The sequence below is a fragment of the Klebsiella sp. X1-16S-Nf21 genome (genome assembly GCF_002837615.1).
Taxonomy (GTDB): domain Bacteria; phylum Pseudomonadota; class Gammaproteobacteria; order Enterobacterales; family Enterobacteriaceae; genus Klebsiella; species Klebsiella variicola.
In genome coordinates, this window is record NZ_PJDK01000013.1 from 1 (window position 1) to 88818 (window position 88818).

80 protein-coding genes, 7 tRNA genes and 1 pseudogene are annotated in these 88818 nt (G+C 57.5%); 66 read left to right on the plus strand and 22 right to left on the minus strand.

Annotated features, from left to right (window positions below):
- The 3 genes from pxpC to CW267_RS08230 form a co-directional block, all read right to left on the minus strand.
- On the minus strand, positions 1-887 hold an 887-nt coding region (gene pxpC / locus CW267_RS08220), incomplete at its 3' end, for a 5-oxoprolinase subunit PxpC (protein WP_101148618.1).
- A complete protein-coding gene (pxpB, locus tag CW267_RS08225; RefSeq protein ID WP_012542432.1) occupies positions 881-1537 on the minus strand; it encodes a 5-oxoprolinase subunit PxpB in 657 nt (218 codons plus the stop codon). The genes pxpC and pxpB, both read right to left, overlap by 7 nt.
- Positions 1538-1551: 14 nt before the next feature.
- A complete protein-coding gene (locus tag CW267_RS08230) occupies positions 1552-2295 on the minus strand; it encodes a type 2 GTP cyclohydrolase I (protein WP_008805677.1) in 744 nt (247 codons plus the stop codon).
- Between the two features lie 268 nt (positions 2296-2563).
- Between CW267_RS08230 and CW267_RS08235 the strand changes: the two genes are divergently transcribed.
- On the plus strand, positions 2564-4042 hold the full coding sequence (locus CW267_RS08235; protein WP_032729679.1) for an MFS transporter: 1479 nt from the start codon (positions 2564-2566) through the stop codon (positions 4040-4042).
- On the opposite strand, the gene phrB is transcribed toward CW267_RS08235, so the two are convergent.
- Together phrB and CW267_RS08245 are read right to left on the minus strand one after the other, a co-directional pair.
- Positions 4014-5456 carry a deoxyribodipyrimidine photo-lyase gene (gene phrB, locus CW267_RS08240; RefSeq protein ID WP_100781411.1) on the minus strand — a complete coding sequence of 481 codons (1443 nt, stop codon included), beginning with the start codon at positions 5454-5456 and terminating at the stop codon, positions 4014-4016. The two genes, CW267_RS08235 and phrB, sit on opposite strands and share 29 nt — an antisense overlap.
- Before the next feature lie 184 nt (positions 5457-5640).
- On the minus strand, positions 5641-5850 hold the full coding sequence (locus CW267_RS08245; protein ID WP_004142243.1) for a DUF2517 family protein: 210 nt from the start codon (positions 5848-5850) through the stop codon (positions 5641-5643).
- A gap of 307 nt (positions 5851-6157) precedes the next feature.
- Here CW267_RS08245 and kdpF point away from each other — a divergent pair, with 307 nt between their 5' ends.
- The 6 genes from kdpF to kdpE are packed head-to-tail and all read left to right on the plus strand — an operon-like array spanning position 6158 to position 13943.
- Positions 6158-6247, plus strand: coding sequence for a K(+)-transporting ATPase subunit F (kdpF, locus tag CW267_RS08250; RefSeq protein ID WP_020323459.1), 90 nt, complete (start codon positions 6158-6160; stop codon positions 6245-6247).
- On the plus strand, positions 6247-7926 hold the full coding sequence (gene kdpA / locus CW267_RS08255) for a potassium-transporting ATPase subunit KdpA (protein ID WP_100781412.1): 1680 nt from the start codon (positions 6247-6249) through the stop codon (positions 7924-7926). Before kdpF ends, kdpA begins: the two co-directional genes overlap by 1 nt.
- 20 nt (positions 7927-7946) lie before the next feature.
- Positions 7947-9995 (plus strand): potassium-transporting ATPase subunit KdpB, encoded by a 2049-nt coding sequence (kdpB, locus tag CW267_RS08260; RefSeq protein ID WP_008805672.1) that lies wholly within the window; start codon positions 7947-7949, stop codon positions 9993-9995.
- Positions 9996-10005: 10 nt separating this feature from the next.
- Positions 10006-10581 carry a potassium-transporting ATPase subunit KdpC gene (gene kdpC, locus CW267_RS08265; protein WP_012968689.1) on the plus strand — a complete coding sequence of 192 codons (576 nt, stop codon included), beginning with the start codon at positions 10006-10008 and terminating at the stop codon, positions 10579-10581.
- Positions 10582-13269 (plus strand): two-component system sensor histidine kinase KdpD, encoded by a 2688-nt coding sequence (gene kdpD / locus CW267_RS08270; RefSeq protein WP_012542437.1) that lies wholly within the window; start codon positions 10582-10584, stop codon positions 13267-13269.
- The gene (gene kdpE / locus CW267_RS08275) at positions 13266-13943 is read left to right on the plus strand and encodes a two-component system response regulator KdpE (protein WP_002894776.1); all 678 of its coding nucleotides are present in this window, start codon (positions 13266-13268) and stop codon (positions 13941-13943) included. Before kdpD ends, kdpE begins: the two co-directional genes overlap by 4 nt.
- On the opposite strand, the gene CW267_RS08280 is transcribed toward kdpE, so the two are convergent.
- From CW267_RS08280 to seqA, 3 genes are read right to left on the minus strand one after another with little or no spacing between them, the layout of a single operon-like run.
- Entirely contained in the window at positions 13925-14362 is a 438-nt protein-coding gene (locus tag CW267_RS08280; RefSeq protein WP_022065689.1) for a hypothetical protein, read from the minus strand. The genes kdpE and CW267_RS08280 overlap by 19 nt on opposite strands.
- Positions 14363-14416: 54 nt before the next feature.
- Positions 14417-16057, minus strand: coding sequence for a phosphoglucomutase (alpha-D-glucose-1,6-bisphosphate-dependent) (gene pgm / locus CW267_RS08285; protein ID WP_002894773.1), 1641 nt, complete (start codon positions 16055-16057; stop codon positions 14417-14419).
- A 32-nt stretch (positions 16058-16089) separates the two neighbouring features.
- Complete coding sequence (gene seqA, locus CW267_RS08290) at positions 16090-16638, minus strand: replication initiation negative regulator SeqA (protein ID WP_012542439.1); 549 nt, start codon at positions 16636-16638, stop codon at positions 16090-16092.
- Between the two features lie 183 nt (positions 16639-16821).
- Between seqA and ybfF the strand changes: the two genes are divergently transcribed.
- From ybfF to CW267_RS08330, 8 genes are all read left to right on the plus strand, one after another.
- Entirely contained in the window at positions 16822-17595 is a 774-nt protein-coding gene (gene ybfF / locus CW267_RS08295; protein WP_100781413.1) for an esterase, read from the plus strand.
- A 133-nt stretch (positions 17596-17728) separates the two neighbouring features.
- Entirely contained in the window at positions 17729-18022 is a 294-nt protein-coding gene (gene ybfE / locus CW267_RS08300) for a LexA regulated protein (RefSeq protein ID WP_012542441.1), read from the plus strand.
- A 151-nt stretch (positions 18023-18173) separates the two neighbouring features.
- Entirely contained in the window at positions 18174-18704 is a 531-nt protein-coding gene (fldA, locus tag CW267_RS08305; protein WP_002894765.1) for a flavodoxin FldA, read from the plus strand.
- Between the two features lie 291 nt (positions 18705-18995).
- The gene (gene fur, locus CW267_RS08310) at positions 18996-19448 is read left to right on the plus strand and encodes a ferric iron uptake transcriptional regulator (RefSeq protein WP_002894761.1); all 453 of its coding nucleotides are present in this window, start codon (positions 18996-18998) and stop codon (positions 19446-19448) included.
- A 127-nt stretch (positions 19449-19575) separates the two neighbouring features.
- Positions 19576-20502, plus strand: coding sequence for a tricarballylate utilization LysR family transcriptional regulator TcuR (tcuR, locus tag CW267_RS08315; protein WP_049010103.1), 927 nt, complete (start codon positions 19576-19578; stop codon positions 20500-20502).
- A 97-nt stretch (positions 20503-20599) separates the two neighbouring features.
- Positions 20600-22003 carry an FAD-dependent tricarballylate dehydrogenase TcuA gene (gene tcuA / locus CW267_RS08320; RefSeq protein ID WP_008805662.1) on the plus strand — a complete coding sequence of 468 codons (1404 nt, stop codon included), beginning with the start codon at positions 20600-20602 and terminating at the stop codon, positions 22001-22003.
- Entirely contained in the window at positions 21990-23129 is a 1140-nt protein-coding gene (gene tcuB / locus CW267_RS08325; protein ID WP_023322236.1) for a tricarballylate utilization 4Fe-4S protein TcuB, read from the plus strand. Before tcuA ends, tcuB begins: the two co-directional genes overlap by 14 nt.
- A 55-nt stretch (positions 23130-23184) precedes the next feature.
- Complete coding sequence (locus CW267_RS08330; protein ID WP_012968692.1) at positions 23185-24480, plus strand: MFS transporter; 1296 nt, start codon at positions 23185-23187, stop codon at positions 24478-24480.
- Positions 24481-24531: 51 nt separating this feature from the next.
- Here the strand turns inward: CW267_RS08330 and chiQ are convergent, their stop codons facing one another.
- The 4 genes from chiQ to nagE all read right to left on the minus strand — a co-directional run bounded on the left by chiQ (position 24532) and on the right by nagE (position 30554).
- On the minus strand, positions 24532-24864 hold the full coding sequence (chiQ, locus tag CW267_RS08335) for a ChiQ/YbfN family lipoprotein (RefSeq protein WP_022065692.1): 333 nt from the start codon (positions 24862-24864) through the stop codon (positions 24532-24534).
- Positions 24865-24911: 47 nt separating this feature from the next.
- Positions 24912-26315: a chitoporin ChiP gene (chiP, locus tag CW267_RS08340; RefSeq protein WP_008805658.1), complete on the minus strand. Its 1404-nt coding sequence runs from the start codon at positions 26313-26315 to the stop codon at positions 24912-24914.
- Between the two features lie 437 nt (positions 26316-26752).
- Complete coding sequence (gene glnS, locus CW267_RS08350; RefSeq protein WP_012542445.1) at positions 26753-28420, minus strand: glutamine--tRNA ligase; 1668 nt, start codon at positions 28418-28420, stop codon at positions 26753-26755.
- A gap of 178 nt (positions 28421-28598) precedes the next feature.
- Positions 28599-30554, minus strand: coding sequence for a PTS N-acetyl glucosamine transporter subunit IIABC (nagE, locus tag CW267_RS08355; RefSeq protein ID WP_100781414.1), 1956 nt, complete (start codon positions 30552-30554; stop codon positions 28599-28601).
- Between the two features lie 315 nt (positions 30555-30869).
- Here nagE and nagB point away from each other — a divergent pair, with 315 nt between their 5' ends.
- From nagB to CW267_RS08425, 12 genes are all read left to right on the plus strand, one after another.
- Entirely contained in the window at positions 30870-31670 is an 801-nt protein-coding gene (gene nagB, locus CW267_RS08365) for a glucosamine-6-phosphate deaminase (protein ID WP_012542446.1), read from the plus strand.
- Between the two features lie 113 nt (positions 31671-31783).
- Positions 31784-32932: an N-acetylglucosamine-6-phosphate deacetylase gene (nagA, locus tag CW267_RS08370; RefSeq protein ID WP_012542447.1), complete on the plus strand. Its 1149-nt coding sequence runs from the start codon at positions 31784-31786 to the stop codon at positions 32930-32932.
- 8 nt (positions 32933-32940) lie between these two features.
- A complete protein-coding gene (nagC, locus tag CW267_RS08375; protein WP_008805654.1) occupies positions 32941-34161 on the plus strand; it encodes a DNA-binding transcriptional regulator NagC in 1221 nt (406 codons plus the stop codon).
- A 128-nt stretch (positions 34162-34289) separates the two neighbouring features.
- On the plus strand, positions 34290-35042 hold the full coding sequence (locus tag CW267_RS08380) for an HAD-IIA family hydrolase (protein WP_008805653.1): 753 nt from the start codon (positions 34290-34292) through the stop codon (positions 35040-35042).
- 278 nt (positions 35043-35320) lie between these two features.
- Positions 35321-36985, plus strand: a complete 1665-nt coding sequence (gene asnB / locus CW267_RS08385) for an asparagine synthase B (RefSeq protein WP_008805652.1) — start codon at positions 35321-35323, stop codon at positions 36983-36985.
- Between the two features lie 237 nt (positions 36986-37222).
- Positions 37223-37299, plus strand: a tRNA-Met gene (locus CW267_RS08395).
- A gap of 8 nt (positions 37300-37307) precedes the next feature.
- A tRNA-Leu gene (locus CW267_RS08400) sits at positions 37308-37392 on the plus strand.
- 23 nt (positions 37393-37415) lie between these two features.
- Positions 37416-37490, plus strand: a tRNA-Gln gene (locus CW267_RS08405).
- 36 nt (positions 37491-37526) lie between these two features.
- Positions 37527-37601, plus strand: a tRNA-Gln gene (locus CW267_RS08410).
- A gap of 23 nt (positions 37602-37624) precedes the next feature.
- Positions 37625-37701: transfer RNA gene (locus CW267_RS08415), tRNA-Met, on the plus strand.
- Positions 37702-37747: 46 nt separating this feature from the next.
- A tRNA-Gln gene (locus CW267_RS08420) sits at positions 37748-37822 on the plus strand.
- Between the two features lie 75 nt (positions 37823-37897).
- A tRNA-Gln gene (locus CW267_RS08425) sits at positions 37898-37972 on the plus strand.
- 119 nt (positions 37973-38091) lie between these two features.
- Here CW267_RS08425 and ubiF read toward each other — a convergent pair.
- A complete protein-coding gene (gene ubiF, locus CW267_RS08430; protein WP_012968696.1) occupies positions 38092-39267 on the minus strand; it encodes a 3-demethoxyubiquinol 3-hydroxylase in 1176 nt (391 codons plus the stop codon).
- 179 nt (positions 39268-39446) lie between these two features.
- Here ubiF and miaB point away from each other — a divergent pair, with 179 nt between their 5' ends.
- The 11 genes from miaB (at position 39447) to CW267_RS08485 (ending at position 52706) form a co-directional block, all read left to right on the plus strand.
- Entirely contained in the window at positions 39447-40871 is a 1425-nt protein-coding gene (miaB, locus tag CW267_RS08435) for a tRNA (N6-isopentenyl adenosine(37)-C2)-methylthiotransferase MiaB (RefSeq protein WP_012542448.1), read from the plus strand.
- Between the two features lie 153 nt (positions 40872-41024).
- The gene (locus tag CW267_RS08440) at positions 41025-42071 is read left to right on the plus strand and encodes a PhoH family protein (protein ID WP_008805649.1); all 1047 of its coding nucleotides are present in this window, start codon (positions 41025-41027) and stop codon (positions 42069-42071) included.
- The gene (gene ybeY / locus CW267_RS08445) at positions 42068-42541 is read left to right on the plus strand and encodes an rRNA maturation RNase YbeY (protein WP_002894722.1); all 474 of its coding nucleotides are present in this window, start codon (positions 42068-42070) and stop codon (positions 42539-42541) included. The genes CW267_RS08440 and ybeY overlap by 4 nt, the downstream gene beginning before the upstream one ends.
- A 147-nt stretch (positions 42542-42688) precedes the next feature.
- Complete coding sequence (gene corC, locus CW267_RS08450; protein ID WP_004197606.1) at positions 42689-43567, plus strand: CNNM family magnesium/cobalt transport protein CorC; 879 nt, start codon at positions 42689-42691, stop codon at positions 43565-43567.
- 128 nt (positions 43568-43695) lie between these two features.
- Complete coding sequence (lnt, locus tag CW267_RS08455) at positions 43696-45234, plus strand: apolipoprotein N-acyltransferase (RefSeq protein WP_022065697.1); 1539 nt, start codon at positions 43696-43698, stop codon at positions 45232-45234.
- 355 nt (positions 45235-45589) lie between these two features.
- The gene (locus tag CW267_RS08460) at positions 45590-46501 is read left to right on the plus strand and encodes an amino acid ABC transporter substrate-binding protein (protein WP_100781415.1); all 912 of its coding nucleotides are present in this window, start codon (positions 45590-45592) and stop codon (positions 46499-46501) included.
- A gap of 164 nt (positions 46502-46665) precedes the next feature.
- Positions 46666-47406, plus strand: coding sequence for an amino acid ABC transporter permease (locus tag CW267_RS08465; protein WP_002894709.1), 741 nt, complete (start codon positions 46666-46668; stop codon positions 47404-47406).
- Positions 47406-48080, plus strand: coding sequence for a glutamate/aspartate ABC transporter permease GltK (gene gltK, locus CW267_RS08470; RefSeq protein WP_012542451.1), 675 nt, complete (start codon positions 47406-47408; stop codon positions 48078-48080). Before CW267_RS08465 ends, gltK begins: the two co-directional genes overlap by 1 nt.
- Positions 48080-48805, plus strand: coding sequence for an amino acid ABC transporter ATP-binding protein (locus tag CW267_RS08475; RefSeq protein ID WP_008805645.1), 726 nt, complete (start codon positions 48080-48082; stop codon positions 48803-48805). Before gltK ends, CW267_RS08475 begins: the two co-directional genes overlap by 1 nt.
- Before the next feature lie 372 nt (positions 48806-49177).
- Positions 49178-50848: a ShlB/FhaC/HecB family hemolysin secretion/activation protein gene (locus tag CW267_RS08480; RefSeq protein ID WP_100781416.1), complete on the plus strand. Its 1671-nt coding sequence runs from the start codon at positions 49178-49180 to the stop codon at positions 50846-50848.
- Between the two features lie 64 nt (positions 50849-50912).
- Positions 50913-52706 (plus strand): filamentous hemagglutinin N-terminal domain-containing protein, encoded by a 1794-nt coding sequence (locus CW267_RS08485; protein WP_032734974.1) that lies wholly within the window; start codon positions 50913-50915, stop codon positions 52704-52706.
- Positions 52707-52752: 46 nt separating this feature from the next.
- On the opposite strand, the gene CW267_RS08490 is transcribed toward CW267_RS08485, so the two are convergent.
- Positions 52753-53235 carry a zinc ribbon-containing protein gene (locus CW267_RS08490; protein ID WP_032691348.1) on the minus strand — a complete coding sequence of 161 codons (483 nt, stop codon included), beginning with the start codon at positions 53233-53235 and terminating at the stop codon, positions 52753-52755.
- A 226-nt stretch (positions 53236-53461) separates the two neighbouring features.
- Here CW267_RS08490 and leuS point away from each other — a divergent pair, with 226 nt between their 5' ends.
- The 15 genes from leuS (at position 53462) to lipA (ending at position 68945) form a co-directional block, all read left to right on the plus strand.
- Positions 53462-56044 (plus strand): leucine--tRNA ligase, encoded by a 2583-nt coding sequence (gene leuS / locus CW267_RS08495; RefSeq protein ID WP_012542455.1) that lies wholly within the window; start codon positions 53462-53464, stop codon positions 56042-56044.
- A 14-nt stretch (positions 56045-56058) separates the two neighbouring features.
- Positions 56059-56649, plus strand: coding sequence for an LPS assembly lipoprotein LptE (lptE, locus tag CW267_RS08500; RefSeq protein WP_100781417.1), 591 nt, complete (start codon positions 56059-56061; stop codon positions 56647-56649).
- On the plus strand, positions 56649-57680 hold the full coding sequence (gene holA, locus CW267_RS08505; RefSeq protein WP_032691138.1) for a DNA polymerase III subunit delta: 1032 nt from the start codon (positions 56649-56651) through the stop codon (positions 57678-57680). The genes lptE and holA overlap by 1 nt, the downstream gene beginning before the upstream one ends.
- Positions 57673-58323 carry a nicotinate-nucleotide adenylyltransferase gene (gene nadD / locus CW267_RS08510; RefSeq protein ID WP_012542457.1) on the plus strand — a complete coding sequence of 217 codons (651 nt, stop codon included), beginning with the start codon at positions 57673-57675 and terminating at the stop codon, positions 58321-58323. The genes holA and nadD overlap by 8 nt, the downstream gene beginning before the upstream one ends.
- Before the next feature lie 72 nt (positions 58324-58395).
- A complete protein-coding gene (locus CW267_RS08515) occupies positions 58396-59025 on the plus strand; it encodes an adenosylcobalamin/alpha-ribazole phosphatase (RefSeq protein ID WP_032734973.1) in 630 nt (209 codons plus the stop codon).
- Between the two features lie 222 nt (positions 59026-59247).
- Positions 59248-59565, plus strand: coding sequence for a ribosome silencing factor (gene rsfS, locus CW267_RS08525; RefSeq protein WP_002894623.1), 318 nt, complete (start codon positions 59248-59250; stop codon positions 59563-59565).
- 3 nt (positions 59566-59568) lie between these two features.
- Positions 59569-60036: a 23S rRNA (pseudouridine(1915)-N(3))-methyltransferase RlmH gene (rlmH, locus tag CW267_RS08530; protein WP_002894620.1), complete on the plus strand. Its 468-nt coding sequence runs from the start codon at positions 59569-59571 to the stop codon at positions 60034-60036.
- A gap of 27 nt (positions 60037-60063) precedes the next feature.
- Positions 60064-61965 carry a peptidoglycan DD-transpeptidase MrdA gene (gene mrdA, locus CW267_RS08535; protein WP_008805636.1) on the plus strand — a complete coding sequence of 634 codons (1902 nt, stop codon included), beginning with the start codon at positions 60064-60066 and terminating at the stop codon, positions 61963-61965.
- The gene (mrdB, locus tag CW267_RS08540) at positions 61965-63077 is read left to right on the plus strand and encodes a peptidoglycan glycosyltransferase MrdB (protein WP_008805635.1); all 1113 of its coding nucleotides are present in this window, start codon (positions 61965-61967) and stop codon (positions 63075-63077) included. Before mrdA ends, mrdB begins: the two co-directional genes overlap by 1 nt.
- An 11-nt stretch (positions 63078-63088) precedes the next feature.
- Positions 63089-64246: an endolytic peptidoglycan transglycosylase RlpA gene (rlpA, locus tag CW267_RS08545; protein ID WP_040973894.1), complete on the plus strand. Its 1158-nt coding sequence runs from the start codon at positions 63089-63091 to the stop codon at positions 64244-64246.
- A gap of 139 nt (positions 64247-64385) precedes the next feature.
- The gene (gene dacA, locus CW267_RS08550) at positions 64386-65585 is read left to right on the plus strand and encodes a D-alanyl-D-alanine carboxypeptidase DacA (RefSeq protein ID WP_008805633.1); all 1200 of its coding nucleotides are present in this window, start codon (positions 64386-64388) and stop codon (positions 65583-65585) included.
- A 112-nt stretch (positions 65586-65697) separates the two neighbouring features.
- Positions 65698-65961: a DUF493 family protein YbeD gene (gene ybeD, locus CW267_RS08555; RefSeq protein ID WP_002894474.1), complete on the plus strand. Its 264-nt coding sequence runs from the start codon at positions 65698-65700 to the stop codon at positions 65959-65961.
- 104 nt (positions 65962-66065) lie between these two features.
- Complete coding sequence (lipB, locus tag CW267_RS08560) at positions 66066-66710, plus strand: lipoyl(octanoyl) transferase LipB (protein WP_012542459.1); 645 nt, start codon at positions 66066-66068, stop codon at positions 66708-66710.
- Between the two features lie 129 nt (positions 66711-66839).
- Positions 66840-67799, plus strand: coding sequence for a YbeF family transcriptional regulator (locus CW267_RS08565; protein WP_012968702.1), 960 nt, complete (start codon positions 66840-66842; stop codon positions 67797-67799).
- Between the two features lie 180 nt (positions 67800-67979).
- Positions 67980-68945 (plus strand): lipoyl synthase, encoded by a 966-nt coding sequence (gene lipA, locus CW267_RS08570; protein WP_002894467.1) that lies wholly within the window; start codon positions 67980-67982, stop codon positions 68943-68945.
- A 200-nt stretch (positions 68946-69145) separates the two neighbouring features.
- On the opposite strand, the gene tatE is transcribed toward lipA, so the two are convergent.
- Positions 69146-69352, minus strand: a complete 207-nt coding sequence (gene tatE, locus CW267_RS08575) for a twin-arginine translocase subunit TatE (protein ID WP_008805630.1) — start codon at positions 69350-69352, stop codon at positions 69146-69148.
- 244 nt (positions 69353-69596) lie between these two features.
- Entirely contained in the window at positions 69597-70385 is a 789-nt protein-coding gene (locus tag CW267_RS08580) for a deaminated glutathione amidase (RefSeq protein WP_008805629.1), read from the minus strand.
- Positions 70386-70474: 89 nt separating this feature from the next.
- Here CW267_RS08580 and crcB point away from each other — a divergent pair, with 89 nt between their 5' ends.
- The gene (crcB, locus tag CW267_RS08585) at positions 70475-70858 is read left to right on the plus strand and encodes a fluoride efflux transporter CrcB (protein WP_008805628.1); all 384 of its coding nucleotides are present in this window, start codon (positions 70475-70477) and stop codon (positions 70856-70858) included.
- 66 nt (positions 70859-70924) lie between these two features.
- Here crcB and cspE read toward each other — a convergent pair whose 3' ends face one another.
- Positions 70925-71134: a transcription antiterminator/RNA stability regulator CspE gene (gene cspE, locus CW267_RS08590; RefSeq protein ID WP_012542460.1), complete on the minus strand. Its 210-nt coding sequence runs from the start codon at positions 71132-71134 to the stop codon at positions 70925-70927.
- 194 nt (positions 71135-71328) lie between these two features.
- A complete protein-coding gene (pagP, locus tag CW267_RS08595; RefSeq protein ID WP_306034378.1) occupies positions 71329-71853 on the minus strand; it encodes a lipid IV(A) palmitoyltransferase PagP in 525 nt (174 codons plus the stop codon).
- Positions 71854-72185: 332 nt separating this feature from the next.
- Here pagP and dcuC point away from each other — a divergent pair, with 332 nt between their 5' ends.
- The 4 genes from dcuC (at position 72186) to uspG (ending at position 75654) form a co-directional block, all read left to right on the plus strand.
- Positions 72186-73559, plus strand: coding sequence for an anaerobic C4-dicarboxylate transporter DcuC (gene dcuC / locus CW267_RS08605; RefSeq protein WP_008805625.1), 1374 nt, complete (start codon positions 72186-72188; stop codon positions 73557-73559).
- A 92-nt stretch (positions 73560-73651) separates the two neighbouring features.
- Positions 73652-74449 carry a ribonuclease I gene (rna, locus tag CW267_RS08610; protein WP_008805624.1) on the plus strand — a complete coding sequence of 266 codons (798 nt, stop codon included), beginning with the start codon at positions 73652-73654 and terminating at the stop codon, positions 74447-74449.
- 178 nt (positions 74450-74627) lie between these two features.
- A complete protein-coding gene (gene rnk / locus CW267_RS08615) occupies positions 74628-75038 on the plus strand; it encodes a nucleoside diphosphate kinase regulator (protein ID WP_008805623.1) in 411 nt (136 codons plus the stop codon).
- 187 nt (positions 75039-75225) lie between these two features.
- Complete coding sequence (gene uspG / locus CW267_RS08620; RefSeq protein WP_002894401.1) at positions 75226-75654, plus strand: universal stress protein UspG; 429 nt, start codon at positions 75226-75228, stop codon at positions 75652-75654.
- 72 nt (positions 75655-75726) lie between these two features.
- On the opposite strand, the gene ahpF is transcribed toward uspG, so the two are convergent.
- Entirely contained in the window at positions 75727-77292 is a 1566-nt protein-coding gene (ahpF, locus tag CW267_RS08625) for an alkyl hydroperoxide reductase subunit F (protein WP_100781418.1), read from the minus strand.
- 188 nt (positions 77293-77480) lie between these two features.
- Positions 77481-78044 (minus strand): alkyl hydroperoxide reductase subunit C, encoded by a 564-nt coding sequence (ahpC, locus tag CW267_RS08630; RefSeq protein WP_002894394.1) that lies wholly within the window; start codon positions 78042-78044, stop codon positions 77481-77483.
- A gap of 411 nt (positions 78045-78455) precedes the next feature.
- On the opposite strand from ahpC, the gene dsbG reads away from it, so the two are divergent.
- The 4 genes and pseudogenes from dsbG (at position 78456) to CW267_RS08650 (ending at position 82263) form a co-directional block, all read left to right on the plus strand.
- Positions 78456-79205 (plus strand): thiol:disulfide interchange protein DsbG, encoded by a 750-nt coding sequence (dsbG, locus tag CW267_RS08635; RefSeq protein ID WP_022065704.1) that lies wholly within the window; start codon positions 78456-78458, stop codon positions 79203-79205.
- A gap of 180 nt (positions 79206-79385) precedes the next feature.
- Positions 79386-80318 (plus strand): DNA-binding transcriptional repressor CitR, encoded by a 933-nt coding sequence (gene citR / locus CW267_RS08640; RefSeq protein ID WP_008805620.1) that lies wholly within the window; start codon positions 79386-79388, stop codon positions 80316-80318.
- A 111-nt stretch (positions 80319-80429) separates the two neighbouring features.
- Positions 80430-81652, plus strand: a pseudogene (locus tag CW267_RS08645) (phosphoadenosine phosphosulfate reductase).
- Positions 81637-82263: an IbrB-like domain-containing protein gene (locus CW267_RS08650; protein ID WP_023297217.1), complete on the plus strand. Its 627-nt coding sequence runs from the start codon at positions 81637-81639 to the stop codon at positions 82261-82263. Before CW267_RS08645 ends, CW267_RS08650 begins: the two are co-directional and overlap by 16 nt.
- On the opposite strand, the gene CW267_RS08655 is transcribed toward CW267_RS08650, so the two are convergent.
- The gene (locus CW267_RS08655) at positions 82264-83409 is read right to left on the minus strand and encodes a pyridoxal phosphate-dependent aminotransferase (RefSeq protein WP_162823044.1); all 1146 of its coding nucleotides are present in this window, start codon (positions 83407-83409) and stop codon (positions 82264-82266) included.
- A 140-nt stretch (positions 83410-83549) separates the two neighbouring features.
- Here CW267_RS08655 and mtnC point away from each other — a divergent pair, with 140 nt between their 5' ends.
- The gene (mtnC, locus tag CW267_RS08660) at positions 83550-84239 is read left to right on the plus strand and encodes an acireductone synthase (RefSeq protein ID WP_008805616.1); all 690 of its coding nucleotides are present in this window, start codon (positions 83550-83552) and stop codon (positions 84237-84239) included.
- Positions 84236-84778 (plus strand): 1,2-dihydroxy-3-keto-5-methylthiopentene dioxygenase, encoded by a 543-nt coding sequence (locus CW267_RS08665; RefSeq protein WP_008805615.1) that lies wholly within the window; start codon positions 84236-84238, stop codon positions 84776-84778. The genes mtnC and CW267_RS08665 overlap by 4 nt, the downstream gene beginning before the upstream one ends.
- Positions 84779-84885: 107 nt before the next feature.
- Here the strand turns inward: CW267_RS08665 and CW267_RS08670 are convergent, their stop codons facing one another.
- Complete coding sequence (locus CW267_RS08670; protein WP_032734964.1) at positions 84886-87195, minus strand: molybdopterin-dependent oxidoreductase; 2310 nt, start codon at positions 87193-87195, stop codon at positions 84886-84888.
- 411 nt (positions 87196-87606) lie between these two features.
- Between CW267_RS08670 and CW267_RS08675 the strand changes: the two genes are divergently transcribed.
- Together CW267_RS08675 and CW267_RS08680 are read left to right on the plus strand one after the other, a co-directional pair.
- Positions 87607-88587, plus strand: coding sequence for a sugar ABC transporter substrate-binding protein (locus CW267_RS08675; RefSeq protein ID WP_008805613.1), 981 nt, complete (start codon positions 87607-87609; stop codon positions 88585-88587).
- 44 nt (positions 88588-88631) lie between these two features.
- Positions 88632-88818 (plus strand): ATP-binding cassette domain-containing protein (locus CW267_RS08680; protein WP_165787425.1); only part of this gene is annotated, 187 nt, incomplete at its 3' end.

The following is an 88818-nucleotide window of genomic DNA, read 5'->3' on the forward strand; positions in this document are numbered from 1 at the left end:
TGGCGATCGGCCCGTGCTTTTAAGGCATCCTCCAGCGAGCAGGCGACAAAGTGGATCGGCTGCCCCAGCGGGATCTGCGCCAGCTGGTACATATCAGCCTCAATAATGCAGGCGATGCGCGGATAGCCGCCGGTGGTTTGCGCATCGTTCATCAGGACGATGGGCTGGCCGTTATGCGGCACCTGCACTACGCCCGGCAGCAGACCGTGCGACAGCATCTCGCGATCGGTGATCCGTTTCAACGGCTGCCCCTGCAGGCGGTAGCCCATGCGATTGCTCTGCGGACTGAGCTGCCAGGGGGAGCGCCAGAACGACGCCTGCGAGGCCGCATCAAACTCATGATACTCCGGGCCCGGCAGCGCGCGAATGCGGTTGCCCAGCGGCAGCTGCTTGACACCGCGCGAGGTGGTAAAGCGCCGAGCGGCTTTCCCGAGCTTCAGCTGATCGCCATCCTGCAGGCGGCGTCCTTCCAGACCGCCAATCCCCGCCTTAAGATCCGTGCTGCGCGAGCCAAGCACCACCGGGACCGCGACCCCGCCCGCCACCGCCAGATAGCTGCGGATGCCATGCTGCGGCGTTTTCAGCACCAACCGTTGCCCGGCCCGGTAGGCGGTGCGCCAGCCCACCCAGACCGCTTTGCCGTCCAGCGTCGCTTCGCAGGCGGCGCCGGTCAGCGCGAACCAGCCGCTGCGGGCAAATTCGATCTCCACCTGACCGAGGGTAATCTCCAGCCCGGCGGCGTTCGCCTCGTTGCCAACCAGCAGATTGGCAATCACCAGCGAGAGATAATCCAGAGCGCCGCAGCGGCTGATGCCAGACTGGCGCAGGCCTTCTCGTCCACCGTCCTGTACCGAGGTGTACAGACCGGCGCGGATCAGGGTTAACATACCCCCTCCTTTTGCGGCACAAAGCGAATTTTATCGCCCACGCGCAACAGCGCAGGCTCCTTACGCGCCGGGTCAAACAGCGTCAACGCGGTCCGCCCCAGCAGCTGCCAGCCGCCGGGCGTCGCCAGCGGATAGATGCCGGTTTGCGCGCCGCCAATGCCCACCGATCCGGCCGGGACCCGCACGCGCGGTTCGGCGCGACGCGGGGTCGCCAGCGCCGGCGGCAGCCCGCCCAGGTAGGGGAATCCCGGCTGAAAACCAATAAACCAGACCAGGTATTCCACCGAGGCATGCAGCTCCACAACCTGTTTTTCACTCAGGCCGCTGTGCTGCGCCACCACCCCGAGATCCGGCCCGGCCTCGCCGCCGTACACGACCGGGATGGTTAATGACCTCGACTCCGGCTCCAGCGCAAGACTCTCCTCCCACCAGCGCTGCAGACGGTCTATCGCCTCCCACGCCATCTCCTGCGGGCGGCGGAGCACCACGGTGATATTGTTCATGCCGGGAATGGCGTCAACCACCTCTTCATGGTGAGACAGACGCTGGGCCAATCCCCAGATCCGTTGCTGGCTCTCGAGCGTGACCGGCGGCTCCAGCTCCAGCACGACGGCCGTTTCTCCTAACAGATAACAACGCGCTCGCTGCACTTTTCTCTCTCCCGTCAGGCAGGGTTAGGAATATCAATAAAGGTGACATCCAGGTCGGTCGTTTCCGTCAGCCATTCACTGAGGGCGCGAATGCCGCCCCGCTCGGTGGCGTGGTGGCCGGCGGCATAAAAATGCAGCCCCTGTTCGCGGGCAGAGTGAATAGTTTGTTCCGACACCTCGCCGGTAATAAACGCATCCACCCCAAAGCGCGCCGCGGCGTCGATAAAGCTCTGGCCGCCGCCGGTACACCAGGCGACGCGGCTGACGGTGTCCGGCCCGGTATCGCCGCACCATAACGGCTTGCGCCCCAGCCGCGCTTCGATCCACGAGGCCAGTTCGAGGCCGGAAACCGGCATCGACAGTTCGCCCCAAGGCACCAGCGGTTCGATTTCACCCAGCACGTTAATCCCCAGCAGATGCGCCAGTTGCGCGTTGTTGCCCAGCTCCGGGTGGGCATCCAGCGGCAGGTGCCAGCCGTAGAGATTGATATCGTTGGCCAGCAGAGTCTTCAGGCGGCGGCGCTTCATGCCGCGGATCACTGGCGACTCGTTTTTCCAGAAATAGCCATGATGGACGATCACCGCATCCGCCTGCAGCCGAACGGCTTCATCCAGCAGCGCCTGGCTGGCCGTCACCCCGGTGACGATCGTTTGCACCGTATCACGTCCTTCCACCTGCAGACCGTTAGGGGCGAAATCACTGATGGCCGCACTATTGAGCTTGTCGTTTATCAGTTGTTCCAGTTCGCTATTTTTCATCGCCACTCCAGCAGATAATCAGGGTATACAAAGGCATAACATAACCAGATCCATTCGGGCCGTCGATAGTCCACAACCGGCACCGACCATGACTTTTTTGTTAATCCCGCATTTTGTCTACCCACCCCATCGCGCATTCGTGTATATTTATGCATTAATAAAGCATATTAAATAAACAGAAAGCCCCTCAAGCCATGAATATGACTAATAAAGCGCTATTCATGCAGAACGATCGACTTTCGCTTTACGCCAGGAAACCACACTTCTCATGAAGACAACATCATCGCAACCGCGGGCGATTTACTACGTCGTGGCGCTGCAAATCTGGGAATATTTTAGCTTCTACGGCATGCGCGCCCTGCTGATCCTCTATCTCACCAATCAGCTCAAATATGACGATAACCACGCCTATGCCCTGTTCAGCGCCTACTGTTCGCTGGTCTATGTCACGCCGATCCTCGGCGGCTATCTGGCCGATAAGCTGTTAGGCAACCGGATGGCGGTCATGCTCGGCGCGCTGCTGATGGCCATTGGCCATCTGGTGCTCGGAGCCAGCGAAACCGCCCCAGTCTTCCTCTACCTGTCGCTGGCGATCATCGTCTGCGGCTACGGGTTGTTTAAATCCAACGTCAGCTGTCTGCTGGGCGAACTCTACGAACCTGCCGATCCGCGTCGCGACGGCGGCTTCTCGCTGATGTATGCCGCGGGCAATATCGGCTCGATTATCGCGCCGATCGCCTGCGGCTACGTACAGGAGGAGTATAGCTGGGCGATGGGCTTTGCCCTGGCGGCCATCGGCATGGTGGCGGGACTGGTGATTTTTCTCTGCGGCAACCGTCACTTCCAGCATACTGCCGGCGTCAACCGCCAGGCGCTGTGCGCGCGCCGCTTCCTGCTGCCGAACTGGGGCTGGCTGCTGGTGCTGCTGGTTACCGCCCCGCTGCTGATCGCCGTGCTGTTCTGGCAGGAGTGGTCGGTGTATGCCCTGATCGTGGCCACCGTTATCGGCCTGGCGGTGCTGGCGCGGATCTACCTGCGCGCTGAAACCGATAAACAGCGTAAGGATCTGCGCCTGATCGTCGTCCTCACCGCGTTTAGCCTGCTGTTCTGGGCCTTCGCCCAGCAGGGCGGGAGCTCCATCAGCCTGTATATTGACCGCTTCGTTAATCGCCATATCATGAGCTACGAAGTCCCTACCGCCATGTTCCAGTCGGTCAACGCCTTCGCGGTGATGCTCTGCGGGATGGTGCTGGCGTGGCTGGTGAAAGAGAGCGTCGGTGGCAATCGCACCGTGCGCATCTGGGGGAAATTTGCCCTCGGTCTGGGCCTGATGAGCGCCGGGTTCTGCATCCTGACCCTCAGCGCCCGCTGGTCCGCGGCCTATGGCCAGTCGTCCATGCCGCTGATGGTGCTGGGGCTGGCGGTGATGGGTTTTGCCGAACTGTTTATCGACCCGGTCGCCATGTCGCAAATCACCCGCATTGAGATCCCGGGGGTCACCGGGGTGCTGACCGGTATCTATATGCTGCTCTCCGGGGCCATCGCCAACTATCTGGCCGGCGTCATCGCCGACCAGACCTCGCAGGCGTCCTTCGACGCCGCCGGGGCAGTGAACTACTCCATTGACGCCTACATCAAGGTCTTCAGCCAGATCACCTGGGGCGCGCTGGCCTGTGTCGGCGTGGTGCTGGTCATCTGGCTGTATCACTCGCTGAAGGTCAGGACCGGCCGTCTGGCGGTGGAGTAATTCCTTTTCTGGCGGCCTCCCAGGCCGCCAGCGTCTCCTGCCGCGCCTGTTTGTGATCGACTATCGGGCGCGGATAATCCAGTTTGATCCCCTGTTTATCCGCCCACGCCCACGGCTGATGCAGCGCCTTCTCCGGCACCTTTGCCAGCTCAGGCAGCCAGCGACGCATAAACACCCCCTGCTTATCAAACTTCTCGCCTTGGGTGGTGGGGTTAAATATGCGGAAATAGGGCGCGGCGTCGGTGCCTGTCGAGGCCGCCCACTGCCAGCCGCCGTTGTTCGCCGCCAGGTCGCCATCAATCAGTTGACTCATGAAGTAGCGCTCCCCTGCCCGCCAGTCGAGGCGCAGATCTTTCGTCAGGAAGCTGGCGACAATCATGCGCAACCGGTTATGCATCCAGCCGGTGGCGTTAAGCTGGCGCATCGCGGCATCGACTATCGGAAAGCCGGTCTCCCCGCGCTGCCAGGCCTGCAGGGCGGCGTCATCTTCACGCCAGGCGACCTTATCAGTCCATGCGATAAACGGGCGTCCTTTACAGAGTTTCGGATAGTAGACCATCAGATGGCGGTAAAACTCGCGCCAGATCAGCTCATTAAGCCAGGTGGCACCTGCCCCACCGTCCAGCGCGGCGGGGTGTTCCGTCAGCAGACGATGCAGGCACTGGCGCGGTGACAACACCCCGGTGGCCAGGCAGGGCGACAGGCGACTGGTCCCTTCCACGGCGGGGAAGTCACGCTGCCCCTCATACTCCGCCGCCGGTTGCTGACAAAACGCGCGCAGCCGCGCTAGCGCCGTTTTTTCATCCGCGGCAAACAGCAGCCCATCGAACGGCGTTTGCGGGTAGTTGAGCTCAGGCAGCGGCGGCGCCTGGCGGGCAGGCGCCTGGCGCGGCTTCGGCGCCGCCACGCACGCCGGGAGCCCGTCCCGCAGACGGCGAATAAACGCATTCTTAAACGGCGTGAAAACTTTATACATTTCGCCGCTGCCGGTCATGACGCTGCCGGGCGGCAACAGGACGCTGTCGTCAAAGCCCTGGCAAATGACATCGCGCAAGGTGTTCTCAACGGCGGCATCGCGCTGACGTTCATTGAATTCGTACTGATAGTTGTAGAACAGGTGACTGACCTGGTGCTGCTGGCAGAAATGGGCCAGCCGTTCGACGCTGGCGGTAAAATCATCCGCCTCTTCGACCCACAGCGGTATGCCCCGTTCCGCCAGCGCGGTGTGCAGACTGTGCAAATGGCTGACGATAAACGCGGTCTGCCGCGGCGCCAGGTGATGCTCACGCCACTGCCCCGGGGTGGCGATATACAGCGCCAGCACCTGCGCCTGCGGATCCCGGCAGGCGGCGGCCAGCGCCAGGTTATCGTGAATGCGTAAATCCGTGCGTAACCAGACCAGATGGGTGGCCATATGACTCCTCAATATCCGTCAGCAAAACTCATCTCATGATATAAGCCGGAAAAAATAGCGCGCTCCGGCAAAATAAGCACCTGCCAATTCCACTGCGGTGCATGAAAACGAGTGTAGACAAGCGACGAAAAAAAACCGCCGGGGGCAACCGGCGGTTTTCTTGTCTTCGTCGCAGCAGAACGGATTAATAGAAATCGTGAGCGGCTTTTTCCGCCTGCGCCATCCACACCGGCTGTTCGCTGGTTTTCGACCACACCCGGTGCAGCCAGCTGTAATAGCGGGCGCGATCTTTCCAGAACAGCATTACCGGCAGCGCCGCGACGCCAGCCACGACGGCGAAAGCACGACGCAGTAAAATAATATGAGCAGGATAAGCTTTGTACAACGCCATCATTTCTCTCCCCTTTGTCAGGCCGGCAAGCAGCGCCGGTAAAATTAATCATGTTTGTCTGAGCAAAATAATACCGCTCTGGTTGTAATTTTACTACTCATCCGACCACTAAAAAGCACGTATTTATACTTAATTTACATTCACCACGTAAATTAGTTACAAAAAAGTTAAATTAATACTAACCATCAGTTAAATTGTGCCTTTGTCATTTTTATACTTTTTTTACACCGCGCCCGCCGATTTTTGCGAAATCTTTGCGCCGTAATTTCTATTCTCCCGGTAAATCAAAAAAGACACCCGGAGGTGGATTGTGACTGCAGGCGTACTCACTGGCGTTGGGCTGGTGTTCCTGTTACTGGCTTATCTGGTTTATGCCTTGATACACGCGGAGGCATTCTGATGGCTGCCCAGGGATTTTTATTATTAGCCAGCTACCTGCTGGTGCTGCTGGTGCTGGCGCGCCCGCTGGGGACGTGTCTGGCGAGGATGGTGAACGATATCCCGCTTCCCGGCCTGGCCGGCGTCGAGCGCGTCCTGTGGCGCGTGGCCGGGATCCGCGCCGAGGAGATGGGCTGGCTGCAGTATTTGCTGGCGATCCTGCTGTTTAACGCCCTCGGCGGCCTGGCCCTGTTTGCCCTGCTGATGCTCCAGGGCGTGTTGCCGTTTAACCCGCAGCATCTACCGGGATTGTCATGGGATCTGGCGCTCAATACCGCGGTCAGCTTTGTCAGCAATACCAACTGGCAGGCTTACGCCGGCGAAAGCACCATGAGCTATCTCAGCCAGATGGTCGGCCTGACGGTGCAGAATTTCCTCTCTGCCGCCACCGGGATCGCCGTGGTATTCGCCCTGACCCGCGCCTTCGCCCGGCAGAAAATGTCCACCCTTGGCAATGCCTGGGTCGACCTGACGCGCATTACCCTGTGGCTGCTGCTGCCGCTCTCCCTGCTGGTGGCCCTGTTCTTTATTCAGCAGGGTGTGCCGCAGAATCTGCTGGCCTACCAGCCCTTTACCACCCTCGAAGGGGCGCACCAGCTGTTGCCGATGGGGCCTGTCGCCTCGCAGGAAGCGATTAAGCTGCTGGGCACCAACGGCGGCGGTTTCTTTAACGCCAACTCCGCTCACCCGTTTGAAAACCCGACCGCGCTGACCAATCTCGTGCAGATGCTGGCAATCTTCCTGATCCCGGCGGCACTGTGCTTCGCCTTCGGCGAGGTGGTGAGCGATCGACGTCAGGGACGCGCCATCCTGTGGGCAATGACGTTGATCTTTATCCTCTGCGTCGCCGTGGTGATGTGGGCGGAAACTCGCGGCAACCCCCACCTGCTGACGCTGGGCGCTGACAGTAGCCTGAATATGGAAGGTAAAGAGAGTCGCTTCGGTATTCTCGCCAGCAGTCTGTTCGCGGTGATCACCACTGCCGCCTCCTGCGGCGCGGTCAATGCCATGCATGACTCCTTCACCGCGCTGGGCGGCATGGTGCCGATGTGGCTGATGCAGATTGGCGAAGTGGTGTTCGGCGGCGTCGGTTCGGGCCTGTACGGCATGCTGCTGTTCGTTATGCTGGCGGTATTTATCGCCGGGCTGATGGTCGGCCGCACTCCGGAGTATCTCGGGAAGAAAATCGATGTCCGGGAAATGAAAATGATCGCCCTCGCCATTCTGGTCACCCCGACGCTGGTGCTGCTTGGCACGGCGCTGGCGATGATGACCGACGCCGGCCGCGCCGGGATGTTCAACCCTGGACCGCACGGCTTTAGCGAAGTGCTGTACGCCGTCACCTCGGCGGCCAATAACAACGGCAGCGCCTTCGCTGGCCTGGGTGCGGCGACGTCGTTCTGGAACCTGCTGCTGGCGTTCTGCATGCTGGTCGGCCGCTTCGCCGTCATCATTCCGGTGATGGCCATCGCCGGCTCGCTGGTGGCGAAGAAAATTCAACCGGCCAGCCCCGGCACCCTGGCCACCCACGACGCCCTGTTTATCGGTTTACTGATCGGCACCGTGCTGCTGGTGGGCGCCCTGACCTTTATTCCTGCGCTGGCGCTTGGCCCGCTGGCTGAACACTTTTCCTTACTTTGAGCGATGCGGAGCACCCTGTTATGAGTCGCAAACAATTAGCCCTGCTGGAGCCGACGCTGGTGCGCCAGGCGCTGCTGGATGCCGTGAAAAAACTCAGCCCGATGGTGCAATGGCGCAATCCGGTGATGTTTATCGTCTGGGTGGGCAGTCTGTTAACCACCCTGCTGGCGATCGCCATGGCTGGCGGCGCCCTGACCGGTAGCGCCACATTTACCGCCGCCGTCAGCATCTGGCTGTGGTTTACCGTGCTGTTCGCTAACTTTGCCGAAGCGATGGCGGAAGGCCGCAGCAAAGCCCAGGCCAACAGCCTGAAAGGGGTGAAAAAAACGGCCTTCGCCCGCAAACTGCGCGCCCCGCAGCATGACGCGACGGTCGACCACGTGCCGGCGGAAGACCTGCGCAAAGGCGACGTGGTGCTGGTGGAAGCCGGGGATATTATCCCCTGCGATGGCGAAGTCATCGAAGGCGGCGCCTCGGTGGACGAAAGCGCCATTACCGGCGAGTCTGCCCCGGTGATCCGTGAATCCGGTGGCGATTTTGCCTCGGTGACCGGCGGGACACGCATTCTCTCCGACTGGCTGGTGATCCGCTGCAGCGTGAACCCGGGAGAAACCTTCCTCGACCGGATGATCGCCATGGTGGAAGGCGCCCAGCGCCGTAAAACGCCGAACGAGATCGCCCTGACGATCCTGCTGATCGCCCTGACGCTGGTGTTCCTGCTGGCCACCGCCACCATCTGGCCCTTCTCGGCGTGGAGCGGCAATGCGGTCAGCGTTACCGTGCTGGTCGCCCTGCTGGTGTGCCTGATCCCGACCACCATCGGCGGGCTGCTGTCGGCCATCGGCGTCGCCGGGATGAGTCGTATGCTCGGCGCCAACGTCATCGCCACCAGTGGCCGCGCGGTGGAGGCCGCTGGCGACGTCGATGTCCTGCTGCTGGATAAAACCGGGACCATTACCCTCGGCAACCGTCAGGCTTCCGCCTTCCTGCCGGCGCGCGGCGTGGAAGAGCGAACCCTCGCCGACGCCGCCCAGCTCTCCTCGCTGGCGGATGAAACCCCTGAGGGGCGCAGCATCGTGGTGCTGGCGAAACAGCGCTTTAACCTGCGCGAACGCGATCTGCAGTCGCTGCACGCCACCTTTGTCCCTTTTACCGCGCAAACGCGGATGAGCGGCATCAATATCGATCAACGCATGATCCGCAAAGGGTCGGTGGACGCCATTCGCCGCCACGTGGAGGCCAATGGAGGCCACTTCCCTGCCGATGTCGATAAGCAGGTCGAAGAGGTCGCCCGCCAGGGGGCCACACCGCTGGTGGTCGCCGAAGGGGAAAAGGTGCTGGGAATTATTTCGCTCAAAGATATCGTTAAAGGCGGTATCAAAGAACGTTTCGCCCAGCTGCGCAAAATGGGCATTAAAACGGTGATGATCACCGGCGATAACCGCCTGACCGCCGCGGCGATCGCCGCCGAGGCCGGGGTCGATGATTTCCTCGCCGAAGCGACGCCGGAAGCCAAGCTGGCCTTGATCCGCCAGTATCAGTCGGAAGGTCGGCTGGTGGCGATGACCGGCGACGGCACCAACGACGCGCCCGCGCTGGCTCAGGCCGACGTGGCGGTGGCCATGAACTCCGGCACCCAGGCGGCGAAGGAAGCGGGCAACATGGTCGACCTGGATTCCAACCCCACCAAGCTGATTGAGGTGGTCCATATCGGCAAACAGATGTTAATGACGCGCGGCTCGCTGACCACCTTCAGTATTGCCAACGACGTGGCGAAATATTTCGCCATTATTCCGGCGGCATTTGCCGCGGTCTATCCCCAGCTGGCCATGCTGAACGTGATGGGCCTGCATTCGCCGTCATCAGCGATCCTTAGCGCCGTTATCTTTAACGCGCTGATCATCGTCTTCCTGATCCCGCTGGCCCTGAAAGGCGTGAGCTATCGCCCACTCTCCGCCTCGGCGATGCTGCGCCGCAACCTGTGGATCTACGGCCTCGGCGGTCTGCTGGTGCCCTTTATCGGTATTAAAGCCATCGACCTGCTGCTGACCCTGAGCGGTCTGGTGTGAGGAAAAAACTATGTCATTGATTCGTCCAGCACTTGTGCTATTTATTCTGTTAACGCTGCTCACCGGCGGCGTCTATCCTCTGCTGACCACCAGCCTGGGACAATGGTGGTTTAACCCGCAGGCCAACGGCTCGCTGATCCGCCTGAACGGTGAGGTGCGCGGCTCCGGACTGCTTGGCCAGAACTTTACTGCCGCAGGCTATTTCCAGGGCCGCCCGTCGGCCACCGCTGAGACGGCGGATAATCCCATGGCGTCAGGCGGCAGCAACCTTGCCGCCAGCAACCCGGCGCTGGATAAAGCGGTGAGCGAGCGCGTACAGGCCCTGCGCGCCGCGAACCCGGACGCCGACCCGCGGGTACCGGTCGAGCTGGTCACCACCTCGGCGAGCGGTCTCGATAACAACCTGACCCCAGCCGCCGCGCTGTGGCAGGTCCCCCGGGTGGCTAAAGCGCGCCAGCTGAGCGTTGAGCAGGTAAGCCAGCTGGTGAACCAGGCCACACAAACCCCGCTGCTGAGCTTCCTTGGTCAGCCGGTGGTCAATATACTGCAACTCAATATGGCGCTGGATGCCCTGAAGGATAAGTAAATGAGTGACGAGCCGCTGCGCCCGGACCCTGACCGCCTGCTGCAGCACACCGCCGCCCCGCATCGCGGCAAACTGAAAGTGTTCTTCGGTGCCTGCGCCGGGGTGGGGAAAACCTGGGCGATGCTGGCGGAAGCGCAGCGGCTGCGCGCCCAGGGGCTGGATATTCTGATTGGCGTGGCGGAGACCCACGGCCGAAAAGAGACCGCTGCGATGCTGGAGGGCCTGAGCACCCTGCCGCCGCGGCGGCTCGCTCATCGCGGGCGGTACGTGTATGAGTTCGATCTTGACGCCGCCCTCGCCCGCCGTCCGGCGCTGATTCTGGTGGATGAGCTGGCGCACAGCAATGCGCCCGGCTCCCGCCATCCGAAGCGCTGGCAGGATGTGGATGAACTGCTGGAGGCCGGAATTGATGTCTTTACCACCGTCAACGTCCAGCATCTGGAAAGCCTGAACGACGTCGTCAGCGGGATCACCGGCGTGCAGGTGCGGGAGACCGTTCCCGACCCCTTCTTTGACGCCGCGGACGACGTGGTGCTGGTGGACCTCCCCCCTGACGATCTGCGCCAGCGGCTCAATGAGGGCAAAGTCTATATCGGCGGCCAGGCCGAGCGCGCCATCGAAAACTTTTTCCGCAAGGGAAACCTGATTGCGCTGCGCGAGCTGGCTCTGCGCCGCACCGCCGACCGCGTCGATGAACAGATGCGTGCCTGGCGCGACCGCCAGGGCCAGGAGAAAGTCTGGCACACCCGCGATGCGATCCTGCTCTGTATCGGGCACAACACCGGCAGCGAAAAGCTGGTGCGCGCCGCCGCCCGGCTCGCCGCCCGCCTGGGCAGCGTCTGGCATGCAGTGTATGTCGAGACCCCTTCCCTGCACCGCCTGCCGGAAGCCCGGCGGCGGGCTATTCTCGCCGCGCTGCGTCTGGCCCAGGAGCTGGGGGCCGAAACCGCCACCCTCTCCGACCCGTCGGAAGAGAAAGCGGTCCTCCATTACGCCCGCGAGCATAACCTCGGCAAAATCGTCATCGGCCGCCAGCGCAAACGCCGCTGGTGGGATCGCAGCGGCTTCGCCGACCGTCTGGCTCGCCATGCGCCGGACCTCGATCTGGTGGTGATCGCCCTCGATGAAAAACCGTCCCCTCTCCCTGCCCGGGCCAACGACAGCCGTACGGCGCTGGAAAAGTGGCGCCTGCAGCTGCAGGGCTGCGCGGTGGCGGTGGCGCTATGCGCCATCATTACCCTGGTGGCCATGCAGTGGTTGATGGCCTTCGAAGCCGCCAACCTGGTGATGCTCTATCTGCTGGGGGTGGTGATCATCGCCCTGGTCTATGGCCGCTGGCCGTCGGTGCTGGCGACGGTGATCAACGTTATCAGCTTCGATCTGTTTTTTGTCGCCCCGCGCGGGACGCTGGCGGTGTCAGATGTCCAGTATCTGCTCACCTTCGGCGTGATGCTCACTGTGGGCCTGCTTATCGGTAACCTCACCGCTGGCGTACGCTACCAGGCGCGGGTGGCGCGCTACCGTGAACGCCGTACCCGTCACCTGTATGAGATGTCTAAAGCGCTGGCGGTAGGTCGTAGCCAGCAGGATATCGCCACCACCAGCGAGCGCTTCATCGCCTCCACCTTTCAGGCCCGCAGCCAGTTGCTGCTGCCGGACGCCCAGGGAAAACTGCTGCCCTTAACCCACCAGCCAGGGCTGACCCCATGGGATGACGCCATCGCCCGCTGGAGCTTTGATAAGGGGCAGCCTGCCGGCGCCGGCACCGATACCCTGCCCGGCGTGCCGTACCAAATTTTACCGCTGAAGAGCGCCGCCCGCACCTGGGGACTACTGGTGGTGGAACCGGAGAATCTGCGCCAGCTGATGATCCCGGAGCAGCAGCGGCTGCTGGAGACCTTTACCCTGCTGGTGGCCAGCGCCCTGGAGCGCCTCACCCTGACCGCCAGCGAAGAGCAGGCCCGGCTGACCAGCGAGCGGGAAAGCCTGCGTAACTCGCTGCTCGCCGCCCTGTCGCACGATCTGCGTACTCCGCTGACCGTGCTGTTTGGCCAGGCGGAAATTCTGACCCTCGATCTGGCCAGCGAAGGTTCAAAGCATGCTCCGCAAGCCAATGAAATTCGCCAGCATGTGCTCAACACCACCCGTCTGGTGAACAACCTGCTGGATATGGCGCGGATCCAGTCCGGCGGCTTTAATCTGCATAAGGAGTGGCTGACGCTGGAGGAAGTGGTCGGCAGCGCGCTGCGCATGCTCGAACCGAGCCTCGGCGGCCAGCACATTCAGTTGGATCTCCCCGATCCCCTCCAGCTGGTGCATGTCGACGGGCCGCTGTTCGAGCGGGTGCTGATCAACCTGCTGGAAAATGCCCATAAGTATGCCGGCGCCCGGGCGAACATCGGCATCCGCGCCGAGGCGGACGCCCGGCAGCTGTCGCTGGAGGTATGGGATAACGGTCCGGGGATCCCGGCAGGCCAGGAACAGGCTATCTTTGATAAATTCGCCCGCGGCAACAAAGAGTCGGCGATCCCTGGCGTCGGGCTGGGCCTTGCCATCTGTCAGGCCATCGTCGACGTTCACGGCGGGACCATCTCCGCCAGCAACCGGCCCGAGGGCGGTGCCTCATTCCGTGTTACACTGCCGGGAGAAACGCCCCCTGAACTGGAAGAGCTACCTGAGGAATTGTGATTAACGTTCTGATTATCGAAGACGAACACGCTATCCGACGCTTTCTGCGCACCGCGCTGGAAGCCGACGGCATGCGCGTATTTGAAGCGGAAACCCTGCAGCGTGGGCTGATTGAAGCCGCTACCCGTAAGCCCGACCTCGCGATCCTCGATCTGGGCCTGCCGGATGGTGACGGCATTGATTTTATTCGCGACCTGCGTCAGTGGAGCCAGATGCCGATTATCGTCCTGTCAGCGCGTAGCGAAGAGCATGACAAAATTGCCGCCCTGGATGCCGGCGCCGATGACTACTTAAGTAAACCCTTTGGCATCGGCGAGCTGCAGGCCCGCCTGCGCGTCGCGCTGCGTCGCCACGGCGCGGCGCAGGCCGATGAGCCGGTGGTGCGCTTCGCTGACCTTGAGGTCAATATCCCCGCCCGCCGCATCCTGCGCGGCAGCGAAGAGATCCACCTGACGCCTATCGAGTTTCGCCTGCTGGCGGCGCTGTTGAATAATCCCGGCAAAGTGCTTACCCAGCGCCAGTTGCTGAATCAGGTGTGGGGGCCTAACGCCGTGGAGCACAGCCACTATCTGCGGATCTATATGGGTCATTTGCGACAAAAGCTGGAGGCCGATCCGGCACGGCCGCAGCATTTGCTGACTGAAACCGGCATTGGCTATCGCTTTATGCCCTGAGCCCCGCCTCTGCAGTACCAGAGGCTGGCGATTTTCAGCCCTTCAGAGAGCAGCAGAAAACCGGCCAGGATCGCTACATGCCTGATGCCGGCAGCCTGAATCAGCCACAGACCCAGCGACAGCGAAGGCTGCATAAACACCAGCCTGAGCGGCGCCTGCCCCCAGGCCAGCCACAGCGCATAGCGGCTCTGACGGAAAAAGAGGATCATCGATAGCGGGATGCTGATAATCAGCAGAACATTCAGCGGATACAGCCAGACCGCCCCAGAGCCGTAAGTATGCAGCAGCTGGAGATAAGCCAGCAGGTCGTCGTAAAAAGGGAGGCGGCGGTGGGCAATATTCCACCATAAGAATTGCAGGACGAAAAAGAGATCCATCCACGCCCAGAATAAAAACAGGGACTTCCGTTGTATTTTCATCGCTATCCTTGCGAAAAAAATCAGGCCCACAAGGGGCCTGATGTTTGGCTGCGGTTACGCGTTCTTCAGCACTTCACTGACAATCTCTACCGCTTCTTTTTCAATCAGCTTGCGATGCTCTTCGCCGAGGAAGCTTTCGCAGTAGATCTTGTAGGCGTCTTCGGTGCCTGACGGACGCGCCGCGAACCAGCCGTTGTCGGTCATCACCTTCAGGCCGCCAATCGCCGCCCCGTTGCCCGGCGCCGCGGTCAGACGAGCAGTGATCGGATCGCCCGCCAGGGTGTCAGCGCTGACCATTTCCGGAGAGAGCTTGGACAGCGCCGCTTTCTGCGCGGAAGTTGCGGAAGCCTGCAGACGGTTGTAGCTCGGCGCACCGAAGCGTTCGGCCAGTTCGTTATAATGCTCCTGCGGGTTTTTCCCGGTCACCGCGGTGATTTCCGCCGCCAGCAGGCACATGATGATGCCGTCTTTATCGGTGGACCATGGCGTGCCGTCAAAGCGCAGGAAGGAGGCCCCGGCGCTCTCTTCGCCGCCGAAGCCGAAGCTGCCGTCGAACAGGCCGTCGACAAACCATTTAAAGCCCACCGGCACTTCCACCAGCTTGCGGCCCAGATCGTTCACCACGCGGTCAATCATCGCGGAGGAGACCAGCGTTTTACCCACCGCCACCTCTTTGCCCCACTGCGGACGATGCTGGAACAGGTAGTTGATCGCTACCGCCAGGTAGTGGTTCGGGTTCATCAACCCGGCTGGGGTGACAATCCCGTGGCGGTCGTAATCCGGATCGTTAGCAAACGCCAGATCGAACTTATCGCGCAGCGCCAGCAGGCCCGCCATCGCACACTCTGAGGAGCAGTCCATACGGATGGCGCCGTCTTTATCGAGGTGCATAAAGCGGAAAGTCTGGTCAACCTGATCGTTCACAATGGTCAGATTGAGCTTGTAGTGTTCGCCAATGCGTTTCCAGTATTCGATACCGGACCCGCCCAGCGGATCGACGCCCAGCGTCAGGCCCGCTTTCTGGATCGCCGCCATGTCGACGATGTCCGCCAGCCCCTCAATGAACGGCTGCACCAGATCCTGTTCTTTAACGTGACCAGAAGCCAGCGCCGCGTCCAGAGAAATGCGTTTCACGCCCTGCAGGCCGGCGGCCAGCAGTTCGTTGGCGCGGTTTTCCACCACTTTGGTGACGTTGGTATCAGCCGGGCCGCCGTTTGGCGGGTTGTACTTGATACCACCATCTTCCGGCGGGTTGTGTGACGGGGTGATCACAATGCCGTCTGCCAGCGGACCGCCTTTCTTGTTATGCACCAGAATCGCATTGGAGACCGCCGGCGTCGGAGTGAAGCCGTTGTTTTCCTGCACGATCACGTCAACGCCGTTGGCGGTTAACACTTCCAGCACCGAAATAAACGCCGGCTCGGAGAGAGCGTGGGTATCTTTGCCGACATAGCACGGACCGGTGATCCCGTTCTTCGCACGATCTTCCGCAATGGCCTGGGCGATGGCCAGGATATGCGGTTCGTTGAAGTTGTGGCGCGCCGCGCTACCGCGATGGCCAGAGGTGCCGAATTTTACCGCATGCTCCGCATTACCGACTTCAGGCTTCAGCACGTAGTACTGAGCAGTCAGTTGGGCGACGTTAATCAAATCACTCTGTTGCGCAGGCTGCCCCGCACGTTTATCGATTGCCATTGCCTGATCCTTCTGGTGCAAATGTTAAAAAGCTAGATCGTGCCGCAAACCTTTTCAATCAGCTCCGCAGGGAACTGCATCGACTGCATGATGTGCTCAATCATGCTGCATTTACGGCCGGTATTGGTATTAGTGATAACCCACCACGGTGTACCAGGAACCTGTTTTGGTTTGGTCTGATTACCGCTTTTCAGCAGCGTACGCGCATCTTCTGCAAAGTAGACGCGCGTGCGGCCATGCAGAGACTCAGTCGCCTCGGCAAATGCTTTATTGTCCAGAGAATAGAGGGTCGTCAACACCAGCATGAAACGGTTCACCGCACGCTTCTGCTCGGCGTATTCATCAGATAACAACAGCTCGCGCATGGCGCGGACTTTATCTTTCGCCGGGTTAGCGGGTTTCACCTCCACGGCAGGCGCTGGCGCCAGTGCCGGCGCGGCTTTGCTGACCGGTGTAGCCGGTTGGGAAACGGCGGAAAATTTCAGCATGCGCCGTAAAATGTCGGATGCGCTCTCGCCGATATGCAGAGTGTGGCTGGCAATATAGCGATAGAGTTCATCATCAACTTCAATTGTTTTCATCTTAATCCAGTGCGATATCTTTTCTGAATACAAATCGTTGGGATTATAAGTACAAATCCCAACCGCGGATAGCGTCAAACCAGGATGGCGGTAAAACTCAGAAAACTTCTGGGTCTTGCAGCCGGATGGCAGAATGTCCAACATAATACCCTAACCCGACGGAGCGAAAAAAAGAACTTTGCCATGAAATTAAATAGCCGAGCGCAATCTGCACAGAATCCGCACAACCACTCCACGATCGTGCTGGTCCACGGTCTGTTTGGCAGCCTGGACAATCTGGGCATCCTCGCCCGCGACCTGATCGCCGACCACGATATTGTGCAGGTCGATATGCGCAACCACGGTTTGTCGCCGCGATCGCCAGAGATGACCTACCCCGCCATGGCGCGGGATCTGCTTGATACGCTCGACGCGCACCAGATCGAGCGCGCCACCTTTATCGGCCATTCGATGGGAGGGAAAGCGGTGATGGCGTTGACCGCCCTGGCGCCGGAACGCATCAGCGGACTGGTGGCGATCGATATAGCGCCGGTGGATTATCATGTGCGCCGCCATGATGAGATCTTCGCCGCTATCCGCGCCGTCAGCGAATCCTCCGCCAGCAGCCGCCAGCAGGCGGCGCAGGTGATGCGTGAGCATCTGCGGGAAGAGGGCGTGATTCAGTTCCTGCTGAAATCTTTTGTCGACGGCGAATGGCGCTTTAACGTGCCGGTGCTGTGGGACCAGTACCCGCATATCGTCGGCTGGGAAACCATTCCGGCCTGGCCGCACCCGACGCAGTTTATTCCCGGCGGCAACTCGCCCTATGTGACCGACGCCTACCGCGACGCGCTGCTGGCGCAGTTCCCGCAGGCCCGGGCGCACGTCATCGCTGGCGCCGGACACTGGGTGCATGCCGAGAAACCCGAGGCGGTGTTACGCGCCATCCGCCGCTATCTGACGAGCATCGCCGCCTGATTGGCTAAAATATGCCCGACCGCGCCGCAGAATGCCCGCGGTCGTTGGCGCAGCCGTTCGCCTGATGTATGATGGCGCGCTATCTGCGCCGGCTAGAGCCCGGCAGCTTGTTTCCCCGAAGTCACTCAGAATCATGGCAAAAGAACAAACGGACCGTACGACATTAGATTTGTTCGCAAACGAGCGTCGCCCGGGAAGACCGAAAACCAATCCGCTGTCGCGCGATGAACAACTGCGCATCAACAAACGTAACCAGCTGAAACGCGATAAGGTTCGCGGGCTGAAGCGCGTCGAGTTAAAACTCAACGCCGACGCGGTCGATGCGCTCAATGAACTGGCGGAAGCGCGTAATATGAGCCGCAGCGATCTCATTGAAGAGATGCTGATGACCCAATTGCGCGCCCTGCACAGCCAGGGAAAAGTCTAACTTTCCGCGAAAAATCCGCATTCGTGTAGCAGAGTGTGCAGTCGGGCGTGATTGCTGTTTCCGCGCCCTTGCCTGTTCTGCTATGATTGCCGTTATCTATGGGCATCGCGTCCCTACCACATCATTTAAGTTTCAAGAGGTTATTTTACTCATGGCAATCATCGGCATCTTTTTTGGCAGCGACACCGGCAACACCGAAAATATTGCAAAAATGATTCAAAAGCAGCTTGGTAAAGATGTTGCTGATGTTCACGACATTGCCAAAAGCAGCAAAGAAGACCTGGAAGCCCACGACATTCTGCTGCTCGGTATCCCGACCTGGTACTACGGCGAAGCGCAGTGTGACTGGGACGACTTCTTCCCGACGCTGGAAGAGATCGACTTCAATGGTAAACTGGTGGCGCTGTTCGGCTGTGGCGACCAGGAAGACTACGCAGAATACTTCTGTGACGCGCTGGGCACCATCCGCGACATCATTGAGCCGCGCGGCGCGACCATCGTCGGTCACTGGCCGACAGCCGGGTATCATTTTGAGGCCTCCAAAGGCCTGGCAGATGACGACCACTTCGTCGGCCTCGCCATTGATGAAGACCGCCAGCCGGAGCTGACCAACGAGCGCGTTGAGAAATGGGTGAAGCAGGTTGCCGAAGAGCTGCACCTCGAAGAAATCAAAAACGCCTGATGATTAAGCGGCGCAATCATTGAGTTGCGTCGCATTAATAGACAAAAGCAATCAAACTAATAGCTACAAGTTTTTAACTTTTAATCACATATCTGTACAATGTCCTCTGATTCTACGAGGCACGTGACGCAGTTTGTAGCTGGTGCCTCGTTTTTGACAGCAAACCAGGCCTGATGCTTGCAGTTTTCATTTACCAGTGGCAGTTCTATAATGAGACGCATTACGTCGGGTTAATTTCTGTATGACTTCCGTTGAAGGAAGTAGATCGTTTAGCAACAGGACAGATTCCGCATGACTGACAACAATACCGCATTAAAGAAGGCTGGCCTGAAAGTCACACTTCCTCGACTGAAAATCCTTGAAGTGCTGCAGGAACCGGATAACCATCATGTCAGTGCGGAAGACTTATATAAACGCCTGATCGACATGGGCGAAGAGATCGGTCTGGCGACCGTTTACCGCGTACTCAACCAGTTTGATGATGCCGGTATCGTGACTCGTCATAATTTTGAAGGCGGTAAATCCGTTTTCGAACTGACCCAGCAGCATCACCACGATCACCTGATTTGCCTCGACTGCGGCAAAGTGATCGAATTCAGCGATGACTCGATCGAATTACGCCAGCGTGAAATTGCCTCCCGCCACGGCATCCGCCTGACCAACCACAGTCTGTATCTGTACGGCCACTGTGCGGAAGGTGATTGCCGCGAGGACGAACACGCCCACGACGCGGTGGAAAAATAATTCCCCGCTTCGCTGAGACTGAAAAGCCAACCTGCCGGTTGGCTTTTTTATGGGCGCCTCTGCTGCCCTTACCGCTCTCGTCCCACAGGTGACCTTCCCGCGTCCCCGTTTTGTCCGGAGAGTTGATATGGAACTTCGCCAGCTACGCTATTTTGTGCGCATTGTTGAAACCGGCAGCATGGGGCGCGCCGCGCTTGATCTTAATATCGGCGTCTCGGCGCTCAGCCAGCAGATCGCACGCCTGGAAAACGAACTGGCCATTCGCCTGCTGCAGCGGACCTCCCGCGGGGTCACGCCCACCAGCGCGGGTCTCGCTTTCTACTCGCAGGCACAGCTGGCGCTGCGCCATGCCGATGATGCCATCCTCGCCGCCCGCGAGGCGCGCCTGTCAGGCCACGTTAGCGTCGGCATGGCCCCCAGCACCGCCTCCGTTCTCGGCGTCCCGTTCATCAATGCGATGCGCGAAAGCTATCCCGACGTGCGCCTGCATTTGGTGGAAAGCCTCTCCGGTAATCTGGAGCGGATGATCAACACCCGCCAGCTCGATTTAGCTATCGTTTTCCAGCAGGAAAAGATCCTGCGCTGGAGCGCCAGACCGGTGCTGGAAGAACGCCTGTTCCTGATTGGCACCCATGCGCTGTTGGCCCCCCTGCAGGAGGACCACATCTCCCCTGACCAGCTCACCTCCCTGCCGTTGATTATGCCAAGCCAGGGCCATGGCCTGCGCGGCAGGCTGGAGGCAGTTTGCCAGCAGCATCATCTCAGCGTTGAGGTGGTGGCGGACATTGACGGTCTGGCCCTGCTGATGCAGGCCGTGCGCAGCGGACTGGGGGCCACCCTGCAGCCCGGGGCCGCCATCTCCCACCTCGACCATCAGGCGCTGAGGGTGATCGACGTCGTCAACCCGATACTCAGTCGCCCCAACTTTCTGGTCAGTCTGTCTGATGATGAACTCACTCCGGCAGGCCTTGCGGCTCGAGTGATACTCAGCAAAGTCATGCGCCAGCTGGTGGAGTCTGACCGCTGGCCGGGTGCTACCCTTTACGCTTACTAAACCCCTCTTTAGCATTACACCATAGCGCCTCACCGCTGTTACCACCTACATTCCCATTACAAATTTAACAATTAATTAAATTGTAAGGGAGCCGATAATGGTGGATGTACTGGTGATTGGCGGCGGCAATGCCGCGCTATGCGCCGCCTTAACCGCCCGGGAAGCTGGCGCCTCGGTGCTGCTGCTGGAGGCGGCGCCGCGGGAGTGGCGCGGCGGCAACTCGCAGCACACGCGTAACCTGCGCTGTATGCACGATGCGCCGCAGGACGTGCTGGTCGACAGCTACCCGGAAGAAGAGTACTGGCAGGATCTGCTGCGCGTCACCGAGGGGAATACCAACGAAGCGCTGGCCCGACTGGTGATCCGCACCTCGTCACAATGCCGGGACTGGATGCGCCAGCACGGAGTTAACTTTCAGCCGCCGCTCTCCGGCGCCCTGCACGTAGCCCGCACCAACGCCTTTTTTATGGGCGGCGGCAAAGCGCTGGTCAATGCCTATTACCGCAGCGCGGAGCAGATGGGGGTGCAGATCCGCTACAACACGCCGGTGCAGGCTCTCGAGCTGCGCAACGGCGAATTTGTCGCCGCGCTGGCGGGCGAGGAACGGATTGTTGCGAAAAGCTGCGTCCTCGCCGCCGGCGGATTTGAATCCAACCGCGAATGGCTGCGCGAGGCCTGGGGGCAAAATGACCGCGGTGAATGGCCCGCCGATAACTTTCTCATCCGCGGCACCCGCTTCAACCAGGGAGTGCTGCTCAAGTTTATGATCGACGCCGGGGCCGATATTATCGGCGATCCCTCGCAGTCCCACTGCGTCGCCATTGACGCCCGGGCGCCGCTCTACGATGGCGGGATCTGTACCCGCGTCGACTGCGTGTCGCTGGGGGTAGTGGTCAACCGCGATGCCGACCGTTTTTACGATGAAGGAGAAGATTTCTGGCCCAAACGCTATGCCATCTGGGGCCGGCTGGTCGCCCACCAGCCCGGGCAAATCGGCTACTCGATCATCGACAGCAAAGCCATCGGCCACTTTATGCCGCCCGTCTTTCCCGGCGCTCAGGCCAACACCCTTCCCGAGCTGGCCCGCCAGCTCGGCCTGGACAGCGAACGCTTTACGCAAACCATCGCCGACTATAATGCCGCCTGCGCGCCAGGCCAGTTCGATCATACCCGCCTGGATAACTGCGCCACCGCCGGCCTGACGCCGCCAAAGACCCACTGGGCGCGGCCTATCGATACGCCGCCTTACTACGGCTATGCCTTACGTCCGGGGATCACCTTCACCTACCTCGGGCTCTACGTCGACGACACCGCCGCCGTCCACTTCGCCGGTAAACCCAGCCGCAACCTGTTTGTCGCCGGGGAAATGATGGCTGGCAACGTGCTGGGCAAAGGCTATACCGCCGGCGTCGGGATGTCGATCGGCACCACCTTCGGCCGCATTGCCGGCCAGCAAGCCGCCCGGGCGGCACAGCAGGAGAAACACCATGAAGTCGCTTGAGAAGCTGATCATTGAGGCGCAGATCATCACCGAGCCGGAGGCGGAAGTGGAAAGGGTGATGCAGGTATGTAACGCCTGCCGCTACTGCGAAGGGTTTTGCGCCGTATTCCCGGCGATGACCCAGCGCCTGGCCTTTGGCAAAGCAGATATTAACTATCTGGCTAACCTGTGTCATAACTGCGGCGCCTGCCTGCACGCCTGTCAGTACGCGCCGCCGCACGAATTCGCGATTAACGTGCCGAAGGCGATGGCCGAAGTTCGGCTGGAAACTTATCAGCATTACGCCCAGCCCGCCGCCTTTGGCAGCCTGTACCGCCGGGCTGGTGTGACCACCGTACTGGCGCTGGTCGGCGGACTGATTTTCTTTCTGCTGCTGGCGATGGGGCTCAAAGGCTCGCTGCTTCATCCGCCGCTGGCGGGCGATTTCTATCAGATATTCCCGCATAACCTGCTGGCGTGGATGTTTGGCTCGGTCTTCGTGCTGGCCTTTGGCTTGCTGATGACCGGGGTGATCCGCTTCTGGCGCGAGATCTCCCCGGGCCAGCCGCACGCGGTTGATATCGCAAAGGCCTCACAGGATGCGTTGACGCTGAAATATCTCGATGGCGGGCATGGCAAAGGCTGCAACGAAGCCGATGACGCCTTCACGCTGATGCGCCGCCGTTTCCACCACTTCACCTTCTACGGCTTTATGCTCTGCTTCGCCGCCACCGTGGTGGCCACGGGCTATCACTATTTCGCCGACCGGGAAGCTCCCTACCCGTTCTTCAGCGTCCCGGTGCTGCTGGGGACCCTTGGCGGCATCGGCCTGCTGGTGGGGCCGGCTGGCCTGCTGTGGCTAAACCTGCGCCGGTCGCCGTTGCACGGCGATGCACGACAAAAACCGATGGACCGCGGCTTTATCCTGCTACTGCTGCTGACCAGCTTCACCGGCCTGGCGCTGCTGGCGGGACGGGATACCTCATGGATGGGTATTTTGCTCGCTGTTCACCTCGGGGTGGTAATGGCCCTGTTCTTAACCCTTCCCTACGGAAAATTTGCCCACGGATTTTATCGCTGTGCGGCGCTACTCAAGTGGGCAATTGAGAAGCGGCGCGGAAAACAGGCGGCAGTCGCAGGCGACTAACCCGCTCCCTCTTACCTCTATAAAAACAAGATAAAGACAATGGAGAGCACACCCTATGACGCAACAATCCACGCGCGCCGGCACCGTCGGCGCTATCCTCCGCGTGACCAGCGGTAATTTTCTCGAACAGTTCGACTTTTTCCTGTTTGGCTTTTATGCCACCTATATCGCCCGCACCTTCTTTCCGGCGGAGAGCGAGTTCGCAGCGCTGATGCTGACCTTTGCGGTGTTTGGTTCGGGCTTCCTGATGCGCCCCATCGGCGCGGTGGTCCTCGGCGCCTATATCGACAGAATCGGTCGCCGCAAAGGGCTGATGGTCACCCTGGCGATCATGGGCTGCGGGACGCTACTCATCGCCCTGGTGCCTGGCTATCAGACCATCGGCGTGCTGGCGCCGATCCTCGTGTTAGTGGGCCGCTTGCTGCAGGGGTTTTCCGCGGGCGTCGAGCTTGGCGGGGTGTCGGTCTATCTGTCGGAAATCGCCACGCCGGGCAATAAAGGCTTCTATACCAGTTGGCAGTCCGCCAGCCAGCAGGTGGCTATCGTCATGGCGGCGTTGATTGGCTATGCGCTGAACGCCACGCTTGAGCATGAGGAGATCGCCGACTGGGGCTGGCGCATCCCTTTCTTCATTGGCTGCCTGATTATTCCGCTGATTTTCGTGCTGCGCCGCTCGCTGCAGGAGACTGAGGAGTTCCTGCAGCGTAAACATCGCCCGGATACTAAAGAGATCCTGACCACTATCGCCAGGAACTGGCGCATTATTACCGCCGGGACGTTGCTGGTGGCGATGACCACCACCACCTTTTATTTTATCACCGTCTATACGCCGACCTACGGCAGAGCGGTGCTGCACCTCAGCGCTCGCGACAGCCTGCTGGTGACCATGCTGGTGGGCATCTCCAACTTTATCTGGTTACCGATTGGCGGGGCGATCTCTGATCGGATCGGTCGTCGTCCGGTGCTGATGGGCATTACCCTGCTGGCGCTGCTCACCACCTGGCCGGTGATGCACTGGCTCACCGCCGCGCCCGATTTCACCCGTATGACACTGGTCCTGCTGTGGTTCTCGTTCTTCTTTGGCATGTATAACGGCGCGATGGTGGCGGCGCTCACCGAAGTGATGCCGGTGTACGTCCGCACTGTGGGATTCTCTCTGGCCTTTAGTCTCGCTACTGCCATTTTCGGCGGCCTGACGCCGGCTATCTCTACCGCCCTGGTCGAGCTCACCGGCGATAAAAGCGCGCCGGGCTGGTGGCTAATGTGCGCCGCGCTGTGCGGGTTCATTGCCACCGCGCTGCTGTTCGTGCGGCTGAGCCGAGGCTATCAACCGGCGGAGAGTCAGCGCTAAAAAAACAAACGGGCGGAGGTATGCTCCGCCCGTTTGCCGCTAACGTCTGATTTAATGGGTCGTATTATTGCTGCGGATCTCCTTCCAGATCTGGTCGCAGCGCGCTTTCACCGCCTGATCGTTGCCGGTGCGGGTGGCCTGAATACACTGTTGGTAATCCAGGACGCGAACGCTCTCCTGATTGGCAAATTGCTGGTGCCGTTTATCCTCTTTCAGTACATTCAGTACGCTCTGACAGGCTTCAATCTTGTCCGGATTCCCCTCCGCCGTATTAATACAGGCGCTATAGGCATCTTTCAGTTTGGTGTCTTCTTTCGGTGCCGGCGACGTGGCGCAGGCCACCAGACCCGAGGCCATCATGGCAATAAGCAGCATTTTTTTCATTGTCGTTCTCCCAGAGGTGCGGCAGGCTCACGCCCGCCGCGCAGGCATCAGAAAATAGTGAACGGGGCGATAACCATGAACTTCACGTCGCGCTCATCCTGGAAGATGTTGCCGTAGCCGCCGCTCCAGCTCGGAATATCGGAATGGTTGTCGTACTGGGTAAAGTGCAGTTTGAACAGGGTGCCCTTCGCCCGACCTTCCTGCACGGTATACAACGCATCCAGGCTGTAAGCCGATTCTTTCAGGCGATAGTCAGGGTCATAGTACGCATCCGGAGAGGACATTCTTCCCGGCTTCGCATCCCAGGCGTAGACATAAGACGCGCCAAACGCCCAGCCAGGCATATCCCAGTTTTTCATGTCATACATCGCGCCGAAGAAGACCGCTTTTTCGCCGTTGGCGTTAAAGTCGGAGCGGTTATCCCACCAGATATCGAGACGACCGTTGGAAGAGGCATAGGTCGGCGTCATACGCTGCAGGAAGTAGCCCTGCTGGCCATCGGCCTTCACCCAGGTGCCTTCCAGACGCAGGTCCAGCACATCCGCCACTTTATAGCCGAAGGTTAACGCCTGCAGCCATGCGGTGCCGTCATAGATGTCATTGACCCCGCCGTTGCTGACCTTATCGCGGGTGCCGTAGAACTGGTAGCTGGTGCTCAGCGGCGCGCCGGCGACGTCAAACTTGTAGCTGGCTTTAGCAAAGTACTGATCGATATAGCCCTGAGCCTGACCAAATGCCGCCTCCAGCACCAGGTCGTTTTTGAAATCATATTTGGCGCCGACGGAGTGGAGATAATCAACTTTGGTTTTCTTGTCGTTCTGATAGAAATCGTCCATCTCGATATGCCATGGCGCTTTATACTCGTTCGTCCACATATAGGAGAAACTTAACGCGCCCGCCGTGCCATAGTCGAAGTTAGCCCCGGCCTCCGCCCCCTGATAGGTACCTGGCATAAAGCTCCAGTGCGGGGCCAGCAGAGTCTGGCCGGTTGGCTGGATATAGCCCGCACGTGCCCACGCCGGACCATATTTGAATTTCGCGGCGGCTTTATACAGGCTGATACCGCTCTTATCGCCGGAGTAGTCTTCGTCATAAGCTTTGTTGCGCGATGAGAAGGCAATTTCGTTCGGGTGGCCGCTATCGCCGTTCTCGGCCATTTCAATCGCGGTAAATGCAGCAATATCAAGGCCAAACATATCGGCAGCATAGCCGGACTGGAAGTCCAGGTTAGCGTTCCACGTGGAGTGGGAAAGGTTGGTTTTATATTTGTCGCCGTCGGTGACATCTTTACGGTCACGCTCACGCTGCCAGTAATAGATACCGCCGGTTAAGGTTGAATCATCGATAAAGCCTGCTGCGCTGGCCTGCGGAACCACAACCCAGCCCGACATCGCGGTGACGGCGGCAATAGCCAGCGCCAGCGTACTACGTTTGCCACTAAACGTACGCATGTGCATATCCTCTTTGACGTTTTAAAAGGCGAAGACCAACGGTCATTCGCTAAAAAAATAAATAAAACTGCAAAATGTGGGGCGGTGAAAAAGGCCGCGAAACCACTGTAGATAGACTATTTTTCGTGACGCGAATTATCAATGTTTTTCGTGAGGCAAAGCTTAAGATTATGACAAAGCGCACATAATTTATGTCTTTTTGTTACAGTCTTATCCCTGATAATTTTGTCATGGAAGTCATTGCAAAATCAGGGAAAAATAGAAGAACTGAAAGCGATTACATTGGTTTTTTGTATATGACAGGAAACATCAGAAGCGCTATTTATTACCGCGCAGTAACAGGATTAATTCGCATCGCGAAAATGAAAAGTTTAATTGGCTGATTCTGAAACAAAAAAAAAGCGCCGCAAGGTGCGACGCTTTTACGGGAGGGAAATTTATTCGCCGACTTTCGCCCAGGTATCACGCAGCCCGACAGTGCGGTTGAACACCAGACTGGAGGCGTTTGCATAGCGACTGTCGAGGCAGAAGTAACCTTCACGCTCAAACTGGTAAGCTTTGCCTGCTTCGGCCTGCGCCAGGCTCGGCTCCGCATATCCCTGCTTAATCACCAGCGAATCCGGGTTGATTACCGCGAGGAAATCTTCCTCCGCCCCCGGGTTTGGTACGCTGAACAGGCGATCGTAGAGACGGATCTCCACCGGCAGCGCATGCGCCGCACTCACCCAGTGGATCACGCCTTTGACCTTGCGACCGTCGGCCGGATCTTTACTCAGGGTATCGGCATCGTAGGTGCAGAAAATAGTGGTGATATTGCCTTCGGCATCTTTCTCCACGCGTTCCGCTTTGATCACGTAGGCATTGCGCAGACGCACTTCTTTACCCAGCACCAGACGCTTGTACTGTTTGTTGGCTTCTTCACGGAAGTCAGCGCGATCGATCCAGATTTCGGCGCTGAACGGCACTTCACGACTGCCCATTTCCGGCTTGTTCGGATGGTTCGGCATCGCCACCATTTCGCTTTCGCCCTGCGGATAGTTCTCGATAACCAGTTTCACCGGATCGATCACCGCCATCGCGCGCGGGGCGTTTTCGTTGAGATCTTCACGAATGCAGGACTCCAGCGATGCCATCTCGATGGTGTTGTCCTGCTTGGTCACGCCGATGCGCTTGCAGAACTCGCGGATGGATTCAGCGGTGTAGCCACGGCGACGCAGACCAGAGATGGTCGGCATACGCGGGTCATCCCAGCCTTCCACGTGCTTCTCGGTCACCAGCTGGTTCAGCTTACGCTTGGACATCACGGTGTATTCGAGATTCAGGCGCGAGAATTCATACTGACGCGGGTGAACCGGAATGCTGATGTTGTCGAGCACCCAGTCGTACAGGCGGCGGTTGTCCTGGAACTCCAGGGTACACAGCGAGTGGGTGATGCCTTCCAGCGCATCGCTGATGCAGTGGGTGAAGTCATACATCGGGTAGATGCACCACTTGTTGCCGGTCTGATGATGCTCAGCGAACTTAATGCGGTACAGCACCGGATCGCGCATCACGATGAACGGCGATGCCATATCGATCTTCGCGCGCAGGCAGGCTTTACCCTCTTCGAAGCCGCCGCTGCGCATTTTTTCAAACAGCGCCAGGTTTTCTTCCACGCTGCGGTCGCGATACGGGCTGTTTTTACCCGGCGCTTTCAGGGTGCCGCGGTATTCGCGAATTTCATCAGGAGAGAGTTCATCAACATAGGCCAGACCTTTGTTGATCAGCTCAACCGCATACTGATGCAGCTGATCAAAGTAATCAGACGAGTAGCAAACGTCCCCGGACCAGTGGAAACCTAACCACTGCACGTCGTTTTTAATCGACTCCACGTATTCGATATCTTCTTTCACCGGGTTGGTGTCATCGAAACGCAGGTTGCATTGACCCTGATAATCCTGCGCGATGCCGAAGTTCAGGCAGATGGATTTCGCATGGCCAATGTGCAGATAACCGTTCGGCTCCGGCGGGAAGCGAGTGTGAACGGTGGTATGTTTACCGGTAGCCAGATCTTCATCAATGATCTGACGGATAAAGTTAGTCGGGCGGGCTTCTGCCTCACTCATCACGGGTTCCTCAAAGCGTAAACAACGTATAACGGCACATGATCTTACAAGCAGGACGTAGTGACAACTATTAGTTACGTAAAATAGGTATCAGAAGAGGATTATGGGGCCGATTGCTGGAAAAAAAAGCGGCGAAGGTTTCCCTTCGCCGCTGAGGCATAAACTCGACTCAGGAGCCTTACTTGCCTTTAATCTCATACAGCGGCGTCTGGCCGGCAACGACCTTACCGCTCGCCAGTATCACCAGCGCGCTGTAGTCATCGCTGTTGCTGCAGACGACCGGACTGATCATTGAGCGCGCGTTGGCGTTGAGGAAGTCCAGATCCATTTCCAGGATCGGCTCACCGGCCTTCACGTCCGTGCCCTCTTCAACCAAACGTTTGAAGCCCTTGCCTTCCAGCGCCACGGTGTCGATACCCATGTGGACGACGATTTCCGCGCCGTTGTTGGTTTCGAGGCAGAACGCGTGGTTAGTGTTGAAAATTTTCACCACAGTACCCGCCGCTGGCGCGACAACGATGTTGCTGGTCGGTTTCACCGCGATACCGTCGCCGACGGCTTTGCTGGCGAAGGCTTCGTCCGGCACCTGTTCGAGCGCCACCACGTCACCGGTAATCGGCGAAATCAGCGACTCAACGGTCTTCGCATTCGCTACCGCCTGCGGTTTAGCCGCTGGCGCTGCGGTGGCGACATTGCCAGCCGGTGCGGCTGCTGCTGCCGCTACCGGGCCGCGGGTAACCACTTTTTTCATCTCATCGCCGATAGATTCTGCTTTCGCACCGACGATAACCTGGATGGTTTGCTTATTCAGTTTCACCACCCCGGACGCGCCGAGACGTTTACAGGCCGCGTCGTTCACTTTCGCCGAATCGCCCACAGTCAGACGCAGACGGGTGATACAGGCGTCAATGGCTTTCAGGTTGTCCGTTCCGCCCACCGCGGCGATATAGCTGGTCGCCAGCTGGGTCAGGCCCTCTTCAGTGTTGCTGTTGGCTTCTTCCGTTACCACGTCAGCGGCTTTGTCTTCACGACCCGGCGTTTTCAGGTTGAACATGCGGATCACCGCGCTGAACAGCAGGAAGTAGACGAAGAAGAACACCACGCCCATAACCAGCAGCATCCAGACGTTTTTGCTGGCCGCTGGCAGGCTGTACATCAGCACATAGTCAATTGCACCTGCGGAGAAGGAGAAGCCCGCATGGATACCCAGCGCCGTTGCGATGAACAGGCTGATACCGGTCAGCACCGCATGCAGGAGGTACAGCAGCGGAGCCAGGAACATGAACAGGAATTCCAGCGGCTCGGTTACCCCGGTCAGGAACGCGGTGATGGCTACGGACAGCAGCATACCGCCGACCATCGGACGACGCGCTTTCGGCGCCGCCAGATACATCGCCAGCGCCGCACCCGGCAGACCAAACATCATGATCGGGAAGAAGCCGGACATGAACATCCCCGCGGTGCCGTCGCCGGCGTAGAAGCGGTTGATGTCGCCGTGGAACACAGCGCCAGCGGCGTTAGTGAACTCACCAATCTGGAACCAGGCGATGGTGTTCAGCACCTGATGCAGACCGGTTGGGATCAGCAGACGGTTGATGAAACCAAAGATACCGGAACCGAGCGCCCCTGCGGAGACGATCCATTCGCCACCAGAGTGGATAGCGTGTTGCACCGGCGGCCAGACGTAGCCGAAGATCGCGGCGAGGATCAGACAGAAGAAGCCGGTGGCGATCGGCACGAAGCGTTTGCCGCCGAAGAAACTCAGGAAGTCCGGCAGCTTGATGCCGGCCCAGCGGTTGTACACCGCCCCTGCCACCAGACCGGTAATGATACCGGCCAGCACGCCCATGTTAATTTCCGGGTTGATGGTGACCATCGCTTTGGTCATCACGAAATACCCTACTGCGCCGGCCAGCGCCGCAGAACCCGCGTTATCCTTGGACCAGCTTGATGCCACACCAATTGCGAAGATCAGCGCCAGATTATCGAAGATCGCCCCACCCGCTTGCGCGATGAAGGGTACATTCAACAGGTCTGGTTGCCCGAAACGCAGCAGCAATGCCGCGACCGGCAGCACTGCGATAGGGAGCTGCAACGCCCTACCCAGTCGCTGAAAGAAACCTAAAATATTCATCTTATTCCCCCTATGAGACCCCGATGAGGCTCATTTTCAAAGCCACTTTTTTATTGTGTAACAAGGTCGGTTTTATCACTTACCGGCAAAGTGTGTGAAAAATTAATTCGTATCGCAAATTAAACGGGTATTTTTTGTGATAATTATCACCAAATATCGTATTCCCCCCTCCCTTTCACTGGCTAACATCGAAAACTTATTTTATCATTCAAAAAATCAACACGGATTGACCCCGGTCGGCGCAGTTGCTGCAATACTCTCCTCAGAGTGCTGGCGCCAATCCGCCAGAATCTACTTTAACTATAGAGGTGAAGAATGAGACTGATCCCCCTGGTAACCGCTGAGCAGGTCGGTAAATGGGCTGCCCGCCACATCGTTAACCGTATTAATGCATTCAAACCGACCGCGGACCGCCCGTTCGTGCTGGGTCTGCCTACCGGTGGCACTCCGCTGACCGCCTACAAAGCGCTGGTTGAAATGCATAAAGCAGGCCAGGTTAGCTTCAAACACGTCGTCACCTTTAATATGGATGAATATGTCGGCCTGCCAAAAGAGCATCCGGAAAGCTATCATAGCTTCATGCACCGTAATTTCTTTGACCACGTTGATATTCCGGCAGAAAATATCAACCTGCTGAATGGTAACGCGCCGGACATCGATGCGGAATGCCGTCGCTATGAAGAAAAAATTCGTTCCTACGGTAAAATCCACCTGTTCATGGGCGGTGTAGGCAACGATGGTCACATCGCGTTCAACGAACCGGCCTCTTCTCTGGCGTCCCGCACCCGTATTAAGACCCTGACCCATGACACCCGTGTGGCGAACTCCCGCTTCTTCGATGGTGATGTGGATCTGGTGCCGAAATACGCGTTGACCGTGGGCGTAGGCACCCTGCTGGATGCAGAAGAAGTGATGATTCTGGTGCTGGGTCATCAGAAAGCGCTGGCGCTGCAGGCGGCGGTAGAAGGTAACGTCAACCATATGTGGACCATTACCTGCCTGCAGCTGCATCCGAAGGCGGTGATTGTCTGCGACGAGCCGTCCACCATGGAGCTGAAAGTGAAAACCCTGAAATATTTCAACGAATTAGAAGCTGAAAATATTAAAGGTCTGTAATGTAGTCGTGTCCCGCCACTTGCGCGGGACCCTCTTTTTCTTTGTATGCATCATCATGCCGGCGGCAAATGAACGATCGCTGACCTGATGGGGCGTATATACCGGGGGTCGTAATGTATGCATTAACCCAGGGCCGGGTTTATACCGGTCATGAAATTCTCGATGACCATGCGGTTGTTATCGCCGATGGCCTAATCGAACGTCTCTGTCCGCTGGCGGATTTGCCGTCTGACATGGAGCAGCGCTCGGTCAACGGCGCAATAATTGCCCCCGGTTTTATCGACGTTCAGCTCAATGGCTGCGGCGGCGTGCAGTTTAACGACAGCCCAGAGGCGGTCACCGTTGAAACGCTGGAGATCATGCAGAAGGCGAACGAACGTTCAGGCTGCACCAGCTTCCTGCCGACGCTGATTACCTCCAGTGACGATCTGATGAAGCAAGGTATCCGCGTCATGCGCGAATACCTGCAAAAACACCCGAATCAGGCGCTGGGTCTGCATCTTGAAGGGCCGTGGCTGAATATCGTCAAGAAAGGCACCCACAACCCGGACTACGTGCGTAAACCGGACGCCGCGCTGGTCGATTTCCTCTGCGATAACGCCGATGTGATCACCAAGGTGACCCTCGCCCCTGAGCGCGTTGAGCCGGAAGTGATCCGCAAGCTGGTTGCCGCCGGGATCGTCGTCTCCGCCGGCCACTCCAACGCCACGCTGAAAGAGGCGAAAGTCGGCTTCCGCGCCGGCATTACCTTCGCCACTCACCTGTATAACGCGATGCCGTATATTACCGGACGCGAACCGGGTCTGGCCGGGGCGATTTTTGACGAGCCGGATGTCTACTGCGGTATTATTGTCGACGGGATGCATGTCGATTATGCCAACGTACGTAACGCCAAGCGCCTGAAAGGCGACAAACTGTGTCTGGTCACCGACGCCACCGCGCCGGCGGGGGCGAATATTGACCAGTTCATTTTTGCCGGGAAAACAATATACTACCGCAATGGACTGTGCGTAGATGAAAACGGCACGCTCAGCGGCTCCTCCCTGACCATGATTGAAGGGGTGCGTAATCTGGTGGAGCATTGCGGCGTGGCACTGGACGAAGTATTGCGGATGGCGACGCTCTATCCCGCGCGCGCTATCGGTGTGGACAAGCAGCTCGGCAGCATTGCGCCGGGCATGGTCGCTAACCTGACCGCCTTTACACGCGATTATAAAATCACCAAGACCATCGTTAATGGTAACGAGGTCGTCACTGAGTAAGTAAAAGTATGACAGCAGGCGGACAAGCTCAAATTGGTAACGTTGACCTCGTAAAACAACTGAACAGCGCGGCCGTGTACCGCCTGATTGACCAGCATGGGCCTATCTCGCGCATTCAGATAGCCGAACAAAGCCAGCTTGCCCCTGCCAGCGTGACCAAAATCACGCGTCAGCTTATTGAGCGCGGCCTGATCAAAGAAGTCGATCAGCAGGCCTCCACCGGAGGCCGCCGCGCTATCTCTATCATCGCTGAAACCCGCAACTTCAACGCCATCGGCGTGCGGCTTGGCCGCTATGACGCCACTCTGACCCTGTATGATTTAAGCAGCAAGACCCTGGAAGAGGAACATTTTCCCCTGCCCGAGCGCACCCAGGAAACGCTGGAACACGCCCTGCTGAATATCATCGCCACCTTTATCGAAAACTGTCAGCGCAAAATTCGCGAGCTGATCGCCATCTCGGTGATCCTGCCAGGCCTCGTCGACCCGGAAAGCGGCGTGATCCGCTATATGCCGCATATTGCGGTGGAAAACTGGGGCCTGGTCGGAGCGCTGGAAAAACGCTTCAACGTCACCTGCTATGTCGGGCACGACATCCGCAGCCTGGCGCTGGCCGAGCACTATTTCGGTGCAAGTCAGGACTGCGAAGACTCCATCCTGGTGCGCGTGCACCGCGGTACCGGCGCGGGCATCATCTCTAACGGGCGCATTTTTATTGGCCGGAACGGCAACGTCGGCGAAATTGGCCACATTCAGGTCGATCCGCTGGGCGAGCGCTGCCACTGCGGCAACTTCGGCTGTCTGGAGACCGTCGCGGCCAATGCCGCCATCGAACAGCGGGTTCGCCACCTGCTTGAGCAGGGCTACCAGAGCCGTTTGACGCCGGATGACTGCACGATCAAAACTATCTGCAAAGCGGCCAACAAGGGCGATGCCCTGGCCTGCGAGGTGATTGAGTACGTGGGGCGTCACCTCGGGAAAACGATCGCCATCGCGATTAACCTGTTCAACCCACAAAAAATCGTTGTCGCCGGCGAAATAGTGGAAGCTGAAAAGGTCCTTCTTCCGGCCATCGAAGGCTGCATTAACGCCCAGGCGCTGAAAGCGTTTCGCAAGAACCTGCCGGTGGTGCGTTCTACCCTCGACCATCGCTCAGCGATTGGCGCCTTCGCGCTGGTCAAACGCGCTATGCTCAATGGCACGCTGCTGCAGCGTTTGCTTGAGAGCTAATCGCCTCTTTATTGATAGCGCGAAACGATCCGCATCACCCTGTCGCTGGTGGGTATGGTCCACCAGCGATGTGAAACCTCATCGATGACGAGTATAGTTTCGTCTTTGTTAATGATTCTGGACCCACCATGACCATTCAAAACATAATTTGTGATATTGACGGCGTACTGATGCACGATAACGTCGCCGTTCCCGGCGCTGCCGAGTTTATCAAACGCATCCTCGATAAAGGCATGCCGCTGGTAATGCTGACCAACTACCCGTCGCAAACCGGCCAGGATTTGGCCAACCGTTTCGCCACCGCCGGCATCGACGTGCCGGATACCGCGTTTTACACCTCGGCGATGGCCACCGCCGATTTCCTGCGCCGCCAGGAAGGCAAGAAAGCCTATGTGGTGGGTGAAGGGGCGCTGATCCACGAACTCTACAAAGCCGGCTTTACCATCACCGATGTGAACCCGGATTTTGTCATCGTCGGGGAAACCCGTTCATTCAACTGGGAGATGATGCATAAGGCCGCCTTCTTCGTTGCCAACGGCGCCCGCTTCATTGCTACCAACCCGGATACGCACGGTCGCGGCTACTATCCGGCCTGTGGCGCGCTGTGCGCCGGGATCGAGAAGATCTCCGGCCGTAAGCCGTTTTACGTCGGTAAACCCAGCCCGTGGATCATCCGTTCAGCGCTGAACAAAATGCAGGCTCACTCCGAGCAGACGGTGATCGTCGGCGATAACCTGCGCACTGACATTCTGGCCGGCTTCCAGGCGGGGCTGGAGACTATTCTGGTGCTCTCCGGCGTCTCCACCCTCGATGACATCGACAGCATGCCGTTTCGCCCGTCGTGGATTTACCCTTCCGTCGCGGAAATCGATATTTTCTGATGCCAACCACGTCGCAGGACGTGGTTTTTCATTTATAGCGCCTGCCAAAAGTCATCCATCTAATAAAAACGGCCTATAAATGCGTATTCTTCAATAAAGTCGCTCAAAAGATACTCTTTTTTTACTGTTCAACAATCACAGTTGCGTTTTTTCTTTTTCAGGCCGCAAAACCCTTGCGCCAGCGCCCCCTTTACGGCATTTTCTTAAGCACGCACTCAGGCTTCGCCACGAGACGAAGCCAGCACAACATCAAACACGACAGGGTAATGGAGAAGGCTATGTGTTCTATTTTTGGCGTACTGGATATTAAAACTGACGCAGGCGAGCTGCGTAAAAAGGCGCTGGAGCTTTCCCGCCTGATGCGCCATCGCGGTCCGGACTGGTCTGGCGTGTATGCCAGCGACAAAGCGATTCTGGCGCACGAGCGCCTGTCTATTGTCGACGTCAACGCCGGTGCCCAGCCGCTGTACAACGCCGAAAAAACCCATGCGCTGGCCGTTAACGGCGAGATCTACAACCATCAGGCGCTGCGCGCGGAGTATGGCGATCGCTATCAGTTCCAGACCGGCTCTGACTGCGAAGTGATCCTCGCGCTGTATCAGGAAAAAGGCCCTGAGTTCCTCGACGACCTGCAGGGGATGTTCGCCTTCGCCCTGTACGACAGCGAGAAAGACGCGTACTTAATTGGTCGCGACCATATCGGTATTATTCCGCTGTATATGGGCCATGACGAACACGGCAACTTCTATGTCGCCTCCGAAATGAAAGCGCTGGTGCCGGTATGCCGCACCATTAAAGAGTTCCCGGCGGGCAGCTACCTGTGGAGCAAAGACGGCGAAATTCGCCAGTACTATCAGCGTGACTGGTTCGATTACGACGCGGTGAAAGACAACGTTACCGATAAGAACGAGCTGCGCCAGGCGCTGGAAGAGTCGGTGAAAAGCCACCTGATGTCCGACGTGCCTTACGGCGTGCTGCTCTCCGGCGGTCTTGATTCATCGGTCATCTCGGCTATCACCAAGAAATTCGCCGCCCGTCGCGTCGAAGATCAGGAGCGTAGCGAAGCCTGGTGGCCGCAGTTGCACTCTTTCGCGGTCGGTCTGGAAGGCTCTCCTGACCTGAAAGCGGCGCAGGAAGTGGCCAACCACCTCGGCACCGTACACCACGAAATTCACTTTACGGTCCAGGAAGGGCTGGATGCGATCCGCGACGTTATCTATCACATCGAAACGTATGACGTGACCACCATTCGCGCCTCGACGCCGATGTACCTGATGTCGCGTAAAATTAAAGCCATGGGCATCAAAATGGTGCTTTCCGGCGAAGGTTCGGACGAAGTGTTCGGCGGCTACCTCTATTTCCATAAGGCGCCGAACGCCAAAGAACTGCACGAAGAGACGGTGCGCAAGCTGCAGGCGCTGCATATGTTTGACTGCGCCCGCGCCAACAAAGCGATGTCCGCCTGGGGCGTGGAAGCCCGCGTGCCGTTCCTCGACAAGAAGTTCCTCGACGTGGCGATGCGCATCAACCCGCAGGATAAGATGTGCGGCAACGGCAAAATGGAAAAACACGTGCTGCGTGAATGCTTTGAATCCTACCTGCCGGCCAGCGTTGCCTGGCGGCAGAAAGAGCAGTTCTCTGACGGCGTCGGCTACAGCTGGATCGATACGCTGAAAGAAGTGGCCGCGAAGCAGATCAGCGATCAGCAGCTGGAAACGGCGAGCTTCCGTTTCCCGTACAACACGCCGACCTCCAAAGAAGGCTATCTGTACCGCGAGATCTTCGAAGAGCTGTTCCCGCTGCCGAGCGCGGCGGAGTGTGTCCCTGGCGGTCCGTCGGTGGCCTGCTCTTCAGCGAAAGCCATTGAGTGGGATGAAGCGTTCAAGACCATGAACGATCCATCAGGCCGTGCGGTGGGCGTCCACCAGTCAGCCTACAAATAAGCCCTGACGGGCGGTGAAACGCGAAACGGACCCTCCGGGGTCCGTTTTCTTTTTGCAGGATTTATGCCGCTGAAAAACGATAAATAACCAATAATTGCCGAATATTGCAGCGAGCTGTTCGCAACCTAACCAAACAGTCACATTACAACGATTTTCCTTGAAAAAGAGGTTGACGCTCGCAGGCCCAATACGCATAATGCGCCCCGCAACGCCGATAAGGTTACGCGAAAAAAAGATGGCTACGTAGCTCAGCTGGTTAGAGCACATCACTCATAATGATGGGGTCACAGGTTCGAATCCCGTCGTAGCCACCATCTTTTTTGCGGGAGTGGCGAAATTGGTAGACGCACCAGATTTAGGTTCTGGCGCCGCAAGGTGTGCGAGTTCAAGTCTCGCCTCCCGCACCATTCACCAGTTAGCGTTGTACGGATGGGGTATCGCCAAGCGGTAAGGCACCGGTTTTTGATACCGGCATTCCCTGGTTCGAATCCAGGTACCCCAGCCATATTTCTTCGATATTTGCGGTTCACCGCGACGGTATTGGGGTATCGCCAAGCGGTAAGGCACCGGTTTTTGATACCGGCATTCCCTGGTTCGAATCCAGGTACCCCAGCCATCGAAGAAACAGTAAGACAATTTGGCTACGTAGCTCAGCTGGTTAGAGCACATCACTCATAATGATGGGGTCACAGGTTCGAATCCCGTCGTAGCCACCATATTCAGGACGTATCGATACGCATCGATAATTCCGAAACAATTTGTTGGGGTATCGCCAAGCGGTAAGGCACCGGATTCTGATTCCGGCATTCCGAGGTTCGAATCCTCGTACCCCAGCCAAATTAAAAAGTCGTTCAGCAGTGAACGCACTGTTGCCCTCAACCGGGGTAGTTACGGTAAAGCGCAACAGACAATTGGGGTATCGCCAAGCGGTAAGGCACCGGATTCTGATTCCGGCATTCCGAGGTTCGAATCCTCGTACCCCAGCCACTTAAATGCAAAAAAGCTCACTTCGGTGAGCTTTTTTGCTATTGGCGTCCTGACACGCTTACGCAGTACTGACTGCCGGGCAGGCGCTCTCCACTACGCCCCTGCCCGGGAAGCCGGTTTTACAAGCCTAAGGCATACTTCAGCGCCTGACGCTTCAACACCCCGGCGCGTTCAGCCGCCATCAGGCCAATATTACGCAGCATCCGCACCGGCGCCAGGTCATTGCTGAAACCGGCATAAAACAAATCCATCCCCGACTGCATGATAAAATTATCCGCTCGCCGCCGCGCCTGGTAGCGCTTCAGCACCGGCAGGCTGGCCCAGTCTTCGCCCCGGCCGCGCGCTTGCGCCAGGATCTCCAGCAGGGCATCCACATCGCGGTAGCCAAGGTTAACCCCCTGCCCCGCCAGCGGATGAATGGTATGCGCCGCATCGCCCACCAGCGCCAGGCCGGGCTGGACATACTGCAGCGCATGACGCCGGGTGAGCGGAAAAGCGCCGGCCGCCTGCGGCGTCACACGACCCAGCCGCGCCGGAAAGTGACTGGCGATCTCCTGCTGGAGTTGCGCCATGGTCATGCCCTGCAGCTGACGGATCCGCGCCGGCGTGTCGTACCAGACCAGCGAGGCCCAGTGGTCGAACAGCGGCAGGAAGGCGCGCGGCCCGCTGGGGGTAAACTGCTGCCAGGTGCTGTCGCCGGGATCGTCGACGCATTCGACGCTGATCAGCATACAGGACTGCTGATATTGCCAGGCGTGTACGCCGATGCCGGCCATCTCCCGCACCTGGGAATTGGCGCCGTCGGCGCCGATCACCAGCCGGGCGTGGATCGCCTCTCCCTCGCGTAAATGCAGCGCGGTATGCGCCTCGCCGCGCTGCATCGCCTCCAGTTCGCTACCAACGCGCAGGGTGACCCCTTCATGCGCCGCCAGCGCTTGCCAGAGTCCCCATTGCAGGACCTTGTTCTCGACCATGTAGCCCAGCTCCGGCAGTTTGAGCTCTGCGGCGTCAAAGGCGACGTGCGCGCTCTCCCACTCCCAGGTCTCCAGACGACGATAAGCGTGGACGCGCATCGCCCGTACGGCATCCCAGACGCCGAGACTCTTCAGCAGGCCGACCGAAGCCGCGCTGATAGCCGAGATTCGCACATCCGGGGCGGATGCCGGTTCGAAAGCCGGAGGCGCCGTTTTCTCAAGCACCGTCACGGTAAATCCCTGTTGCGCCAGCCCCAACGCCAGGGCGCCGCCGACCATGCCGCCGCCCACGATGGCGACATCTGTTGCGTGAATTGTCATGGCTATTATCCTTAAAGCAGAATCCGTTAAGTTTACCGGATTTTTTGTTCCCTTGCGGTGATAACGCTCGCACTGGTCAGGGGGCGACCAAAGCATTACAATACGCGCCCTGGAAAGCGAAATTCACCCTGTATATATCCCCGCGTTTTGGATATCTATTACTGAGCATGAGCAAGTCAATGACAAAAAAACTCCATATTAAAACCTGGGGCTGTCAGATGAACGAGTATGATTCATCAAAGATGGCCGATCTGCTGGATGCGACACATGGGTATCAACTGACCGAAGTGGCGGAAGAAGCAGATGTGCTGTTGCTCAATACCTGCTCAATTCGTGAGAAGGCCCAGGAAAAAGTTTTCCATCAGCTCGGACGCTGGAAGCTGCTGAAAGAGAAAAACCCGGACCTGATTATTGGCGTTGGCGGCTGCGTGGCCTCCCAGGAAGGCGACCATATTCGTCAGCGCGCACACTATGTCGATATTATTTTCGGGCCGCAAACCCTGCACCGCCTGCCGGAGATGATTAACGCCGTGCGCGGCAACCGCAGCCCGGTGGTGGATATCAGCTTCCCGGAAATTGAAAAGTTCGATCGCCTGCCAGAGCCGCGCGCCGACGGCCCGACCGCCTTTGTTTCGATTATGGAAGGCTGCAACAAATACTGTACCTACTGCGTGGTGCCGTACACCCGCGGAGAAGAGGTCAGCCGTCCGTGCGACGATATCCTGTTTGAAATCGCCCAGCTGGCGGCGCAGGGCGTGCGTGAGGTCAATCTGCTGGGCCAGAACGTTAACGCCTGGCGCGGTGAGAATTACGACGGCACCACCGGCAGCTTTGCCGATCTGCTGCGTCTGGTCGCCGCCATCGACGGCATCGACCGTATTCGCTTCACCACCAGCCACCCGATCGAATTTACCGACGATATCATCGAGGTCTATCGCGATACGCCGGAGCTGGTGAGCTTCCTGCACCTGCCGGTGCAGAGCGGTTCTGACCGGGTTCTGAATCTGATGGGACGCACCCATACCGCACTGGAGTACAAAGCGATTATTCGCAAGCTGCGTGAGGCGCGCCCGGATATTCAGATAAGCTCTGACTTTATTGTCGGCTTCCCCGGCGAAACCACAGACGATTTCGAAAAGACGATGAAGCTTATCGCCGACGTCAATTTCGATATGAGCTACAGCTTTATCTTCTCCGCTCGTCCGGGCACCCCGGCGGCCGATATGGTCGATGACGTGCCGGAGGAGGATAAAAAACAGCGTCTGTATATTCTGCAGGAGCGAATCAACCAGCAGGCGATGGCCTGGAGTCGTCGCATGCTCGGCACGGTACAGCGCATTCTGGTGGAAGGCACGTCGCGTAAGAGCCTGATGGAGCTTTCCGGGCGCACCGAGAACAACCGCGTGGTCAACTTCGAAGGTACGCCGGATATGGTCGGTAAATTCGTCGATGTTGAAATCGTCGATGTTTACACCAACTCGCTGCGCGGCAAAATCGTGCGTACCGAGGCGGAGATGGGTCTGCGTATCGCTGAATCACCTGAATCAGTGATTGCCCGCACCCGTAAAGAGAACGATCTTGGCGTGGGTATCTATCAGCCGTGATCCCTTCAGGCCTGTCGGTTCCGGCAGGCCTTGTAATTCCTCTCTCCGTCCCTATATCTACAGCAATGCTTGCGCCATTTTCCTGTGACGTAAATAATTTCCTGATTAGCCGGCCACGCGCCGCGTCCGGCCACCTGCGTAAAGAGGAACAGTTTGAACATAGACACTCGTGAAATTACCCTGGAGCCAGCGGATAACGCACGCCTGTTAGCCTTGTGCGGCCCGTTTGACGACAATATCAAACAGCTGGAGCGTCGGTTAGGCATTGAGATCAACCGCCGTGACAATCACTTTAAACTGACCGGACGCGCTATTTGCGTACACGCCGCCGCCGATATTCTGCGCAGCCTGTATGTCGATACGGCGCCGATGCGCGGTCAGATTCAGGATATTGAGCCGGAGCAGATCCATCTGGCGATCAAAGAGGCGCGCGTGCTGGAGCAGAGCGCCGAGAGCGTGCCGGAGTACGGGAAAGCCGTCAATATCAAGACCAAGCGCGGGGTGATCAAACCGCGTACGCCGAACCAGGCGCAGTACATCGCCAATATCCTCGATCATGACATCACTTTCGGCGTGGGTCCGGCGGGGACGGGTAAAACCTATCTGGCGGTGGCGGCGGCGGTCGATGCGCTGGAGCGTCAGGAGATCCGCCGTATTCTGCTGACCCGTCCGGCCGTCGAGGCTGGCGAAAAGCTCGGCTTCCTGCCCGGCGATCTGAGCCAGAAGGTCGACCCATATCTGCGCCCGCTGTATGACGCGCTGTTTGAGATGCTCGGCTTTGAGAAAGTGGAGAAGCTGATTGAGCGTAACGTCATCGAAGTGGCCCCGCTGGCCTATATGCGCGGACGAACGCTGAATGACGCCTTTATCATTCTTGATGAAAGCCAGAACACCACCATCGAACAGATGAAGATGTTCCTGACCCGCATCGGCTTTAACTCCAAGGCGGTGATCACCGGCGACATCACGCAGATTGACCTGCCGCGCAGCACCAAATCCGGTCTGCGCCACGCCATCGAAGTGCTGGCCGAAGTCGATGAGATCAGCTTCAACTTCTTCCATAGCGAAGACGTGGTGCGCCATCCGGTGGTTGCCCGCATCGTGAACGCCTATGAGGCGTGGGAAGCCGCAGACCAGAAACGTAAAGCAGAACTGGCCGCCGAGCGCAAACGCGAAGCCCAGGAACAGGAGCAAAAATGAGTCAGGTGATCCTCGATTTACAGCTGGCCTGCGAAGAGACCAGCGGCCTGCCGGACGAAGCCCTTTTTCAGCGCTGGGTCGATGCCGTCATTCCGCCATTTCAGGAGGAGTCAGAGTTAACGATTCGTCTGGTCGATGTTGCAGAAAGCCACGAGCTGAACCTGACCTACCGCGGCAAGGATAAGCCGACCAACGTCCTCTCCTTCCCGTTTGAAGCGCCGCCGGGGATTGAAATGCCGCTGCTCGGCGATCTGATCATCTGCCGTCAGGTGGTGGAGCAGGAAGCCAGCGAGCAAGGTAAGCCCCTGGAGGCGCACTGGGCGCATATGGTGGTGCACGGCAGCCTGCATCTGCTGGGCTACGATCATATCGAAGACGACGAAGCGGAAGAGATGGAAGGCCTTGAAACAGAGATAATGCTTGCTCTGGGCTATGAGGACCCGTACATTTCCGAGAAGATTGCTGAATAGCCCCCTGCCGGATGGCGGCGCTTGCGCCGCATCCGGCCGCTGTTCCTGCATTTTGCCAGCCTGAACGTCAGGCAACCCATGCCGTCCGGCGCTGAGTTTACGCGCGACGAGCGACAGTTAAATCAACATGAGAACCCAAACGACGCCATGAGCGACGACAATTCACACAGTAGTGACACAGTAAACAGCAAAAAGGGATTTTTCTCCCTGTTACTCAGCCAGCTTTTTCACGGGGAACCGAAAAACCGTGATGAACTGCTGGCGCTGATCCGTGATTCCGGGCAGAACGATCTTATCGATGAAGATACGCGTGACATGCTCGAAGGGGTAATGGATATCGCCGACCAGCGGGTCCGCGACATTATGATCCCCCGTTCACAAATGATAACCCTGAAACGTAACCAGACGCTGGACGAGTGCCTGGATGTCATTATCGAATCCGCCCACTCGCGTTTCCCGGTCATCAGTGAAGATAAAGATCACATCGAAGGGATTCTGATGGCCAAGGATCTGCTGCCGTTTATGCGCAGCGACGCCGAAGCCTTCAGCATGGAAAAAGTGTTACGGCCGGCGGTTGTCGTCCCGGAAAGCAAGCGGGTCGACCGCATGCTGAAAGAGTTTCGCTCACAGCGCTACCATATGGCGATCGTTATTGACGAATTCGGCGGCGTCTCCGGCCTGGTGACCATCGAGGATATCCTTGAGCTCATCGTCGGGGAAATTGAAGACGAATACGACGAAGAAGAAGATATCGATTTCCGCCAGCTGAGCCGCCACACCTGGACGGTGCGCGCTCTGGCCTCCATCGAAGACTTCAACGACGCCTTCGACACGCACTTCAGCGATGAAGAAGTGGATACCATTGGCGGGCTGGTGATGCAGGCCTTCGGCCATCTGCCGGCCCGCGGCGAATCTATCGACATTGATGGTTACCAATTCAAGGTGGCAATGGCAGATAGCCGTCGTATCATTCAGGTGCATGTAAAGCTGCCCGATGACGCTCCCCAGCCGAAGCTGGAAGAGTAAGCCGCGGCGCTGAAGGTCACGGCCAGCCGGGAGACAGACCGTGGGCGATCCCCGGCTGTCCCCTCCCCCTGCTGGCAAACAGCATAGCCTGTGGCAACAGGCGTTAATTTACGGGACGATTAGCCTAAATGGTATTTGCCTCTCTTCTTGAACGCCAGCGCGTACGTCTGCTGCTGGCGCTGCTATTCGGAGCCAGCGGAACGCTGGCTTTTTCACCTTATGACTTCTGGCCGGCAGCTATCGTTTCGCTGATCGGTCTGCAGGCGTTAACCCTCAACCGACGCCCGCTGCAAAGCGCCGGGATCGGCTATTTCTGGGGATTCGGGCTGTTTGGCACCGGTATCAACTGGGTCTATGTCAGCATCGCGCAATTCGGCGGTATGCCAGGTCCGGTTAACGTCTTTCTCGTCGTTCTGCTGGCGGCCTATCTCTCGCTCTATACCGGCCTGTTTGCCGGCCTGCTCTCCCGGCTGTGGCCCAAAACCAGCTGGCTGCGGGTGGCTATCGCCGCCCCCGTCGTCTGGCAAATCACCGAGTTCCTGCGCGGCTGGGTGCTGACCGGCTTCCCATGGCTGCAGTTCGGCTATAGCCAGATCGACGGCCCGCTGAAAGGTCTCGCGCCGGTGATGGGCGTCGAGGCGATCAACTTCCTGCTGATGATGGTTAGCGGCCTGCTGGCCCTGGCCCTCGTCCAGCGTAACTGGAAGCCGCTGGCTATTGCCGCGCTGCTGTTCGCCCTGCCGTTCCCGCTGCGCTATATCCAGTGGTATCAGCTGCTGCCGGAGCGCGCGACCCAGGTCTCGCTGGTGCAAGGCGATATCCCACAGGCCATGAAGTGGGACGAGAAGCAGCTGGTCAACACCCTGAAAACCTACCTGGCGCTGACCCAGCCGCATATCGGCCACTCGCAGCTGATTATCTGGCCCGAGTCGGCGATCCCGGATCTGGAGATCAACCAGCAGCAGTTCCTCAGCATGATGGACGATCTGCTGCGCGCAAAAGACAGTTCGCTGATCACCGGCATTGTCGATGCGCGTCTCAATAAGCAGAACCGCTACGATACCTACAACACCATCATTACCCTCGGTAAAGATAACCCGTACCGCTACGACTCGACCAACCGTTACAACAAGAACCATCTGGTGCCGTTCGGTGAGTTTGTGCCGCTGGAATCGATTCTGCGTCCGCTGGCGCCGTTCTTTGACCTGCCGATGTCCTCCTTCAGCCGCGGCCCCTACGTGCAGCCGCAGCTGATGGCGCATAACCTGAAGCTGACCGCCGCCATCTGCTACGAGATCATCCTCGGGGAACAGGTACGCGATAACTTCCGGCCGGATACCGACTTCCTGCTGACCATCTCCAACGACGCCTGGTTCGGTAAGTCCATCGGTCCGTGGCAACACTTCCAGATGGCGCGGATGCGCGCCCTGGAGCTGGCCCGCCCACTCCTGCGCAGCACCAACAACGGCATTACTGCGGTGATCGGCCCGCGCGGCGAGATCCAGAAGATGATCCCGCAGTTTACCCGCGAGGTGTTGACCACCACCGTGACGCCCACCAGCGGCTTAACCCCTTACGCCCGCACCGGCAACTGGCCGCTATGGGCGCTGACGGCGCTGTTAGGCTTCGCTGCGCTACTGATGAGCCTGCGTCAGCGTCGCCGATAAGTTTCTCCGCCGGCGACGCCCGTCGCCGGCATTTTTTCTCCCCGCGCCAGCCATCCTGGCACAGTCATTGCTTTATTCTCCCTGGTAGCGCCATCGTCCGACCCAGTGCAACCGGGTTGCACCATAAACGTTCGGCGGTCGCGCTATTTTGGTGCAATAGAAGATCTTTGCCTCCCATTGGTGCGGAGCACTTCGCAAAAATAAACAATAAAACAGCAAAATCTTTACATTAAGCCAAACTAAATGCTAACAAACACATACAAATGCGGCACGTGGACGCGTGCCTCGAATAACAACACACACAATCACAATGGGTATCAATAGCGCCGCTGACGCTACGGATAAGGAGTTGGATATGCAATTACGTAAACTGGCCGCCGCAATGCTGGTCATGGGTGTGACCGCCGGTCTGGCACACGCAGAAGATGCCGCCCCGGCGGCAGGCCAGAGCACCCTGGATAAGATCGCCAAAAATGGGGTTATCGTTGTCGGCCATCGTGAATCTTCAGTCCCGTTCTCTTACTACGATAAACAGCAGAAGGTTGTGGGCTACTCTCAGGACTACTCCAACGCCATCGTTGATGCCATCAAGAAAAAGCTGAACAAGCCGGACCTGCAGGTCAAACTGATCCCTGTCACCTCGCAGAACCGTATCCCGCTGCTGCAGAATGGCACCTTTGATTTCGAGTGCGGCTCAACCACCAACAACCTTGAGCGCCAGAAACAGGCGGCCTTCTCCGATACCATCTTCGTGGTCGGCACCCGTCTGCTGGTGAAGAAAGGCGGTCCGATCAAAGATTTCCCGGACCTGAAGGATAAAGCGGTCGTTGTCACCTCCGGAACCACCTCAGAGATCCTGCTGCATAAGCTGAACGATGAGAAAAAAATGAATATGCGCATTATCAGCGCCAAAGATCATGGCGACTCTTTCCGCACCCTGGAAAGCGGACGCGCCGTGGCCTTTATGATGGATGACGCTCTGCTGGCCGGCGAACGCGCCAAGGCGAAGAAACCGGATAACTGGGAAATCGTCGGCACCGCACAGTCGAAAGAAGCCTATGGCTGCATGCTGCGTAAAGACGATCCGTCGTTCAAAGCGCTGGTCGATGAAACCGTTGCTCAGGCCCAGACCTCTGGCGAAGCGGCGAAATGGTTTGATAAATGGTTCAAAAATCCAATTCCGCCGAAAAACCTTAACCTGAACTTCGAACTGTCTGACGACATGAAAGCGCTGTTCAAATCACCTAATGACAAAGCACTGAACTAATTATAACAACCAGGGGCGGGATATCCTGCCCTCCCGATGATTGTCACAGCACGGACAGACTATACGGTGGCTGGTCGTTCCCCAGCCGCCGCGAATACCGAAACAAGCTGGACAACCGTCTTCGAGGGTAGCAATGGCTACCCTTTTTTTTCCAGGAGTCATGTATGTCAATAGACTGGAACTGGGGGATATTCCTGCAACAGGCCCCCTTCGGCAACACTACCTACCTGGGCTGGCTGTGGAGCGGTTTTCAGATAACCGTCGCCCTCTCCATCTCGGCCTGGATCATCGCTTTTCTCGTCGGCTCACTGTTTGGCATTTTACGCACGGTCCCCAATCGCTTCCTCTCGGGCATTGGCACCTGCTATGTCGAACTGTTTCGCAACGTGCCGCTGATCGTGCAGTTCTTTACCTGGTACCTGGTGGTGCCGGAATTCCTGCCGGAAAATATCGGCATGTGGTTTAAATCGGAGCTGGACCCAAACATTCAGTTCTTTGTCTCCTCCATGCTGTGCCTGGGGCTGTTTACCGCCGCCCGCGTCTGCGAGCAGGTACGCGCCGCCATTCAGTCGCTGCCGCGCGGGCAGAAGAACGCCGGTCTGGCGATGGGCCTGACCCTGCCGCAAACCTACCGCTACGTGCTGCTGCCGAACGCCTACCGCGTTATCGTGCCGCCGATGACCTCGGAAATGATGAACCTGGTGAAAAACTCGGCCATCGCCTCCACCATCGGTCTTGCCGATATGGCCGCGCAGGCGGGCAAACTGCTGGACTACTCCGCTCATGCCTGGGAGTCTTTTACGGCCATCACCCTGGCCTATGTCTTCATCAACGCGGTGATTATGCTGATTATGTATGTGGTCGAGCGTAAGGTTCGCCTGCCTGGCAATATGGGAGGCAAATAATGTACGATTTTGACTGGAGTTCGATCGTTCCGTCTATGCCCTATCTGCTGGCAGGGCTGGTGATCACCCTGAAGATTACGGTGATCGCCATCGTGGTCGGTATCGTCTGGGGCACCCTGCTGGCGGTGATGCGCCTGTCCAGTTTTCTGCCGCTGGCCTGGTTTGCTAAAACCTACGTTAACGTATTCCGTTCTATCCCGCTGGTGATGGTCCTGCTGTGGTTCTACCTGATTGTCCCGGGCTTCCTGCAGAACGTGCTGGGGCTGTCGCCGAAAACGGATATTCGCCTGATCTCGGCGATGGTGGCCTTTTCGATGTTCGAAGCCGCCTATTACTCAGAGATTATCCGCGCCGGCATCCAGAGCATCTCCCGCGGCCAGTCCGGCGCCGCGTTGGCGCTGGGGATGACCCACTGGCAGTCAATGCGGCTGGTGATCCTGCCGCAGGCCTTCCGCGCCATGGTGCCGCTGCTGCTTACCCAGGGGATCGTCCTGTTCCAGGATACCTCGTTGGTGTATGTATTGAGCCTCGCCGACTTCTTCCGTACCGCCTCCACCATTGGTGAGCGCGACGGAACCCAGGTCGAAATGATCCTGTTCGCGGGCGGCGTCTATTTTGTGATTAGCCTCAGCGCCTCGCTGTTGGTCAGCTGGTTGAAGAAAAGGACTGTGTAATGATTACCCTGAAAAACGTTTCAAAATGGTATGGTCACTTTCAGGTGCTGACCGATTGCTCCACGGAAGTGAAAAAAGGCGAAGTCGTGGTGGTCTGCGGGCCGTCAGGCTCCGGTAAATCCACGCTGATTAAAACCGTAAACGGCCTTGAGCCTGTGCAACAGGGGCAGATTATCGTCGACGGCACCGTGGTTAACGATAAAAAGACCAACCTGGCTAAACTGCGCTCGCACGTCGGAATGGTCTTTCAGCATTTTGAACTGTTCCCTCATCTGTCGATTATCGACAACCTGACGCTGGCGCAGGTCAAAGTGCTTAACCGCGATAAAGCATCAGCGCGCAAGAAAGGCCTCAAATTGCTGGAGCGCGTTGGCCTGGCGGCGCATGCGGAAAAATATCCGGCGCAGCTCTCCGGTGGCCAGCAGCAGCGCGTGGCCATTGCCCGAGCCCTGTGCATGGACCCGATCGCTATGCTGTTTGATGAGCCCACCTCAGCGCTTGACCCGGAGATGATTAACGAGGTGCTGGACGTCATGGTCGAACTGGCCAACGAGGGGATGACCATGATGGTCGTGACCCATGAAATGGGTTTTGCCCGCAAGGTGGCGAACCGGGTGATCTTTATGGATGAAGGAAAGATTGTCGAAGATGCCGATAAAGAAGCCTTCTTTGCCAATCCGCAATCCGATCGCGCCAAAGATTTCCTCGCCAAAATTCTGCATTAATCGTTATTCGCTGCGCATACCGCCCGGTATGCGCAGCTTATCTTTCCCGCCATATTATTCTTCAATATTATTTATGCGGCCGGTTATCGCTACTATCATTTACGTACCAAATAAACCTTAGCGATAAAAGCTGAACTTATTTATTAAATCGATAAATTCATAAAGAATTCACTAATGAATTCGTGGATCTGCTTCACTACCGCCGCTAGCATATAACGCCTCGTAACAGGTTCGTCGCACGATTATTTTATTAATTGAATATAATATTCTTGCCTGACCTCGCCTGCGCGAAATAAAGGCCATCAATATTCTCTGCCGCACGCAGAATAACGGATGCGCCACCGAACCAATGAAACAAATGGATATTGCTTCATGTTAATTCGATCTCGCACGCTCACCGGGCTACTGTTTATCACTCTGGCGGGCACCTCAGCCGCCGGGGCCGCACAGTTGACCACCTCGGCTCACCAGACGGAACAGGATAAAGCCCGCCAGGAGGCGCTGGCTCCGCAGCAACAGGACTTTCAGTCTTCACAACAGCGCGTGGCGCCGCAGGGTATCCCTTTCCCTGAGGAAACGCATTGTAAATTGATCAACCGGGTCGATATCGACTCCGATAACCAGGCGCTCACCCGGAAATTACTGGCGAAAACCGCGCAGCAGGCGCAGGGCCGCTGCCTCGGCAGCGAAGGTATTCGCCTGCTGGCCTATACCTTGCAAAACGAGCTGATTGCGCAAGGCTACATCACCTCCCTGATTGATGTGCCCTCCCAGTCGCTGGAGCAGGGCATGCTCAGGTTGACGCTGCACTATGGCAAAGTGGGCGCTATCGGCTATGCCGACGGCTCGGACACCACCCGCCTGTGGAATTCACTGCCAACCTCTTCCGGCACAATCCTGCGCTTAAGCGATCTTGAGCAGGGGATGGCCAATCTGCAGCGTCTGCCCGGCGCCACGGCGCACATGAAACTGCTGCCAGGCCAGCACGAGGGAGAAAGCGATATCCAGATTGCCCGCAGCCTGGCGAAAAAATGGCAGCTTGGCGCCTGGCTTGACGACGCCGGCAGCAAAGCCAGCGGCCGCTACCAGGCCGGCGGCGCCCTCTATCTCTATGACCTGACCACCCTCAACGATATCCTGTACCTTTCCGGCGGGGGCGATATTGAATTCAATCAGCATAACGACGGCAACCACAACGGCAGCCTGTATTACTCCATCCCCTTCGGCTACTGGACACTAAGCGCCTACGGGGCATACAGCCAGTATCGCCAGCAGTTTAACGGCAACTGGTCGACGATGGATTATAAGAGTAAAAATCGCTACTACAGCGCCACGCTGAGTCGTCTGCTCTCCCACACCCGGCAGCAAAAAACCACCGCCGACCTGCGGATCGCCAAGAGTACCTCGCATTATTACTTTGGCGGCAGTGAGCTACTGGTGATGCGCAAGCAGAACCCCTCATGGGAATTCACCCTCAACCACCAGCACTACTTTAACAAAAAGATTGTTGATGCCAGCATCGGCATCCAGCGCAGCGTGCCGTGGCTCAGCTCAACGCCAACGCCGGAGGAAAAGGCCGGGTTATACAGCCCGCTGTCACGGATCGTGCATGGTAATCTGCAGGCGCTAATGAAATTTGACGCCACCGGCGACAAATTTACCTGGGCTCCCCGCTTGAGCGCCCAGTTCAGCCCGGACAAACTCGCTTCCGATAATAAATTCAATATTGGCAGTCGCTGGAGCGTGCGCGGTTTTGACGGTGAAAACAGCCTGTCCGGCAATCAGGGATGGTACTGGCGCAACGATTTTATCTGGGATCTGCCCACCCACGAGCGGCAATTCTATCTGGGCGCGGATGTGGGTCGCCTTATTGGCGCCGATCTGTATCAAAAAGGCAAAGTCCTTTCCGGCGCCGTCAGCGGCCTGCGCGGACAATTATGGTCAACGCAATACGATCTGTTTATTAGCACCCCGCTCAGTAAACCGGATACGTTTCATAGCGACGCCCTGAATATGGGCTTTTCATTACAGTGGAGGTATTAATTCAATCATTATCGACCCTTTCAGCTACGTTGTTTATTAATCTTAATTTAAAGGAATAAATAAAATGTTTAAGTTTAAAGCTTCTTATGTCGCGCTGGCGGCAGTATTAACCTCGTCGGTGGTTTATGCCGACCCGACCAGCTATACGCATTCGTCCGGCGCCACGGTTATTGATATTGAAAAGCCGAACGCCGCCGGCGTCTCCCATAACCTGTACCGCGACTTCAACGTCGGTACTAATGGCACCGTCCTTAATAACAGCGGCGAGGATGTCAGCCACGGTACGTTGGGCAATATTGCCCGCAACAACAACCTGACCGCCGGCAGCGCCTCGGTGATTTTGAACGAGGTGACCTCCAAAAACGCCAGTAGCCTGAAGGGCTTTATCGAAGTTAACGGTCAGAAAGCGGACGTGGTGATCGCCAACCCGAACGGCATCACCTGCTCCGGCTGTAGCTTTGTCAATACCAACAAGGCCATCCTGACCACCGGTAAAGTCAACATGACCAGCGACGGCGCCATCGGCAGCTATACCGTAACGGGCGGCACCCTCACCATCGGCGAAAATGGCATGAACGCCGCTAACGGCTACGCGGTTCTGCTCGCCGACGCGATTAAGATTAACGGTAAAGTACAGGCCAATAATGCCCTGGTCAGCGCAGGTCGCTTCACCATGGATAACAGCTCGGGCGCGATAACCTCTGCAGGTAAACAAGCGACGCTTATCGAAATGACGATCAACCCGCAGTACAGCATCGACGTCAGCAGCCTTGGCGGCATCACCGCCAACAGCATCAGCATGGTCGGCAATAACATCGGCTTTGGCGTACGTAACCAGGGCTCCATTGTCGCTAACAGCACGCTGCAGCTCACCAGCAACGGTAACCTGCTAAACAAAGGGACAATAACGGGCAAAGGTTTGCTGAGCCAGGTTTCCACCGCCACGGGTATCACCAATAACGGCAGCATCGCTGGCGCCTATTATTTAATGCTTTCCAGCGGCGACTATATCGTCAACGTCGGCTCCCTCACCGGCGGCCAGCTGATTGCCTCCGCCAACGGCAATATCACTAACGGCGACTCAGGCACAATGACCGGCACCAGCGGACTTAGCCTGACCAGCGGCGGGAAAATCCGCAATGAGGCCAAAGCGTCCCTGCTGTCGAATAACCAGATTGCCGCCACGGCAATCGGTGATTTCCTCAATGAAGGCAAAATCAGCGCCAAAAACACCAGCCTGACGTTTGTTGGCAGCAGCTTTAAGAATACCGGCAACATTAATTCTACCGGCCAAACCACCGTTCAGTCCCTTAAGCAGGATGGCAGCACCAATACGGGCGAGATCTATAACCTCGGCAATATCACCGGCGAAAATATCAATCTGCAGACCAACGGCACGCTGGCGCAAAGCACCAGCGGTCGCATGGAGGCCACCAATGCCATTACCGCCCACAGCTACTGGCTGAATCAAAATGGTTATATGAAAGCGGCCGATATCACCACCCATCATGCTGTGGTGAATAACACCGGTACTATCACAGCGGGTAATATTGCCCTGACTTCCACTGGAAACATCGTTAATGAGGGCACCTTCTCCAGCACAGGCGACATGCTGCTGGATGCCCGAAATAATAGCACTATCAGCAATTACTCGTTGATTAAAGCGGGTGGTACGCTGACGATGAACGCGAAAAAGGTCATCAACAGCGGTCGCGGCTGCGGCTGGTTAGGGTTTAACACTTGTGACGTCGGCACCCTGAGCGCGAACAAGTTGATTCTCAACTCCTCGCACAGCTATGCCAGCAACATGGGTGGCTATCAGTATTTCAAGAGTACCGAAATCAACACCGTGAAATAAGACAAACCACGATGCGCGAAGCCTCGCGCATCTTTTTTCGCACCGCTTAGGGTTCGAAGGGCCGACGCTGGAACTGATCGTGGCCACACTTCGGACAGCGCGGCAGCACGTCCGGGGTATACACTGCCAGGTGATAGTGGCACTTCTCGCAGACCAGATTGCCCAGGCCGACCACCTCACCGCTGTGGTACACGCCGTGGTGATTCAGATCCTGAAAGACTTCGCGCCACTCGAGCTGCGTTTTGTCGGTGATATCAGCCAGTTCCTGCCACAGGCTCTCTTTGATCACCCGCATAAACACGCTGTCGCTCTCGTCTTCATGACTCTCTTCGTAGCTGCGGGCAAACTCCTCGAGATCGCGTTTTACTGCCGCAATCACCGACTCGATCTCGCTCTGCGTGAGATCGCCGGCGCGGGCGATTTTTTCCCGCGCCTGTGTCACCAGCGCGTCGATATCGCGCTCTCCATGGCGGAGCCGTTCGCTGAGCGAGGAGACCAGTTCACGGTAATATTGAGCAACCTTGTTCATCATTTCGCCTCCGGTGTGGTTAACGTCTTCTGATAATAGACCTTATTCCTCTCCCGCTGTGTCTGACAAGCCACAGAGTCGCGAAATAATCAGCGCGGCTTTTGCCGATGTTAATGTGCGAAAGGCTGTTTTGACGGGGGCGTTTGGGCTATGCTATGCCGATCTGAAATAACACATCCATTGGCTACATTTTGTAGCTGTATTGAAAACAGGACCACTGGCTGCCATGCAAGAGCAATACCGCCCGGAAGAGATAGAATCGAAAGTCCAGCTTCACTGGGACGAAAATCGTACATTTGAAGTAACTGAAGACGAGAGCAAAGAGAAGTATTACTGCCTGTCGATGCTTCCTTATCCTTCTGGTCGACTACACATGGGTCACGTGCGTAACTACACCATCGGCGACGTGATTGCCCGCTACCAGCGTATGCTGGGCAAAAACGTCCTGCAGCCGATTGGCTGGGATGCGTTTGGTCTGCCGGCGGAAGGCGCGGCAGTGAAAAACAACACCGCGCCAGCACCGTGGACCTACGACAACATCGCCTACATGAAAAACCAGCTCAAAATGCTGGGTTTTGGCTATGACTGGAGCCGCGAGCTGGCGACCTGCACCCCGGAATACTACCGCTGGGAGCAGAAGTTCTTCACCGAGCTGTACAAAAAAGGGCTGGTATACAAGAAAACCTCCGCGGTGAACTGGTGCCCGAACGACCAGACCGTACTGGCCAACGAACAGGTTATCGACGGCTGCTGCTGGCGCTGCGATACCAAAGTCGAGCGTAAAGAGATCCCGCAGTGGTTTATTAAAATCACCGCCTACGCCGATGAACTGCTGAACGATCTGGATAAACTGGATCACTGGCCAGACACCGTAAAGACCATGCAGCGCAACTGGATCGGCCGTTCCGAAGGGGTGGAAATCTCCTTTGACGTCAACAACTACGCCGATAAGCTGACCGTCTACACCACCCGTCCGGACACCTTTATGGGCTGCACCTACCTGGCTGTCGCGGCGGGTCACCCGCTGGCGCAGCAGGCTGCAGCGAACAATCCGGCGCTGGCTGCCTTTATCGACGAATGCCGTAATACCAAAGTAGCCGAAGCCGACATGGCGACGATGGAGAAAAAAGGCGTCGATACCGGGTTTAAAGCCATTCACCCGCTGACCGGCGAAGAAATTCCTGTCTGGGCGGCAAACTTCGTGCTGATGGAATATGGCACCGGCGCGGTCATGGCCGTTCCGGGTCACGACCAGCGTGACTATGAGTTCGCCAGCAAGTACGGTCTGAACATCAAGCCGGTTATCCTCGCCGCTGACGGCAGCGAGCCGGATCTCTCCGCGCAGGCGCTGACCGAGAAAGGCGTCCTGTTTAACTCCGGCGAGTTCAGCGGCCTCGATTATGAAGCCGGCTTCAACGCCATTGCCGACAAACTGGCAGCCATGGGCGTAGGCGAGCGTAAAATTAACTACCGTCTGCGTGACTGGGGTGTGTCCCGTCAACGCTACTGGGGTGCGCCGATCCCGATGGTGACCCTGGAAGATGGCACCGTGCTGCCGACCCCGGAAGATCAACTGCCGGTGATCCTGCCGGAAGATGTGGTCATGGACGGCATCACCAGCCCGATCAAAGCCGATCCTGAATGGGCGAAGACCACCGTTAACGGTCAGCCGGCGCTGCGTGAAACCGACACCTTTGACACCTTTATGGAATCCTCCTGGTACTATGCGCGCTACACCTGCCCGCAGTATCAGGAAGGGATGCTGGATTCGAAAGCGGCCAACTACTGGCTGCCGGTAGATATCTACATCGGCGGTATCGAACACGCCATCATGCACCTGCTCTACTTCCGCTTCTTCCACAAGCTGATGCGCGACGCGGGCATGGTCAACTCCGATGAGCCGGCGAAGCAGCTGCTGTGCCAGGGCATGGTGCTGGCTGACGCCTTCTACTATGTAGGCGAAAACGGCGAACGTAACTGGGTTTCCCCGGTTGACGCCATTGTTGAGCGCGACGAAAAAGGCCGCATCGTGAAAGCGAAAGACGCGGCAGGCCATGAGCTGGTGTACACCGGCATGAGCAAGATGTCCAAGTCGAAAAACAACGGCATCGACCCGCAGGTGATGGTTGAGCGTTATGGCGCGGATACCGTGCGTCTGTTCATGATGTTTGCGTCCCCGGCGGATATGACCCTCGAGTGGCAGGAATCTGGCGTTGAAGGGGCTAACCGCTTCCTGAAACGCGTCTGGAAACTGGTCTACGAGCACACCACCAAAGGGGACGTTGCGGCACTGAACGTGGCGGCGCTGAGTGAAGATCAGAAAGCGCTGCGTCGCGATATTCACAAAACGATCGCCAAAGTGACCGATGACATCGGCCGTCGTCAGACCTTCAACACCGCCATCGCGGCGATCATGGAGCTGATGAACAAGCTGGCGAAAGCGCCGCAGGAAGACGAACAGGATCGTGCCCTGATGCAGGAAGCGCTGCTGGCGGTGGTGCGTATGCTGAACCCGTTCACCCCGCACGCCAGCTTCACCCTGTGGCGCGAGCTGAACGGCGAAGGCGATATCGACAACGCGCCGTGGCCGGTGGCGGATGAAAGCGCGATGGTGGAAGACAGCACCCTCGTCGTCGTCCAGGTCAATGGCAAAGTTCGTGGTAAAATTACCGTTGCGGTAGATGCAACTGAAGAGCAGGTCCGCGAGCGTGCCGGCCAGGAGCATCTGGTCGCGAAATATCTCGACGGTAAAACCGTGCGTAAAGTGATTTACGTTCCGGGTAAACTGCTCAATCTGGTCGTTGGCTAAGCGCGGGAGGAAGCGTGCGATATCTGGTAACAATGTTGTTATCCCTGGCGGTGCTTGTCACCGCCGGCTGTGGCTGGCATCTGCGTAGCACTACGAAGGTGCCCACCACCATGAAAACCATGATTCTTCAGTCGAGCGATCCGAACGGACCGTTAAGTCGCGCGGTACGTAATCAGCTGCGTCTTAATGGCGTGGACCTGATCGACGCCAGCACGCTGCGTAAAGATGTTCCTTCTCTGCGCCTCGATGGTTCGTCGATTCAGAAAGATACCGCCTCGGTGTTCCAGGATGGTCGTACCGCGGAATATCAGATGGTCATGACCGTTCATGCCAGCGTCCTGATCCCGGGTCACGATATCTATCCGATTACCACCAAGGTCTATCGTTCGTTCTTCGATAACCCGCAGGCGGCGTTAGCGAAAGACGCCGAGCAGGATATGATTATCCAGGAAATGTACGACAAAGCGGCGGAACAGCTGATTCGTAAGCTGCCGAGCGTGCAGGTTGCAGATGTTGAAGCAACCCAGCAGGAAGAGAAACCGGTCGCCGGCAGCACGGCACCGACTTCCTCGGGTAACCGCGTCTCCACCACTCTGGGTCAATGATGATTCGGTTGTACCCGGAACAACTCCGCGCGCAGCTCACTGAAGGGCTGCGCGCGGCCTATCTGCTGCTTGGCAACGATCCCCTGCTGTTGCAGGAAAGCCAGGACGCCATTCGCGAAGCCGCTGCCGCCCAGGGCTTTACCGAGCACCACACCTTCACCATCGATAACAGCACCGACTGGCAGGCGATTTTCGCGTTAAGCCAGGCGTTGAGTCTGTTCTCCAGCCGGCAAACGCTGCTGCTAATCCTGCCGGAAAACGGCCCTAACGCGGCGATCAACGAACAGCTGGCGACCCTGATCGGCCTGCTGCACGACGACCTGCTGCTGATAGTTCGCGGGAATAAGCTGACCAAAGCCCAGGAGAATGCCGCGTGGCTTACCGCCCTGGCGCAGCGGGCCGTCCAGGTCAGTTGCCAGACGCCGGAATACGCACAGCTGCCGCGCTGGCTGGCCGCCCGGGCCAAACAGCATCAGCTGCAGCTCGACGACGCGGCCAGTCAGCTGCTGTGCTACTGTTACGAAGGTAATCTGCTGGCGCTGGCGCAGGCGCTGGAGCGTCTGGCGCTGCTCTGGCCGGACGGTAAGCTGACCCTGCCCCGGGTTGAGCAGGCGGTAAACGATGCCGCCCACTTTACCCCTTACCATTGGGTCGATGCGCTACTGGCAGGCAAAAGCAAGCGCGTGCTACATGTTCTGCAACAGCTCCGCCTTGAAGGCTGCGAGCCGGCGATCCTGCTGCGTACGCTACAGCGGGAGCTGCTGCTGCTGGTCACGCTCAAACGCCAGTCGACGCACACGCCGCTGCGCTCGCTGTTTGATAAACATCGGGTCTGGCAAAACCGCCGTCAGCTGCTCAGCGATGCCCTCGCCCGACTGAGCGGGGAACAGTTGCGCCAGGCGGTGACCCTCCTGACCCGCGCGGAACTGACCTTTAAACAGGATTACGGGCACGACGTCTGGCCCGAACTGGAAAGTCTTTCGTTGTTGCTCTGCCACAAAGCCCTGGCGGACGTTTTTATTGATGGTTGATATGACTCAGTTACAGGCAATCTATGGCGGCACCTTCGATCCGGTGCATTATGGTCACCTCAAGCCGGTCGAGATCCTGGCGAATCAGATTGGCCTGAGCAAGGTCATCATCATGCCTAACAACGTCCCGCCGCACCGTCCCCAGCCGGAAGCCACCAGCGCCCAGCGCGTGCATATGCTGAAGCTGGCGATTGCCGATAAGCCGCTGTTCACGCTCGACGAACGCGAACTGCAGCGTGACACCCCCTCCTGGACAGCAGACACGCTGCAGGCATGGCGCCAGGAGCAGGGGGCAGAAAAACCGCTGGCGTTTATCATCGGCCAGGATTCGCTGCTCACCTTCCCCACCTGGCACCGCTATGAAACCATCCTTGATAACGTTCATCTGATCGTCTGCCGCCGCCCGGGTTACCCGCTGACCATGGCGCACGACGCTGATCAGCAGTGGCTGGACCGTCACTTAACCCACGACGTAGAGCGCCTGCATAACCGCCCCGCCGGGGCCATCTACCTGGCGGAAACGCCGTGGTTCGATATCTCGGCGACGATTATCCGCCAGCGCCTCGAGCGCGGGGAATCCTGCGCCGAGATGCTGCCGGCCACCGTGCTGGACTACATCCGCGAGCAGGGACTCTATTGCTGACCCCGGACTGGGCCTGATGCTAAAAAAGCGCTATCGTAGCGCCACGTCTCCACCGCCTGTCTGAGCATCATCATGAAATTATGGTTAGTTCGCCACGGCGAAACCGAAGCCAACGTTGCCGGGTTATACAGCGGCCACGCCCCCACTCCTCTGACGCCGCGCGGCGTCGCCCAGGCGCGAGCGCTCGGCGAACGGCTGCGGGCAGTACCTTTCGACAAAGTCATCTGTAGCGAGCTGGCGAGAACCGGGACAACGGCCGATCTGCTGCTTGGCGATCGCCATATCCCACGTGAGTGCCATGCCACGCTCAATGAAATGTTTTTCGGCGACTGGGAGATGCGTCATCATCGCGACCTTCAGCGAGAGGATGCGGAAAACTATGCCGCGTGGTGTGCTGACTGGCAGCACGCGGCCCCCACCAATGGCGAAAGCTTTCAGAATTTTGCCCGCCGCGTCAGCGAATTCACCACAACGCTGGCCGACTGCCGCCATCTTGACCACCTGCTGATTGTCGGCCATCAGGGCGTCCTGAGCCTGCTGACGGCCCTGCTGTTGCAGATGCCCGCGGCGGCGATGTGGCATTTCCCGATTGCCCATGGCGCCTGGAGCCTCCTCGATATGCGCGACGATTTCACCACCCTGCGCGTATTAAATAGCCAGGCCGTCTGGCAGCCGCAAGAAGAATTCCCGCCAGACCATTGACAGGCCACAGCAGGCTGCTATTCTCCGCTGCCGGGCAGCATCCGCCACAGCATGTTTGCAGAAATTGTTTTACAAAAATGGCGATGCAATCCGCGGCGAGGGATGGGATGATACCCCGCCACGAACGCCTGCCGACAGACATTTCACCCGACTTTTTCATCAGTTCAGGTATACTGTCAGGCTCTTTATCATTATCAATCTTCATGCACCCAGGGGGAACACTTGCAGGGTAAAGCACTCCAGGATTTTGTTATCGACAAAATTGATGACCTGAAAGGTCAGGACATCGTCGCCATTGATGTACATGGCAAATCCAGCATCACCGATTGCATGATTATCTGCACCGGCACCTCTACCCGTCACGTGATGTCCATCGCCGACCACGTGGTTCAGGAATCCCGCGCCGCCGGCATGCTGCCGCTGGGCGTTGAAGGGGAAGCCGCCGCCGACTGGATCGTCGTCGACCTCGGCGACGTGATGGTTCACGTCATGCAGGAAGAGAGCCGTCGTCTGTACGAGCTGGAAAAACTCTGGAGTTAATGCGTGAAGTTGCAGCTGGTGGCCGTTGGCACCAAAATGCCGGACTGGGTACAGACCGGCTTTAGCGAGTATCTGCGCCGTTTTCCCAAAGATATGCCGTTTGAACTGGTGGAGATCCCCGCCGGTAAACGCGGCAAGAACGCCGATATCAAGCGCATCCTCGAAAAAGAGGGCGAGATGATGTTGGCCGCTGCCGGTAAGAACCGTATCGTGACCCTGGATATTCCGGGAAAACCATGGGATACGCCGCAGCTGGCGCGCGAACTGGAACGCTGGAAACAGGACGGGCGCGACGTCAGTTTGCTGGTAGGCGGCCCGGAAGGCCTCTCTCCAGCCTGTAAAGCAGCGGCGGAACAGAGTTGGTCGCTCTCCACCCTCACCTTACCTCACCCGCTGGTGCGCGTACTGGTGGCCGAGAGTCTGTATCGGGCGTGGAGCATAACCACCAACCACCCGTACCACCGTGAGTAATGATGATCAGGGTAGACTAAGCAGCGAATGAAATTACAGAATTCTTTCCGCGACTATACGGCTGAATCCTCGCTGTTCGTGCGCCGGGCGCTGGTCGCTTTTTTGGGGATTTTGCTGCTTACCGGCGTTCTGGTCGCCAACCTGTACAATGTGCAAATCGTTCGCTTCAATGACTATCAGACGCGTTCGAACGAAAACCGCATCAAGCTGGTACCGATCCCGCCGAGCCGCGGCATTATTTACGATCGCAACGGCACCCCGCTGGCGCTTAACCGCACCATTTATCAGCTGGAGATGATGCCGGAGAAAGTCGATAACGTGCAGCAGACGCTGGATGCGCTGCGTGACGTCGTCGATTTAACCGACGATGATATCGCCGGCTTCAAAAAGGAGCGCGCACGCTCCCATCGCTTTACCTCGATTCCGGTAAAGGTCAACCTCAGTGAAGTGCAGGTTGCCCGCTTTGCCGTCAACCAGTACCGCTTTCCCGGCGTGGAAGTCAAAGGCTACAAGCGTCGTTATTATCCCTATAACTCGGCGCTGACGCACGTCATTGGCTACGTCTCAAAAATTAACGATAAAGACGTCGACCGCCTCGACAAAGAAGGCAAGCTGGCTAACTACGCCTCGACCCACGACATCGGTAAGCTGGGTATTGAGCGTTATTATGAGGATGTCCTGCACGGTCAGACCGGCTACGAAGAGGTTGAAGTGAACAACCGCGGCCGCGTCATTCGACAACTGAAAGAGGTGCCGCCGCAGGCCGGACGCGATATCTACCTCACTCTCGATCTCAAGCTGCAGCAGTATATCGAAACCCTGCTGGCCGGTAGCCGTGCCGCCGTGGTGGTCACCGATCCGCGTACCGGCGCCGTTCTGGCGCTGGTATCTACGCCAAGCTATGACCCGAACCTGTTCGTCGACGGCATCTCCAGTAAAGATTACTCCGGCCTGCTCAACGATCCGAACACGCCGCTGGTCAACCGCGCGACGCAGGGGGTCTACCCGCCGGCGTCAACAGTAAAACCGTACGTCGCCGTCTCGGCGCTGAGCGCCGGGGTGATCACCCGCAATACCAGCCTGTTCGACCCAGGCTGGTGGCAGCTGCCTGGCTCCGATAAACGCTATCGTGACTGGAAAAAATGGGGCCACGGCCACCTGAACGTCACCAAAGCGCTGGAGGAGTCTGCGGATACCTATTTCTATCAGGTCGCCTATGACATGGGCATCGATCGCCTCTCTGAGTGGATGAGCAAGTTTGGCTACGGCCACTACACCGGTATCGACCTTTCTGAAGAGCGCTCGGGCAACATGCCAACCCGCGAATGGAAGCTCAAGCGCTTCAAGAAACCCTGGTACCAGGGGGACACCATTCCGGTGGGCATCGGTCAGGGGTACTGGACTGCCACCCCCATCCAGATGAACAAGGCGCTGATGATCCTGATTAACGACGGGGTGGTGAAAGTGCCGCACCTGCTGCAAAGCACCGTGGAAGACGGCAAGCCCGTTCCGTGGGTTCAGCCGCATGAGCCGCCGGTGGGCGACATCCATTCCGGCTACTGGGAAATCGCCAAAGACGGCATGTTCGGCGTGGCCAACCGCGGCAACGGCACCGCGCACAAATATTTCGCCAGCGCGCCGTATAAGATCGCGGCCAAGTCCGGTACCGCCCAGGTGTTCGGCCTGAAGGCCAACGAAACCTATAACGCGCACCGCATCTCTGAACGTCTGCGCGACCATAAACTGATGACGGCGTTTGCGCCTTATAACAACCCTCAGGTTGCCGTGGCGATGATCCTGGAAAACGGCGGCGCCGGCCCGGCGGTCGGCACCATTATGCGACAAATCCTTGATCACATTATGCTGGGCGATAACAACACCACGCTGCCAAGCGAAAACCCGGCGGTCACCGCAGGGGAGGATCAATAATGACGGATAATCCGAACAAAAAATCGCTGTGGGATAAAATCCATCTTGACCCCACCATGCTGCTGATCCTGCTGGCGCTACTGACCTACAGCGCGCTGGTTATCTGGAGCGCCAGCGGTCAGGACGTCGGCATGATGGAACGTAAAATCGGCCAGATCGCCATGGGCGTGGTGATCATGATCGTCATGGCGCAGATCCCACCGCGGGTCTATGAAGGCTGGGCGCCCTATCTTTATATTTTCTGTATTATTCTGCTGGTGGCCGTTGATGCTTTCGGCGCTATCTCCAAAGGGGCGCAGCGCTGGCTGGATCTCGGTATCGTCCGCTTTCAGCCGTCGGAGATAGCGAAAATCGCCGTGCCGCTGATGGTCGCGCGCTTTATTAACCGCGACGTCTGTCCGCCGTCGCTGAAGAACACCGCGATTGCGCTGGTGCTGATCTTCCTGCCGACCCTGCTGGTGGCAGCGCAGCCCGACCTCGGCACCTCGATTCTGATCGCCCTCTCCGGGCTGTTTGTGCTGTTCCTTTCCGGTCTAAGCTGGCGTCTTATCGGTATCGCCGTGGTGCTGGTCGCCGCCTTTATACCGATCCTGTGGTTCTTCCTGATGCATGACTATCAGCGCCAGCGCGTGATGATGCTCCTCGACCCGGAAACCGACCCGCTGGGCGCCGGCTATCACATTATTCAGTCTAAAATTGCCATTGGCTCCGGCGGTCTGCGCGGCAAAGGCTGGCTGCACGGCACGCAGTCGCAGCTGGAGTTCCTGCCGGAACGCCACACCGACTTTATCTTCGCCGTGCTGGCCGAAGAGCTGGGGCTGATTGGTGTGCTGATCCTGCTGGCGCTCTATATTCTGCTGATCATGCGCGGGCTGTGGATCGCCGCCCAGGCGCAAACCACCTTTGGCCGGGTCATGGCCGGTGGTTTAATGTTGATTTTATTCGTTTATGTCTTCGTAAATATTGGTATGGTGAGTGGTATTTTACCGGTGGTGGGCGTACCGTTGCCGCTGGTGAGCTACGGGGGCTCCGCCCTGATCGTATTGATGGCCGGGTTTGGTATCGTGATGTCGATCCATACCCACAGAAAAATGTTGTCGAAAAGCGTTTAAAGGGGTTTGCAATGCGTAAGCAATGGCTGGGGATCTGCATAGCAGCGGGGCTGCTGGCGGCATGTTCGAGTGATGACGTGCAACAAAAAACGGTCAGTACTCCACAGCCGGCCGTCTGTAATGGCCCGACGGTTGAGATCAGCGGCGCCGATCCGCAGTATGAAACGCCGAACGCCACGGCGAATCAGGATTATGAGCGCGACGGTAAAAGCTATAAAATCGTTCAGGATCCGGCCAACTTTACGCAGGCTGGTTTTGCGGCGATCTATGACGCGGAACCTAACAGTAACCTGACCGCCAGCGGCGAAACCTTCGATCCGACCCAGTTGACCGCGGCGCACCCCACGCTGCCAATCCCGAGCTATGCGCGGATCACCAACCTCGCTAACGGCCGCATGATCGTCGTGCGGATTAACGATCGCGGCCCGTATGGTAACGATCGCGTTATCTCGCTCTCCCGTGCGTCTGCTGACCGTCTGAACACCTCGAACAACACCAAGGTGCGTATCGACCCCATCATCGTTGCGCCTGACGGTTCGCTTTCCGGTCCGGGAATGGCCTGCACCACCGTCGCCAAACAGACGTACGCCCTGCCCGCCCGACCGAATCTGGACGGCGGTGACACCACAGGTATGAACCAGCCTGCGCCTGCCGACGTTCGCCCGATCAGCAACAGCACGCTGAAGCCGGAAGACAGCGTCGGCGCGCCGGTGAACAGCGGCGGTTTCCTCGGCGCCCCGACGCCGCTGAACAGCGGCGTGCTGGAGAGTAGCGAGCCGGCAGCCACGACCGCCGCCACTGCGGCCCCTGCTGCTGCCGTCGCGACGCAAACGGCTCCCGTCACCGCGCCAGGCTCCATCCAGGGTAGCGTAGCGGCGACAGCGGCCACTGCCGCGACCGCCAGCGCCGTTGCCGCCTCCTCTACCGCCACCTCCAGCGCCAGCGGTAATTTTGTCGTCCAGGTTGGCGCAGTGAGCGACCAGGCGCGGGCGCAGCAGTATCAGCAGCGCCTGAGCCAGCAGTTCTCGGTGCCAGGCCGGGTCACGCAAAACGGCGCGGTATGGCGTATTCAGCTGGGCCCGTTTGCTGATAAGGCGCAGGCCAGCGCCGTTCAGCAGCGCCTGCAAAGCGAAGCGCAGCTGCAGTCCTTTATTACTCGCGCCAACTAAACGCCGCGGGCAGCCCGTTCACCTTGCGCATGTAAAAGTCATTAACAAACTCATGCGCAATGTCGGATGCTGGCCCGCAGAGCATTTGCTATAGTAAGGCACTTTTTTTAACTCCATCACGGATGCCGTTGTTCTGACCATGAAGACCTCTTTCACCGCTCGTTTACTCATCACGGCGCTCTCCGTTGCAGCGCTCTCCTCCGCTGCCCGCGCCGATGACCTGAATATCAAAACGATGATCCCAGGCGCCCCGCAGATTGACGCCGAATCCTGGGTGCTTATTGATTACAACTCCGGCAAAGTGCTGGCGGAAAATAACGCCGACTCCCGTCGCGACCCGGCCAGTCTGACCAAAATGATGACCAGCTATGTCATCGGTCAGGCGATGAAAGCGGGTAAATTCAAAGAGTCCGATCTGGTCACTGTCGGCAACGATGCCTGGGCCACCGGCAACCCGGTTTTCAAAGGCTCTTCTCTGATGTTCCTCAAGCCGGGGATGCAGGTTCCGGTTTCGCAGCTGATCCGGGGTATCAACCTGCAGTCGGGTAACGATGCCTGCGTGGCCATGGCCGACTATGTTGCCGGTAGCCAGGACGCCTTCGTCAGCCTGATGAACAACTATGTTAACGCCCTGGGCCTGAAAAACACCCATTTCCAGACCGTTCACGGCCTCGATGCTGACGGACAGTACAGTTCCGCGCGCGACATGGCGCTGATTGGCCAGGCGCTGATCCGCGATGTGCCGAACGAGTACTCTATCTATCGTGAGAAAGAGTTCACTTTCAACGGCATCCGCCAGCTGAACCGTAACGGCCTGCTGTGGGATAACAGCCTGAACGTCGACGGCATCAAAACGGGTCATACCGACAAAGCGGGCTACAACCTCGTCGCCTCTGCCACCGAAGGCCAGATGCGTCTTATCTCGGCGGTGATGGGCGGACGTACTTTCAAAGGTCGTGAGTCGGAAAGCAAAAAACTGCTGACCTGGGGCTTCCGCTTCTTTGAAACCGTCAACCCGATCAAAGCCGGCAAAGAGTTTGCTTCCGAACCGGCCTGGTTCGGTGACAGCGATCGCGCCTCGCTGGGGGTGGATAAAGATGTCTACCTGACCATCCCGCGTGGCCGGATGAAAGATCTGAAAGCCAGCTATGTGCTGAATAACACTGAACTGCACGCCCCGCTGCAGAAAAACCAGGTGGTCGGCACCATCAACTTCCAGTTAGATGGTAAAACTATCGATCAGCGCCCGCTGGTGGTGCTGCAGGAAATCCCGGAAGGGAATTTCTTTGGCAAAATTATTGATTACATTAAGTTAATGTTCCACCACTGGTTTGGTTAAAAATCGAACACTTGAAAGTGTGATTTCCATCCCCATATACTATTTATCCAAGTAACCTGATAACTCCCGCCCTTGGTGGGAGTTATTATTTTGTCGTAACACCGGAGCTGACATGAAAACCAAACTTAACGAACTGCTGGAATTCCCTACCCCCTTTACTTACAAAGTAATGGGACAGGCGTTGCCGGAGCTGGTTGATCAGGTGGTGGAAGTGGTACAGCGCCATGCGCCTGGTGATTACTCGCCGTCAGTAAAACCGAGCAGCAAAGGTAACTACCACTCGGTCTCCATCACCATCAACGCCACCCACATTGAGCAGGTGGAAACGCTGTACGAAGAGTTAGGCAATATCGATATCGTACGGATGGTGCTGTAACCTTTTCCCCGACCCGGCCGCCGTGCCGGGTCCTTTCATCCCCTTCCGCCCTGCTGTGATATACTCCCCGCCCTGAGTCCTCTCTTCCCGGCGGAGATGTTGTTTTGCAGCACAATAAAATTCTTATCCGGCAGCTTGGCCTGCAACCATACGAACCCATCTCGCAGGCGATGCATGAATTCACCGACGCCCGCGATGAAGACACCCTCGACGAGATCTGGCTGGTGGAACATCACCCGGTCTTCACTCAGGGCCAGGCAGGCAAAGCGGAACACGTGCTGGTGCCCGGCGATATTCCGGTGATCCAGAGCGATCGCGGCGGCCAGGTGACCTATCACGGTCCAGGACAGCAGGTAATGTATGTTCTGTTGAACCTTAAACGCCGCAAGCTGGGTGTGCGCGAGCTGGTGACGCTGCTGGAGCAAACGGTCGTTAATACCCTGGCCGAGTATGGCATCGAATCGCATCCCCGCGCCGATGCCCCAGGGGTCTACGTCGGCGATCGCAAAATCTGCTCACTGGGACTGCGGATCCGCAAAGGGTGCTCTTTCCACGGTCTGGCGCTCAATATCGCGATGGATCTCGCGCCATTTCTGCGCATCAATCCCTGCGGCTATGCCGGCATGGAGATGACGCAAATGCGCCAGTGGCAGCCAGAGGTGACTCCAGAGACGGTCGCCCCGCGGCTGGTCGCCAATCTGCTGGCGCTGCTGAACCATCCCCCGCACGAATATCTCCCCCAGCAGTAAACGGTAGATCAGCGCCCCGCAGGCGGCGGGGCGCTAAACGATTAACACATTATTTTTGCAATCAATTGTCACGTACGGGATGTGGTGTGCCGCTATACTTGCCCTATCATTCCCAACCGGACTCATCGCGTGCCAGAGAATACGTCTCCGTCAGAATCCCCTGAACGACAGGATGAACGTTATGACCGCCAGATGTTTCGCATCCTGCGCAATATTGACCTCAACCTGTTAACCATCTTCGAAGCCGTTTACGTCCATAAAGGCATCGTCAACGCCGCTAAGATACTGAATATCACGCCATCGGCTATTAGCCAGTCGATTAACAAACTGCGGGCGCTTTTTCCTGACCCGCTGTTTATCCGCAAGGGGCAAGGTGTGATGCCCACCGCGTATGCTACCCATCTTCATCAGTACATCAGCCGGGGTATGGAGGCTTTCCTCAGTGCGCTGGATATCGCCGGTAGCCCCCACCAGCAGCGGGTGATCACTATCGCCACCACGCCAGGCATGGGGGCGCTACTGATACCCATCGTGGCCAGTGCGCTAAAACCGGCCTTTCCGCAGATCCTGTTGCACAACATCGCCATCACCGACGCCGCGCGGCAGCTCGACCAGCGCCAGGTGGATCTGTTAATTGACACTCATCTGCACAGCGGCCAGGCGATAAGCCATCATGTGCTGTACCAGGATCGGGTACGGATGTACTGCCGTGCCGAGCACCCCGCGCTGCATGGCCCACAGGATGAAGCCCATCTCGCTCAGTATGAATTTGCGCTGCTGCTTCCGGAAGGCCAGCGCTACCCCACCCTTCACCGCCGCCTGCAGGAAGAGATGGGCGAACGACGCTGCGGATTCAGCACCTTTAACCTGCTGACCCAGGCAGCCATGATCGCCGAGAGCGACATGCTGGGGCTGACCACCGAGCGCCTGTTCGCCATGGTATCCCGGCTTTGGCCACTGCAAACCCTGGATTTTCACTCCCTGCAGGACGAAAAAATTAATGTTGCGCTGCACTACAATAAGCAAAGCGGGAAGGAGCCATTGCTGAAAGAAATTATCGAGACGGTAATCCAGGCGTTTAAGGCGTAGCGCACGGAAAGAAAAAGGATAAAACAACAACTATTTTACAATTTGCGAGGCAGGCAGGCTGCTTTCTGCCCCTTTTCAATGGTATACTGCCTGCTCTTGATTCAAAAATAGTTGATAATTGCAACATTTCATTGAATTAATTCGCTTTCCTTCGTGACTCGCAACTGGAACACGCACGCTATGAGTAAACCCATTGTGATGGAACGCGGTGTTAAGTACCGCGACGCCGATAAAATGGCCCTTATCCCGGTGAAAAACGTGGCAACTGAGCGTGAAGCTCTGCTCAGAAAACCGGAATGGATGAAAATCAAACTTCCGGCAGATTCGTCCCGTATCCAGGGTATCAAAGCAGCGATGCGTAAGAACGGCCTGCACTCCGTGTGTGAAGAAGCCTCCTGCCCGAACCTTGCAGAATGCTTCAACCACGGTACCGCGACCTTTATGATCCTCGGCGCGATCTGTACCCGTCGCTGCCCGTTCTGCGATGTCGCGCACGGGCGCCCGGTTGCACCAGATGCGAACGAACCACAGAAGCTGGCGCAAACCATCGCTGATATGGGTCTGCGCTACGTCGTGGTCACTTCAGTGGACCGTGACGACCTGCGTGATGGCGGCGCACAGCATTTTGCCGACTGCATCAGCGCCATTCGCGAGAAAAACCCGTCGATTAAGATCGAAACGCTGGTTCCGGATTTCCGCGGCCGCATGGATCGCGCGCTTGATATTCTGACGGTAACCCCGCCGGATGTCTTCAACCATAACCTCGAAAACGTACCTCGTCTCTATCGTCAGGTGCGTCCGGGCGCGGATTACAACTGGTCGCTGAAGCTGCTGGAGCGTTTTAAAGAAGCGCATCCGGAGATCCCGACGAAATCTGGCCTGATGGTCGGTCTGGGCGAAACCAACGACGAGATCATCGAAGTCATGCGTGACCTGCGTCGCCATGGCGTCACCATGCTGACGTTAGGCCAGTATCTGCAGCCGAGCCGTCACCACCTGCCAGTACAGCGCTACGTCAGCCCGGAAGAGTTCGAAGAGATGAAAGCGGAAGCGATGGCGATGGGCTTCACCCACGCCGCCTGTGGTCCCTTCGTTCGCTCTTCCTATCATGCCGACCTGCAGGCTAAAGGAATGGAAGTGAAGTAACTGCCGCTTCTGCCGCTGCGCGCCTTTTCGCCGCAGCGGCCCCTCTCCGCTTCCTCTGCTTCCTCTGCTTCGCGTTTTCGTAACAGTTCGTTGCATCTTTTCTGCGCGGCATCGCCAAAAACGACAAAGGCCGCAACGATATTCGTCGCGGCCTCTTCGCCGTTCCGCCAGCATCCCTCCGGGGGGACGCATCGGATCAATTACTCTTTATGAGAGATCTTCTGCGCCGGCGCTTCTTCTTCCACGGTGGCTTTCTTCGCGCTATCGTCATCCTCGTTCATGGCCTTTTTAAAGCCCTTGATAGCCGAACCCAGGTCGCCGCCCAGCGTACGTAATTTCTTGGTACCAAACACTAAGATAATCAGTGCTGCGACTACCAGCAGTTTGGTAATACTAATCTCACCCATAGCTAACCTTCTTCTCTATACAAGCTGCGAATACGCCATCATACACGCATTTATCCGTCATATTGTAATCCACCTGTGCGTGGGCTGCGTGATTCGGCCCAGAGCCTTCCCCCTGAAGGAGTTAGCGCAGGGGTGTCCGTCCTGACGTGCACAGCGAATTATTAGGATAAACAATACGGGTATTTGACGCGCGGACACAATAGCAATCTGTAACAAGGTGAATCAAGCCCTGTTTAAAAAAACATCACAATAATTGCGGTGGCGCAAATCGTCGGTTCTGCAGTACCGGCAAACGCTCGCGAACCCGCGCAAGGTGCTCGGCGGAGACATCGGCAAAGATCAGCTGCGGTTCGCTCCCGGCCCCCGCCAGCGTCGTTCCCAGCGGGTCAACAATGCGGCTCTGACCAATATTCCGCGTCCCGCATTCGCCTGCCGCCACGATATAGCAGGTCGTATCGAGCGCGCGCGCCGCCAACAGCGTCGCCCAGTGGTGCTCTTTCTGTGGCCCTCTCACCCATGCGGTGGGCAGTACCAGCAGCTCAGCTCCGTTCAGCGCCAGCGATAGGGCCAGTTCCGGGAAGCGAAGATCGTAGCAGGTCATCAGGCCAACGCGTAACCCCGCCACTTCAATTACCGGCGGGATCTGCTGGCCAGGATCCACCCGCCGCGACTCCTGCATTGCGAAGGCGTCGTATAAATGCAGTTTGTGATAATGGGCTATTACTTCGCCATCCCGCAAGACCACCAGCGTATTGGTCGCACGGCCTTCTGCCGACGGCACATGCAGCGTCAGGACCGTGGTCAAACGGTTACGCCCGCTCTCAGCCAGCAGCAACTGCAAAAACGCCCCATCCAGCGGCTGAGCCGATTTCACTGACATATCCGGGTCGTTGTCATCTCGCGCCAGTAACGCCTCTGGCAGCACCAGCAGCGCCGCCCCTTCACGCGCAGCCTGTTGCATCATCGTCACACAGGTCTGCGCATTCGTCCGCCATACTGGCGTGACGGCAAATTGTCCTGCCGCTACCCGCATGTTTTTCTCCGGTCAGGTTATGAATAGCCAATCGCGCCCGTCGCGCGCTACACTTGAGGTTCTCTTATATCAAATAGCAGGAAACAACCGTGTTTCAACTTCTTTGCGCCGTTTTTATTGGCGGTGGCACCGGCAGCGTATTGCGCTGGTGGCTCGGCATGAAGCTCAACCCTGTGCATCATGCTATCCCGATTGGGACATTGACGGCCAACCTGGTAGGCGCCTTTGTGATTGGTGCCGGGCTGGCGTGGTTTAACCGTCTGACGGATATTGACCCGATGTGGAAGCTCCTGATCACCACCGGGTTCTGCGGCGGGTTGACCACCTTCTCCACCTTCTCGGCGGAAGTGGTCTTTCTCCTGCAGCAGGGGCGGGTGAGCTGGGCACTCCTCAACGTGATGGTGAATTTGCTGGGTTCGTTTGCCATGACGGCCGTCGCCTTCTGGCTTTTCTCGCAGGCCGCCAGCCGTTAACGATCTGAAAAACAGGCAAAAAAAAACCCGCGTTAAGCGGGTTTTTATATTCTACTGACGTGTTGGTTAGATAGCCATTACGTTTGCAGCAGAAGGGCCTTTGGCACCGTTAGTGATTTCGAACTCTACACGCTGACCTTCAGCCAGAGTTTTGAAACCGTTGGACTGGATTGCAGAGAAGTGTACGAATACATCTTTGCTGCCATCTTCCGGAGTAATGAAACCGAATCCTTTGGACTCATTAAACCACTTAACGTTACCTTTAATCTTAGACATCAAAATTACCTTTATATGAAAAATCGACACTAATGCTGTGTCGAGTATCAGTACACCAATTGTGGTACCTTTTGTCCAGTGCAACTTTGCTAAAAAGTGATAAAAGTCGCTATCTTTTTTAGTGGGTAACGCTTTAGTCCTTGTTTTTCCACAAGACACACCGCTTATCTCATTTATTGCTAAGACTTAGCGAATTAAAACTGTATACGAGCCCAGGCGAAGTAAACGTTACCGTTATTGTAGGTGCCGGGAATATAGGTCATCTGGAAAGTCGCCGGACCGTAACCTATTGACGCCAATGGTAAGATCACCGGAATGGGGATGTAGTCCCAGTTATCGCGCGCCGTCACGCCAAGGGTATAGCCGAGTCCAAGGTGGAAGTTCTGGTCGGTCAGCGGGCGCCAGGTTTTCTCCCAGCCGTAGCCGCCGATAGGCTCCCATTTATTGAAAGAATCTTTAAACGCCATCAGGTACAGACCGTGCCAGTTTCCCTTCTCATCCCAGCGCGAGACGCCAAAACCCGCGCCCCAGGGGCGTTCGTTATACTTATCCGTCTTTTCCTTATCATAGGCAAACCGCGCGTGCCAGGTAATGGCTGGAACGTACAAGTCATAGTGCTCCGGCTCATTCCAGGTCTGCGCGACGTTATTACTTAAGGTCTGGTAACCTTCGCTGAGGGTCGATGAAAACGACGCGCTGGCGTTTACGGATACCAACAACCATCCAAAAAAACCAAGAGAAAACAGAGAAAAACGACGTAACATCAACACTTTTCCATTACCACTTTCATTTAAAAGCCGCCTAAAATAGCAAAGATAGTCTCAATACAGGTTGAACGAAATAAGGCAAACTCCTGATTTTTGCCCGGTGACCATCAGAACCTTTTAACTATCCATCTGGTGATTATATCCAGGCGAGACGGGTGACGCGTAGTTCTTATCGCTTTATTGATTTGCATCAGCGAGTTTTGTCCGTTTTTTCGGCACATTCGCACATTAAAATTTGGCATGACGCTTTTTATCTACATATTCTTTGGGCTTAGGGGTAATAAATGCTGACGTTTGTTGAGATCCTGATCGGGATTGTGGTCATTGTGGGCGTCGCCCGCTATATCATTAAGGGCTACTCGGCCACCGGGGTGCTGTTCGTCGGGGGCTTAATCTTATTGATCGTCAGCGCCCTGCTGGGGCATAAAGTCTTGCCGGGCAATACCGACAGCACCGGTTATTCTGCCACCGATATTATTGAATACATTAAGATTCTACTCATGAGCCGCGGTGGCGATCTGGGTATGATGATTATGATGCTGTGCGGCTTCGCCACCTACATGACCCATATTGGCGCCAATGATATGGTGGTGAAATTAGCATCAAAGCCGCTGCGCTATATTAATTCGCCCTATCTGCTGATGATTGCCGCCTACTTTGTCGCCTGCCTGATGTCGCTGGCGGTCTCCTCTGCGACCGGCCTTGGCGTGCTGCTGATGGCGACGCTGTTCCCGGTGATGGTGAACGTCGGTATCAGTCGCGGGGCGGCGGCAGCCATCTGCGCTTCACCGGCGGCCATTATCCTCTCGCCTACCTCTGGCGATGTTGTACTGGCGGCTAAAGCCGCAGAAATGCCGCTGATCGACTTTGCCTTCAAGACCACGCTGCCCATCTCCATCGCGGCCATTATCTGCATGGCAATCGCCCATTTCTTCTGGCAGCGTTACCTGGATAAAAAAGAGAACATTTCCCACGAAATGCTGGATGTCAACGACATCACCACCACCGCCCCGGCGCTGTACGCCATTCTGCCGTTTACCCCGATCATCGGCGTGCTGATCTTTGATGGTAAATGGGGACCGGAACTGCACATTATCACCATCCTCGTCGGCTGCATGCTGCTGGCGGCGATCCTTGAGTTCCTGCGCGGGTTTAACACCAAAAACGTCTTCAGCGGGCTGGAAGTCGCCTACCGCGGGATGGCTGACGCCTTCGCCGGCGTAGTGATGCTGCTGGTCGCCGCCGGCGTCTTCGCCCAGGGGCTAAGCACCATCGGCTTTATCAATGGGCTGATCTCCATCGCCACCTCCTTCGGCTCGGCCAGTATTATTCTGATGCTGGTGCTGGTGATCCTGACCATGCTGGCGGCAATGACCACCGGTTCCGGTAATGCCCCGTTCTACGCCTTCGTTGAGATGATCCCCAAGCTGGCGCACTCTTCCGGCATCAATCCGGCTTATCTGTCGATTCCGATGCTGCAGGCCTCTAACCTCGGCCGCACGATATCGCCGGTCTCCGGGGTGGTGGTCGCCGTTGCCGGGATGGCAAAAATTTCGCCGTTCGAAGTGGTCAAACGTACCTCCGTGCCGGTGATGGTTGGCCTGCTGGTGGTGATTATCGCCACTGAGATTCTGGTGCCCGGCAGCGCAGTCCACTAATGGTCTAACCACGCGAAAAGGCGCCAGCGGGCGCCTTTTTTATGCTTTAATAACTCCCCGTTATCTTTTGCCATCCACAATCAGGAATAAACATGTTCAGGAAGGATTTCGCCGCGCTTGCCCTTGTGCTCACCGCCACTCAGGCCGGCGCTGAACCGCTCACCGCGACGCGATACGCTGATTTTGACCGCTACGTTCTTGCCCTCTCCTGGCAAACCGGATTCTGTCAGAGCATGCTTGACCGCAACCGTAGCGAACCGGAAGAGTGTCGCCTGCAGCAGGACACGGCGAACAAAGCCGACTTTCTGACCGTGCACGGCCTGTGGCCCGGGCTGCCAAAGTCGATTGCCGCGCGCGGGGTGGATGAACGACGCTGGATGCGCTACGGCTGCGCCACGCGCCCGGTGCCCAACATGCCGGAAGTGAAAGCGAACCGCAAATGCCAGGCGGCGGAAACCGGGCTGTCGCTGGAGATGGCCAATAAGCTCAATAACGTGATGCCGGGCTCGGGCGGCACCTCCTGCCTGGAGCGCTACGAATACGCCAAACATGGCGTCTGCTTCGGCTTTGATCCCGATAGCTATTTTGGCACCATGGTGCGCCTGAATGGGGAAATTAAGCATAGCCCGGTAGGCGATTTCCTCGCGAAGCATTATGGTCAAACCGTCAGCCGCGCCGACTTCGATGCCGCGGTGGCCCGCGCCTGGGGTCCGCAAAGCGTGAAGGCGTTTAAATTAACCTGTAACGGTAATCCGGCCTATCTGACCGAGATGCAAATCTCCCTCAACGCCGCCACCATCAACGCCCCGCTGGCCACGTCCGCCTTTCTGCCGCAACCCCATCCGGGCAACTGTGGAACCCAGTTTATCCTGGACAAGGTCGGTCAGTAGCGCAAAGCGACGTGCTGAGCAGAAAACGCCGCCCGCCGGGGGGCGTTGCACGCTGAATGTGCGTTTCATCACTTCAAACTACCGGCAACTCTCAGTATGATGGTAGGACCTTAACCCTTGCCCTTTTCGGCGAGGGTTTTCTTTTACGGACAGGTTCCTGGATAACATGGAGTATGCAATGACCAGACCCGCAATCATCATTAACGAACTGGATGCCGAACGTATCGACAGGCTGCTGGAGCAGCCGGCTTTCGCCAACTTACCGGTTGCCGATGCCCTGAATGACGAGCTCGACCGCGCGCAAATGCTGGCGCCGGAAGCGATGCCGCATGACGTCGTCACCATGAACAGTAAGGTAAAATTCCGCGATTTAACCAGCGGCGAAGAGCGCGTGCGGACGCTGGTGTTTCCGTCTCAGGTGACTGACAGCGCCAGCCAGCTCTCCGTCCTCGCGCCGGTGGGCGCCGCGCTGCTGGGTCTGAAAGTCGGCAGCACCATTCACTGGGAGCTGCCGGGCGGTGCATCGACACACCTGGAAGTGCTGGAGCTCTTGTACCAGCCGGAAGCCGCTGGCGAATTCCACCGCTAATCCCTGCTGCCTGAGGCGTTTCGCGCTTTATTCAGAGGATGTCCATACATCCTCTTTCTGCTGTTCCTTCCTCGCTAACCTTTTTTTACGCTTTGCACCTGCCTGACTGACAGTTTTGCGACCTGAATGACACTATATACGCATATAATATGTTGATATAGACGCAAATGAACAAGGAGGATTGCATATGTATAAGACTATCATTATGCCCGTTGATGTCTTTGAGATGGCGCTGAGCGATAAAGCCGTCCGGCATGCGGAGTTTCTGGCCCAGCAGGACGGGGTGATCCATCTGCTCCACGTATTACCCGGCTCTGCGAGCTTCACCATGAGCCGCTTTACCGCCGATCTGCGGCGGTTTGAAGAACACCTGCAGCATGAGGCGGAAACTCGTCTGCAGACGATGGTCAGCCATTTCAGCATTGACCCCTCACGTATCAAGCTGCATGTCCGTTTCGGCAGCGTGCGCGATATGGTCAACGAGCTGGCCAGCGAAATTAACGCCGATGTCGTGGTGATTGGCTCGCGCAACCCGTCCATCAGTACCCACCTGCTCGGATCCAATGCCTCAAGCGTGATCCGCCATGCCCATATCCCGGTGATGGTCGTCAGGTAAATATGACGAAATAGAAAAAAAGAGGCTACCCCAGGGTAGCCTCTTTGTTATGCAGGTTTATTGTCTGACTTGTTATGCGGTTTTCGTGCGGATCAGGTAGTCGAAGGCGCTCAGCGACGCTTTTGCCCCTTCCCCTGCCGCGATAATAATCTGCTTGTACGGCACGGTGGTGCAGTCGCCAGCGGCGAATACGCCTTTGACATTGGTTTCGCACTTCGCATCGATGATGATCTCACCCATGCGGTTGCGCTCAACGGCGCCTTCCAGCCAGGTGGTGTTAGGCAGCAGGCCAATCTGGACGAAGATCCCCGCCAGCGCGACATGATGCTCATCACCGCTCACCCGGTCACGATATTGCAGGCCGGTGACTTTGCTGCCATCGCCTTTCACTTCCGTGGTCTGCGCATTAAGAATGATGTCGACATTCTTCAGGCTGCGGACTTTATCCTGCAACACCTGGTCGGCCTTCATCTCTGGAGCAAACTCCAGCAGGGTCACATGCTCTACGACGCCCGCCAGGTCGATAGCGGCTTCTACCCCGGAGTTCCCGCCGCCAATTACCGCTACGCGTTTGCCCTTAAACAGTGGACCGTCGCAGTGCGGGCAGTAGGTCACGCCTTTGGTGCGATACTGATCTTCGCCCGGTACGTTCATATTGCGCCATTTCGCCCCGGTGGCAATGATGACGCTACGCGCCTTCAGCACCGCGCCAGAGGCGGTTTCAATCTGATGCAGGCCGCCCTCTGTCGCCGCTGGCGTCAGTTTGGTCGCGCTCTGGGAGTCGATCACATCGACGTTATAGTCGCTGACGTGCGCTTTCAGTGCGCCGGCCAGTTTCTGGCCTTCGGTTTTCGGCACCGAAATATAGTTTTCGATATCCACGGTATCCAGCACCTGACCGCCGAAGCGCTCGCCAATCAGGCCGGTACGAATACCTTTACGCGCAGAGTAGACCGCCGCGGCAGCACCGGACGGGCCGGAGCCGACAATCAGCACATCGTAAGCGTCACGTTGGTTCAGCTCTTCCGCTGCGCGTTTTTCCGCACCGGTATCCACTTTGGCGACAATTTCCGTCAGCGTCATTCGCCCCTGACCAAACTCCTGACCATTCAGATACACCGCAGGAACGCCCATGACGTTGCGATCGGTAATTTCATTCTGGAAGGTCCCACCGTCAATCGCCGTGTGCTTGATGCGCGGGTTGAGCACCGACATCAGGTTCAGGGCCTGCACCACATCCGGGCAGTTATGACAGGAGAGTGAATAATAAGTCTCGAACTCGAAATCGCCATCAATATCGCGGATCTGCTCCAGCAGCGACTGGGCCTCTTTCGACGGATGACCGCCGGTCCACAGCAGCGCCAGCACCAGCGAGGTAAACTCGTGGCCCAGCGGAGAGCCTGCAAAGCGTGGGCCCTGGTCGGAACCAGGGTTAGTAATCAGGAATGATGGCTTACGTACCGCGAGCGTGTTGTCTTCTTTAAAGGTGACTTTGTCTGACAGTTCAGCGATTTCAGCCAACAGTTCCTTGATTTCTGCCGATTTAGCGCTGTCATCCAGCGTGGCAATCAGCTCAACAGGCTTGGTCAGCTTCTCAAGGTAGGCCTTGAGCTGGGTTTTCATGTTGGTGTCGAGCATTGTTATCTCCTGGGCTTAAAACATCATCATGCAAGCGGCCTCGTCCAGGCGGCCTGAATGCGCTTGCATCATGGTGTTGGAATAAAATGGGCGCCAAAGCGCCCATTGATTGCCGGGTGGCACGCCGTTTACCCGGCCTACAATCTTGTAGGCCCGTGCAAGCGTAGCGCCGCCGGGCACAAACAGACTTAAATCTTACCGACCAGGTCCAGAGACGGAGCCAGTGTCGCTTCGCCTTCTTTCCATTTAGCCGGGCAGACTTCGCCTGGGTGAGAAGCAACGTACTGCGCCGCTTTGATTTTACGCAGCAGGTCAGACGCATCACGGCCGATACCTTCAGCGGTAACTTCGATCGCCTGGATGATACCCTGTGGGTCAACCACGAAGGTGGCACGGTCAGCCAGACCTTCATCTTCACGCATGTTGTCGAAGTTACGGGTCAGGGCGCCAGTCGGGTCGCCGATCATCGCGTATTTGATTTTCGCGATGGTTTCAGAGCTGCTGTGCCACGCTTTGTGGGTGAAGTGGGTATCGGTAGACACAGAGTAAACGTCTACGCCCAGCTTCTGCAGTTCTTCGTAATGGTCAGCCACGTCGCCCAGTTCGGTCGGGCAGACGAAAGTGAAGTCAGCCGGATAGAAGAAGAAGACGCTCCAGCGGCCTTCGGTGTCTTTCTCGGTGACTTCGATGAATTCACCATTTTTGAATGCCTGGTTTTTGAACGGTTTGATTTTGGTGTTAATTAAGGACATCTATACTTCCTCCGTGTTTTCGTTGAGGTCTAAGTTAACGAATTTTTCCTGACCCGACCAATGCGTTTACATTATCGAATCAATAAGCGTTATCTAACAACCGGAACAAGACAACTCTGTGAACCTGTCGACGCGTTCAGCGCTGATCGCTGTTTTTCGCATCATTTGCCGCGACAAAAGTAAAAAGGCCACCCTTTCAGGCGGCCCCGTTACCTGAAATACCCGAAGGTAGGTTCAGCGCCAGTCAGACTGGCTATGTGTTGCGCTCTACATTACCTTAATGTAACAGCATCCAGGATTACATCACCCACGCCAGCAAAGGGCAATCCGTCATTCTGCTGATCTTGCCTATGACTGTGATAGGTTCGACAATCGTTTTGCCCTTTCCTGCTGATTTTACAAGGAATATTCATGTTAAAGCGTCTTCTCTTGCTCAGCCTTTTTCCGTTATGCAGCCAGGCGGAGGAGCTCCCCGCTCCGGTAAAAGCGATTGAAAAACAGGGCATTACTATTATAAAACCCTTTGAGGCGCCGGGGGGAATGAAAGGCTGGCTGGGCAAATACCAGGACATGGGGGTCACCATCTACCTCACGCCGGACGGCAAACATGCCATTTCCGGCTATATGTATGACGAGAACGGCAACAACCTCAGCGAGCAGTTGTTTCAAAAAGAGCTCTACACGCCGGCAGGACAGGAGATGTGGAAGAAGATGGCCAGCGCCCACTGGCTGCAGGATGGCAATAAGGACGCCCCCATCGTGTTGTATGTCTTTGCCGATCCCTTCTGCCCCTACTGTAAACAGTTCTGGCAGCAGTCCCGCCCCTGGGTGGAAGCCGGTAAAGTGCAGATCCGCACCCTGCTGGTGGGGGTGATCAAGCCCGAAAGCCCGGCCACCGCCGCCGCGATTCTGGCCACCAAGGATCCGGCGAAGACCTGGCATGATTATGAGCAATCGAATGGAAAAATGGCCCTGACGATCCCGCAGGCTATTCCGCCGGAGAAAATGAAAGTGCTCAACGTTAATCAGCAACTGATGGACGAACTGGGGGCCAACGTCACGCCAGCCATTTACTATATGAATAAGGATAATATGCTGCAGCAGGTGGTCGGCCTGCCGGATAAAGAAAAACTGCAGATCATGATGGGCGAACAAGAATAATCCCATTGCATAATGGCGCCAGATAACAACGACCGCTGGCGCCCCTGACGACGATAAGATATATTAAGCAGAACTTAACGTTATAGTCCGGTAATTAAATTCACACCGCAAATATTAAGCCAATCAACATTCTCACTAAGAATATTTCCACCCGCGCTGATAATACACAGGACTGCATTAATGGCAAATCTTTACGATCTGAAAAAGTTCGATTTGAATTTATTGGTTATTTTTGAATGTATCTATCAACATTTGAGCATTAGCAAAGCAGCCGCCATGTTATTTATCACCCCGTCAGCGGTGAGCCAGTCGTTGCAGCGTTTGCGCCAGCAGTTAAACGATCCGTTATTTGTTCGCGTTGGGAAAGGGATGACGCCCACTACCGCCTGTGTCAATCTTCATTATCATTTGCAACAAAATCTCGAACAGCTGGAAAAAACCATCAATCTCAATAATCGCTCCGAACTGCGTAAACGTATCGTGATATATGGCCCTCCGCTGTTCTGTTCAGTGAATAGCCATTTTATGATTAATGAGCTCTGTCATCAGGCCAATTTGCAGATTGAACACCATAACCTGACCACCACGGAATCGGCTGAGGAGCTGCTGGCGTATCGCCAGGCGGACCTGGTGTTCACCCGAATGCCTATTACCAACCGCGCCACGATCTGTCAGCCCTATCAGACGGTGCAGACGCTGGCGGTTTGCCGGGCGGACCATCCGCGGCGAGATCAACTCACGTCGATTGAAGCGCTGGCACAGGAATTTTTCACCCACTATATCACCAACGATCCTGTCATTCAGCGCGTCCAGCAAAGCAGCACGCCATGGTTAAATCCGGGTAATATTGCCTTTCGCAGCGACTCTTTTATGACCATTCTTAACATGATCAATAAAACCGACTTAATTGGCTTCATCCCCTCCTATTTATATGATTTTATTTCCCCGGCCATGCCACTTCACGCTCTCGATATAGAGGCACTTTTTCCAGAGATCACGATATACATTAACTACCATCAATCATCTACACAAAATCATTTTCTATCTGAATTAATCTCCATTCTAATGAATGACAGAGATATATCACGCCCACAACTTAATAATAGTGAGTAACTGCCCACCTGTTTTCACACTCTGTTTGAATGCAGATCGACCATTAATTTCGCAGCGCTCATCGTTTATACTGAACAAACGGGAAGCTCTACTATTAAAGGATTAATGGTCATGTCGTTTATTAAATATCCCTTACCGGAATCGGTGCTGCAGGCAACTGAGCAGCGCATCCAGTGGGTGCTGGATAATTTTTCACGCGTTTGCGTCTCTTTCTCGGGTGGAAAAGACTCCACCGTCATGCTGCATTTAACCGCCCAGGCGGCGCGGTTACAGGGTAAAAAAATCAGTGTGTTGTTTATTGACTGGGAAGCGCAGTTCTCCTGCACCATCGCCCACTGCGAAAAACTGCGTGCGCTGTATGCGGATGTTGTCGAAACCTTTTACTGGGTCGCCCTGCCGCTCACCACCCAAAACGCGCTGACGCAGTATAAACCGCAATGGCAATGCTGGGAGCCCGGGGCCGACTGGGTCCGTCAGCCGCCGCCCTGGGCGATTACCCACCCGGGCTATTTTTCATTTTATCAACCGGGGATGAGCTTTGAGTCCTTTGTCAGCCACTTCGCCGAGTGGTTTTCACAGCGGCGCCCCGCCGCCGTGCTGGTGGGCATTCGCGCCGACGAGTCACTGAATCGCTTTATGGCCATCTCTTCGCAGCGTAAACAACGCTTCGCCGATGATAAACCCTGGACCACCTCGGCGCCGGGCGGCCACGCCTGGTACATCTACCCGCTCTATGACTGGAAAACGGCCGACATCTGGACCTGGTTTGCCAAAAGCCGGCAGTCTTATAACCCTCTGTACGATCTGATGTATCAGGCCGGGGTGCCGCGCGCTATATGCGCATCTGCGAACCGTTCGGTCCGGAGCAGCGCCAGGGACTGTGGCTCTACCATGTGCTGGAGCCCGAGCGCTGGGCCGCAATGTGTCAGCGGGTGAGCGGCGCGCACAGCGGCGGGGTCTATGCCGGGCATGATAATCAATTTTACGGCCACCGAAAAATCGACAAGCCCGACCACCTTACATGGAAAAGCTATGCGCTGTTCCTGCTCGACAGCATGCCGGAAACCACTGCCGAGCACTACCGCAACAAAATCGCCGTCTACCTGCGTTGGTATCAGAAAAAAGGCATGGAAGATATTCCGGACACCCAGCCTGCGGACATTGGCACCAAAGATATCCCGTCCTGGCGGCGGGTCTGCAAAGTGCTGCTCAATAACGACTACTGGTGCCGTCAGCTTTCGTTTAGCCCGACCAAAAGCAGCCACTATCAGCGCTACCGTAAACGCATGGAAAAACATCGCCAACAATGGGGGATATTATGCAACAACAACTGACGCAGGCGCTGGACGCTTATCTGCAAACGCTGGATGACGAGGCGCGCATCGAGGCAATCAATGCGTTTCGTCAGGTGCTCCACCAGCGCAGTCCCTTCCGCTCCCAGCCCGTTGACTGCGTGCTGTGGGTAAAACAGGAGCAGGTCATCCCCAACGACTACAATCCGAATAACGTGGCGCCACCGGAAAAACGCCTGCTGCAAACGTCGCTGGAAGCCGACGGCTTTACCCAGCCGGTCGTCGTCATCCAGCAAAGCCCGCAGTCGTATACGATTGTCGACGGTTTTCACCGTCATGAGCTGGCCTGCAGCAAAGCGGTGCTGAAAAAAACGCTGAAAGGTTATCTGCCAGTGACCTGCCTGACGAGTGAAGCCGCCTCGCGTGACGGGCTGATGGCAGCGACCATACGCCATAACCGGGCGCGCGGGCGCCACCAAATCCACGCCATGTCAGAGATTGTCCGCGAGCTGACCCAGCTTGGCTGGACGCCACAGAAAATCGGCAAAGAGCTGGGGATGGATGCCGATGAGGTATTGCGCCTGAAGCAAATTAGCGGCCTCACGGAGATGTTCGCTGGCCGCCAGTTCTCCCAGGCGTGGACGATTAAGTGACTACAGCTGGCACAAACGCGTCGCCGCAGCCAACAGAGTCGCCGGCTGTTTGGCAAAGCATAAGCGGATCAGCTTGTGCGGGAACGGATCGGCGCAGAAGACGGAGAGCGGGATCGCCGCCACCCCGACTTCGGTCGTCAGCCAGCGGCAGAAGCTGACGTCGTCAAGATCGGAAATGGCGCTGTAGTCCGCCAGCAGGAAATAGGTCCCTTCACAGGGCAGAAGTTCCAGCCGGCTTGGGCGCAGCGCTTCAATAAACAGATCGCGGCGTTCCCGATAAAACGCCGGCAGCTCACGATAGTGCTCAGGCGCTTCGCGCAGCATGTCGGCGATCGCCAGCTGCGCCGGAGTATTCACCGAGAAGGTCAGATACTGATGCACCTTGCGCAGTTCGGCGCTGATGGCCGCCGGGGCTACGCAGTAGCCGACCTTCCAGCCGGTCATATGAAACGTTTTGCCAAACGAGGAGACCGCCACCGCCCGCTCGCGAAGCTGGGGATGCGCCAGCACGCTGGCGTGGCCGCCCTCGGCAAAGCAGATGTGCTCATAGACCTCATCGCTGAGGACATAGATCTCGCGTTCGGCAATAGCCTGCCACAGGGCAGCGAAATCTTCACGCTGCCAGACGGTGGCTGATGGATTGTGCGGGGTATTGAGGATCACCAGACGGGTTTTATCGCTCAGCGCCGCAGCAAACTGCTGCCAGTCGACGCGAAAATGCGGCGGCTGCAGCGCAATACGGCGTAATTCGCCGCCGGCCAGCGCCACCGCGGGGGCATAGCTGTCATAGCTGGGATCGAAACAGACCACCTCGTCGCCGCGGCGCACCAGGGCGGTGATCGCCGCGTACAGGGCCTCCGTCGCGCCGGCGGTGACCGTGATATCGCTATTGACGTCGGGCAGGTAATCATACAGCTCCGCTGTCTTCCCGGCGATCGCCTCGCGCAGCGCCGGCACGCCGGTCATCGGGGCGTACTGATTCGCCCCCTGCGCCACATGGTAGGCCAGACGCTCCTGAAGATAGCGCGGGCCGTCGAAATCGGGAAAGCCCTGTGACAGGTTGATGGCCTGATGCTGCTGGGCCAGGGCGCTCATCTGGGTAAAAATCGTTGTGCCGAGCGCAGGAAGTTTACTCTCTGGAATCAAAGGGTTATTGCTCATTCTTTTTATACCGATTGTAATGCTGTTGTTGAAGCCACTATAACACGATGTTAATATTTGGCAATCAAGACGCTTAGACGTCTAAATGCTAATGTTATTCCGCGCCACGCCACTCTGGAGAAACCATGATCCGCGCCATCGTGACCGACATAGAAGGCACCACCAGCGATATCCGCTTCGTGCATAACGTGCTGTTCCCCTACGCCCGCGAACGACTGGCCGGCTTTGTGACCGCTCAGCAGTACGCTGAGCCCGTCAAAACCATTCTCGACAACCTGCGCCGCGAGACAGACGCCCCGGCCGCCAGCACCGCCGACCTTATCACTACCCTCTTCGCCTTTATGGACGAAGACCGTAAATCCACGGCGCTAAAGGCGCTGCAGGGGATCATCTGGCGTGACGGCTATCTCAACGGCGACTTTACCGGCCATCTCTATCCGGACGTACTGCCGGCGCTGGAGAAATGGAAAGCGCAGGGCATTGATCTGTATGTATATTCCTCAGGCTCCGTTGCCGCGCAGAAATTGTTATTTGGCTACAGCGATGAAGGTGATATTACTCATCTGTTCACGGGCTATTTCGATACCCTGGTAGGCGCCAAACGCGAGGTGCAGTCCTACCGTAACATTGCTGAACACCTGGGCCATGCCCCTGGCACCATCCTGTTCCTGTCGGATATCCATCAGGAGCTCGACGCCGCCGAGGCTGCAGGTTTGCGAACGATCCAACTGGTACGCGGCGACCGCGACCCGGCGAGCCACCATCCTCAGGTTCAGCGTTTTGACGACATTCATCCGGAGCAGATCCCAGCATGAGCGCATTAACTCTTTTTTCCGTGACCGATCCGCAAACACCGCTCTGGCACAGCACCGACGCCAAAGCGATTCAGGATCAACTGAACGCCAAAGGCGTCCGCTTCGAGCGCTGGCAGGCCGACCGCGACCTCGGCGCAAATCCCAGCCCGGAAACGGTGATTGCCGCCTATCAGCATGCGATTGATAAACTGGTCGCCGAAAAGGGCTACCAGAGCTGGGACGTCATCAGCCTGCGCGCCGATAACCCGCAAAAAGAGGCGCTGCGGGAAAAATTCCTCAACGAGCACACCCATGGCGAAGACGAGGTGCGGTTTTTTGTCGAGGGCGCCGGCCTGTTCTGCCTGCATATTGGCGACGAGGTGTTCCAGGTACTGTGCGAAAAGAACGATCTGATTTCGGTTCCCGCCCACACCCCGCACTGGTTTGATATGGGTTCAGAACCGAACTTCACCGCCATTCGCATTTTTGATAACCCGGAAGGCTGGATCGCCCAGTTTACCGGTGACGATATCGCCAGCGCCTACCCGCGGCTGGCGTAACGTCAAACTGTCGTCAGTCTTAAACCGCCAGGCGCGGGCTTTGCCGGAGGCGGCGCATACCGCGCCTCCTCCGGACTACCCGCCCCGCCGCCGGCGAGCGCCAACGCCTAAACCTCAATAAACCTCGGCGGATCAAAGGCGGTGATCGGCGGCAGTGCCTCACGCCACGGGGCGATCTCCACCCAACAGCTCTGGGCGCTACAGCCCTGCCCCAGGCGCGAACTGCCGCGATCCTCGGTTAACACGTTGGGATTACCGTGCTTATCGAGCGTTCCTTTTTCATTGGGATCCAGCGGGTCATACCAGGCGCCGGTGGACATCTGTACCACGCCGGGCAAAATCTGCTCGCTCAGGTGCACGCCCGCCAGAATCGCCCCGCGGTCGTTATAGACCTTCACCACGCTGCCTTCGCGGATGTCTCTTGCCTGCGCATCGCTCGGATGCATCCACAGCGGCTCGCGTCCCTGAATTTTCGTCGCCCGGCTGACGCTGCCGTGGTCGTACTGACTGTGCAGGCGGGCACGCGGCTGGCTGGAGAGCAGATGAAGCGGCCACCGCGCCGCCTCCTGCCGCTGCCGGGCGGCCTCCTGTTCATCCCACCACGGATGGCCAGGGCATTCACGATAGCCAAACCCGGCGACGGTGGCGGAAAAGAGTTCAATCTTGCCGGAGGGCGTGGAGAGCGGATAGCGCTGCGGATCGGCGCGAAAATCGGCGAGAAAGATCTGCGGCCGCTCCGGCGCGCTGTACTCCAGCACCCCTTGCTGCCAGAAGTCCTCGAACGAGGGCAGCGCAATACCCTCCTCCTGCGCCCGCGGTCTTGACTCCTCATAGAGATGACGCAGCCACTGCCCGGCGTCCCGCCCCTCGCTGAACTGTTCTCCGAAGCCCAGCCGAGCGGCCAGATCGTGGAAAATGGCGTAATCGTCACGCGCTTCGCCCACCGGCGGGATCTGCGCGCTCATGGCGATCATAAACCCGTCGTGACCGCCGCTGCCGATATCCTCTCGCTCCAGCGAGGTGGTGGCTGGCAGGACAATATCGGAGAATTTAGCCTGCGCGGTCCAGTACTGCTCATGCACCACCACCGTCTCCGGACGGCGCCAGGCCTCGCACAGTCGGTTGATATCCTGATGATGATGAAACGCATTGCCTCCCGCCCAGTAAACCAGACGGATGTCGGGATAGCGCAGCTGCTGACCGTCGAACTCATAGGCTTCTCCCGGGTGCAGCAGCATATCGGACAGCCGCGCCACCGGGATAACGCTATCCACCGCATTCTCCCCGGCGGGTAAGCGCGGGCCGGAAAACGCTTTTCGCACCGCGCCCGCCAGGTTAGTGCAGGCGTAGCCAAACCCGAGGCCGCCGCCCGGCGTGCCGATCTGTCCCAGCAGCGCGGTCAGGGCCACCGTCGCCCAGTAGGCTTGCTCTCCCTGACGGGCGCGCTGGATAGACCAGGAGATATTCACCATCGTCCGGTGGCGGGCCATCTCCCGCGCCAGGTCGGCGATGCGCTGGGCGTCCAGGCCGGTAATCGCCGCCGCCCACGCCGGGGTTTTCGCTACGCCGTCGTGCTCGCCCAACAGATAAGCGCGATAGGGGGCAAACCCGACGGTATGGCTGGCAACAAACGCCTGGTCGTAGAGAGACTCAGCGATCAGTACATAGCTCAGCGCCAGCAGCAGTGCGGTATCGGTGCCCGGCCGAATGGCCAGCCACTCGGCGTCGGGCACCGCGCTGAGGTCATTGCGCACCGGACTGATATTGATAAATCGGGTGCCGTTGGCCTGCATCTTATCCAGCCAGTACGGCAGCATATGGTCATTGGCGCCGCCGCCGTTGACCTGGGCATTGCGCAGCGGCAGACCGCCAATCGCGACAAACAGCTGGCACTCCCGCGCCAGCTCGGAAAAATGGGTATGCTGACGGTGCAGCGGGCTCAACGGCCCGAGAATATGCGGCAGAATGCGCTCGCCCGCGGCGCTGCTATAGGTATTGGTGCTGGCGGTGTACCCGCCAAATCCCTTGAGAAACCGGTGCAGCTGGCTCTGCGCATGGTGAAAGCGTCCAGCGCTGGCCCAGCCGTAGGAGCCGCCGTAAATCGCCTCATTGCCGCAGCGCGCCTTGACCGAGCGCAGCTCGCGAGCCAGCAGGTCGAGCGCCACCTCCCAACTGACTTCAACAAAGGGCTCCTTGCCTCGCCCTTCTCGTGACGCTGGGCCCTGCTGAAGATAGCCGGCGCGCACCGCCGGACGGCGAATGCGCGTTTGGCTGGTCACCGCGTCGGGGAGCGACTGACCAATGCGTGACGGATTTTTATCCCAGGGCACCGGATTAACCGCCACGATATCGCCCTCGCGGCTCTCCACCTGCCACGTTCCCCAGTGCATCACCGTATAATTATGCTGTTTCTTCATAGCACTCGCGTTCTTCTCAGCCAAAAAACTCGTTAAAATAAATCGAGGAAATGACGGAAATATCCCCGTCCCAGCCAGACATTACGCTGCTAAAAAAAGTATTAGCCCGCGCAATCACCTGCATTCCCCTGCAAGGGCCGTATTTCTCCACGCCATTACTATAAACAGAAAGCCGTCTTTATCCGTTAAATAAACACGGAATAAGTCAAAAATAAAACCACAAAATAAAAAGGTATATTTTGCATCATGAAATATTTTCAGGTTCCCGATGGCAAAATAACATTTTTCTCTGGCGTTTCTGCGATATAACATTCCCGACATAACTTAGACTTATTTTGTATTTGAGGTGGCGAGGTGCTTCTTGTCATGCTACCGGTCCGCAACCACCTTCATCACAGGATCATAATAACAATGTCGCAGAAGAGAAAATTATTGCCTGCCGCGCTGGGACTGCTTTCCCTTGCCTCGCTGAGCGTCACTGCCGCAGACGCCCTCTCCTTACAGGGAAAAACCATTGGCGTTGCCGTTGTCGGCACTCAGCATTTCTGGGATCGCGAGGCCTTTAAGGGTGCGACAGAGGAAGTGGAGAAATTGGGGGGCAAAGTCATTGGCGTTGATGGCGGTCGCGATAATCAGGTGCATGCCAATAATCACGATATTTTACTGTCACGCAAGGTGGACGCGGTAATTAGTATTCTCGGCGACAGCGCCGTCGAACCAAAATTTAAAGCATTGCGTGATGCTGGTATCCCGGTATTTACCGTGGATCATGTTTCTCAATATTCGGTCAACAATACCACCTCCGATAACTACACCTTAGGCTCGACCATCGGCCGCTACATGGCGGATGAATTAGGCGGCAAAGGCAACGTCGCCGTATTTAACGCGTTCTCCAGCGCGCTGCGTATTTGCGGAATTCGCTACGATCAGTGGAAATATGTCCTTAAGGATTATCCGGATATTCATATTATCCAGCCTGAGCTCGCGGAACAGTTCGCCAACTCGCCGGAAGACGCGCGGAAGAAAACCCTCGAATTACTCAGCCAGTATCCGAAAGGCAAACTGGACGCCATCCATGTCGCCTGCTGGGATCAACCGGCCATCGGTATCGTCCAGGCACTGGAAGAGACCGGCCGTGATAAGGACGTGAAAGTGACGGCCATCGACGCCGGTCCGGAGACGCTGGAGATCATGGCAGAGCCCGGCAGTCCGTTTGTGGCTAACGTCGCGCAGCAGCCGCATCTGATTGGCCAGACCTCCGCCGACAACGTGGCCCGCTACTTTGCCGGTCAGAAACTGCCGGTGCAAACCTTTATCCCGGTGATACCGGTGAAAGGTCCGCAGGAGGCGAAAGCGGTGTATAAACAGTTGGGATACGGCGAACTGCAGTGATAAATCAACACCCTGGCGGGGAGCGCCCCGCCGCGGGTCTGGTCATGGACCAGATCGGCAAACGTTTTGCCAGCGTTACGGCGCTTAATTCAGTCACCCTGCGCCTCAATCCGGGGGAAATTCATGGCCTGATTGGCGAGAACGGCGCCGGTAAATCGACGCTGATTAAAATCCTCGCCGGCGTCTATCAGGCTGACAGCGGCAGCGCGACCCTCGACGGTCACCCGCTGC

Coding starts and splice junctions, on each gene's coding strand:
- CW267_RS08230 (WP_008805677.1), bottom strand. CDS start 2,295: ATGAAAAATAGCGAACTGGAACAACTGATAAACGACAAGCTCAATAGT.
- CW267_RS08235 (WP_032729679.1), top strand. CDS start 2,564: ATGAAGACAACATCATCGCAACCGCGGGCGATTTACTACGTCGTGGCG.
- phrB (WP_100781411.1), bottom strand. CDS start 5,456: ATGGCCACCCATCTGGTCTGGTTACGCACGGATTTACGCATTCACGAT.
- CW267_RS08245 (WP_004142243.1), bottom strand. CDS start 5,850: ATGATGGCGTTGTACAAAGCTTATCCTGCTCATATTATTTTACTGCGT.
- kdpA (WP_100781412.1), top strand. CDS start 6,247: ATGGCTGCCCAGGGATTTTTATTATTAGCCAGCTACCTGCTGGTGCTG.
- kdpB (WP_008805672.1), top strand. CDS start 7,947: ATGAGTCGCAAACAATTAGCCCTGCTGGAGCCGACGCTGGTGCGCCAG.
- kdpC (WP_012968689.1), top strand. CDS start 10,006: ATGTCATTGATTCGTCCAGCACTTGTGCTATTTATTCTGTTAACGCTG.
- kdpD (WP_012542437.1), top strand. CDS start 10,582: ATGAGTGACGAGCCGCTGCGCCCGGACCCTGACCGCCTGCTGCAGCAC.
- CW267_RS08280 (WP_022065689.1), bottom strand. CDS start 14,362: ATGAAAATACAACGGAAGTCCCTGTTTTTATTCTGGGCGTGGATGGAT.
- pgm (WP_002894773.1), bottom strand. CDS start 16,057: ATGGCAATCGATAAACGTGCGGGGCAGCCTGCGCAACAGAGTGATTTG.
- seqA (WP_012542439.1), bottom strand. CDS start 16,638: ATGAAAACAATTGAAGTTGATGATGAACTCTATCGCTATATTGCCAGC.
- ybfF (WP_100781413.1), top strand. CDS start 16,822: ATGAAATTAAATAGCCGAGCGCAATCTGCACAGAATCCGCACAACCAC.
- ybfE (WP_012542441.1), top strand. CDS start 17,729: ATGGCAAAAGAACAAACGGACCGTACGACATTAGATTTGTTCGCAAAC.
- fldA (WP_002894765.1), top strand. CDS start 18,174: ATGGCAATCATCGGCATCTTTTTTGGCAGCGACACCGGCAACACCGAA.
- fur (WP_002894761.1), top strand. CDS start 18,996: ATGACTGACAACAATACCGCATTAAAGAAGGCTGGCCTGAAAGTCACA.
- tcuR (WP_049010103.1), top strand. CDS start 19,576: ATGGAACTTCGCCAGCTACGCTATTTTGTGCGCATTGTTGAAACCGGC.
- tcuA (WP_008805662.1), top strand. CDS start 20,600: ATGGTGGATGTACTGGTGATTGGCGGCGGCAATGCCGCGCTATGCGCC.
- tcuB (WP_023322236.1), top strand. CDS start 21,990: ATGAAGTCGCTTGAGAAGCTGATCATTGAGGCGCAGATCATCACCGAG.
- CW267_RS08330 (WP_012968692.1), top strand. CDS start 23,185: ATGACGCAACAATCCACGCGCGCCGGCACCGTCGGCGCTATCCTCCGC.
- chiQ (WP_022065692.1), bottom strand. CDS start 24,864: ATGAAAAAAATGCTGCTTATTGCCATGATGGCCTCGGGTCTGGTGGCC.
- chiP (WP_008805658.1), bottom strand. CDS start 26,315: ATGCGTACGTTTAGTGGCAAACGTAGTACGCTGGCGCTGGCTATTGCC.
- glnS (WP_012542445.1), bottom strand. CDS start 28,420: ATGAGTGAGGCAGAAGCCCGCCCGACTAACTTTATCCGTCAGATCATT.
- nagE (WP_100781414.1), bottom strand. CDS start 30,554: ATGAATATTTTAGGTTTCTTTCAGCGACTGGGTAGGGCGTTGCAGCTC.
- nagB (WP_012542446.1), top strand. CDS start 30,870: ATGAGACTGATCCCCCTGGTAACCGCTGAGCAGGTCGGTAAATGGGCT.
- nagA (WP_012542447.1), top strand. CDS start 31,784: ATGTATGCATTAACCCAGGGCCGGGTTTATACCGGTCATGAAATTCTC.
- nagC (WP_008805654.1), top strand. CDS start 32,941: ATGACAGCAGGCGGACAAGCTCAAATTGGTAACGTTGACCTCGTAAAA.
- CW267_RS08380 (WP_008805653.1), top strand. CDS start 34,290: ATGACCATTCAAAACATAATTTGTGATATTGACGGCGTACTGATGCAC.
- asnB (WP_008805652.1), top strand. CDS start 35,321: ATGTGTTCTATTTTTGGCGTACTGGATATTAAAACTGACGCAGGCGAG.
- ubiF (WP_012968696.1), bottom strand. CDS start 39,267: ATGACAATTCACGCAACAGATGTCGCCATCGTGGGCGGCGGCATGGTC.
- miaB (WP_012542448.1), top strand. CDS start 39,447: ATGACAAAAAAACTCCATATTAAAACCTGGGGCTGTCAGATGAACGAG.
- ybeY (WP_002894722.1), top strand. CDS start 42,068: ATGAGTCAGGTGATCCTCGATTTACAGCTGGCCTGCGAAGAGACCAGC.
- corC (WP_004197606.1), top strand. CDS start 42,689: ATGAGCGACGACAATTCACACAGTAGTGACACAGTAAACAGCAAAAAG.
- lnt (WP_022065697.1), top strand. CDS start 43,696: ATGGTATTTGCCTCTCTTCTTGAACGCCAGCGCGTACGTCTGCTGCTG.
- CW267_RS08460 (WP_100781415.1), top strand. CDS start 45,590: ATGCAATTACGTAAACTGGCCGCCGCAATGCTGGTCATGGGTGTGACC.
- CW267_RS08465 (WP_002894709.1), top strand. CDS start 46,666: ATGTCAATAGACTGGAACTGGGGGATATTCCTGCAACAGGCCCCCTTC.
- gltK (WP_012542451.1), top strand. CDS start 47,406: ATGTACGATTTTGACTGGAGTTCGATCGTTCCGTCTATGCCCTATCTG.
- CW267_RS08475 (WP_008805645.1), top strand. CDS start 48,080: ATGATTACCCTGAAAAACGTTTCAAAATGGTATGGTCACTTTCAGGTG.
- CW267_RS08480 (WP_100781416.1), top strand. CDS start 49,178: ATGTTAATTCGATCTCGCACGCTCACCGGGCTACTGTTTATCACTCTG.
- CW267_RS08485 (WP_032734974.1), top strand. CDS start 50,913: ATGTTTAAGTTTAAAGCTTCTTATGTCGCGCTGGCGGCAGTATTAACC.
- CW267_RS08490 (WP_032691348.1), bottom strand. CDS start 53,235: ATGAACAAGGTTGCTCAATATTACCGTGAACTGGTCTCCTCGCTCAGC.
- leuS (WP_012542455.1), top strand. CDS start 53,462: ATGCAAGAGCAATACCGCCCGGAAGAGATAGAATCGAAAGTCCAGCTT.
- holA (WP_032691138.1), top strand. CDS start 56,649: ATGATTCGGTTGTACCCGGAACAACTCCGCGCGCAGCTCACTGAAGGG.
- nadD (WP_012542457.1), top strand. CDS start 57,673: ATGGTTGATATGACTCAGTTACAGGCAATCTATGGCGGCACCTTCGAT.
- CW267_RS08515 (WP_032734973.1), top strand. CDS start 58,396: ATGAAATTATGGTTAGTTCGCCACGGCGAAACCGAAGCCAACGTTGCC.
- mrdA (WP_008805636.1), top strand. CDS start 60,064: ATGAAATTACAGAATTCTTTCCGCGACTATACGGCTGAATCCTCGCTG.
- mrdB (WP_008805635.1), top strand. CDS start 61,965: ATGACGGATAATCCGAACAAAAAATCGCTGTGGGATAAAATCCATCTT.
- rlpA (WP_040973894.1), top strand. CDS start 63,089: ATGCGTAAGCAATGGCTGGGGATCTGCATAGCAGCGGGGCTGCTGGCG.
- dacA (WP_008805633.1), top strand. CDS start 64,386: ATGAAGACCTCTTTCACCGCTCGTTTACTCATCACGGCGCTCTCCGTT.
- ybeD (WP_002894474.1), top strand. CDS start 65,698: ATGAAAACCAAACTTAACGAACTGCTGGAATTCCCTACCCCCTTTACT.
- lipA (WP_002894467.1), top strand. CDS start 67,980: ATGAGTAAACCCATTGTGATGGAACGCGGTGTTAAGTACCGCGACGCC.
- tatE (WP_008805630.1), bottom strand. CDS start 69,352: ATGGGTGAGATTAGTATTACCAAACTGCTGGTAGTCGCAGCACTGATT.
- CW267_RS08580 (WP_008805629.1), bottom strand. CDS start 70,385: ATGCGGGTAGCGGCAGGACAATTTGCCGTCACGCCAGTATGGCGGACG.
- cspE (WP_012542460.1), bottom strand. CDS start 71,134: ATGTCTAAGATTAAAGGTAACGTTAAGTGGTTTAATGAGTCCAAAGGA.
- dcuC (WP_008805625.1), top strand. CDS start 72,186: ATGCTGACGTTTGTTGAGATCCTGATCGGGATTGTGGTCATTGTGGGC.
- rna (WP_008805624.1), top strand. CDS start 73,652: ATGTTCAGGAAGGATTTCGCCGCGCTTGCCCTTGTGCTCACCGCCACT.
- rnk (WP_008805623.1), top strand. CDS start 74,628: ATGACCAGACCCGCAATCATCATTAACGAACTGGATGCCGAACGTATC.
- uspG (WP_002894401.1), top strand. CDS start 75,226: ATGTATAAGACTATCATTATGCCCGTTGATGTCTTTGAGATGGCGCTG.
- ahpF (WP_100781418.1), bottom strand. CDS start 77,292: ATGCTCGACACCAACATGAAAACCCAGCTCAAGGCCTACCTTGAGAAG.
- ahpC (WP_002894394.1), bottom strand. CDS start 78,044: ATGTCCTTAATTAACACCAAAATCAAACCGTTCAAAAACCAGGCATTC.
- dsbG (WP_022065704.1), top strand. CDS start 78,456: ATGTTAAAGCGTCTTCTCTTGCTCAGCCTTTTTCCGTTATGCAGCCAG.
- citR (WP_008805620.1), top strand. CDS start 79,386: ATGGCAAATCTTTACGATCTGAAAAAGTTCGATTTGAATTTATTGGTT.
- CW267_RS08650 (WP_023297217.1), top strand. CDS start 81,637: ATGCAACAACAACTGACGCAGGCGCTGGACGCTTATCTGCAAACGCTG.
- mtnC (WP_008805616.1), top strand. CDS start 83,550: ATGATCCGCGCCATCGTGACCGACATAGAAGGCACCACCAGCGATATC.
- CW267_RS08665 (WP_008805615.1), top strand. CDS start 84,236: ATGAGCGCATTAACTCTTTTTTCCGTGACCGATCCGCAAACACCGCTC.
- CW267_RS08670 (WP_032734964.1), bottom strand. CDS start 87,195: ATGAAGAAACAGCATAATTATACGGTGATGCACTGGGGAACGTGGCAG.
- CW267_RS08675 (WP_008805613.1), top strand. CDS start 87,607: ATGTCGCAGAAGAGAAAATTATTGCCTGCCGCGCTGGGACTGCTTTCC.